93 protein-coding genes (2 of these 93 only partly in view) are annotated in these 115,343 nt (G+C 70.9%); 49 read left to right on the top strand and 44 right to left on the bottom strand.

The window, feature by feature from the left end; genetic code table 11:
- Positions 1-132, bottom strand: partial view of an MFS transporter gene (locus tag ACIHIX_RS06845; protein ID WP_399950803.1) — the beginning only. It extends 1,041 nt beyond the left edge of the window; 132 of the gene's 1,173 nt are visible here — the first part of the coding sequence; it begins with the start codon at positions 130-132; its stop codon lies beyond the left edge, outside the window.
- Between the two features lie 154 nt (positions 133-286).
- Here ACIHIX_RS06845 and ACIHIX_RS06840 point away from each other — a divergent pair, with 154 nt between their 5' ends.
- Positions 287-3,322, top strand: a complete 3,036-nt coding sequence (locus ACIHIX_RS06840; protein WP_399951931.1) for a beta-N-acetylglucosaminidase domain-containing protein — start codon at positions 287-289, stop codon at positions 3,320-3,322.
- Positions 3,323-3,354: 32 nt separating this feature from the next.
- Here the strand turns inward: ACIHIX_RS06840 and ACIHIX_RS06835 are convergent, their stop codons facing one another.
- The gene (locus tag ACIHIX_RS06835; RefSeq protein ID WP_399950800.1) at positions 3,355-4,119 is read right to left on the bottom strand and encodes a sugar isomerase domain-containing protein; all 765 of its coding nucleotides are present in this window, start codon (positions 4,117-4,119) and stop codon (positions 3,355-3,357) included.
- 167 nt (positions 4,120-4,286) lie between these two features.
- Here ACIHIX_RS06835 and ACIHIX_RS06830 point away from each other — a divergent pair, with 167 nt between their 5' ends.
- From ACIHIX_RS06830 to ACIHIX_RS06805, 6 genes are all read left to right on the top strand, one after another.
- The gene (locus ACIHIX_RS06830; protein WP_399950797.1) at positions 4,287-5,168 is read left to right on the top strand and encodes a MurR/RpiR family transcriptional regulator; all 882 of its coding nucleotides are present in this window, start codon (positions 4,287-4,289) and stop codon (positions 5,166-5,168) included.
- Positions 5,169-5,287: 119 nt separating this feature from the next.
- Positions 5,288-9,499 (top strand): NEW3 domain-containing protein, encoded by a 4,212-nt coding sequence (locus ACIHIX_RS06825; RefSeq protein ID WP_399950794.1) that lies wholly within the window; start codon positions 5,288-5,290, stop codon positions 9,497-9,499.
- Complete coding sequence (locus tag ACIHIX_RS06820; RefSeq protein WP_399950791.1) at positions 9,496-10,206, top strand: peptidyl-prolyl cis-trans isomerase; 711 nt, start codon at positions 9,496-9,498, stop codon at positions 10,204-10,206. The genes ACIHIX_RS06825 and ACIHIX_RS06820 overlap by 4 nt, the downstream gene beginning before the upstream one ends.
- Before the next feature lie 112 nt (positions 10,207-10,318).
- Positions 10,319-11,695, top strand: coding sequence for an extracellular solute-binding protein (locus tag ACIHIX_RS06815; RefSeq protein WP_399950788.1), 1,377 nt, complete (start codon positions 10,319-10,321; stop codon positions 11,693-11,695).
- 2 nt (positions 11,696-11,697) lie between these two features.
- Positions 11,698-12,699 (top strand): carbohydrate ABC transporter permease, encoded by a 1,002-nt coding sequence (locus ACIHIX_RS06810; RefSeq protein ID WP_399950785.1) that lies wholly within the window; start codon positions 11,698-11,700, stop codon positions 12,697-12,699.
- On the top strand, positions 12,696-13,574 hold the full coding sequence (locus ACIHIX_RS06805; protein WP_399950782.1) for a carbohydrate ABC transporter permease: 879 nt from the start codon (positions 12,696-12,698) through the stop codon (positions 13,572-13,574). The genes ACIHIX_RS06810 and ACIHIX_RS06805 overlap by 4 nt, the downstream gene beginning before the upstream one ends.
- On the opposite strand, the gene ACIHIX_RS06800 is transcribed toward ACIHIX_RS06805, so the two are convergent.
- Positions 13,564-15,702, bottom strand: coding sequence for a glycoside hydrolase family 3 N-terminal domain-containing protein (locus ACIHIX_RS06800; protein WP_399951928.1), 2,139 nt, complete (start codon positions 15,700-15,702; stop codon positions 13,564-13,566). The two genes, ACIHIX_RS06805 and ACIHIX_RS06800, sit on opposite strands and share 11 nt — an antisense overlap.
- Before the next feature lie 62 nt (positions 15,703-15,764).
- On the bottom strand, positions 15,765-16,781 hold the full coding sequence (locus ACIHIX_RS06795) for an N-acetylglucosamine kinase (protein WP_399950779.1): 1,017 nt from the start codon (positions 16,779-16,781) through the stop codon (positions 15,765-15,767).
- Between the two features lie 15 nt (positions 16,782-16,796).
- On the opposite strand from ACIHIX_RS06795, the gene ACIHIX_RS06790 reads away from it, so the two are divergent.
- Complete coding sequence (locus tag ACIHIX_RS06790; RefSeq protein WP_399950776.1) at positions 16,797-18,053, top strand: glycosyl hydrolase; 1,257 nt, start codon at positions 16,797-16,799, stop codon at positions 18,051-18,053.
- Here the strand turns inward: ACIHIX_RS06790 and ACIHIX_RS06785 are convergent.
- Complete coding sequence (locus tag ACIHIX_RS06785) at positions 18,050-19,543, bottom strand: glycoside hydrolase family 3 N-terminal domain-containing protein (protein ID WP_399950773.1); 1,494 nt, start codon at positions 19,541-19,543, stop codon at positions 18,050-18,052. The two genes, ACIHIX_RS06790 and ACIHIX_RS06785, sit on opposite strands and share 4 nt — an antisense overlap.
- A 240-nt stretch (positions 19,544-19,783) precedes the next feature.
- On the opposite strand from ACIHIX_RS06785, the gene ACIHIX_RS06780 reads away from it, so the two are divergent.
- Positions 19,784-20,767 carry a YbhN family protein gene (locus ACIHIX_RS06780; RefSeq protein ID WP_399950770.1) on the top strand — a complete coding sequence of 328 codons (984 nt, stop codon included), beginning with the start codon at positions 19,784-19,786 and terminating at the stop codon, positions 20,765-20,767.
- Positions 20,768-20,788: 21 nt separating this feature from the next.
- Here ACIHIX_RS06780 and ACIHIX_RS06775 read toward each other — a convergent pair whose 3' ends face one another.
- Positions 20,789-22,033: a nitrate/nitrite transporter gene (locus tag ACIHIX_RS06775; RefSeq protein WP_399950767.1), complete on the bottom strand. Its 1,245-nt coding sequence runs from the start codon at positions 22,031-22,033 to the stop codon at positions 20,789-20,791.
- A 217-nt stretch (positions 22,034-22,250) separates the two neighbouring features.
- Here ACIHIX_RS06775 and ACIHIX_RS06770 point away from each other — a divergent pair, with 217 nt between their 5' ends.
- From ACIHIX_RS06770 to ACIHIX_RS06745, 6 genes are all read left to right on the top strand, one after another.
- Entirely contained in the window at positions 22,251-23,414 is a 1,164-nt protein-coding gene (locus ACIHIX_RS06770; RefSeq protein WP_399950764.1) for an NAD(P)/FAD-dependent oxidoreductase, read from the top strand.
- A 16-nt stretch (positions 23,415-23,430) separates the two neighbouring features.
- Positions 23,431-23,730, top strand: a complete 300-nt coding sequence (locus tag ACIHIX_RS06765; protein WP_399950761.1) for a (2Fe-2S)-binding protein — start codon at positions 23,431-23,433, stop codon at positions 23,728-23,730.
- Positions 23,723-25,150 (top strand): FAD-dependent oxidoreductase, encoded by a 1,428-nt coding sequence (locus ACIHIX_RS06760; protein ID WP_399950758.1) that lies wholly within the window; start codon positions 23,723-23,725, stop codon positions 25,148-25,150. Before ACIHIX_RS06765 ends, ACIHIX_RS06760 begins: the two co-directional genes overlap by 8 nt.
- 68 nt (positions 25,151-25,218) lie before the next feature.
- Entirely contained in the window at positions 25,219-26,121 is a 903-nt protein-coding gene (locus tag ACIHIX_RS06755; protein ID WP_399950755.1) for a dihydrodipicolinate synthase family protein, read from the top strand.
- A 29-nt stretch (positions 26,122-26,150) separates the two neighbouring features.
- Positions 26,151-27,152, top strand: coding sequence for a proline racemase family protein (locus ACIHIX_RS06750; RefSeq protein WP_399950753.1), 1,002 nt, complete (start codon positions 26,151-26,153; stop codon positions 27,150-27,152).
- 121 nt (positions 27,153-27,273) lie between these two features.
- On the top strand, positions 27,274-28,002 hold the full coding sequence (locus ACIHIX_RS06745) for a GntR family transcriptional regulator (RefSeq protein ID WP_399951926.1): 729 nt from the start codon (positions 27,274-27,276) through the stop codon (positions 28,000-28,002).
- A 24-nt stretch (positions 28,003-28,026) separates the two neighbouring features.
- On the opposite strand, the gene ACIHIX_RS06740 is transcribed toward ACIHIX_RS06745, so the two are convergent.
- The 5 genes from ACIHIX_RS06740 to ACIHIX_RS06720 all read right to left on the bottom strand — a co-directional run bounded on the left by ACIHIX_RS06740 (position 28,027) and on the right by ACIHIX_RS06720 (position 32,923).
- Positions 28,027-29,382: an FAD-dependent oxidoreductase gene (locus tag ACIHIX_RS06740; RefSeq protein ID WP_399951924.1), complete on the bottom strand. Its 1,356-nt coding sequence runs from the start codon at positions 29,380-29,382 to the stop codon at positions 28,027-28,029.
- Between the two features lie 158 nt (positions 29,383-29,540).
- Entirely contained in the window at positions 29,541-29,948 is a 408-nt protein-coding gene (gene msrB, locus ACIHIX_RS06735; RefSeq protein WP_399950750.1) for a peptide-methionine (R)-S-oxide reductase MsrB, read from the bottom strand.
- A gap of 13 nt (positions 29,949-29,961) precedes the next feature.
- Positions 29,962-31,353 carry a UDP-N-acetylmuramate--L-alanine ligase gene (gene murC, locus ACIHIX_RS06730; protein ID WP_399950747.1) on the bottom strand — a complete coding sequence of 464 codons (1,392 nt, stop codon included), beginning with the start codon at positions 31,351-31,353 and terminating at the stop codon, positions 29,962-29,964.
- A gap of 94 nt (positions 31,354-31,447) precedes the next feature.
- Positions 31,448-31,903 (bottom strand): indole-3-glycerol phosphate synthase, encoded by a 456-nt coding sequence (locus ACIHIX_RS06725; protein ID WP_399950745.1) that lies wholly within the window; start codon positions 31,901-31,903, stop codon positions 31,448-31,450.
- Between the two features lie 153 nt (positions 31,904-32,056).
- Positions 32,057-32,923: a pyrimidine reductase family protein gene (locus ACIHIX_RS06720; protein WP_399950742.1), complete on the bottom strand. Its 867-nt coding sequence runs from the start codon at positions 32,921-32,923 to the stop codon at positions 32,057-32,059.
- Positions 32,924-32,960: 37 nt separating this feature from the next.
- Here ACIHIX_RS06720 and zapE point away from each other — a divergent pair, with 37 nt between their 5' ends.
- The 7 genes from zapE to ACIHIX_RS06685 all read left to right on the top strand — a co-directional run bounded on the left by zapE (position 32,961) and on the right by ACIHIX_RS06685 (position 40,129).
- Complete coding sequence (gene zapE, locus ACIHIX_RS06715) at positions 32,961-34,070, top strand: cell division protein ZapE (RefSeq protein WP_399950739.1); 1,110 nt, start codon at positions 32,961-32,963, stop codon at positions 34,068-34,070.
- A gap of 478 nt (positions 34,071-34,548) precedes the next feature.
- Entirely contained in the window at positions 34,549-35,127 is a 579-nt protein-coding gene (locus ACIHIX_RS06710; protein ID WP_399950736.1) for a carbonic anhydrase, read from the top strand.
- Positions 35,128-35,132: 5 nt separating this feature from the next.
- The gene (locus tag ACIHIX_RS06705; protein ID WP_399950733.1) at positions 35,133-36,590 is read left to right on the top strand and encodes a SulP family inorganic anion transporter; all 1,458 of its coding nucleotides are present in this window, start codon (positions 35,133-35,135) and stop codon (positions 36,588-36,590) included.
- Between the two features lie 95 nt (positions 36,591-36,685).
- Positions 36,686-37,462 (top strand): slipin family protein, encoded by a 777-nt coding sequence (locus ACIHIX_RS06700; protein WP_399950731.1) that lies wholly within the window; start codon positions 36,686-36,688, stop codon positions 37,460-37,462.
- Between the two features lie 91 nt (positions 37,463-37,553).
- Positions 37,554-38,924, top strand: coding sequence for a PhoX family protein (locus tag ACIHIX_RS06695; protein WP_399950728.1), 1,371 nt, complete (start codon positions 37,554-37,556; stop codon positions 38,922-38,924).
- 173 nt (positions 38,925-39,097) lie between these two features.
- Entirely contained in the window at positions 39,098-39,940 is an 843-nt protein-coding gene (locus ACIHIX_RS06690; RefSeq protein WP_399950725.1) for a polysaccharide deacetylase family protein, read from the top strand.
- A 9-nt stretch (positions 39,941-39,949) separates the two neighbouring features.
- Positions 39,950-40,129 (top strand): hypothetical protein, encoded by a 180-nt coding sequence (locus ACIHIX_RS06685; protein WP_399950722.1) that lies wholly within the window; start codon positions 39,950-39,952, stop codon positions 40,127-40,129.
- Here ACIHIX_RS06685 and ACIHIX_RS06680 read toward each other — a convergent pair.
- Positions 40,121-40,792 carry an ABC transporter gene (locus ACIHIX_RS06680; protein WP_399950719.1) on the bottom strand — a complete coding sequence of 224 codons (672 nt, stop codon included), beginning with the start codon at positions 40,790-40,792 and terminating at the stop codon, positions 40,121-40,123. The genes ACIHIX_RS06685 and ACIHIX_RS06680 overlap by 9 nt on opposite strands.
- Positions 40,789-41,658, bottom strand: a complete 870-nt coding sequence (locus ACIHIX_RS06675; RefSeq protein WP_399950716.1) for an ATP-binding cassette domain-containing protein — start codon at positions 41,656-41,658, stop codon at positions 40,789-40,791. The genes ACIHIX_RS06680 and ACIHIX_RS06675 overlap by 4 nt, the downstream gene beginning before the upstream one ends.
- 30 nt (positions 41,659-41,688) lie before the next feature.
- On the opposite strand from ACIHIX_RS06675, the gene ACIHIX_RS06670 reads away from it, so the two are divergent.
- From ACIHIX_RS06670 to ACIHIX_RS06635, 8 genes are all read left to right on the top strand, one after another.
- Positions 41,689-42,393 (top strand): aminoacyl-tRNA hydrolase, encoded by a 705-nt coding sequence (locus ACIHIX_RS06670; protein WP_399950713.1) that lies wholly within the window; start codon positions 41,689-41,691, stop codon positions 42,391-42,393.
- 25 nt (positions 42,394-42,418) lie between these two features.
- A complete protein-coding gene (locus ACIHIX_RS06665) occupies positions 42,419-42,868 on the top strand; it encodes a hypothetical protein (protein ID WP_399950710.1) in 450 nt (149 codons plus the stop codon).
- 44 nt (positions 42,869-42,912) lie between these two features.
- Entirely contained in the window at positions 42,913-43,563 is a 651-nt protein-coding gene (locus ACIHIX_RS06660) for a TetR/AcrR family transcriptional regulator (protein ID WP_399950708.1), read from the top strand.
- A 101-nt stretch (positions 43,564-43,664) separates the two neighbouring features.
- Complete coding sequence (locus ACIHIX_RS06655) at positions 43,665-44,270, top strand: TIGR03086 family metal-binding protein (RefSeq protein WP_399950705.1); 606 nt, start codon at positions 43,665-43,667, stop codon at positions 44,268-44,270.
- Between the two features lie 132 nt (positions 44,271-44,402).
- Positions 44,403-45,752 (top strand): DUF692 domain-containing protein, encoded by a 1,350-nt coding sequence (locus tag ACIHIX_RS06650; RefSeq protein WP_399950702.1) that lies wholly within the window; start codon positions 44,403-44,405, stop codon positions 45,750-45,752.
- Positions 45,753-45,845: 93 nt separating this feature from the next.
- Complete coding sequence (locus tag ACIHIX_RS06645) at positions 45,846-46,625, top strand: DUF4142 domain-containing protein (protein WP_399950700.1); 780 nt, start codon at positions 45,846-45,848, stop codon at positions 46,623-46,625.
- Between the two features lie 94 nt (positions 46,626-46,719).
- Positions 46,720-47,520 carry a TIGR04222 domain-containing membrane protein gene (locus tag ACIHIX_RS06640; protein ID WP_399950697.1) on the top strand — a complete coding sequence of 267 codons (801 nt, stop codon included), beginning with the start codon at positions 46,720-46,722 and terminating at the stop codon, positions 47,518-47,520.
- A 98-nt stretch (positions 47,521-47,618) separates the two neighbouring features.
- Complete coding sequence (locus tag ACIHIX_RS06635; RefSeq protein ID WP_399950694.1) at positions 47,619-49,211, top strand: alpha/beta hydrolase; 1,593 nt, start codon at positions 47,619-47,621, stop codon at positions 49,209-49,211.
- Here ACIHIX_RS06635 and hemQ read toward each other — a convergent pair whose 3' ends face one another.
- Positions 49,212-49,943, bottom strand: coding sequence for a hydrogen peroxide-dependent heme synthase (hemQ, locus tag ACIHIX_RS06630; protein WP_399950692.1), 732 nt, complete (start codon positions 49,941-49,943; stop codon positions 49,212-49,214). It lies immediately after the preceding gene.
- A gap of 5 nt (positions 49,944-49,948) precedes the next feature.
- Positions 49,949-51,400 (bottom strand): protoporphyrinogen oxidase, encoded by a 1,452-nt coding sequence (gene hemG / locus ACIHIX_RS06625; RefSeq protein WP_399950689.1) that lies wholly within the window; start codon positions 51,398-51,400, stop codon positions 49,949-49,951.
- A gap of 154 nt (positions 51,401-51,554) precedes the next feature.
- On the opposite strand from hemG, the gene ACIHIX_RS06620 reads away from it, so the two are divergent.
- On the top strand, positions 51,555-52,484 hold the full coding sequence (locus ACIHIX_RS06620; protein WP_399950686.1) for a DUF4349 domain-containing protein: 930 nt from the start codon (positions 51,555-51,557) through the stop codon (positions 52,482-52,484).
- Positions 52,485-52,511: 27 nt separating this feature from the next.
- On the top strand, positions 52,512-53,894 hold the full coding sequence (locus ACIHIX_RS06615; protein ID WP_399950683.1) for an FAD-dependent oxidoreductase: 1,383 nt from the start codon (positions 52,512-52,514) through the stop codon (positions 53,892-53,894).
- Here the strand turns inward: ACIHIX_RS06615 and ACIHIX_RS06610 are convergent.
- On the bottom strand, positions 53,891-54,226 hold the full coding sequence (locus ACIHIX_RS06610) for a hypothetical protein (protein WP_399950680.1): 336 nt from the start codon (positions 54,224-54,226) through the stop codon (positions 53,891-53,893). The genes ACIHIX_RS06615 and ACIHIX_RS06610 overlap by 4 nt on opposite strands.
- A gap of 92 nt (positions 54,227-54,318) precedes the next feature.
- On the opposite strand from ACIHIX_RS06610, the gene ACIHIX_RS06605 reads away from it, so the two are divergent.
- A complete protein-coding gene (locus ACIHIX_RS06605; RefSeq protein WP_399950677.1) occupies positions 54,319-55,137 on the top strand; it encodes a rhomboid family intramembrane serine protease in 819 nt (272 codons plus the stop codon).
- A 1-nt stretch (position 55,138) separates the two neighbouring features.
- Here the strand turns inward: ACIHIX_RS06605 and hemE are convergent, their stop codons facing one another.
- Entirely contained in the window at positions 55,139-56,194 is a 1,056-nt protein-coding gene (hemE, locus tag ACIHIX_RS06600; RefSeq protein WP_399950674.1) for a uroporphyrinogen decarboxylase, read from the bottom strand.
- Positions 56,195-56,323: 129 nt separating this feature from the next.
- Here hemE and ACIHIX_RS06595 point away from each other — a divergent pair, with 129 nt between their 5' ends.
- The 3 genes from ACIHIX_RS06595 to ACIHIX_RS06585 all read left to right on the top strand — a co-directional run bounded on the left by ACIHIX_RS06595 (position 56,324) and on the right by ACIHIX_RS06585 (position 59,367).
- Positions 56,324-56,992 (top strand): DUF3000 domain-containing protein, encoded by a 669-nt coding sequence (locus ACIHIX_RS06595; RefSeq protein WP_399950671.1) that lies wholly within the window; start codon positions 56,324-56,326, stop codon positions 56,990-56,992.
- Positions 56,993-57,232: 240 nt separating this feature from the next.
- Positions 57,233-57,895, top strand: coding sequence for a response regulator transcription factor (locus ACIHIX_RS06590; protein ID WP_059195623.1), 663 nt, complete (start codon positions 57,233-57,235; stop codon positions 57,893-57,895).
- A gap of 143 nt (positions 57,896-58,038) precedes the next feature.
- Positions 58,039-59,367, top strand: a complete 1,329-nt coding sequence (locus ACIHIX_RS06585) for a ribonuclease D (protein ID WP_399950668.1) — start codon at positions 58,039-58,041, stop codon at positions 59,365-59,367.
- An 81-nt stretch (positions 59,368-59,448) separates the two neighbouring features.
- Here ACIHIX_RS06585 and ACIHIX_RS06580 read toward each other — a convergent pair whose 3' ends face one another.
- Genes ACIHIX_RS06580 through ACIHIX_RS06570 form a run of 3 tightly spaced genes read right to left on the bottom strand, consistent with a single transcriptional unit; the run spans position 59,449 to position 62,536 of the window.
- Positions 59,449-60,279, bottom strand: a complete 831-nt coding sequence (locus ACIHIX_RS06580; protein ID WP_399950665.1) for a carbohydrate ABC transporter permease — start codon at positions 60,277-60,279, stop codon at positions 59,449-59,451.
- Positions 60,276-61,223 carry a carbohydrate ABC transporter permease gene (locus tag ACIHIX_RS06575; protein WP_399950662.1) on the bottom strand — a complete coding sequence of 316 codons (948 nt, stop codon included), beginning with the start codon at positions 61,221-61,223 and terminating at the stop codon, positions 60,276-60,278. The genes ACIHIX_RS06580 and ACIHIX_RS06575 overlap by 4 nt, the downstream gene beginning before the upstream one ends.
- Positions 61,223-62,536, bottom strand: coding sequence for an extracellular solute-binding protein (locus tag ACIHIX_RS06570; protein WP_399950659.1), 1,314 nt, complete (start codon positions 62,534-62,536; stop codon positions 61,223-61,225). Before ACIHIX_RS06570 ends, ACIHIX_RS06575 begins: the two co-directional genes overlap by 1 nt.
- A gap of 165 nt (positions 62,537-62,701) precedes the next feature.
- Between ACIHIX_RS06570 and ACIHIX_RS06565 the strand changes: the two genes are divergently transcribed.
- The 4 genes from ACIHIX_RS06565 (at position 62,702) to ACIHIX_RS06550 (ending at position 69,667) form a co-directional block, all read left to right on the top strand.
- Positions 62,702-65,062 (top strand): glycosyl hydrolase 2 galactose-binding domain-containing protein, encoded by a 2,361-nt coding sequence (locus ACIHIX_RS06565; RefSeq protein WP_399950656.1) that lies wholly within the window; start codon positions 62,702-62,704, stop codon positions 65,060-65,062.
- Positions 65,059-66,093: a LacI family DNA-binding transcriptional regulator gene (locus ACIHIX_RS06560; RefSeq protein ID WP_399950653.1), complete on the top strand. Its 1,035-nt coding sequence runs from the start codon at positions 65,059-65,061 to the stop codon at positions 66,091-66,093. Before ACIHIX_RS06565 ends, ACIHIX_RS06560 begins: the two co-directional genes overlap by 4 nt.
- 221 nt (positions 66,094-66,314) lie before the next feature.
- A complete protein-coding gene (locus ACIHIX_RS06555) occupies positions 66,315-67,541 on the top strand; it encodes a thiolase family protein (RefSeq protein ID WP_399950650.1) in 1,227 nt (408 codons plus the stop codon).
- Positions 67,538-69,667, top strand: coding sequence for a 3-hydroxyacyl-CoA dehydrogenase NAD-binding domain-containing protein (locus ACIHIX_RS06550; RefSeq protein ID WP_399950647.1), 2,130 nt, complete (start codon positions 67,538-67,540; stop codon positions 69,665-69,667). The genes ACIHIX_RS06555 and ACIHIX_RS06550 overlap by 4 nt, the downstream gene beginning before the upstream one ends.
- A gap of 111 nt (positions 69,668-69,778) precedes the next feature.
- Here the strand turns inward: ACIHIX_RS06550 and ACIHIX_RS06545 are convergent, their stop codons facing one another.
- Both ACIHIX_RS06545 and ACIHIX_RS06540 read right to left on the bottom strand, forming a co-directional pair.
- A complete protein-coding gene (locus ACIHIX_RS06545; RefSeq protein WP_399950644.1) occupies positions 69,779-70,150 on the bottom strand; it encodes a hypothetical protein in 372 nt (123 codons plus the stop codon).
- Between the two features lie 51 nt (positions 70,151-70,201).
- On the bottom strand, positions 70,202-71,263 hold the full coding sequence (locus ACIHIX_RS06540; RefSeq protein WP_399950641.1) for a hypothetical protein: 1,062 nt from the start codon (positions 71,261-71,263) through the stop codon (positions 70,202-70,204).
- A gap of 65 nt (positions 71,264-71,328) precedes the next feature.
- Between ACIHIX_RS06540 and ACIHIX_RS06535 the strand changes: the two genes are divergently transcribed.
- The 3 genes from ACIHIX_RS06535 (at position 71,329) to ACIHIX_RS06525 (ending at position 73,792) form a co-directional block, all read left to right on the top strand.
- Positions 71,329-72,225, top strand: a complete 897-nt coding sequence (locus tag ACIHIX_RS06535) for an NAD(P)-dependent oxidoreductase (protein ID WP_399950638.1) — start codon at positions 71,329-71,331, stop codon at positions 72,223-72,225.
- Positions 72,226-72,275: 50 nt separating this feature from the next.
- Positions 72,276-72,686: an NTP pyrophosphohydrolase gene (locus ACIHIX_RS06530; protein WP_399950635.1), complete on the top strand. Its 411-nt coding sequence runs from the start codon at positions 72,276-72,278 to the stop codon at positions 72,684-72,686.
- Between the two features lie 206 nt (positions 72,687-72,892).
- Positions 72,893-73,792 carry an alpha/beta fold hydrolase gene (locus tag ACIHIX_RS06525; protein ID WP_399950632.1) on the top strand — a complete coding sequence of 300 codons (900 nt, stop codon included), beginning with the start codon at positions 72,893-72,895 and terminating at the stop codon, positions 73,790-73,792.
- A gap of 18 nt (positions 73,793-73,810) precedes the next feature.
- Here the strand turns inward: ACIHIX_RS06525 and fxsT are convergent, their stop codons facing one another.
- The 15 genes from fxsT to ngcE all read right to left on the bottom strand — a co-directional run bounded on the left by fxsT (position 73,811) and on the right by ngcE (position 95,248).
- Positions 73,811-77,746 (bottom strand): FxSxx-COOH system tetratricopeptide repeat protein, encoded by a 3,936-nt coding sequence (fxsT, locus tag ACIHIX_RS06520; RefSeq protein WP_399950629.1) that lies wholly within the window; start codon positions 77,744-77,746, stop codon positions 73,811-73,813.
- Entirely contained in the window at positions 77,743-78,999 is a 1,257-nt protein-coding gene (gene fsxC, locus ACIHIX_RS06515) for an FxsC protein (RefSeq protein WP_399950626.1), read from the bottom strand. The genes fxsT and fsxC overlap by 4 nt, the downstream gene beginning before the upstream one ends.
- Positions 78,992-79,648, bottom strand: a complete 657-nt coding sequence (locus ACIHIX_RS06510) for a TIR-like protein FxsC (RefSeq protein WP_399950623.1) — start codon at positions 79,646-79,648, stop codon at positions 78,992-78,994. The genes fsxC and ACIHIX_RS06510 overlap by 8 nt, the downstream gene beginning before the upstream one ends.
- Positions 79,641-80,462 carry an aminoglycoside N(3)-acetyltransferase gene (locus tag ACIHIX_RS06505; RefSeq protein ID WP_399950620.1) on the bottom strand — a complete coding sequence of 274 codons (822 nt, stop codon included), beginning with the start codon at positions 80,460-80,462 and terminating at the stop codon, positions 79,641-79,643. Before ACIHIX_RS06505 ends, ACIHIX_RS06510 begins: the two co-directional genes overlap by 8 nt.
- A 6-nt stretch (positions 80,463-80,468) precedes the next feature.
- The gene (locus tag ACIHIX_RS06500; RefSeq protein WP_399950617.1) at positions 80,469-82,637 is read right to left on the bottom strand and encodes an FxsB family cyclophane-forming radical SAM/SPASM peptide maturase; all 2,169 of its coding nucleotides are present in this window, start codon (positions 82,635-82,637) and stop codon (positions 80,469-80,471) included.
- A 22-nt stretch (positions 82,638-82,659) separates the two neighbouring features.
- Entirely contained in the window at positions 82,660-82,851 is a 192-nt protein-coding gene (locus ACIHIX_RS06495) for a hypothetical protein (protein ID WP_329333608.1), read from the bottom strand.
- A gap of 264 nt (positions 82,852-83,115) precedes the next feature.
- Positions 83,116-84,639, bottom strand: coding sequence for an amino acid permease (locus ACIHIX_RS06490; protein ID WP_399950614.1), 1,524 nt, complete (start codon positions 84,637-84,639; stop codon positions 83,116-83,118).
- Between the two features lie 138 nt (positions 84,640-84,777).
- Positions 84,778-86,703 (bottom strand): 1-deoxy-D-xylulose-5-phosphate synthase, encoded by a 1,926-nt coding sequence (gene dxs, locus ACIHIX_RS06485; protein ID WP_399950611.1) that lies wholly within the window; start codon positions 86,701-86,703, stop codon positions 84,778-84,780.
- Between the two features lie 180 nt (positions 86,704-86,883).
- Positions 86,884-88,206 carry a sugar ABC transporter permease gene (locus ACIHIX_RS06480; RefSeq protein ID WP_399950608.1) on the bottom strand — a complete coding sequence of 441 codons (1,323 nt, stop codon included), beginning with the start codon at positions 88,204-88,206 and terminating at the stop codon, positions 86,884-86,886.
- Positions 88,203-88,994, bottom strand: coding sequence for an ATP-binding cassette domain-containing protein (locus tag ACIHIX_RS06475; protein ID WP_194080635.1), 792 nt, complete (start codon positions 88,992-88,994; stop codon positions 88,203-88,205). Before ACIHIX_RS06475 ends, ACIHIX_RS06480 begins: the two co-directional genes overlap by 4 nt.
- Positions 88,995-89,237: 243 nt before the next feature.
- Positions 89,238-90,329 carry a sugar ABC transporter substrate-binding protein gene (locus ACIHIX_RS06470; protein ID WP_399951921.1) on the bottom strand — a complete coding sequence of 364 codons (1,092 nt, stop codon included), beginning with the start codon at positions 90,327-90,329 and terminating at the stop codon, positions 89,238-89,240.
- Between the two features lie 133 nt (positions 90,330-90,462).
- Positions 90,463-91,662, bottom strand: coding sequence for an ROK family transcriptional regulator (locus ACIHIX_RS06465; protein WP_399951918.1), 1,200 nt, complete (start codon positions 91,660-91,662; stop codon positions 90,463-90,465).
- 183 nt (positions 91,663-91,845) lie between these two features.
- Entirely contained in the window at positions 91,846-92,769 is a 924-nt protein-coding gene (locus ACIHIX_RS06460) for a carbohydrate ABC transporter permease (protein ID WP_329333617.1), read from the bottom strand.
- 17 nt (positions 92,770-92,786) lie between these two features.
- Positions 92,787-93,722, bottom strand: coding sequence for a carbohydrate ABC transporter permease (locus ACIHIX_RS06455; protein WP_399950603.1), 936 nt, complete (start codon positions 93,720-93,722; stop codon positions 92,787-92,789).
- Positions 93,723-93,802: 80 nt separating this feature from the next.
- Positions 93,803-95,248, bottom strand: coding sequence for an N-acetylglucosamine/diacetylchitobiose ABC transporter substrate-binding protein (gene ngcE / locus ACIHIX_RS06450; RefSeq protein ID WP_399950600.1), 1,446 nt, complete (start codon positions 95,246-95,248; stop codon positions 93,803-93,805).
- A gap of 367 nt (positions 95,249-95,615) precedes the next feature.
- Here ngcE and ACIHIX_RS06445 point away from each other — a divergent pair, with 367 nt between their 5' ends.
- The 5 genes from ACIHIX_RS06445 to ACIHIX_RS06425 all read left to right on the top strand — a co-directional run bounded on the left by ACIHIX_RS06445 (position 95,616) and on the right by ACIHIX_RS06425 (position 105,438).
- On the top strand, positions 95,616-99,383 hold the full coding sequence (locus tag ACIHIX_RS06445) for a GH92 family glycosyl hydrolase (protein ID WP_399950597.1): 3,768 nt from the start codon (positions 95,616-95,618) through the stop codon (positions 99,381-99,383).
- A 22-nt stretch (positions 99,384-99,405) separates the two neighbouring features.
- Positions 99,406-101,343: an alpha-glucuronidase gene (locus ACIHIX_RS06440; RefSeq protein ID WP_399950594.1), complete on the top strand. Its 1,938-nt coding sequence runs from the start codon at positions 99,406-99,408 to the stop codon at positions 101,341-101,343.
- 89 nt (positions 101,344-101,432) lie between these two features.
- A complete protein-coding gene (locus ACIHIX_RS06435) occupies positions 101,433-102,812 on the top strand; it encodes a hypothetical protein (protein ID WP_399950592.1) in 1,380 nt (459 codons plus the stop codon).
- 62 nt (positions 102,813-102,874) lie between these two features.
- Positions 102,875-104,110, top strand: a complete 1,236-nt coding sequence (locus ACIHIX_RS06430) for an AAA family ATPase (protein ID WP_399950589.1) — start codon at positions 102,875-102,877, stop codon at positions 104,108-104,110.
- Between the two features lie 122 nt (positions 104,111-104,232).
- Positions 104,233-105,438 carry a VWA-like domain-containing protein gene (locus ACIHIX_RS06425; RefSeq protein ID WP_399950587.1) on the top strand — a complete coding sequence of 402 codons (1,206 nt, stop codon included), beginning with the start codon at positions 104,233-104,235 and terminating at the stop codon, positions 105,436-105,438.
- Here the strand turns inward: ACIHIX_RS06425 and ACIHIX_RS06420 are convergent.
- The 6 genes from ACIHIX_RS06420 to ACIHIX_RS06395 all read right to left on the bottom strand — a co-directional run bounded on the left by ACIHIX_RS06420 (position 105,431) and on the right by ACIHIX_RS06395 (position 113,299).
- Complete coding sequence (locus tag ACIHIX_RS06420) at positions 105,431-107,434, bottom strand: beta-galactosidase (protein WP_399950584.1); 2,004 nt, start codon at positions 107,432-107,434, stop codon at positions 105,431-105,433. The genes ACIHIX_RS06425 and ACIHIX_RS06420 overlap by 8 nt on opposite strands.
- Entirely contained in the window at positions 107,431-108,117 is a 687-nt protein-coding gene (locus ACIHIX_RS06415) for a hypothetical protein (protein ID WP_399950581.1), read from the bottom strand. Before ACIHIX_RS06415 ends, ACIHIX_RS06420 begins: the two co-directional genes overlap by 4 nt.
- A gap of 127 nt (positions 108,118-108,244) precedes the next feature.
- On the bottom strand, positions 108,245-109,762 hold the full coding sequence (locus ACIHIX_RS06410) for a xylan 1,4-beta-xylosidase (protein ID WP_399950578.1): 1,518 nt from the start codon (positions 109,760-109,762) through the stop codon (positions 108,245-108,247).
- Positions 109,759-111,414: an extracellular solute-binding protein gene (locus tag ACIHIX_RS06405; protein ID WP_399950575.1), complete on the bottom strand. Its 1,656-nt coding sequence runs from the start codon at positions 111,412-111,414 to the stop codon at positions 109,759-109,761. Before ACIHIX_RS06405 ends, ACIHIX_RS06410 begins: the two co-directional genes overlap by 4 nt.
- 35 nt (positions 111,415-111,449) lie before the next feature.
- A complete protein-coding gene (locus ACIHIX_RS06400; RefSeq protein ID WP_399950572.1) occupies positions 111,450-112,322 on the bottom strand; it encodes a carbohydrate ABC transporter permease in 873 nt (290 codons plus the stop codon).
- Positions 112,316-113,299, bottom strand: coding sequence for an ABC transporter permease (locus tag ACIHIX_RS06395; RefSeq protein ID WP_399950569.1), 984 nt, complete (start codon positions 113,297-113,299; stop codon positions 112,316-112,318). Before ACIHIX_RS06395 ends, ACIHIX_RS06400 begins: the two co-directional genes overlap by 7 nt.
- Positions 113,300-113,533: 234 nt before the next feature.
- Between ACIHIX_RS06395 and ACIHIX_RS06390 the strand changes: the two genes are divergently transcribed.
- The gene (locus ACIHIX_RS06390; protein WP_399950566.1) at positions 113,534-114,532 is read left to right on the top strand and encodes an acetylxylan esterase; all 999 of its coding nucleotides are present in this window, start codon (positions 113,534-113,536) and stop codon (positions 114,530-114,532) included.
- On the opposite strand, the gene ACIHIX_RS06385 is transcribed toward ACIHIX_RS06390, so the two are convergent.
- Positions 114,513-115,343 carry the 3' end of a GH92 family glycosyl hydrolase gene (locus ACIHIX_RS06385; protein ID WP_399951915.1) on the bottom strand. 2,409 nt of this gene lie beyond the right edge of the window, so 831 of the gene's 3,240 nt are visible here — the last part of the coding sequence; its start codon lies beyond the right edge, outside the window; it ends in the stop codon at positions 114,513-114,515. The genes ACIHIX_RS06390 and ACIHIX_RS06385 overlap by 20 nt on opposite strands.

Below are 115,343 nucleotides of genomic sequence, written 5' to 3'. Positions count from 1 at the left end.
CGCACGGAACGCGGGGATCGCCGGGCCGTACAGCGCCTGCAACGCCCCGATGAGGACGAAGCCGACGCAGGAGGCGACGACGGCGGCCGGGCTGAACACGGGGGCTTCGACAACGCGGGTCTCTCTCAGCACGACAGGAAATGTTACCGGTAACATCCCGCTCGTCAAGATTGCCGACAGCGCCACCATTGAATGATGCAATCAGCATTCATACACTCGCTCGGTGGATGAATTCACCTTTCGTAGACGCTCGACGAGATCAGCGAGGGTGGCCGCCGTGCTGCTGATGGCCGCCGGTCTCACCACCGCTCCGACCCTGACCCCCACCGCGTCGGCCGCGCCCGCCTCGCAGAAACCCGTGGTGTGGCCGCAGCCGCAGAGCATGCGGACGGGACCCGGCCGGTTCACGGTCCCCGACCGGGTCGTGGAGGTCGTCGGCCCGGACACGGACCCCTCGGCCCGCAAGGTCGTCGAGTCCGCCCTGCGCGCCGCCGGCGCCGACCGCATCGTGCCGGTCGACAGACCACCCGCGTCGGCCGCCTTCACCGTCTACCTCGACGGCCCCGGCACCACCGACGCCCTCGAACGCCTGGGCGCCCGCTCCCCCCAAGGTCTCCCCTCCGGCGGCTACACCCTCGCCTCCGGCCGCACCCACAGCCGCACCGTCCTCGCCCTGGCCGGCTCCGACGCCACGGGCACCTTCTACGCCGCCCAGACCCTGCGCCAACTCCTCACCGGACGTGACGAGTTGCCGCAGGTCACCATCCGCGACTGGCCCACCGCCCCCCTGCGGGGTGTGATCGAAGGCTTCTACGGCACCCCGTGGTCCCACGCCGAACGCCTCCGTCAACTCGACTTCTACGGCCGCACCAAGCAGAACGTGTACGTCTACTCCCCCAAGGACGACCCGTATCTGCGCGCCCAGTGGCGCGACGCATACCCGGCGACCGAGCTGGCCCGGTTGAAGGAACTGGTCGACCGGGCCGCCGCCAACCACGTCCGCTTCACCTACGCCCTCTCCCCCGGCCTGTCGGTCTGCTACTCCTCCACCGCCGACATCGCCGCCCTCACCCGCAAGTTCGACTCGCTGTACGCCATCGGGGTGCGCTCCTTCGCCGTCCCGCTGGACGACATCAGCTACACGAAGTGGAACTGTGCCGAGGACGAGGCCAAGTTCGGCACGGGCGGCGGCGCGGCGGGCGAGGCCCAGGCGCATCTGCTCAACACGGCATGGGACGCCTTCTCTTCCGGCCGTCCCGGCCTGCAACCCTTGGAGATGGTCCCCACCGAGTACTCCGACCTCGCCGACTCCCCCTACAAGACGGCCCTGCGCGAGAAGCTCGACCCGTCCGTGGTCGTGGAGTGGACCGGCGTCGGGGTGATCGCGCCGACCATCACCGCCGCCCAAGTCGCGGCGGCTCGCCAGGTGTTCGGCCACCCGATCCTGATCTGGGACAACTACCCGGTCAACGACTACGTCACCAGCCGCCTCCTCCTCGGTCCCTACACCGGCCGCGAACCGGGCGTGGCGAGCCCGGCGAACGGGGCGATCGGCGTGACCGCCAACCCGATGGTCCAGGGCGAGGCGAGCAAGCCGGCCCTGTTCACGACGGCGGCCTACCTCTGGAACCCGGAGGCCTATGACCCGCGGAAGGCGTTCCTGGCTTCCGTCCAGGACCTGGCAGGGCCCGGCGCCGCGAAATGGCTGCGGATCTTCGCCGAGAACAACTACTCCTCCCAGCTCGACCCGACCGAGTCCCCGACCCTGAGCGGGCTCATCGCCGCGTTCCGCAAGGCGTACGAGGACGACAGCGGCCTCGACGGGGCCGCCGCCGCGCTCCGCGCGTACTTCACCGACATGGCGGCGACTCCCGCGCAACTGCGCGCCCGGCTCGCCAACCCCGGTTTCCTGACGGAGACTTCGGCCTGGTTGGACAAGCTGGGCAGATACGGAACGGCGGGGCGGACGGCGGTCGATCTGCTGCTGGCCCACAAGGCGGGCGACAGCGACGCGGTATCGACGTACTGGAGCCAACTGCGCTCCCAGCGCAAGGAGTTGGACGCGATACCGGAGCAGGTCTCGCCGGGCGTGATGGATCAGTTCCTGTACACGACGATGCTGGAGAACGCGCCGGATCCTGGCGTGGACGCCACCTTCTCCCCAGGGTCCATGTCCCTGAAGCCGGGCGACTCCGCGACGGTCACGCTGCGGTTCTCGGACACGTCCGAGAAGACGGTGAGCTGGAAACTGGACGTTCCGGACGGTGTCACCGCGTCCCCGACCGAGGGCACGGCGACGGTCCCGGCCGGGGGCAGCACCTCGGCGACGGTCACGCTGACCGGCGTGAGGGAGGGCGTGCATTCGGTGGTCGTGTCGGGGACGGGCATCCTCGACCGGGCCCTACCCGTCCAGGTCACGGACAGTGCGGGCCCACTGAGAGCGCTGACCGCCAACTTCAGTGGCGCGTCGGTCAGTTCGATCGACCTGGACTCCGGTACGACGCAGAACATCGCCGTCGGCGCCAACCCGGGCGAGGTCGTCGTCAGCGCGGACGGACGGACCGCCTACGCCGCCAACCAGGGTTCCGACACCGTCAGTGTGATCGACGTGGCGAGTGGTGCCGTCACCGCCACGGTCGCCGTGGGGCGGGTCCCCGCCGGGCTGGCGCTGACGCCGGACGGCGGAACGCTCTGGGTCGCCAACTACACGGACGGCACGGTACAGCCGGTGAACACCGGCACGCTGACCGCAGGCTCGCCGGTCGCGGTCGGCGACGGTCCGGAGAACATGGCGATCACACCGGACGGCGGCACCCTGTACGTGGCCAACATCCACGACAACACCGTCAGCCCTGTGGACCTGGCCACCAAGAAGGCCGGTACGGCGATTCCGGTCGGCCCCCGGCCCTTCAACGTGGTCGCCGCGCCGGACGGGAGAACGGTGTACGTGTCCAACTCGGGCGGTTCAACGGTGACTCCGATCGACACGGCGACGAACGACACCGAGCCGACCCTCCTCGTCACCGGCCAGGCGTACGGCCTCGGCCTGTCACCGGACGGCCGCACCCTGTGGGTGAGCCCGAGCACCGGGGACTACGTCACACCCGTGGACACGGTGACGGGCGCACCGGGGACGAAGGTGACGGTGGGGAGGTCGGCGTTCGACGTGGGGTTGGACTGGAGCGGGGCGACGGCGTACGTGACGACGGCTGACGGCAACGCGTTGGTGCCGGTGAATACGGCAAAGGGCACCGCCGGGACCCCATTGACGACCGGCGCCTATCCCCTGGCCGTAGCCCTGACTCCCGTACCAGTGAAGTAACCCCACCGGCCCGCAGACTCGACACGACGCCCCTAGCTGGCGGTACGTCGGATACGCCCGGCGTACCGCTTCTCCAACTCCAGGTTCCCCTCGAACCCACCCGGCACATTGGCGGACACGTACACCGGCGGCCGCTCCCCCGCGGCCAGCATCAAGGCAGACGCCTCCGCCACAGCCATCTGCACCAACAGAACCCCCGTCAACGTCGACAGCGCACACACCGCACCCCCACCCGGCAACTCCAACAACGCATCCCCACGGGGGGCCGCGTTGTCGAGGACCACGTCCGCGAGGTCGACGAGCTTCTTGCCGCTCGCGTGGCCGGCCGGGACGGCGTGGGTGTGGGTGAGGGAGGTGATGGCCAGGATCTTGTGGCCCTGCTCCTTGGCGTGGAGGGCCATCTCGACGATGACGTTGTTGACGCCGGAGTTGGAGACGATGACGAAGAGGTCCGCCGGGCGGGGCGCCGCGAGGTCGTAGAGGCGGGCGGCGACGCCGGGGCTGCGTTCCAGGAGCGGGTCGTCGAGGACGCTCGGCGCGTCACCGCCGTACAGGACGAGGTCGGCGATCTGGATACGGTTGGTGGGGACCAACCCGCCCGCCCGGCCCGCGACTTCGAGGACCATGGCCTGGGAGTGACCGGTGCCGAAGGCGTGGATCACACCGTCGGAGCGGACGCAGTCGGCGATCAGCTCCGCGGCACGGGCCACGTCCTCGCGGCCGGACTCGGTGATCTGCTGGAGGACGGCCAGGCTCTGCTGTGCGAAGCCCTGGGCGCTGACGGAGTCGACGGACACGTGACACTCACTCCCCGCTGATGGATGGAACTGATGGATTGAACCACCCCGTAGTTCACTATCGATGAATCAATAAATCACAGGGTGGCCGATGCGTTCAATCAGCAGCCGATTTCCGGTACTGGTATTCAGTGAGCCCCTCGTAGGGTGGCTGGTACCTTCTCCCCATGCCCCCGACGGACGTCACCACACTGATCCGCACCGAGCTGCCCCGGCTGGCCGGTTCCCTGCGCAAGGTCGGCGAGCTGATCCTGGAGGATCCGGCCGCCGTCACCCACTGTTCGGCCGCCGAGCTGGGGCGCCGCACCGGCACCTCGCAGGCCACCGTGACCCGCTTCTGCCGGGCCATCGGGCTCGACTCCTACCAGCATCTGCTGATCGAACTGGCCCAGGAGCGGGGTCGTGGCCAGGTCTCCGACTGGGGCACCGCGGAGATCGGCCCGGACATCTCCCCCGACGACTCGCTGGAGCGGGTCGTGCAGGTCGTGGGCAACGCGGACCTGCGCGCGGTGCAGCAGACCATCGACCGGATCGACCTCGACGCGATCGAGCGCGCGGCACAGGCCGTGGCGCGCGCCCGGCGCATCGACGTGTACGGGGTCGGTGGCAGCGGGGCGGTGGCGCAGGAGACGGAGACGCGGCTGTTCCGGATCGGCTGCGCGGTGCGCGGCTGGACCGAGGTGCACGGCGCGACCACCTCCGCCGCCCTGCTCACCCCGGCGGACGTGGCCGTCGGCATCTCGCACTCCGGGGCGACCCGGGAGACGGTCGAGCCGTTCGAGCTGGCCAAGGAGCGGGGCGCGACGACCGTGGCGATCACGTCCGACCCGCGCTCGTCGCTGGCCAGGTCCGCCGACATCCGGCTGATCTCGTCCGCCTCGGAGACCAACTTCCTCACCGGCATCGGCGGCCGGCACTCGGTGCTGGTGCTCCTCGACTGCCTCTACGTCCGGGTCGCCCAGCTCTCCTACCAGCGGGCGAGCACCTCGCTGGCGCTGACCGACCACATCATCCCGCAGCACGCGGTGAAGGGCCGCCGGGGTCGCTGACGCCTCCGCACCGAGCTGGTTTTGCATGGATGAACCACCAGAGATAACTGAAGATGGTTGTTTGAATCATCCTCGCGATGCCAGGATGGGGCTCCGCCGAGCATCCTCGTAGGAGACCCATGCGCGTCACCTCTGTCGAGCCGACCGAGCTTTTCGTCGGCACCGCCGAGCAGCCGTACCAGGTGGTGGTCGCCGAGATCGAGCACGTCCCGGGCCGCCAGGTCCGCCTCACGGCCGAGGGTCCGGGGGTGCGCGGTGTCGGGGAGATCCTGGCCACCGTCGGCGAGGACGGAACCGTACGCGCCGAGATACCCGTGACCGGCGACGGCGAGCACGTCACGGTGATCGCGACCGACGGCGCGGACGTCGCCCGGCGCAGGGCCCCGTTCACCGCCGCCGAGCCCGGCTGGACCATGTTCATGGTCAGCCACTTCCACTACGACCCCGTCTGGTGGAACACCCAGGCCGCCTACACCGAGACCTGGGACGTCGCCGACGACCCGGCCGCGAGCGGGCTGCCGGCCCGCACCTTCGACTCGCGCGGCCAGTCGGGCATGAGCCTGGTGCGCGCCCACTGCGATCTCGCCCGGCGCGACCCGGCGTACACCTTCGTGCTCGCGGAGGTCGACTACCTCAAGCCGTACTGGGACGCCTTTCCCGAGGAGCGCGCCTTCCTGCGCGAGCTGATCCGCACCGGCCGCGTCGAGATCATGGGCGGCACCTACAACGAGCCGAACACCAACCTCACCGGCGCCGAGGCGACCGTACGCAACGCGCTGTACGGCGACGGATACCAGCGCGGGATCATGGGGTCGTCTCCCGAAACCGCCTGGCAGCTGGACGCGTTCGGGCATGACCCGCAGTTCCCGGGGCTCATGGCGGACGCCGGGATCACGTCGAGTTCCTGGGCGCGCGGCCCGTTCCATCAGTGGGGCCCGACCCTCTCCGTGTTCGGCGAGGAGCCGCGCGATCCCCGACGCATGCAGTTCCCGGCGGAGTTCGACTGGATCGCCCCCTCGGGGCGCGGGATCCTCACCGCCTACATGGTCAACCACTACGGCGCTGGTTGGGCCATCGACAACGCTCCCACCCTGCCGGAAGCAGAACAGGCCGCCTTCAAGCTGTTCCGGGGTCTGAAGAAGGTCGCGCTCACGCGCAATGTGCTGCTTCCGGTGGGTGGGGACTACGCGCCGCCGTGCCGGTGGGTGATGGGCATCCACCGGGACTGGAACGAGCGGTACGTCTGGCCGCGGTTCGTCAGCGCGATCCCGCGCGACTTCTTCGCCGCCGTACGGGCCGAGTTGACGGCGGAGGGGCGCAGGGCCTCGCCGCAGACGCGGGACATGAACCCGGTCTACACCGGCAAGGACGTCTCCTACATCGACACCAAGCAGGCCCAGCGGTACGGCGAGACACGTCTCGCCGACGCGGAGGCCTGGGCGACCCTCGCCTCCCTCGTCGCCGGGCATCCCTACCCGGACGCGGCGCTGGACAAGGCGTGGCGGCAGCTGATCTACGGCGCCCATCACGACGCGATCACCGGCTCGGAGTCGGACCAGGTGTACATCGACCTGCTCACCGGCTGGCGGGAGTTGTACGACCTGGCGGAGGCGGTGCACGCCGACGCGACGGACGCGTTGGCGCGCAGAGTCGCCCGACTACCCGGTTCGACGCGCGACTTGGTGGTCTTCAACGCGGCCACGCGCGAGCGGCAGGACGTCCTGGCCGTCGCCGACCCCGGGATGGTCCCGCTCGACGACACCGGTCTGCCGCTGCCCGCCGTGCGCGAGGAGGACGGTGAACTCCGGGTCGTGGTACCGGACGTTCCGGGCCTCGGCCTCAAGGCGCTGCCGCTCGCCGAGGGTTCGGTGGCCGGATGGGCGCCCGGCGAGGGGACGACGATCCGCAACGAGTTCTACGAGGTGACCGTCGACCCCTCGCGCGGCGGCGGCGTCAGCAGTCTGCGCCAGGGCGGCCGGGAGCTGCTGCGCCCCGGTGACATCGGCAACGAACTCGTCGTCCAGGAGGAGTACGCGCGGCACCCGCGCTTCGGCGAGGGACCCTGGCATCTCACCCCGACAGGTGTCACGGCCGCCCGGAGCCGTGACGTCACGGCTGACATCGATGTCGAGCACTCGGCGGCGGGGCAGCGCATCACCGTCCGCGCCGATCTCGGCCTCTTCCGCTGCACCCAGCGGCTGACCCTGTGGAAGGGCGTCGACCGGCTCGACGTCTCCACGACCGTCGACGGCTACGACGGCGCCGACCGGCTGATCCGGGTGCGCTGGCCGTCCGACGTACGCGGCGGGCTGCCGGTGCACGAGGTGGCGGACGCGGTGATCGGGCGCGGTTTCGGGTTCGTGGAGGTGGACAGCGAACGCTTCCCGTGGACGCTCGACAACCCGGCCAACACCTGGTTCGGGCTCGGCTCCACCGCACGGGTCGCGGTGCACGACGACTCCGGCAGCCTGCTCGGCCAACGAGCCGTCGGGGTCGCCGAGTTGGTGTATGTCGACTGGGACGCGGCCGGTGAACTGGGGGCGCCCCTCGCGGCGGCACTGGTCCGCGCCGGGGTGACCGCCACCTCGACCATCGCGGGCGGCCCCCGCTACGGCGATCTGGAGGTCGACTCCAACCTCCCCGACCTCCGTATCGCCGTCGGTGGCCCCGACCACAACTCCGTGGTCGCCGAGGCCCTAGCCATGGACCCGGCCGCCGGGCGTGAGCTCCGGCGCCAGCTGGGCGAGTCGGGGGTGGCGGCCGTATGGGTCGCACCGCGCGCCTCGCTGCGCGAGGAGTGGGTGCCGGGGGCGGATCTGCGGGACCTGGAGCGGCTGCCGCTGCTGGTGGTCGCCGACACCGGGGACGGCGCCAAGGCGGTCGACGCGCTCATCGCCGACCTCGACGACTTCACGGTGTCGGCCACGGCGGCGGGCGGCGGTGAGGCTCTTCCGCCGGGCGACGCCTGGGACGGCCGCAGCTTCGCCGTTCTCAACCGGGGCACGCCGGGCTGCGTGGTCACCTCTTCCGGCGACCTCTACCTGTCCCTCATGCGCTCCTGCACCGGCTGGCCCTCCGGCATCTGGGTCGACCCGCCCCGACGCACCACCCCCGACGGCTCGGGGTTCCAGCTCCAACGCTGGTCCCACACCTTCGAGTACGCCGTCGTGGCGGGCGAGGGCGACTGGCGGGACGGCGAACTCCCGGCCCGGGGACACGAGTTCAACCACCCGCTGACCGCCCGTCTGCGCACCGAGGCCGAGAACCCCGTCCTGCCCCGCAAGGGCGCACTGCTCCATCTGGAGCCCGCGGGCGAGGTCCTCCTCGACGCCCTCAAGCCGGCCGGCTCACCACTGGCCCGGGGCAGCGTGGAGCGGGCGGACCCGGGGCGTGGGGTCGTGGTCCGCGTGCACGAGGTGAACGGACGGGAGACACAGGCCCGCATCCGAGGCCCGCTCGCCTGGATCGGAGGCGCCAGGGCCGATGTACTGGAAACGCCGGGGGAGCCACTGGCACCGGACGCGCAAGGCGCCCTTGCCGTCCCCCTGAACGGCTTCGAGGTGGCGACGATCCTGGCCACACCCACCGAGGCTTCCGTATCGCCGGACCCGGGCGTCGCCGCCCACGAGCCGGCCCAGCCGATCCACACGCGCTACTGGCTCCACAACTCCGGCCCGGCGCCGCGCGGCAACATGCCGGTGACGGTGTACGTCTCCCCCACCGCCCTCACCGTCTCCGGCCCGGTCACGGCGACGGTCCGGATCGCCTCCGAGCTGACGGACGCCCCCGTGTCGGGCACGGTCACCTTCGAGGTCCCGCCCGACTGGCTGGCCGAGCCCGCCGAACTGCCCTACGCGCTGGGCCCCGGCGGCTTCTCCCTCGCCGAGGTCACGGTGACCCCGCCCCCGGACGCCGAGCCGGGCAGACACCGACTGGCGGCCCGGCTGACGTACGGCGGGCAGTCGTACGAGGACGTCGTGGCACTGGAGGTGCCGGGCGGGCCTCCGGCGGGGCCGACGCTGGTGTGCGGCCTGGGAGTTGAGCGGGTCGCCGTGCGGCGGGGCGAGCGCGTCCAAGTGCCGGTGAGTCTGCGCAACACCACGCTCGGGGCGATCGGCGGCCAACTGTGGGCGGTGTCGTCCTGGGGCACGTGGGCTGGGGTCCAGCCGGGCCTCCAGGGCTTCACCGTGCCCGCGGGGCGGGAACTGGAGTGCGTGATCGAGGTGGACGGCTCATCGATCCCACCGGGTTCGTACTGGCTGATGGCAAAGGTCGGATGGGACGGGTGCGTCGCCTATACGGAGGCGGTGGAGCTGGAGGTGACGCAGTGACGGAACATGACGCCGCAGTGGTCCAGGGCGACCCGATCCCGAAGGCGCGAATCGAGGCTTTCCTGGAAAGGGCCGGCTGGCCGGCGCACCCAAGGGGCGCGGGGCCGTATCAATGTGCGGCTCCGCCGCGGGGCGCGACCAGCCACGACGAGCCCGCACACGCCCACCGGCACACCACCGCACCCCCCTCCGACCGCCGGGCCCGCGACGAAAGACAACGCCGTCGCTGGGCCACCCAGGTAGTGGTCACCGACGAACTCGCCCGCAGGGCCTGCGCCGCCCGAGGCCTCAGACCCCCACCCGAGGCCTCACCCACCCTCGTCGCAGAGTCCGCCGTAGCCGACCTGGGCAGCATCGTCGCCACCGCCCTCGCCCACTCCCCCGCCGCCCGGGCACTGTTGGCCGAGCTGGAGCGTGAGCAACCCGTCCCCGACGAGGCCGCCTGGGAGTACTACACCCGCAACCGGGACCGCCACCTCACCCCGGACGCCCTCAGACGCGGCGTGAACCCCTTCCACGGGGCCACGGACACGGACTTCGTGCCGTACGAACAGGCCCGCGACAGCATCACCGCGGAGCTGCGCCGCGCCGCGGGCAGGCGCGCGTTCTTCGACTGGCTCGACCAGGCCCGCGTGGGCGTGGAGTACGCGCCGGGCCACGAGCACCCGGGCGACCCCTCACACCCGGACCACGAGCACCGGCACTGAGAACGGCATCCAAACGCAACACGGCAAACCATTGACCTCCGATGAATTCTGGTCCACCTTTTCATCAATCAGAGTCCAAGTTGGTGATTTGAACCAGCCGAGAGGACAGTTCATGCGTGCGAAGAGACTGACCGGATCCCTTGCCTGTCTCGTGGTCCTGACGCTGACGGCCGCCGGATGCGGCCTGTCGGGCGGCGGGTCCGGGGACGGGGACGCGACGGCGGGCGGTTGCAAGGTCGACAAGGGCAACGTCGGGTCGGGCAAGCTGACCGGGGACGTCAAGGGCACGATCACCTTCCAGACCACCAACTTGAAGAAAGACTTCGGGGACTTCTTCAACGGGGTGATCGCCGACTTCGAGAAGGCGCACGCCGGCGCCAAGGTCAAGTGGATCGACGACCCGGGCGACAACACCTTCACCAGCCGCACCGTCGCCGACGCCCAGGCCTGCACGCTCGCGGACGTCATCAACGTCAACGCCCCGACGGCGACGGCCCTCACCAAGGCCGGCTATCTGCTCGACGTCGGCACGAAGGACCCGGACGCGTCCAAGCCGTTCGTCTCCTCGTTCTGGAAGTCGGCCACCTTCAAGAACGCCGACGGCAAGGCGATCCACACCACGCTGCCCTGGTACACGGGCGGTGTCGTGCTGACGTACAACAAGGACCTGTTGGCCAAGGCCGGCATCGACCCTGCCAAGCCGCCGACGAGCATCTTCGGGCTGTTCGCCGACTACGAGAAGGTCGCCGAGGCGGGCGACGGCAAGTTCTACGCCACGATGGCCAACCCGGTCTGGCGCATCCCCGCCGACTTCGACCAGATGGGCATCAAGGTCCTGTCCAGCGACGGCAAGTCCGCCGTGTTCGGGGACGATCCGCGCACCACGCAGTGGGTGGAGTGGATGGCCAAGCTGTACAAGGCGGGCGCGATGCCGAAGGACTCGCTGTCCTCCAGCAACGACCCGTCCACGCTCTACAGCCAGGGCAAGGTGGCCTACGGTTCGACGAACCCGAGTTTCGTGCGGTTCGTGAAGCAGAACAGCCCGTCGGTCTACGACAGGACGGCGGTCGGCCAGCAGCCCTATGACGCGCTCGGCGTCGCCTCCGCCGGTGCCCCGCAGTACATATCGGTCGCCGCGACCAGCAAGAACGCGCCCACGGCGCTGTCGTTCGCGGAGTTCCTGACCAACGCCGAGAACCAGACGGCCTGGTGCAAGGACCCGGCCGTGGTGATCTTCCCGACGACCACCGAGTCGCTGAGCGACCCGTTCTTCCAGAACGTCACCGGCAGCGACCCGTTCTCCCAGGCCCGCAAGCTCGTCGCCGACCAGCTCAAGACGGCCAGCACCAACCAGACCAACCTCTCCCCGGCCGTGCAGAACGCGATCGTGGCGCAGGTGCAGTTGGCCATGCAGGGCAAGAAGAGCGCGGCCGACGCCGTGAAGGACGCCCAGGAGAAGGCCAACGAGCTGCTGAAGCAGGCGGGTTGACGGTGACGGCTCAGATCACGAAGCCGGTTCCGGTGCCCGGTACGGAGACCTCTGTGCCGGGCCCGGCCCCCTCCCGCCTGCGGGCGCTGCTGCCCGGCCCGGCCGCCGGGGCCAACGGGGCCGCGATGTACCGGCGTTGGTGGCTGCCCTGGCTGTGGACGGCGCCCGCGATCGTCTGCGCGGTGGTCTTCGGGGTCTTCCCGTTCCTCAACACCGTGCTGCTGTCGTTCACCGACGCCAAGCCCTTGGGCGGCGCCGCGAGTTTCGTCGGGATCGACAACTACACGCGGATGCTGGACGACTCCGACTTCTGGCTGGCGACCCGCAACAGCATCCTGTACGCCGTCATCGTCGTCCCACTGATGGTGCTGCTGCCGCTGATGCTCGCCGTGCTGGTGGAGAAGAACCTCCCGGGCATCGGTTTCTTCCGCTCCGCCTTCTACACGCCGGTGCTCGCCTCCAGCGTGGTCGTGGGCCTGAGCTGGCAGTGGCTGCTGGCGGACGACGGACTGGTCAACACCTGGCTCGAGAAAGCCCACTTGATCAGAACGGCGATCCCGTTCCTGTCCGACTCCTGGCTGATCCTGCTCTCCGCGATGGGCCTGACCCTGTGGAAGGGCCTCGGCTGGTACATGGTCTTCTACCTGGCCGCCCTCGGGAACGTCCCCAAGGAGCTGCACGAGGCCGCGCAGATGGACGGCGCCGGCGCGGTCCGCCGCTTCTGGCACATCACGATCCCCGGGGTGCGCCAGGCCATGATGCTCGTCGGCACCCTCACCGGCATCGGCTCGCTCCGGGTCTTCACCGAGATCTACATGCTCGGCAGCTCCACCGGCGGCCCCGGCGGCGCGGACCGCACCCTGCCGTTCTACATCCGGGACGTCGGCCTGGACCCCATCACCGGCAACGCCGGCTACGGCTCGGCCGTCAGCGTGGCCCTGTTCGCGCTGACGCTGGGGCTGACCCTGCTGGCGCAGCGTCTGACGAAGGAGGACGAGTCGTGACGACGGCCGTGGAGAAGCGCCGCCGGCTGCTGCCCCGCTGGGGCGACTACGGCAGACCGCGCGAACTCGCCGTCCGCTACCTGCTGTTGTTCCTCGTCCTCGGCCTGACGGTCGGCCCGCTGCTCTGGCAGCTCCTCGCCTCCCTGAAGAGCACGAGCGAGGACGTCTTCGGCGCGGACGCCACCCTGCTCCCGCACCACCCGACCCTGCGCGCCTACCGCACGGTCTTCGACCAGGTGCCGGTGTGGTCGTACATCAGGAACAGCCTGATCGTGGTCGCCCTGTCGATCACCAGCCAGCTGGTCTTCTCCACCACGGCCGGCTACATGCTCTCCAAGCCCGGCTGGAAGGGCCGCAAGGCGGTCTGGGTGGTCCTCATCGCCTCGATGATGTTCCCCTTCGAGTCGATCATGGTGTCGCTGTTCATCAGCATCCGCGACCTGGGTCTGGTCGACAGCCTGGCGGGCGTGTGGCTGCCCGGTTTCGTCGGCGCCATCAACGTCCTCCTCATGCGCGGCGCGTTCCTCGCGGTCCCGCGCGAGATCGAGGACTCGGCGATGCTCGACGGCGCGGGCGAATGGCAGCGCTTCCGCTATCTCTATCTGCCCTCCGCCTGGGGCGCGATCATGGTGGTGGTCATCAACACCTTCATCAGCGCCTGGGACGACTTCCTGTGGCCCCTGATCGTGCTGCGCTCGGAGAGCAACATGACGCTGACGCTGGGCCTCTCCCGGCTCCAGTCGTCGTCGTTCGGCTACGACCAGCGGATGGTGATGGCCGGTTCGGTGATCTCCGTGATCCCGGTGCTGATCCTGTTCGTGATCACGCAGCGGTGGTTCTACAAGGGCGTCTCGTCGGGAGCGGTCAAGATCTGACGTCGAGGTCGAGCCGGACGGGCACGGTGGTGAGCGCCGCCCGCGCGGACTCGGCGACGCGGATCTCCACCAGTCCGGTGAGCTCGTCGGCCAGGGGCACGGTCACCGTGCGGCACTCGCCCGCCGCGAGACCGACACTCTCGAACGCGCACAGTTCGAGGGTGCGTGGCCAGGTGGTGGCGATCAGCCGCCGCAGATAGACCTGCACGACCGAACGGCCGTACCGGTCCCCGGTGTTGGTGACATCGAGGGTGACGGTACGGCCGTCCGCGCTGGGCGGCCCGTAGGTGAAGCTCGTGTACGACAGCCCGTGCCCGAAGGCGTACTGCGGCTCGGCGTCGGCGTCCACGTAGCCGCCGTACTCGGTGTCCTTGTGGTTGTAGTAGACGGGGAGTTGGGCCGCCGAGCGCGGAACGGAGACGGGCAGTCGGCCGCATGGCTCCGCGAGTCCGAGGAGCACCTCGGCGATCGCCTCGCCGCCCCAGGGGCCCGGATACCAGGCGGTGAGGAGGGCGCCCGCCGTGTCGGGCACGACGTGCGGGCGGCCTTGGATCAGGACGACCGCCGTGGGTGTGCCGGTCGCCACGACGGCGTCCAGGAGCGTGTACTGAGCCGCCCCCAGCCGCAGCCCCGCGAGGTCGACGCCCTCGCCGCAGGTCATCTCCGAGACGGCGTTCAGGGCAGCCCCGTTGGCGGCGAAGTCGGTGTCCGGCGTACGGGCGCTGCTGCCGCCCAGCACGAGCACCGCGAGGTCGGAGGCGGCGGCCGCGGCGACCGCCTCGGGGATGCCGGAGCGGTCGTCGCCGGTGAGCGCGCAGCCCCGGGCGTGGCGGATGTCGACGCCGGCTGGGGCGAGGCGACGCAGGGCGTCGAGGACGCTGCTGCCGGTGCCGGGGCGCTGCGGGGCGGTGTAGTCGCCCGACTGGTGGACCGCGGTGGCCGATTGGGGGCCGAGTACGGCGATACGGGAGACATGGGCGCAGACGGGGAGGGTGCCGTCGTTGGCCAGGAGGGTGACGGCGGCGCGGGCGAGATCGACGCTGAGGGTCCTGCCTCCGGTGGGCGCCGGGGACGGTTTCTGCTCCGGGTCGAACAGGCCCAGGCGGAACTTGAGGCGCAGTACGCGGGCTACGGCGGCGTCGAGAGCCGCTTCCTCGACCAGCCCCCGTTCCACCGCCTCCTCCAGATGCGTGAACCCCTCGTCCCAAAGGCTCAGGTCCACTCCGGAATTGAGGGCCAGGGCGCCTGCGGAGATCTTGTCGCCGGTGATGCGGGCGAGCCTGTCGACGGCCAGCCCGTCCGCCATGACCAGCCCTTCGAATCCCCACTCCTGCCTGAGGAGTTCGGTGAGCAGGGCGCGGTTGCCGGAGCAGGGCATGCCGTCGACCTCGTTGTAGGCGGCCATGACGGCGGCGGCACCGGCGCGGACGCCTGCGCGGGCGGCGGGCAGGTGGATCTCGTGCAGTTCACGGAGCCCGAGTTCGGACTCGGCGGAGTTGCGGCCCCCGACGGTGGCGCCCTGCCCCGCGAAGTGCTTGAGGACGACGGGGGCCTTGTCGGGGGCGAACAGCTCGCCCGAGCCCTGCATCCCGTGCACCAGCGCCTCCGTCAGACGGGCGGCCAGGTACGGGTCCTCGCCGAAGCACTCCTCGGTACGGCCCCAGCGCGGGTCCCGGGCGATGTCCAGGGCGGACACGAGGGCGACATGGCCGCCACGGGCGCGCAGTTCGGCGGCGGCGTGGGCGGCGGCGCGCTCGTACAGCGCCGGGTCCCAGGTGGCGCCGGCGGCCAGGTTGACGGGGAGGACCGTGCCGTCGAGGGCCATCAGGCCGTGCGGCACCTCCTCGACGAACAGCGCGGGAATGCCGAGGCGGCTGCTCTCGACGACGTGGCGCTGGACGAGGTCGGCGAGGGCGGCGGCGTCCTCGGCGCCGGGTCCGCTGCCGTGGTCGACGCCGGACCAGGCGTCTGCGCGCTGAAGGCCGTACAGGGCGCCGAGGCCCGCGAAGCGCTCGGTCTCGGCGCGGAGGGCGTCGGTGAGTTCGAAGCAGCCGTCGGGGGTGCGGCGGTAGGCGTCCCAGCCGTACATGCGCTGGTTGAGCTGGCCGACCTTCTCGCGCGGGGTCATGCGGGCGAGGAGGTCGTGGACGCGGGCGTCGAGGGGGGCGGCGGGGTCTCGGTACGTGGTGGTCACAGGTGATGTCCGTGGTCGAGCCGGGCGAGGGCTACGGCTCCCTGGCAGCCGTCGGGGACCCAGTCGAGGGCCGGCACAAGGGTGTTGAGGCGGGAGGTGACGGGGCCGTCGGGGCCGAGGAGGCCGCCGGTGGCGACGATCCGTTCGTCCGGTCGCGGCCGCAACGCCCGCACGGTGTCGGCGAGATGGGCCGCCGCCTGGTCGAGGAGCGCGCCCGCGACGGTGTCGTGCTGCCGCGCCGCCTCGGCCACCAGCGGGGCGAACCGGGCCAGCCGGATGGGAGGTTCGGCCATGACGGCGGGGAGCAGGTGCATACGGTAGGTCTCGCGCCCGGCCTCGCTCCAGGGGTCATCCGGCAGGCACTCCCCCGGTAGCTCCAGCGCCAGCCCGACCATGTGCGCGAGCAGCGTCGCCGGGCCCCGGCCGTCCGCCATGCGCAACGCGGCCCGTACCGCGCCGCGTCCGATCCAGAAGCCGCTGCCCTCGTCGCCGAGGAGCCAGCCGTCGCCGTCGACGGTGGTCGTGGCCCGGCGGCCGGTGACGCGCATCGCGACCGCGCCGGTGCCGGCGACCAGGGCGAGGCCGTCGGCTGGGGTGCCGGGGGCGGAGGCGAAGGCGGCCTCGATGTCGCTCCAGACGCCGAGGTGCCCGGCCGGGATGCCGAGGCGGTCCAGCGCGGCGGTGAGAGCGGTGCGGGCACGGACGGAGCCGGGGTCGTCGGGTGAGGCGGAGGTGGCGCCCGCGAAGCCGGCGGCGACCGCGACGACGCCGCCGCGCGCGGACGCGGGCACAGCGGCGGACAGCGCCTCGACGAGGTGCTCGACGAGCTGCGCCGACGGCACGGTCAGGGCGTTGCCCGGGCCACCGGCGCCCTCGCCCAGCACCGGTGCGGCCTGCTCCGCGGAGGCAGGCGCGAGCAGCGCGCGGGTACGGGTGCCGCCGGCGTCGAGGCCGACGACCAGACCCTCGTCGCGACCGTCCGATGCCACGTCTTGGTTCAAATCATTACCCATCGCCGACTATGGTGATTGATACATTCGCGCAGGACAAGGCCCCGGCCCGAGGAGGATCCCATCCGTACGCTCCGCTTCGGCGTCAACTACACGCCCCGCCACGACTGGTTCCACTCGTGGTACGACTTCGATCCGGGCCGCGCCCGCGAGGACCTGGCGCAGATAGCCGGCCTCGGGCTCGACCATGTCCGGGTCTTCCCTCTGTGGCCGCTGCTCCAGCCCAACCGCACCCATATCCGCACCTCGGCCGTCGACCAGCTCGCCCAGCTCGTCGACCTGGCAGGCGAGGCCGGGCTCGACGTCCTGGTGGACGGCGTGCAGGGTCATCTGTCGAGCTTCGACTTCTACCCCGAGTGGACCCGCAGCTGGCATCACCGCAACGTCTTCACCGACCCGGACGCCATCACGGCGCAGGCGGACCTGCTGCGCACCCTCGGCCGCGCCCTCACCGGCCGCCCTCACCTCATCGGCCTCCAGCTCGGCAACGAGCTCAACAACCTGGTCGAGCACAACCCGGTGACACCGGCCGAGGTCGACCACTACCTGGACACGCTCCTCGCCGCCGCCCGCGCCGGACTCGGCGCGCACGGACTGGTCACCCACTCCGCCTACGACGCCGCCTGGTACGGCGACGACCACCCCTTCACCCCCGAGGCCTCGGCCCGCAAGGGCGATCTGACCACCGTCCACCCCTGGGTGTTCTCCGGCGACTGCGCCCGCCGCTACGGCCCGCGCTCGCCGCAGGTGCGTCATCTCGCCGAGTACGGAACCGAGTTGGCGAAGGCATACGCCACCGATACGGCCCGCCCGGTGTGGGTCCAGGAGACGGGCGCGCCCGAACCGCACATCCCGGCGGCCGACGCCCCGGAGTTCGCGCGGGCGACCGTGCGCAACGCGGCCGAGTGCGAGGGACTGTGGGGCGTGACCTGGTGGTGCTCCCACGACGTGGACCGCGCGCTCGCCGACTTTCCCGAACTCGAGTACACGTTGGGCCTGTTCGACGCGACCGGCCGCCCGAAGCCGATCGCCGAGGCCCTGGCGGAAGCGGTCGCCGAGCCGCACACCGCGCAACCCCGTGACACGGCGCTGGTGTTGGACTGCACGCCGGGGACCCGGTCGGTGTCCGGGCCGGGCGGCGAGTACTTCGAGGCGTGGATGCGGATGCGGGCGCAGGACGGGGTACGCCCGGCGGTCGTACTGGCCGAACGGGCCGAGGACGAAGGGTATTTGGCGGCTCGCGGAATCAAGACCGTACTGCTGCCGGGCCTTTAGGCACCGGCTCCCGTCAACGCCTCTGCGATCGCCCTGAGGTTCACCCGCCCTCGCCCGTACGAGCAGAGGTCGCCGCCCTCCGGCAGGCCGGTGTCGATGCGGATCGTGTCGGGGCGCCGGGCCAGAAGGGCGTCGCGGAGCCGGGCCTGCCAGGGGTGCAGGCCCGCGTCGCAGGTGGCGAGGACCAGGGGCCGGTCGCCGCCCAGGATGCCGTCGGCCAGGGCGGCGGGGTCGGCCGGTTCGCCGGTGACGGCCGTGCCGGCGGCCGTGGGGTCGAGGTCGAGGACCGGCGTCAACAGATCCTCGCCGCCCCAGTTCAGGGCGGGGTGCGGCGGCGGGAACAGATCGACGACATGGACGCCGCGGTCGGCGCACGGCACACCCCGGCCGCCCGCCGACCGCCGTACGGCACGGCGTGCGGCGTCCAGGCCGGCCCCCGCGTCCCAGGGGGCGATCGCACCGGCCGGAGTGGCGTACCGCTCGGCGAGCCGCCGCACCCGTTCCGCCGCCTCCCGCACCCGGTCCTCGGGCAGCACCCCGGCGCGCAGCGCGTCGAGGACGGCGTCCCGGCAGGCCAGGGTCACCTCCAGATCCGGTACGGCGACGATGACCTGGTCCGCTCCGGCGGCGAGCGCGATCCGCGCCCCGGCCGCCTCGCCGTACTGATCGGCGATCGCCTTCATCTCCAACGCGTCGCTGACCAGGACGCCGTCGAAGCCGAGGTCGTGCCGGAGCAGGTCGCCGAGGATGCGGCGACTGAGGGTGGCGGGGCGGTTGGCGTCCAGGGCGGGGTAGACGACGTGGGCGCTCATCAGCATCGGCACACCCGCGGCGACGGCGGCGCGGAACGGTTCGAGGTCGACGAGGAGTTCGTCGTACGGCCGCGGGTCGACGGCCAGGCCGTGGTGGCTGTCGGTCTCGGTGCCGCCGTGGCCGGGGAAGTGCTTGGCGCAGGAGGCGATGCCGCGCCCCTCGGTGGCGGTGATCCAGGCGCGCAGGTGCCGGGCGGCGACCTCGGGGGCGGCGCCGAAGGAGCGGGTGCGCACGATCGGGTTGTCCGGCCGGTGCTGGAGGTCGGCGACAGGGGCGTACGAGGCGGTGATGCCGAGGGTCGCCAGATGGCCGGCGAGGGCGTCGGCGCAGCGGGCGGTGAGGTGGGGGTCGTCGGCGACGCCGAGGGCGTAGGAGCCGGGGGCCTCGGGCGCGCCCGCCGCCACCAGGTGTCCGATGCCGCCCCCCTCGTTGTCGATGGCGACCAGCAGATCGGGCCGGATCGCCCGCAGCGCGTCGGTGAGCTCACGGACCTGCTCCGCGTCGCGCACGTTGCGGGTGAACAGGATGACCCCGCCGAGACCCCGGTCGATCAGCCGTTTGAGGGTGTCGGGGAAGGTCGTGGTGCCGTCGAACCCGGCGACGAGACAGCGGTGGGCCGCCTCGTCCAGGTCGGACGGGAGGAGGGGGCCTTCGGGCGTGTGCGCTGCGTGGGTCACCCTCGCGATTCTTCTGGTTGGTTCAGCCGGAAGTCAACATGGGTATGGATTGTTTGATTCATCCCCGGTGATTCGGCTCGCGGACACCCGGGGGTCACACGGCCGGGGCACCTTTCGCTCGTCCCCGTACCGCACCTCCGCACCTCCGCGCCTCCGCACCTCCGCTCCACCCCGCTCCCTTCCCCCGCCTCCTCCCCGCCCGTTCCCCCGCGGGCGCGACGCGGAAGGACGACGTGTGCCGTGACCCTGCTCCCGCTCGAAGAGCTGCCCCGCCCACTGCCCGCCGCCGCCCCCGGACCCGTTCCCGCCCGCCTCCTTCGCACCGCGCTCAGCCTGCTGCCGCTGCTGCTGATCGGCGCCTGGGCCGTGATCGACCGGCGTTCCCTGTCCGACAGCACGGCGAGGCTGGCCTCGGCCGACCCCTGGTGGCTGCTGGCCGGGGTCGCCTTCACCCTCCTCACCTGGGTGTCCGCCGCCTGCGTACGGCAGGGCGCCCTGCCGGAGCGACTGCCGCCCGGGCTGCTGCTGGCGTCCCAGTTCGCCGCCGGCGCCGCCAACCACGTCCTCCCGGCGAGCATCGGCGCCCACGCGGTCACCCTGCGCTTCCTGCAACGCCAGGGCGTCCCGCTGCCCCGCGCGACCGCTTCGCTCGCCCTGTACTCACTGGTCAGACCGGTGGCGAAGACCGTGGTCCTCATCGCCTTCGTCGTCCTCTCCCCGGGCCTGCTGAGGCCGGCCGACCTGATCCCCGACGGACGGACGCTGCTGGTGCCGGTGACGGCGGCGGGCCTCGTCGCGCTCACGGCGGCCCTGCTCCTGGTCTTCGCCCGTCCGGTGCGCGGTTTCGTCCGCACCGCCCTGACCGACGTACGCCTGCTGCACACCCGTCCGTCCCGGGTCCTCGCCCTGTGGGGCGGGGCGGCCGCGGCCCCGCTCCTCCAGGCCGGGGTGATCTTCTCGGTCGGCGCGGCACTGGGCCTGCCCCTGACCTGGACGCAGGTCGCCTTCGCGTTCCTCGCGGCGAGCACGGCGGTCGGGGCGATACCGGCGCCGGGCGGCATCGGGCCGGTGGACGCGGCGCTGGTGTTCGCGCTGGTCGGCTTCGGCGCACCGACGGGGCCGGCGACGGCGACGGTCGTGGGCTACCGGGTACTGACGGTGTGGGTGCCGTTGCTGCCGGGGGCGTTGGTGTTGTCGGCGCTGGTGCAGCGGAAGGTGCTGTAGGCGATGTCATCGCCCGGGAGATCACGCCACCCGCTCCTTCTCCCGCCCCGCGTCCCGCATCCGCCCGTACGCGTACACGCACCCGGCGAGCGCCAGGTCGGACAGCAGCATGAAGCCGATCGAGTAGGAGTTCTTGGCGCTGTACACGGCTCCCATGACGAGGGGCGGTACGAATCCGCCGAGGCCGCCGACCGCGCCGACGATGCCGGTCACGCTGCCGACCTGCGGTTGCGGGGTGACCCGGGCGACCAGGGCGAACACCGCGCCGCTGGTCGCGCCGAGGGCGGCGGCCATCACCAGCAGGCAGATCGTGGCGGTCGGCACCAGCGTCGGGTCGAACGCCTGGACGACAGCGAGGAGGGCCACGACGCCCAGGGAGACCGAGGTGACGACGGCCGGGTGGATCCGGTCCGACAGCCAGCCGCCGATGGGCCGGAACACCACGGCGACCAGGGCGAACCCGGCGGCCCTGGTGCCGGCGTCGGTGGCGTCGAGCTCGTACCAGGTCTTGAGGTAGGTCGGCAGATAGACGCCGAACGCGACGATGCCGCCGAACCCGATGGCGTACAGGGCGGACAGTTCCCAGGTCACCCGGAGCCGGCCGGCCTCGCGGAGCCGGGTGGTGAGGGGCGTGCTGGGGACGGGCCGTCCCGGCCGGTCGTTGATGAACAGGTAGGCGAGGACGGCGTACGCGGCGAGGGCGATGGCGAGCACGAGGAAGGGCAGGTTCTCGCTGTGCTTGTACATCCGGGGGGTGAAGTACCCGGACAGCGCGACACCGCCCATGCCCATGCCGAAGATGCCGAGAGCCGCACCCCGCTGCTTGGGCGGGAACCACGAGTTGACCAGCGGAACACCGATGGCGAAGGTCGTGCCGCCGAGGCCGAGGACGAAGCCCACCAGGACCAGCGCCACATACGACGTGTGGGCGGGGATGAGCAGCAGCACCGGAATGATCGTCAGGGCACTGACCAGCGGAAACATCAGCCGGGCACCGTAGCGGTCGGTGAGCGCGCCGACCGGGACGCGGCCGAGCGAGCCGACCAGCACGGGGACGGCGACCAGCTCCGACTGGGCGAAGGACGACATGTGCAGGTCGTCGTCGAACTGGCTGGCCAGCGGTGCGATCAGGTTCCACGCCCAGAAGGTGAGCGTGAAACCGATCGTGGCCACGACCAGGTTCCGCCAGGCCGCGGCGGAGGGCCGCTCACCGTCGCCCGGGCCGGGGGCCACCTTGTCCTTGCCGGCCGTCGACACACTGACCATGAACTCGCTCCCGGACTCCGCACACGGATCTTCACGGACATGCACCGAAAGCTCCGGCCACTCGGGGTCAGCGGAGCCGACGCCCCTCCATGAGGTCACGGGGGCGACGGACCGGCAACTCAGGGGTTCGGTCGTCCTCGTCGTCGTTGTTGTCGTCGTTGTTGTCCTCGCGTGCCGGGGTATTCCCCGGCAGAGCACCATGTGACATATTACTGTCGTGAGCATGCGACTGACCTGCGATGTCGTGGTCGTCGGGGCAGGGATGGTGGGCGCGGCCTGTGCCCTGTACGCGTCCCGGGCGGGCCTGGACGTCACGGTGGTCGACCGTGGCCCGGTGGCCGGTGGGACGACAGGGGCCGGGGAGGGCAATCTGCTCGTCTCCGACAAGGAGCCGGGGCCCGAGCTCGAACTCGCCCTGCTGTCGGGCCGGTTGTGGGCCGAGCTGGCGGCCGAGCCAGGGCTCGGAGCGGCGTTCGAGTACGAGCCCAAGGGTGGCCTCGTCGTCGCCTCCGCCCCCGAAGGACTCGCCGCGCTGGAGAGGTTCGCGGCCGGACAGCGGGCCGCCGGGGTGGATGCGGTGAGCGTGGCCGCCGATCAACTCCGTTCCTACGAGCCGCACTTGGCGCCCGCGATGGAAGGCGGCGTGCACTACCCCCAGGACGCCCAGGTCATGCCCACTCTGGCCGCCGCCCATCTCGTACGGGCCTCGCGTGCCCGCCTGTTGACCGACCGCACGGTGACCGAGGTACTGCGCGGCGCCGACGGTGCCGTACGCGGTGTCCGGACCGACCGCGGCGACCTCCACGCCCCCGCCGTCGTCAACGCGGCCGGCACCTGGGGCGGTGAAGTGGCCGGGCTCGCGGGCGTCCATCTCCCCGTCCTCCCCCGACGCGGCTTCGTACTGGTCACCGAGCCGCTTCCGCGCAGGGTGCGGCACAAGGTGTACGCCGCCGACTATGTGGCCGACGTGGCCAGCGACTCGGCCGCGCTCCAGACCTCGCCGGTCGTGGAGGGGACGGCCGCGGGGCCGGTCCTGATCGGCGCGAGCCGGGAGCGGGTCGGCTTCGACCGGTCCTTCTCACTGCCCGCCGTACGGGAGTTGGCGGCGGGCGCGACACGGTTGTTCCCGTTCCTGGCGGACGTCCGGGCGATGCGCACCTACCTGGGCTTCCGCCCGTACATGCCCGACCATCTGCCCGCGATCGGCCCCGACCCCCGGGTCCCCGGCCTCTTCCACGCCTGCGGGCACGAGGGCGCGGGCATCGGACTGGCCACCGGTACCGGTCAGTTGATCGCGCAGACTCTCACCGCGAAGACGCCCGACCTGGATCTGACGCCGTTCCGTCCCGACCGTTTCCCCCGCGCCGAGGAGGCGTCGTGAATCCGCTGGAGTCGTCGTGAATCCGCTGGAGCTGACGCAGGCCCGCCCCGGCCCCGCGTTCACCGTCACCCTCGACGGCCGCGCGGTCGAGGCGCTGCCCGGCCAGACGGTCGCCGCCGCGCTGTGGGCGGCCGGGATCACCTCCTGGCGCACCACCCGGGGAGAGGGGCGACCCCGAGGTGTCTTCTGCGGGATCGGTGTCTGCTTCGACTGCCTGGTCACTGTCAACGGCCGCCCAGGTCAACGGGCTTGCCTGGTTCCCCTGCGACCGGGCGACACGATCCGCACACAGGAGGGGACGGGCCACGATGACTGACGCGGGCCGAGAGACCTCACCGCTGCCGCATCTCGCCGTCATCGGCGCCGGTCCCGCCGGTCTCACCGCCGCGCTGACCGCTGCCCGGCACGGCGTGCGGGTCACCCTCGTCGACGCCGCGCCCGAGGCGGGCGGCCAGTTCTACCGGCAGCCCGCGCGTGCACTCGGGGCCCGGCACCCAGAGGCGCTGCACCACCAGTGGCGCACCTGGGAGCGGCTGCGTGAGGGGCTGCGCAGACAGCAACAGGCGGGCAAGCTGCTGCACTTGACGGACCATCATGTGTGGCTGGTGGAGCGGCGCCGCGACGGTTTCACCGTGCACGCCCTGCTCGGACCGGAGCAGGAGCAGCCCGTCGAGGTACGGGCGGACGCGGTCCTCCTCGCCACCGGCGGCTACGAGAAGGTGCTGCCCTTCCCCGGCTGGACCCTTCCCGGAGTCGTCACGGCGGGCGGCGCGCAGGCCATGCTCAAGGGCACCCTCGCCGTCAGCGGGCGCACCGCTGTGGTCGCCGGGACGGGGCCGCTGCTCCTGCCGGTCGCGACCGGGCTCGCGGCGGCGGGCGTCCGGGTGGCGGCGCTGGTGGAGTCCGCCGATCCCCGAGGCTTCGTACGGCGATCGCGCGCACTGTCCGCCCAGCCCGCCAAGCTGGCGGAGGCCGCCGAGTACGCGGCCCGGTTGCTGCGGCACCGGGTGCGCACTCTGGTCCATCACACCGTGGTCGAGGCGCACGGCACCGACCGGCTGGAGGCGGTCACGGTCGCCGCCCTCGACGGGGACGGGCGGGTCAGGCCCGGCACCGAGCGTCGTATCGCCTGCGACACCCTCGCCGTCGGCCACGGCATGGTGCCGCACACCGATCTCGCCCAGGGCCTTGGCTGCCGGATCGACGGGGCCGCGGTGCACGTGGACGACGAGCAGCGCACGGACGTGCCGGGCGTGTGGGCGGCGGGCGAGGCCACCGGGATCGGCGGTGCGACCCTGTCCCTCGCCGAGGGGCACCTCGCGGGGCGATCGGCCGCCGCCCGTCTGACCGGGGCGGTACCGGACCCGCGCGACGGGGCTGGGGCCGCCCGGACCCGAGCGGCGCTGCGGAGGTTCTTCGAAGCGCTGGACGACGTGTACGCGCCGCCCGCGCACTGGGCCGAGCAGGTCAGCGACGACACCGTGGTGTGCCGCTGCGAGGAGGTCACCGGCGGGGCGATCCGTGAGGCGGTCACGGGGCTGGGAGCCGGGGATCTGCGGACCGTGAAACTGCTGACGCGGGCGGGCATGGGCTGGTGCCAGGGGCGGATGTGCGAATCCGCGGTCGCGGGGATCGCCGGCTGCCCGGACACGCCCGCCCGACGGCTGCTCGCCCGGCCGGTGCCGCTCGGGGTGCTCGCGCGAGCCGGGGACGCCGACGTCCCTCGGGGCACGTAGAGACCGCTCGTCCATCGCCCTTCAGTGCTATGTCACACCCCATCCCCATCCACACGGAGGAACCCCCGATGACCACCACTCCCCACCCGCCCCGCCCCTGGCGCGGTGTCCTCGTCGCCACCGCCCTCCCCCTGCGCGACGACCTGTCCGTCGACCACGACGCCTACGCCGCCCACTGTGCCTGGCTGGTCGAGAACGGCTGTGACGGCGTCGTACCGAACGGCTCGCTCGGCGAGTACCAGGTGCTCACCCCCGAGGAGCGGGCCAGGGTCGTCGAGACGGCCGTGGCCGCCATCGGGGGCGAACGGGTGATGCCCGGTGTCGCCGCCTACGGCTCGGCGGAGGCCCGCCGCTGGGCCGAGCAGGCGCGCGACGCCGGATGCGCCTCGGTGATGCTGCTGCCGCCCAACGCCTACCGCGCCGACGAGCGTTCGGTGCTCGCGCACTACGCCGAGGTCGCGAAGGCGGGCGTACCGGTGGTGGCGTACAACAACCCCATCGACACCAAGGTCGACCTGGTGCCCGAACTCCTCGCCGAACTCCACGCCGAGGGGTACATCCACGCGGTGAAGGAGTTCTCCGGCGACGTCCGCCGCGCGTACCGGATCGCCGAACTCGCCCCGGACCTGGACCTGTTGATCGGCGCCGACGACGTCCTGCTGGAGCTGGCCATCGCGGGCGCCAAGGGCTGGGTGGCCGGCTACCCGAACGCGTTGCCGCGCGCGACCGTCGAGCTGTACCGGGCAGCCGTCGCCGGTGACCTCGGCACCGCGAAGAAGCTGTACGAGCAGCTGCACCCGCTGCTGCGCTGGGACTCGAAGGTCGAGTTCGTGCAGGCCATCAAGTTGTCCATGGACATCGTCGGCCGTCCCGGCGGCGCCTGCCGTCCGCCGCGGCAGCCCCTGCTGCCGGAGCAGGAGGCCGCGGTCCGCTCCGCCACCGAGCAGGCCGTCGCCGCCGGACTCGCGTAACCCCCGCGTCTCACCGAGGAGTTCGGACCATGCGCAGCAAACTCGTCCTGCACGCCGTCGACTCGCACACCGAGGGCATGCCGACCCGGGTGATCACCGGCGGTATCGGCACCATTCCCGGCGCGACGATGAACGAGCGCCGGCTGTTCTTCCGTGAACACCGCGACGACATCAAGCAGTTGCTGATGAACGAGCCGCGCGGACACTCCGCGATGAGCGGCGCGATCCTCCAGCCGCCGACCCGCCCCGACTGCGACTGGGGCGTGGTCTACATCGAGGTGTCCGGATACCTCCCCATGTGCGGGCACGGCACGATCGGTGTGGCGACGGTGCTCGTGGAGACCGGCATGGTCGAGGTCGTCGAGCCGGTCACCACCATCCGGCTGGACACCCCGGCGGGTCTCGTCGTCGCCGAGGTCGAGGTGGCGGACGGGGCGGCGAAGTCGGTCACCCTGCGGAACGTGCCGTCCTTCTCCGTCGCCCTCGACCGCAAGGCCACGCTCGCCGACGGGCGGACGGTGACCTACGACCTGGCGTACGGCGGCAACTTCTACGCCATCCTGCCGCTGGACCAGTTCGGCCTGCCCTTCGACCGCGCCCGCAAGGACGACATCCTCACCGCCGGGCTGTCCCTCATGGACGCGATCAACGCCGAGGAGGAGCCCGTGCACCCCGAGGACCCGTCCATCCGCGGCTGCCATCACGTCCACCTGATCGCACCGGGTGCCACCGCCCGCCACTCCCGGCACGCGATGGCCATCCACCCCGGCTGGTTCGACCGCTCCCCCTGCGGCACCGGCACCAGCGCCCGCATGGCCCAGCTGCACGCGCGCGGTGAACTCCCGCTGCACACCGAGTTCGTGAACGAGTCCTTCATCGGGACGAGCTTCACCGGCCGTCTTCTCGGCACCACCGAGGTCGCCGGCCGCCCGGCCGTGCTGCCCAGCTTCACCGGCCGGGCGTGGATCACGGGCACGGCCCAGTATCTGCTCGACCCGAGCGATCCGTTCCCGGCCGGGTTCGTGCTCTAGAGCATCTGGAACTCCTTGTCCCCGGCCGCGTGGATACTGGTGGTGCGTGACATTGCATACGCCGTACACCGGTTGCACCGCCGTACCCGTCACGCACCCGCCGTACGAGGAGATACCGACCATGTCCACCGCCCGGCCCAGCAGCTCCCCCGCCTCCCGCGCCGCCGCTCCCGCCCTGCCCTCCCTCGGCGGCAAGCGGAGCAGCTACCGCGAGCGGGTCGCCGACGCCCTGCGGGCCGCGCTGATCGCCGGTGAGCTGCTGCCCGGTGCGGTGTACTCCGCGCCGGCCCTCGCCGCCCGTTTCGGCGTCTCGGCGACCCCGGTACGCGAGGCCATGCTGGACCTGGCCAAGGAGGGCCTGGTCGACACCGTCCCCAACAAGGGGTTCCGGGTCACCGAGGTGTCCGAGCGGCAGCTCGACGAGTACACCCACATCCGCGCCCTCATCGAGATCCCCACGGTGGTGGAGCTGGCCGCCACCGCCGCGCCGGTCTCCCTGGAGGCGCTGCGCCCGGCCGCCCGGGAGATCGTCCAGGCCGCCGCGGCCGGCGACCTCGTCGCCTACGTCGAGGCGGACACCCGCTTCCATCTCGGCCTGCTCGCCCTGGCCGGCAACGCCCACCTCGTGGAGGTCGTCGGCGACCTGCGCAAACGCTCCCGCCTCTACGGCCTGACCGCCCTGGTCGAGGCGGGCCGCCTGCTCGCCTCCGCCGAGGAGCACCTGGAACTCCTCGACGCGCTGATCGCCCGCGACGACAAGGCCGTACGCGAGGTCATGACCCGCCACATCGGCCACGTCCGCGGCCTGTGGGCGGCCCGCAGGCCGGCCGGACCGCACAACACGGTCTGACCGTGCCCAAGTAGGCCCCGACCCTTACCGCGTCTCCAGCGTCTCCGGCGTCTCCGGGGCCTCGGTCGGCGTCGGGGTCGGCGGCTGGAAGAGGACGGCGCGGGCCACGGGCGGGGCGAACAGGGCGGTGACGGGTGCGGCGAGGTGGAGCACGGCGCGGAACGCGTCCCCCACGACCGGGTCGCCCGGCGACCTCTCCTGGACCCGGCGCAGATACCAGTCGGTGACGCCGTCCGTGGGCCGACCGCCGAGCGCGTTGCCGACCGCGCCCGGCATCTTGCGGTCGGCCCCGGCGGAGATGTCCCAGGCCGTCCTGGACGCCCCGAGCAGGGCCCGCTGCACGCGCCGTGTCGTGGGCGTCCGGCGCCGGTCGGCCAGCGCGTCGCGCAGGGCCACGGCGCTCATCGCGGCGACGGCCATGCCCTGACCGTAGATCGGGTTGAAGGCGCACAGGGCGTCGCCGGTGGCGAGGAACCCGGCGGGGTGGCCGGGCAGGTCGTATCGGCGCCGGACGTTGGCGGTGCGCCGGTACCCGAAGGCCGGGGTGAGCGGCTCGGCGTCCGCCAGCCAGCGGTCCAGGAGCGGATGCGCCAGCCGCTTGGTGTACGCCGTGAACTCCTCGTCGTCCGTGGGCGGTTCGTCGCCGCGCAGACCGGAGACGATCACCAGATGGGTGCCGTCCTCCAGCGGCAGCGCGCCTCCGCCGTGGACCTGTTCGGTACCGGGATAGACGTAGTAGCCGACGGTGTCGCCGTCGAGGACGCCCGCCTTGCCGCGGTAGACGCGGGAGGCGTAGGCGAGGCCGGTGTCGATGGTCTCCTCGTACGGGCTCGTGGCGCCGATCCCGGTGAGCCACTGCGTGGCCCTGGTGCCGCCGCCTGAGGCGTCGACGACCAGGTCGGCCGGCACGGCCCGGGGTTCGACGCGGGCCGCACCGGAGCGCTCGCGCACCAGCACCCCGCGCACCCGAGAGGCGTCACCGAGCAGTCCGACGACCTCGGATCCCTCCACCACGCTGATCGCGGGATTGGCGAGAACCCGCCGCCGGACCAGTGCTTCGAGCTGTGCGCGCGAGCCGGTGTAGATGTGCACGGACGCGGCCAGCCGCCGGAACCAACGGCCGCTCTGCCACAGCACCATGTCCGACGGCATGCCCACCAGCGGCGCCCCCGCCGCCCGCAACTCCGCGAGGAAGCCCGGCAGCAGCGACTCCATGGCGGTCTGTCCGCCCTGGAGCAGCACATGCGGATGCCGCCCCTGCGGTACCCCGGGACGCACCGCTCCGTCGTCCGTGAACCGGTCCCGCTCGACGACGGTCACCCGGTCGGCATGCCCGGCGAGAACATGCGCCGCGAGGAGCCCCGCGAGGCTCCCACCCACGACGACCGCGTGCCGCCGGCCCAGCCCACCGCCCGTGCCCTGAGGCCCCGTCTCTCCGACAGAGTTCACCGCTGCGCTCCCCTGGTCGCCCATGTCTGGAAAGACACAAGTATCCCGTCCCGCACGGCGGGCCGGCCGGGTTCCGGTCAGCGCGAGGATCAGCCCTCGTCCGCCGTCAGCCGCAAGGAGATGCTGTTGATGCAGTACCGCTGATCCGTCGGCGTCGCATATCCCTCGCCCTCGAACACATGCCCAAGATGCGATCCGCACCGCGCGCACCGCACCTCCGTCCGCAGCATCCCGTGCGACCGGTCCTCGATCAGTTCGACCGCGTCGGTGTCCTTCGGGTCGTAGAAGGAGGGCCAGCCGCAGTGGGACTCGAACTTCGTGGTGGAGGTGAACAGTTCGGCGCCGCAGGCGCGGCAGGAGTAGACGCCCTGGGTCTTGGTGTTGGTGTATTCACCGGTGAAGGCGGGCTCCGTGCCGGCCTGGCGCAGCACGGCGTACTCGGCCGGGGTCAGCTCCGTGCGCCACTGCTCTTCCGGCTTTTCGACGTCGTACGACATGAAGCTCAGCCCCTCACTTCGACAGGCGGTCCAGGATCTGCGGGCCCAGGTCCGTCACGTCACCCGCGCCCATGGTGAGAACGAGATCACCCGGCTTCGCCATTCCCGCCACGACCGCGGGAACGTCCGCCTTGTCGTGGACCGGCGTCACGTCCGCGTCCGCCGCGCGGGCCGCCTCGATGATCAGGTCGCTGGTGATGCCGGGGATCGGGTCCTCGCGGGCCGGGTAGATGTCCAGGACCAGCGAGGCGTCCGCGAGGGACAGGGACTGGCCCATCTCCTTGCCGAGCTCCTGGGTGCGGGAGAAGAGGTGGGGCTGGAAGACCACCAGGATGCGCGCGTCGCCGGCCGCCGCCCGCATCGCCTCCAGGTCCGCCGTCATCTCGGTCGGGTGGTGGGCGTAGGAGTCGATGACCTGGACGCCGGCGACCTCGCCCTTGAGCTGGAGGCGCCGCTTCACGCCCGTGTACGCCGCCAACGCCGGCGCCAGCCCGTCCGCCGGGATGCCGAGCGCCACGCCCGCCGCGAGGGCGGCGACCGCGTTGTGCGCGTAGTGGCGGCCGGGGACGGAGACCGTGAAGACCAGTTCCGTCCCGTCCAGCAGGACCTTGACCTCGCTCTTCAGGCCCTGCGCCACGACCGACAGGACCCGGACGTCGGCGTCCTCGGCCTCGCCGTACGTCACCGTCCGCACCGAGCCCGCCAGGCGCCGGGTCAGCTCCCGCGCGCCCTCGTGGTCGGCGTTGATCACCAGCGTGCCGCCGGGGACGATCTTTCCGGCGAAGGTCTCGAAGGACTCGTAGATCTCTTCCATCGACGCGTAGTTCGCGTGGTGGTCGAGCTCCACGTTGAGGACGATCGCCACCTCGGGGGCGTACTTGTGGAAGCTGCGGTCCGATTCGTCCGCCTCGGCGACGAAGATCTCGCCCTCGCCGTGCAGCGCGTTCGAGCCGGGGGCGTCGAGGTCGCCGCCGATGGCGTACGACGGGTTCAGGCCCAGCTCGCTCAGGGAGACCGCCAGCATCGACGTCGTGGTCGTCTTGCCGTGCGTGCCCGCGACGGCGATCGGGCGCAGGCCCTCCATCAGGGCCGCGAGGGCGTCCGAACGGTGCACCACCGGGATGCCCAGCGCTGCCGCGCGGGCCAGCTCGGGGTTGTCCTGGCGGATCGCCGACGACACGACCACGCAGCTCGCGTCGTCGGCGAGGTGCTCCGCCGCGTGCCCGATGTGCACGGTCGCGCCCAGCGCCCGCAGCGCCTCGGCGGTCGCGGACTCCTTGGCGTCGCTGCCCGCCACCTTCGCCCCGCGCTGCGCGAGGATCTTCGCGATCCCCGACATCCCGGCGCCGCCGATGCCGATGAAGTGCGGTCGGTCCATGGCGGTGGGAAGGGTGCCGGGTGCCACGTTGATGTCTCCCTGTGCGTACAGATACGGCGGACGTTCAGGCGCCCCAGCCTATCCATTGCGTCGCCATGCCCTGCTCGGCACAGTGGGCGGCTCACGCCTTGCTGTGCGAGAACAGCTTCAACACCGGCACCCCCACCTTGTGCCGCGCCCGCGACGCCCAGTCCCGGTGGAAGAACTCCTCCACGTAGTGCGGATCGGTCAGCACGATCACCTCGTCGGCCTTGATCTCGTCCACCACCGCCTTCAGCGCGTCCAGCGGGTGGTCCTCGATCAACCGCCCCTCCGCCGCACTCCCGGAGCCCCGCAGTGCCTGGAGGGACACCTCCAGCGCCCGCTCCCCGAAGTCCTTCGCCGCGGCGCCTTCGGGAACCTCCCGTTCCCGCGCCGCCTCGTCCAGTTCGCCCAGCGCCACGTCGTCGATGGCCCTCAGCAGCCGGTCGGCCTGGTCGCCACGCGGTTGGAGGAGCACATGGAACGCGACCTGTTCGTCCCCGTGCAAGGTCGTGACGAACTCCACGTCGGCGGAGGTCAGGGCCTTCTCGATCATCAAAACGCTTGTGAACACCGCGCGCGCCCCTTCTGCGGAAACCATCCTGCCCCGCGATCTCACGGGGACTGCGAGATTCAGTGTGCCCGTCGGAAGCTAAACGGAACGGTTGATTCCGCCGTTTTCGGGACCGGCGGTACCAGTGATCGAATTTCAAGTCCGCTGGTAGCGGCCGAAGAGAAACCCCTCCTCCTCCAGTAGGGACACCAGTGCGAACCGTTGCGGAACCGCGACGGAAGGACCGCCCGCGATCCGCTGGGCGTCGCCCACGGTGAGCATCGGGGCGACGGTCAGGCAGAGCTCGTCCAGTACCCCGGCGGCCACGAACTGACCCAGGAGGCGTGGACCGCCCTCGGTCAGCAGACGGGTGAAGCCGAGGTCGGCCAGCGCCTGCACGGCCCGGGCGGGCTCCACCCCCATCCCGTCGCCGGCGGTGATCACCCGGGCGCCGGCCTTCTCGGCGGCGGCCTTCCGGTCGGGCGCGGCGGCCGCGCCGGTCAGGATCAGGGTGGGGACGAGCGGGGAGGTGAAGAGCGGAAGCGAGAAGTCGAGGTCGAGGCTCGCGCTGACGATCGCGATCGTCGGTGCCGCCGACTGCCCGGCCGCCTCCCTGGCCTCCGCGAACTCCGCACGCGCGCGTGCGGGGCGGTACCCCTCCTGGCGTACCGTTTCCGCACCTACGACGATCACGTCCGCCAGCCCCCGCAGGGTGCCGAAGATCCGCATGTCGGCCGCGTTGGAGATGGGCTGTGACTTGCCGTCGTGGTGGGCGGCCCCGTCGAGCGTGGACACCATGTTGGCCCGCAGCCAGGGCACCCGGGGGCCCTCGGCGGGGGCCGCGACCGAGTCGGGGTAGGCGTAGGCGGCGGCCAGCTCGGCGAGACTCCACTCACGGCCGGCGAAACCGCCCTCTTGAGCAGCCTCACCCCCCTCACCGGCACCCCCCGCCCCCACGTCCCCGGCCCCACCGCCGGAGGCCGTCGTCACTGTCTGGTCGGTCACAGGGAACAGGCGTCGCATGTCGTGCAGTCTGGCACGGCGCTTAGCATGGGGAACCGTGTCGTCCTCCACCGCCGCCTCCGGGATCAGCCCGATAGCAGACGCGGCCCCCGTGTCCCTGTGCGCTCGCGAGCCGCACGTCCCCGCCGACCGTCTGGTCGCCGAGATGGTGCCGCCGCCGCGCTTCGACTCGGTCCGCTTCAGCACCTACATACCGGACCCGAACCAGCCCAGCCAGTTCGAGGCGGTCAAGGTCCTCGAAGGCTTCGCGGGCGGGCTCGGCGGCGCGCACGCCCTCGCCGGCGGCAAGCGCGGCTTCTTCGGATTCGGCAAGGGCAGGAGCAAGGACAAGGCCCCCGCCGGCCCCCGCGGCGTCTACCTCGACGGCGGTTACGGCGTCGGCAAGACCCACCTGCTCGCATCCCTCTGGCACGCCACCCCGGCCGAGCCCTCCCTCAAGGCCTTCGGCACGTTCGTCGAGCTGACCAACCTGGTGGGCGCCCTCGGCTTCCAGCAGACCGTCCAGACGCTCTCGAACCACCGTCTCCTGTGCATCGACGAGTTCGAACTCGACGACCCCGGCGACACCGTCCTCGTCTCCAGCCTGCTCCGCAAGCTCGTGGACGCGGGTGTCGCCCTCGCCGCCACTTCCAACACCCTCCCCGGCAAGCTCGGCGAGGGCCGCTTCGCGGCGGTCGACTTCCTGCGCGAGATCCAGGGCCTGAGCGCCCACTTCCGCACCCTGCGCATCGACGGCGAGGACTACCGCCACCGGGGCCTGCCCGAGGCACCGGCGCCGTACTCCGAGGAACAGGTCACGAAGACGGCGTACGCCACCCCGGGCGCCTCACTCGACGGCTTCCCGCAGCTCCTCGACCACCTCGCCCGGGTCCACCCCAGCCGTTACGGAGCGTTGACCGATGGCCTGAAGGCGGTGTGTCTGACCGAGGTGCGGCCGGTCCCGGACCAGTCGACCGCGCTGCGACTCGTCGTCCTCGCGGACCGGCTCTACGACCGCGAGGTCCCGGTGCTGGCCTCCGGGCTGCCGTTCGACCAGCTGTTCAGCGAGGACATGCTCAACGGCGGGTACCGCAAGAAGTACTTCCGGGCGATCTCCCGGCTCACCGCGCTGGCCCGTGACGGCAAGCGGCTCGTCGAGTCCGCCTAGCCGCGCGAAACCCCCCAGGTCAAGGGCCAGTTCGCGCCACGCCACCTACGCTTTTCAGGCTCTCTTCAGCTCGAAACGCTAAGTTAACCCTGCAAACAACTTTGCAGGGTTAACGTGTTTCTTGACCAGCCATTGACCAAGGCTTGGCCTGCGCGTGAGTCATGAACCGTCGGAAGGGGGGCGCATGTTTCGAGGTACGAGAGCACCGACCGTGTTTCCGCCTCGCACCACCGCCCCGGTCACCCCTTCGCCGTTCACTCCCACGGATCCGTTCGCAACCGCGCACACGATCCGTGAGGCTTCACCCAAAGCTCGGTCCCATCCTCGGTCCCCGTCTCAGCGGAAACCGAGAGTCTAGGCGGCCCGTTCCCGGCGACCCCAAGGTCTTCCGTCGCCGCGCAACCGGAACCGGCTGCCGTCCCCCCACCTGTCATGTACGTCCGACGCGCCGCCGTGGCGCGCCAGGAGGAGTCACCACATGCAGCCCCTCATCGACAACGCCCGCCTGTTCGGACAGCGCCCTGAGGAGTTCGCCAAGCTCGCAGAAGGCCAGTCCCCGCAGGTCCTGTTCATCACCTGCTCCGACTCCAGGGTCGTCCCGGCCCTGATCACGGGCGCCCGTCCCGGCGAGCTCTTCGAGCTGCGCACCGCGGGCAACATCGTCCCGCCGTACGCCTCCGAGCACCCCACCAGCGAGGCGGCCACCATCGAGTACGCCGTCGAGGTCCTCGGCGTCAGCGACATCGTGGTCTGCGGCCACTCGCACTGCGGCGCCGTCGGTGCCCTGGTGCGTGGCGACGACCTCGACGCCGTACCCGCCGTGCGCGACTGGCTCACCCGTGCCGAGCCGCGCCCGGCGGGGGCGGCCGAGGACCCCGCCGTCGCCGACGGTGTGCAGAGCCATGTCCTGGCCCAGGTCCTGCGCCTGCGCTCCTACCCGTTCATCGAGCAGAAGCTGGCCGCCCGTCAACTCACCCTGCGGGCCTGGTACTACGAGGTCCACACCGGGGCCGTCCGTGAACACCGCGCGGACACCGACGCGTTCGAGGCCCTGTGACCGCCATGATGACCACATACCCCCATCTGCGGCGGGACTTCGCCGCCTCCCTGGTCGTCTTCCTGGTCGCGCTGCCGCTGTGCGTGGGCGTGGCCGTCGCCTCCGGTGTCCCGGCCGAACTCGGTCTGGTCACCGGCATCGTGGGCGGCATCGTCACCGGTCTGATGCGCGGCAGCAGCCTTCAGGTCTCCGGGCCCGCGGCCGGTATGACCGTGCTGGTCTTCGAGGCCGTGCAGGAGTTCGGGCTGCCCGTCCTCGGCGTGATCGTGCTGGCCACCGGCGCGCTCCAGATCCTCATGGGCACCCTGAAGCTGGGCCGTTGGTTCCGGGCCATCTCGGTCTCGGTCGTCGAGGGCATGCTGGCCGGCATCGGGCTCGTCCTGATCGCCGGACAGCTGTACGCGATGGCGGACGCCAAGGCGCCCGCCTCGGGGCTCGGCAAGATAGCCGGGCTTCCCGGCGCGCTCGTGGACGCCGTCGGGAACACCGCGGCGCTGGCCTCGCTCGGCCTCGGTGCCGGCACGGTCGCCGTGCTGGTGCTGTGGAAGCGGATGCCGGCGGCGGTGCGTACCGTGCCCGGCCCGCTCGCCGCGGTCGGTCTGGCCACGCTGGCGGCACTGGCGTTCTCGATGCCGGTGGCCACCGTCGAGGTGCAGGGGCTGCTGGGCTCCATCCAGCCGCCGTCGTTCACCGCCTTCGGCGAACTCGCGAACATCGGCGTCCTCGCCACGATCCTGGCGTTCACCCTGATCGCGTCCGCCGAGTCACTGTTCAGCGCGGCGGCCGTGGACCGGCTGCACGACGGGCCGCGCACCGAGTACGACAAGGAACTGGTCGCACAGGGCGCGGGCAACGCGCTGTGCGGTGTGCTCGGCGCGCTGCCGATGACCGCGGTGATCGTGCGCAGCGCGGCCAACGTACAGGCGGGCGCCCGCACCAAGGCGTCCCGCGTGATGCACGGCGTGTGGCTGCTGCTGTTCGCGGCGCTGCTGCCGGGCGTCCTCGCCTACATCCCGATCCCGGCGCTGGCGGGCATCCTCGTCTACTCCGGCGCCAAGCTGATCCCCGTCCGGGAGATCGTGTCGCTGTGGCGCGAGCACCGCGGCGAGGCGCTGATCCTCATGGTCACGGCCGTGTCGATCGTCGCGGTCAGCATGTTCGAGGGCGTGCTCATCGGTCTCGCCCTGGCGGTGGCCAAGACCGCCTGGGAGGCCTCGCACCTGAAGCTGGAGGTCGTGGACAAGGGCGCGGGCCCGGTGCAGGCGTATCTGTCGGGCAACGCGACCTTCCTGCGGCTGCCGAAGATCCTCGACAGTCTGGAGGCGCTGCCCCAGGACCGCCCGGTGGAGCTGGACCTCTCCGGGCTGCACCACCTCGACCACGCCTGCCGCACGGCCCTGGAGAACTGGGCCGAACGGCACAGCGCGGTCGGCACGGAACCGGTGCGGGTCACCGCGCCGTAGCGCACCCCGGGAAAGCCCGGTGCCTGGCCTCACGCCAGGCACCGGGCATATCGTTGCAGGAGCGGATGAAAGCCCTCCGGAAGAGGGGGTGGGTCATGCTCCAGGAACTGCTCACCGCGGCCGTGGCGGCCGGTGCCGCCGGGGCGGTCTACGTCGCCGCCGGGGCCCGGGTCGTCAAGCAGTACGAGCGCGGGGTGGTCTTCCGGCTCGGACGGCTGGTGAGCGACGTACGGAATCCCGGGTTCGCGATGGTGGTCCCGTTCGTGGACCGGATGCACAAGGTCAACATGCAGATCGTCACGCTGCCGGTCCCCGCCCAGGAGGGCATCACCCGGGACAACGTGACGGTGCGCGTGGACGCGGTCGTGTACTTCCGGGTGGTCGACGCGGCGAGCGCGCTGGTGAAGGTCGAGGACTACAAGTTCGCGGTCTCCCAGATGGCGCAGACCTCGCTCAGGTCCATCATCGGCAAGAGCGAGCTGGACGATCTGCTGTCCAACCGCGAGAAGCTCAACGAGGGCCTGGAACTGATGATCGACAGCCCGGCGGTCGGCTGGGGTGTCCAGGTCGACCGGGTCGAGATCAAGGACGTGTCCCTGCCCGAGACCATGAAGCGCTCCATGGCCCGGCAGGCGGAGGCGGACCGCGAGCGCCGCGCCCGCATCATCAACGCCGACGCCGAGCTCCAGGCGTCGAAGAAGCTCGCCGAGGCGGCCGCGCAGATGTCCGAGCAGCCCGCCGCGCTCCAGTTGCGGCTGCTCCAGACGGTGGTGGCGGTGGCCGCCGAGAAGAACTCCACCCTTGTCCTGCCCTTCCCGGTGGAGCTGCTGCGCTTCCTGGAGAAGGCTCAGCAGGGGCCTGCCGACAAGTGACACGTGCTACGCGCGTGGTTCCCGCAGCCCGACCCAGGTGATAGACACAGCGGCGTCACATCCTGTCCGCCAGCAGGAAGGTTGCTGCTCCATGTCCGCAACACGACGTCAGATCCTTGCCCGCTCCGGTGCCTTGGGGGCGGGCATCGCCTTCACCGGCGCCCTCTCCGAGCTGTTCGCCGGCACCGCCGCCGCGAGCCAGAACCTCGGCCACACGGGCTACGGTCCGCTCGTCCCCGACCCGGACGGCCTGCTCGATCTGCCGGAAGGTTTCCGCTATCGGGTCCTCTCCCGCGAGGGCGACCAGCTCCGCTCCGGGGAGGGCAAGGTGCCCTCCAACCACGACGGCATGTCGGCCTTCACCGGCAGACACGGCCGCACCCACCTGGTCCGCAACCACGAGAACCGGGTCACCGCGGCCCTCGCGGTCCCGACGATCGACGGCCTCACCTACGACCCGATGGGCAAGGGCGGCTGTACGGCGCTGACCCTGGACCCCCACAACAACGTCCTGTCTGAGCGGGTCGCCATCGCCGGTACGGCCGTCAACTGCGCGGGCGGGCCCACCCCTTGGGGCACCTGGCTGACCTGCGAGGAGACCGAGGACAGGGCCGGTACCAACGGCTACACCAAGGACCACGGCTTCATCTTCGAGGTCGACGGCGCTGACCCGCGCCGCTCGGGCGCGGTGCCGCTGACCGCGATGGGCCGCTTCCAGCACGAGGCGATCGCCGTCGACCCCGAACGCGGCATCGTCTACGAGACCGAGGACGCCTTCCTCAAGCCGTTCGGCCTCTTCTACCGCTTCCTGCCCGAGAAGCCGCTGGGCGGTCTGGGTTCACTGCGCGCGGGCGGCCGGCTCCAGGCGATGCGTGTGCCCGGCGTACCCGACCTGTCCTCCATCCAGGAGACAGGCGCCTGCTTCGAGGGCGTCGAGTGGGTCGACGTACCGGATCCGCTCGCCGCCCGGACGCCCATCCGCCTCCAGGACTTCGGCCCGAAGGGCATCACGCACGCACAGAAACTGGAGGGCTGCTACTGGGGCGGGCGGTGCGTGTACTTCGTCTCCTCCTTCGCCCACAGCGCGGAGGGCTCGGCCGCCGACCACTACGGGCAGATCTGGCGGTACGACCCCTCGGCCCGCCGCCTCACCCTGGTGATCGTGTTCGGCCCGGACACCGACGTCCAGCTCCCCGGCGAGTCCCCGGACAACATCTGCCTCGCCCCCAGCGGCGGCCTCATGGTCTGCGAGGACGGCAACGGCGCCCAGCACGTGTTCGGCGTGACGCGCCGCGGCGAGGTGTACGCGATGGCCAGGAACGCCCAGAACATCGGGACACCGGAAGCGCCCGAGTGGGGCGAGTTCGCGGGGGTCACCTTCTCCCCGGACGGCGAGACGATGTTCGTCAACTGCTATACGCCGGGCACCACGTTCGCCGTGACGGGACCCTGGCGGAGGTAGGGCGAGGGCCTGCGGGGGGGCACCCGGGGTAACCGGCCGTCCACGGTCCCCCGGGCGGTGAGCCGCCTGCTCCTGGAGCGGCGGCTCCTGAAGGGCGCCTGATCGGGGGCATCGGCCGGACCCCCTGTGCGGCGGTCCGATAATCGCCCGATTCACCCCGTTATGTTCGTGCGGTGATCATTCGAGTACGACAAGTCGCCGCCGTCTGCGCACTCGGCGCCGCCCTCACCGCCTGTGCCGGCACCCCCGAGGCGCCCCGCACCAAGGCCGCCCACCCGGCCCCCTCCGCCGCCCCCTCCCGACCCCCGACCCTCGCCCCCGGCCCCTCCGGTCTCACCCCCGTCCTCAAGCACGGCCCCCGCACCCCGGACAGGACCGTCGCCCTCACCTTCGACGCCGACATGACCGCCGACCAGGGCGCGCGGGCGACGGCGGGCGAGCACTTCGACAACCCGTCGCTGATCGCCGCGCTGCGGACGCTGAAGGTGCCGGCGACCGTGTTCATGACGGGCCGATGGGCCGAGGAGTACCCGGCAGAGGCCCGCTCGATCGGGCGCGACCCGCTCTTCGAGGTCGCGAACCACTCGTACAGCCACTACGCCTTCACCGACGACTGCTACGGTCTGCCGCGCCTGTCGCAGGACCGGATGCGCTCCGACGTCGAGCGCGCCTACACCGCCTTCCGCAAGGCGGGGGTGCCGGACGCGATGCCGTACTTCCGCTTCCCCGGCGGCTGCTACGACCGTACGGCCCTCAAAGCGCTCACCCCCGCCGGGGTCACCGCCGTGCAGTGGGACGTGGTGAGCGGGGACGCCTTCGCGACCGACGCCGACGCCGTGGCCCGGCAGGTCCTGGACGGTGTGCGGCCGGGTTCCGTCGTCGTCATGCACTGCACGCACAGCGCGGCGCCGGCGACCGAGCGGGCGGTGCGCCGGATCGTGCCGGAGCTGCGCGCCCAGGGGTACCGGTTCGTGAAGGTGTCCGAGCTGATCGGGGCGGAGGGCGGACCGTCCTAGGCTGGAGGCATGAGCGAGGACTACTGCACGATCCGCGAGGTCCCGAAGCCGCCGCTCGCCGACGGGCCGCCGTACGCCGAGTGCGTGCTGTGCCGGAAGCCGACCGAGTACCCGGAGTCGTACAAGGGGATCACGCTGTGCCCTGTCTGCGAATGGCAGGAGGCACAGCGGACCGCTTGTTCAGGGTGAGCGGCGGGTGGTCAGCGCGCAGGCGACGGCCAGGGCCACGGCCGTGACCGCGGCCGCCGCCCCGCACGGGAGCACCGGCAGCGGGACCGTCCCCTTCTGCGAGCCCGTGACCAGACCGCTGACCGCGGCCTGGGCCGGGGAGCCGGTCACCACGACCGACAGCAGGGCCGCGAGCAGCATCGTCGGCACCGCCCGGCCCGGCGAGCGCAGCAACGGCCAGGTCGTCAGCGCCCCGACGGCCGTGCCGAGCAGGGCGCAGGCGAGCACGGCGAGCAGCCCGGACCCACCGGCCAAAACCCTCGGCACCCGGATCTGATGGTCGGAACTGACCGGATCGCTGATCAGCGTCACGAGGACGGTCGCGACCGTACCGATCGCCGCCGCGGCACCCGCCGCCACCAGCAGCGCGGCGAGGTGCGCGCGGGCGGGCCCGACCGCGGCGGCGACACACGCCCGGGCGGCCGGCGGCTCACCGGAGACACAGATGCGCACCAGCCAGGCGGCGACCGGCAGCAGCGCGGCGGCGGCGTAGCCCAGCGAGTCGAGGATCGGCTGCCCGCTCTGCACACCGACGCCGAGGAACACGGCGTACAGGATGAACGGCGGCAGCCAGCGCTGCGAGCGCATGAGCAGGGCGGCCTGATAGCGGAGCAGCGCGGTCATCGGCCGCCTTCCTGTGTCGCGCGCCGCACGCTCACCACGTGCCACGGCGGGCGGGCCGTCAGCAGGGTGCGCAGCAGCACGTCGGAGTGGGACGCGGGGACGGTGAGCCGGTAGGTGCCGGGGGCCGTCTCCTCGGCGGTGACGGCCGTGCGGTACGCCCCCTCCGGCAGCCGTCCCCCCGCCGGGCCCTGGACCTCGACGACGGCCTGCGGGCCGCTGGGCGGCGCGGGGGCCGTGGTAGGGGCCGTACGCGTTTCCAGACCGCCTTCCCGTACGACGTACGCGGCGTCGGTCGTCTCCGTGAGGCGCCGCGGGTCGTGGTCGACGAACACCACCGCTCCCCCGGCCGCGGTGCGCTCCGCGACGGCCCGTTCCAGCTCGGCGCGGGCGCCGGTGTCGAGTCCGGTCCACGCCTCGTCCAGGACGAGCAGCTCCGGTTCCGCGAGCAGCGCCTGCGCCACGGCGACCTTCTGGCTGCTGCCCTTGGAGAGCTGCGCCATGGGGGTACGGGCGTGCGCGGTGGCGCCGAAGCGGTCCAGCCAGTCACCCGCGGCGCGCTGGGCGGACGGTTCGGTCAGGCCGTGGATCCTGCCGAGGTGGGTGAGGTAGCCGTGCGGGGTGAAGGGGAGGGCGGCGGGGAAGCGTTCGGGGACGTAGGCGGTGCGGGGGCGGCCCTTGACCTTGCCCTCGGAGGGGGTGTCGAGGCGGGCGAGGATGCGGAGGAGCGTGGACTTGCCGGTGCCGTTCTCTCCTTCTACGCGGGTCAGGGTGCCCGGGGCGAGGGTGAGGTGGATGCCTCGTAGGACCCAGGAGCCGCGCAGGCCGTAGCGGCGGCCCACGTTGTCCAGCTGTAGCGCGCGTTCCATGGGCAAATGATGTCCCCTTAGGGTGGCTGGGTGAACGCCAGTCCTTTCCAGTCAGAAGTCAATGTGCGCGACGAGGCCCCCCAGTTCGTCCTCCCTCTCGTCGTACGCATCGAGCGTGCCGCTCCCCCCGCCCGCACGGATGCCCTGGAGACCGCCGCCCGGGCCGTTCTGCTCATCCTCAGCGATGAGCGGTCCCTCGGGGACGGGGAGTGGGCTCAGGTCATGCGGGACTGGCAGGACGCCCGGATCCGGAAGGTCGTGCGGCGGGCCCGGGGGGCGGAGTGGCGGAAGGCCGAGGCGCTGCCCGGGATCACCGTCACGGGGAAGTCGGCCGAGGTGCGGGTCTTTCCGCCGGTGCCGCTCGACGGGTGGCCGAAGGAGCTGGCCAAGCTCCAGGTGTCCGGGACCGATCTCGACGACCCGGAGGCTCCCGTGGACGCCGATCCGGGGGTGCCGGTGCTGTGGATGAATCCCGAGCTCGACATGTCGGCCGGAAAGGCGATGGCGCAGGCGGGCCACGGGGCTCAACTCGCCTGGTGGGACCTGTCGGACGAGGAGCGGACGGCCTGGCGCGACGCCGGTTTCCCCCTCGCCGTGCGAAACGCCGAGCCCGGACGCTGGCACGAACTCACCACGAGCGGGCTGCCGTTGGTCCGGGACGCGGGCTTCACGGAGATCGCCCCCGGATCGTGCACGGTGGTGGCGGACCACCCGGCACTGCGCCGACGGCACTGAACCTCGCGTACGGGAGCATGACCGCATGACCTCCCCCACGCGGCAGGCGCCGCGTCGCGACAGCGGGCCGGCCGGGTTCCTCGTCCGGTCGGCCGGTTGTGTCGGCGCTGCCGTGCTGGTCGGCGTGCTGGTGGCCGCGGGCGTGCTCGTCTGGTTCTTCCAGGCCGTGCGGGACAGCGGGCCGGACCGGGAGCAGGATGCCCGGGCCGCCGTCACCGCCGCCGCCGAGCGGCTCGGGGCCCGGTTCCAGGAGGCCGACGCCGACGGCGTCCTGACCGACCGGGAGATCACCGACGTACTGCGCCCCCGGAGCCCTCGTTCCGTCGCCCGCAGCGCGACCGAGACCACCGTCGTGGTGCAGGTCGCGGTGTCCGGCTGGGCCCGCTGCTACACGTACAGCGCCCCCCGTACCGGCGTCGGCACCGTCATCAGCCGGCCGCTGGACAGTTGTCCGTCGGCTTCGCCCGTACGGTAGGACGACACAGTCTTGAGCAGGGGCGGGGCACGTCGTCCTGCCGGATGGAGGGCACGGTGACACGGGTCGACGGCAGGGTCGAACGGGGCAACCGCACCCGGCGGTCGGTGCTGGACCGGACCGTCGAGATCGCCTCCGTGGAGGGGCTGGAGGCCCTGTCCGTCGGGCGGTTGGCGACGGAGTTGCGGCTCAGCAAGAGCGGAGTGTTCGCGCTCTTCGGGTCGAAGGAGGAGTTGCAGCTCGCGACCGTGCGCGAGGCGGGCCGTGTGTTCGCCGAGCGGGTGACCCGGCCCGTCGAGGAGGAGCCGGCGGGGGTCGCCAGGGTGTGGCGGTTGTGCGAGCTGTGGCTGGAGTACTCGCGCGGCCGGGTCTTCCCGGGCGGCTGCTTCTTCTACGAGGTGATCGCCGAGTTCGACGCCCGCACCGGGCCCGTGCACGACGCCGTGGTCCGTGCCCAGCGCGACTGGACGGCCTACGTGGAGCGCACGATCGCCGCGGCCGGTGACGCGGGTGAGCTGCGCGCCGACACGGACGTGCCCCAACTCGCCTTCGAGCTCATGGCGTTGATGGAGACGGCCAACATGGTCTCCGTCCTGCACGACGAGGAGTCCTCCTACCGCAGGGCCCGGGTGGGGATCGCGGCACGGTTGAAGGCGGTCGCGGTCGATCCGGGCCGGGTGCCTGAAATCCCCTGACACGGCTGCCTGTTGACAGAACCCGCGCCGAACGGGTCGTCGCGGAGAAGGGGCGCCGGAAACAAGTAGCACGACCGTTCGCACAGTTTTAGGGTGGGCGCATGACTGTCACCGGAGCGGACATCGTCGTACTGGACCGGGTCGCCGTGCGGGAGGCGGTTCGGGTGGTGGATCTGGCGCGGGGCGCGGACTGGGAGCGGGACACCCCGTGTGCGGGGTGGACCCTGCGGCGGCTCGTGGCACACATGGCCGCGCAGCATCGCGGGTTCGCGGCGGCGGCGCGGGGCGTGGGCGGCGAGCCGGCGCACTGGCGGGAGCCGGAGGACATGGGCGCGCCCGCCGAGATGCATCGGGCCGCCGCGGCGGACCTGCTCGACGCCTTCGCCGAACCAGGTGCCGAAAGGCGGGAGTTCACCCTCCCGGAGCTCGGGCTGACCGTTCCGGGGCGGATGGCGATCGGCTTCCACCTCGTCGACTACGTCGTGCACGCCTGGGACGTGGCCGCCACGCTCGGCGTACGACCGGAGCTGCCCGACGACGTCCTCGGCGCGGCGCTGGCCGTGGCCCGGCGTGTTCCGGCGGACCCGGGCAGCCGTGGGGACGGGGCCGCCTTCGCGCCCGCGTCACGGGTGCCGGAGGGGGCCGGGGCCCTGGAGGAGACACTGCGGCTGCTGGGGCGGAAGCCGGAACCTCAAATGTTGCTCTGAAGACGCCCCGCAGGTGATTCGGCTCCGGGCGCCGGGGCCATACCCCCGACACACAGGAACAGCGGGGCGTCGAAGGAGACGACACAGCGGGCACCTGAGCAAGCCACTCGACGGGGAAACGGGGACGGGGACATGGAGCGACTGGGCACGGGGATCGGCTGGCGGCCGGAGATCGCGGACGCCGTGGAGCGCATGCCGGGCATCGACTGGGTCGAGGTCGTGGCCGAGAACACCTGCCCCGGCCATCTGCCCGAGTCACTGCGGCGACTGCGCGAGCGCGGGGTGACCGTGGTCCCGCACGGTGTCTCGCTCGGCCTCGGCGGCGCCGACCGCCCCGACGAGGGGCGCCTGACGGCCCTCGCCGAGCGCGCCGAGGCGCTGGGCTCGCCCCTGGTCACCGAGCACATCGCGTTCGTGCGGGCGGGCGGCCCCCTGACGGCCTCCCCGCGTCTGGAGGCCGGCCACCTGCTGCCGGTGCCGCGCACTCGCGACGCCCTCGACGTGCTGTGCGAGAACATCCGCGTCGCCCAGGCCGCGCTGCCCGTGCCGCTCGCCGTGGAGAACATCGCCGCGTTGATCTCCTGGCCGGGCGAGGAGCTGACCGAGGGGCAGTTCCTGTACGAGCTGGCCGACCGCACCGGCGTACGGCTGCTCATCGACGTCGCCAACCTCCACACCAACCACGTCAACCGCGGCGAGAACCCCGCCGAGGCCCTCACCGACCTCCCGCTGGAGGCGATCGCCTACGTCCATGTCGCGGGCGGCTTCGAGCGGGACGGCGTCTGGCACGACAGCCACGCCCACCCGGTCCCCCGCCCGGTCCTCGACATCCTGACCGACCTGGCCTCCCGGGTGACCCCGCCGGGCGTCCTGCTGGAGCGCGACGAGAACTTCCCCGCACCGGCAGAGCTGGAGGGGGAGTTGACGGCGATCCGGGGGGCGCTGGAGAAGGGGCGGGAGCAGGGGCAGGGGCAGGGACCGGGACCGGGACCGGGACCGCGGTTCGCACCGGTCACGGAAGCCACCCTCGCCGCCGCTCCCGACCCCGCCGCCGCCCCCGACCCCGACCCCGCCCGCCAGCGCGTCGCCCTCGCGCAGACCGCGCTGCTGTCCGCCCTCGTCGCCGGGACCCCCGTGCCCGAGGGGTTCGACCGGGTGCGGCTCGGGGTGCAGGCGCGGGCGCTCGCCGGGAAGCGGGCGGACGTCGTGGCGAAGGTCGCGCCCGAGCTGCCGGGGATCCTGGGCACGGAGTACCGGACGGCGTTTTTCGGGTACGCCCACGGCCACCCGATGACCGGCGGATACCGCAGGGACGCGCTGGACTTCGCCGGGTATCTGCTGGCGGCGGGAGCGGTGCGGGACGAGCGGACGCTGGGTGAGCTGCGGGAGTGGTGGCTGGAGCGGTCGGGGTCACGGCCGCGCTCGCACCGGCCGGGCGTGCGCCTCGCGCGGGCGACGCGGCGGGTGCTGCTGCGCCGCTGAGCGGACGGTCGCCGGCCGGCCCCGACCGCGCAGTAACATGCCAACTGCGCACCCGAAACGCACTGGCGTGCGGTGCCGCAAGCAGGAGGCACCATGCGACCCCGACCCCCCGTCCGAGGCCGAGGCATATTCAGTGGCACCGGGCTCATCATCACCGGCCTGGCGGCGACCCTGGCTGCCCTGGTCTTCCCGGTCTGGTCGTACGCCGACCGGTCCGGGACCGGGGTCGACGTACTGAACGCCCAGACCGTGTCGACGCAGTACGGGCCGCTGTCCGCGCTCGACCGGGAGTTCGTCACCAAGGTCCGCCTGGCCGGGCTGTGGGAGCTGCCGGCCGGGCAACAGGCCCTTCAGAAGGGCACCACGCAGGCCGTCCGCACGGCGGGGCAGCATCTGGTCGAGGGGCACACGTTCCTGGACGAGCGGGTGCGCGACGTGGCCTCGCAGCTCGGCCTCGCGCTCCGCAACGAGCCCAACGACCAGCAGAAGCAGTGGCTGGCCACCCTGAGCTCGGCCCAGGGGACGGAGTACGACCGGCAGTTCGCCAACATCCTGCGCCTCGCGCACGGCCGGGTCTTCTCGGTCGTCGCCCAGGTGCGGGCCACCACGCGCAACTCCCTGGTGCGCGCCCTCGCCGACGACGCGAACACCACCGTCCTCGACCACATCAAGGTCCTGGAGGCCACCGGGTACGTCGACTGGGACGCCCTGGCCCAGGACATGGCCGCCGGCAGCACTCCCCCGATCACCCGCACCCCCGGCCCACCCGGCCCGACGACCGATCCGAGCCCGGCGATCCCGGTCACTCCGTCGGCCTCCCCGACGTACTCGCTGCCCCCACCGGCCAGCAGCCCGCCGCCGAACGAGAACTGAGCCGGCCAAACGGAACATCACGGCCCGGCCACGCTCCGTCCGGATCGTGAACAAGGCATGGCGCCCTCGCGACCGATTCGCATAGAACAGCGTCATGTTCTGGGTCCTTCTCCTCCTGCTGGCCTGGGCCGCCGCCGGTACCGCGTGTACCCGGCTGTGCCTGGCCGCCGTACGTGCTGCGGCCGTGGACACGGAAGAAGTGGCCGCGGGCCGTGGGCACGATCTGACGCTGTACGAGGCGGCGTTCCTGTCCGGCGGTCCCCGCCGGGTCGCCGACCTCACCATGGTCTCGATGGCACGCCAGCGCCGACTGCTCCTCGCACACACCGGCTGGGCGACGGTCGTCGACCCGCGCGGCCGGGACGAGATCGAACGCTCGGTCATCGGGGCCATAGGTCCGGAGGGCCAGTCCCGCATCACCCCGGCGCGGGACGCCGCGGCCGGCGCGGCCCCGGTGCGCGGCCTCGCCGACCGTCTCGTCCGCGCGGGTCTCGCCGTGCCGGACGGGGCGCGTACGACGGTGGCGGCGGCCGTCCGCCAGGTGCAGCTCGCCGCACTCGTCGTCCTCGCGCTGGGCGCGACCGCGCTGCTGACGCCCGCCCCCTCGGAGATGCCGCGCCAGCTGATCGCCCTCTGGTTCGCGCTGCCCCTCGCTCTCACGCTGAGCTGCCTGGCCATCGCCCGGGTCGAGGTCCACCCGTACTCGCGCTGGGCCTCCCCCGCCGGCCAGCGCCTGCTCGGCGCCCTGGCCCGCCGCACCGGGGGCGGCGACGACCGCACCTACCTGACCACCGTCGCCGTACGGGGGATCCGCGCGGTCGGTGAACCGGATCTGCGCGCGGCCTTCGCCGACCGTGAGCAGCACTGGCGCGACGGACAGACCAGGGGCGCATAGGGGGCATTGGCGCCGACACCGGCCGGACGGTGCTTGCCTTCACCAACAACCGAACGAAACATCCCTTTTGTTGCTGCCGTGCACCGAAGGGATACGCGATGAGAGCCCCCGCCCTCTACTCGGCCGCCGGGACCTTGATCCTGACCACACTCGCGGCCGCCCCGGCCGGCAGCACCTCGCCCGGAGTGCCGGGCGGCCTGCCGGGCGCGGTCGAGCTGCGGGGCACCGCGACGGCCGCCGCACGGGCCCAGGCTGCCGGGATCGCCTTCGGCAAGTGCCCCGACGCCGAGGACCTGCCGGCCGCGATGCGGTGCGGCACGGTCACCGTCCCGCTCGACTACGCCCACCCCGACGGCAAACAGATCAAACTCACCGTCAGCCGGGTCCGGGCCACCCACAAGGACCCCCACAACAGCAAGCACAAGGTCCCCGGGCAGGGCTCCCTGGTCTACAACCCGGGCGGACCCGGTGCCTCCGGCATGTACTTCCCGCTCATCGGCTACCTGCCCGAGTGGAAGCCGCTCGCGGCGGCGTACGACCTCGTCGGCTACGCCCCGCGCGGCGTCGGCCGCTCCGCCCCGCTGTCCTGCGAGGACCCCAAGCACTTCCTCAAGGCGCCCTCACCGGCGCCGGTGCACCCCTCGGAGTCGTACAAGCAGGAGCGCATCGCCGAGGCGAAGGCGTACGCGCGCGGCTGTGCCAAGCGGGCGGGCAGCGCGCTGCGGCACTACACCTCGCTCAACAACGCCCGTGACCTCGACGTCCTGCGCGCCGCGCTCGGCGAGGACCGGCTGACGTTCATGGGGGCGTCGTACGGCACCTACTTCGGGGCCCTGTACGCGACGCTGTTCCCCTCGCATGTGCGGCGGATGGTGTTCGACGCAGCGGTGAACCCGGACCCGCAGCAGGTTTGGTACCGCAACAACCTCGACCAGTCGGCCGCGTTCGAGGACCGCTGGGCGGACTTCCGCGAGTGGGTCGCCAAGCACGACAAGGTGTACGGGCTCGGCGACACGGCCGAGAAGGTGCAGCGCAGCTACGACAAGGCGGCGGCCCAGCTGGCGGCGGAACCGGCCGGCGGGAAGGTCGGGCCCGGGCAGTTGCAGGGGGCGTTCCTGACGGCCGGGTACTACGACGACTACTGGCCGCATCGCGCTGAGGCGCTGTCGTCGTATCTGAAGGGCGACCCGAAGCAGCTGATCGCGCAGGCGGGGCCGCATCCGGAGGCGGCGAAGGAGGCCGAGAACTCCCACGCCGTGTACACGGCCGTCGAGTGCAACGACGCGGCCTGGCCCACCCGGTGGGCGGTGTGGGACCGGGACAACACGCGGCTGGCGCGGGTGGCGCCGTTCGAGACGTGGGACAACGTGTGGACGAACCTGCCGTGCGCGTACTGGCAGGCGCCGCGCCAGGAGCCGCTGGATGTGCGCACGGGGCCCGGTGAGTTGCCGGTGACGTTGATCCTGGCCGCCGAGCGGGACGCGGCCGCGCCTTATGACGGGGCCATCGAGCTGCATCGGCGGCTGTCCGGGTCGGTGCTGGTGACCGAGCGGGACGCGGGGACGCACGGGATCGCGGGCGGGCCGAACGATTGTGTCAACGGGTACCTGGACGCGTACCTGTTGGAGGGCCGGCTCCGGGTGCGGCGCGCGGCCTGCGCACCGCACCCGGAGCCCAGGCCCCGGGGTTGATCAGGCCAGACCGGCGACCAGATCCCCGATGTCCTTGCGGCGGCCCGTGTAGAACGGGACCTCTTCGCGGACGTGCATGCGGGCCTCCGAAGCGCGCAGGTGGCGCATGAGGTCGACGATGCGGTACAGCTCGTCGGCCTCGAAGGCCAGGAGCCACTCGTAGTCGCCGAGGGAGAAGGAGGCGACCGTGTTCGCGCGGACGTCCGGGTAGCCGCGGGCCATCTTGCCGTGGTCGGCGAGCATACGGCGGCGGTCCTCGTCGGGCAGGAGGTACCAGTCGTAGGACCGCACGAAGGGGTAGACGCTCACGTAGTTGCGCGGCGTCTCGTCGGCGAGGAACGCCGGGATGTGCGAGCGGTTGAACTCGGCGGGGCGGTGCAGCGCCATGTTCGACCAGACCGGCTCCAGCGCGCGGCCCAGCCTGGTGCGGCGAAAGAGGTTGTACGCCTCCTGGAGCTGGTCGGCGGTCTCGGCGTGCCACCAGATCATGAGGTCGGCGTCGGCGCGCAGTCCCGACACGTCGTAGGTGCCGCGGATCGTGACGTCCTTGGCGGCGAGCTGGTCGAACAGCTCCTGGACCTCGTCGGCGTAGCCCGCGCGGTCCTCGGGGAGGACGTCCTTCAGTTTGAAGACGGACCAGAGCGTGTATCGGATGACCTCGTTGAGGTCCTTGGCCAGCTTGCCCTTGTTCGGGATCCGGCCGGCCTCGGGGGTGGTGGCATCGTTGGTCATGGTCCTTATTCTCCTGCTCCTCCGTGCAGACTCTGCACCGGGTGGGCGGTGAGCTCCTGCACACCGCGCTCGTCTCCGTGGATCCGGTCGACCGCCGCGTAGGCGCTCGCGACACAGGCCGGGATGCCCACTCCGTCGTACTGCGCCCCGCAGACGGCGAGGCCCGGGAGCTTCGCGAGGTGCTCACGGACGCGGGCCACGCGCGCGTGGTGGCCGACGGGGTACTGGGGCAGGCCGTCGGTCCAGCGGGTGACGCGGGTGTCGAGGGGGCTCGCGTCGAGGCCGGTGGCCTCGCGCAGATCCTGGCGGGAGACGTCGACGAGGTCCGCGTCGTCGCGGTCCAGGATCGCCGTCTCGCCGTAGCGGCCGACCGAGGTGCGCAGGACCACGACGTCCGGGTTCTCGTCGGCGATCCAGCCCCACTTCTGGGAGGCGAACGTGGCCGCCTTGATCGTGCGGCCGTCGACGGGCGGGACGAGGAAGCCGCTGCCGGCCGGGAGATCGATGTCCGCGCGGCGGTAGGCGAGGGTGACCAGGGCCATGGAGGCGTACTCGACGGCGGCGAGTTCGGCGGCGGCCGCGGGGGCTTCCGCGCGCAGCAGGCGGGAGGCGACGGGGGCGGGTACGGCGACGACCACGGAGGCGGCGCGCAGGACGCGGTCCCCGGCCGTGATCCGCCAGCCCTCGGCGCCCTCGCGGCGCAGTTCGGTCACGGGCGCGCCGGTGACGATCTCGCCGCCCCGCGCGCGGACCGCGTCGGCGACGGCGAGCGGGAGACCGCCGACGCCGCCCGCGAGGCCCATGAAGACCGGGCCGGTCTGCTGGTTGGCCGCCGCCTTGGCCTGGATCTCACGGACCGCCTCCGTCAGGGAGGTGTGCGTCTTCGCGGCCTGGTAGAGCTGCGGGACCGCGGAGCGCATCGAGAGGCGGTAGGCGTCGCCCGCGTACACGCCACCGAGCAGCGGCTCGATCAGGCGGTCGACGACCTCGCGGCCGAGCCGTGCGGCGACGTACTCGCCGACCGCCACGTCGTCGCCGACCTCGGTGCGCGGCAGGTCGGCGTCGCGCTCGATGCGGGCCAGTCCCTCGTCGGACAGGACGCCGGAGAGGGCGGACGCGGTGCCGGGGACGCCCATGACATGGCCCTTGGGCATCGGGCGCAGGGCGCCGCGGGTCCAGATCGAGGCGGTGGCGGTGGCGGGGGGTTGGAGGCGGTCGGTCAGGCCCACCTCGCGGGCCAGGGCGACGGCCTCCGGTCTGCGCGCCAGCATCGACTCCGCGCCGAGGTCCACGCGCGCGCCGGCGATCTCGCCGGGCAGCAGCTTGCCGCCGACGCGGCCGGACGCCTCCAGCACGGTCACCCGCGCCCCGCGCCCCAGCAGCCGGTGGGCCGCGGCCAGTCCCGCGATCCCGGCCCCGATGACGACGACGTGCCCCGTCGTACCTGATCCGCTCATGGCTCCACCTTCTCAGACGCCACCGACAGTGACGCCAGGGACCTTTGTCCCTTCCGAGTCCCGACCGTGACCCCTTCGGAACCGGCCCGCCCCAACGTTGCGCGGTGCCCGCGCGTCGAAGGAGCGTCAGTCGTCACAATCCGGGGGCACGCCCATGCGCACACGACGTTCCGTACGACCCGTCCAGGCCCTGGCGGGCATCCTGCTGGCCACCGCACTAGCCCTGACCGGCTGCTCCGGCTCCGACTCCTCCGACGGCGGCTCCGGCAGCGACAGCGCCGCGCTGTCGGACGGGAAGGAGGCCGCCCCGGGCGCCGCCGCCGACAGCGGCGGCAGGCAGGCGAGCACCGCTCCCCAGGTGCCCAGCAGCCACATCATCCGCACCGCCGAACTGACCGTTCAGGTCAAGGACGTGCCGAAGGCGCTGGATGCGGCCCGCACCACCGCCGAGAACGCGGGCGGCTACGTCGGCAAGGAGTCGACCTCCCGCGACGAGAAGGGCGCGGAGGAGACGCGGGTGACGCTGCGGGTGCCCGTCGACAGGTACGAGGAGGTGCTGGCCGAGCTGGAGGGCTCGGGCAAGCTCATCGAGCGCACCGCGAAGGCGCAGGACGTCACCGACCAGGTCGTCGACGTGGAGAGCCGCATCAAGTCGCAGCGCGCGAGCGTGGCCCGCATCCGCGAGCTGATGGACCGGGCCACCAAGTTGAGCGACGTGGTGACCCTGGAGGGCGAACTGAGCAGCCGTCAGGCCGATCTGGAGGCGCTGCTCGCCCGGCAGGCCTCCCTGAAGGACCGCACGAGCCTGGCCACCATCACCCTGTCCCTGTCCGAGAAGCCGGTCGCGAAGGCCGCCGGGGACGACGACCCGGGGGTCGTGGACGCGCTGGCGGGCGGCTGGGACGCGTTCGTGAGGATGCTGCGCTGGATCGTGGTGGCGCTCGCGGCGGTCCTGCCGTTCGCCGCGGTCCTGGCCCTGCTGGTGCTGGCGTGGTTGCGCCTGCTCCGCCCCCGGCGCTCGCGCCGACCGGTCCCGGAGCACCTCCCGGTGGCCGCCGAGGAGCGGGGCGGCGGGCAGCACTGAAATGCCCGCCCCACGTAGCGTGTTCGCATGAACATGAGCGCTGCGAGGGAACGACTGGTCGTGATCGGCGGCGACGCCGCGGGGATGTCCGCGGCGTCGCAGGCCCGCCGGCTGAAGGGGCCCGACGAACTGGAGATCGTGGCGTTCGAGCGGGGCCGCTTCACCTCCTACTCGGCCTGCGGCATCCCGTACTGGGTGGGCGGCGACGTCGGGGAGCGGGACGAGCTGATCGCCCGCACGCCCGAGGAGCACCGGGCCCGTGACATCGACCTGCGCATGCGCACGGAGGTCACGGAGATCGACGTCGAGCGGCGGCGGGTCCGCGCGCGTGACCTCGACTCCGGGGCGGAGTCCTGGACGTCGTACGACAAACTCGTGATCGCGACCGGCGCCCGCCCCGTCCGCCCGGACCTGCCGGGCGTCGACGCGCCGGGCGTCCACGGGGTGCAGACCCTCGGCGACGGGCAGGCGCTGATCGACACGCTGGCACGCACGCGTGGGCGGCGGGCGGTGGTGGTCGGCGCGGGGTACATCGGCGTCGAGATGGCCGAGGCGCTCATCAACCGCGGTTACGAGGTGACGGTCGTCAATCGCGGCAGCGAGCCCATGTCGACGCTCGACCCGGACATGGGGCGCCTGGTGCACGAGGCGATGGAGGGCCTGGGCATCACCATGGTCGACGATGCCGCCGTCACGAAGATCCTGACCGGTGAGGACGGCCGGGTACGGGCGGTGGCCACGGAGGACGCCGAGTACCCGGCGGACGTCGTGGTGCTGGGCATCGGGGTGCGCCCGGAGACGGAGCTGGCCAAGGCGGCGGGGCTGCCCGTGGGCCGCCATGACGGGCTGCTGACCGATCTCGGCATGCGGGTGCGCGGCCACGAGGACATCTGGGCGGGCGGTGACTGTGTGGAGGTCCTGGACCTCGTCTCCGGCCAGGAACGCCACATCGCGCTCGGCACCCACGCCAACAAGCACGGCCAGGTCATCGGCGCCAACGTCGGCGGCGGTTACGCGACCTTCCCGGGCGTGGTCGGTACGGCGGTCAGCAAGGTCTGCGACCTGGAGATCGCGCGGACGGGACTGCGCGAGAAGGACGCGCACCGGGTGGGCCTGCGGTTCGTGTCCGTCACCATCGAGTCGACGTCCCGCGCGGGCTACTACCCCGGCGCCTCCCCCATGACGGTCAAGATGCTCGCCGAGCGCCGCACGGGACGGCTGCTCGGCGTGCAGATCGTCGGCAGGGAGGGCGCCGGGAAGCGCGTGGACATCGCGGCGGTGGCGCTGACGGCCGGGATGACGGTGGAGCAGATGACAGCCCTGGACCTGGGCTACGCACCACCGTTCAGCCCGGTGTGGGACCCGGTACTGGTCGCGGCCAGGAAGGCGGCGAAGGCCGTACAGGCTTAGGCGCCGGTCGCGTTGATCCGCTCTATGGCCTGCCGTGCCTGCTCGGCCGGGGGGCGGGGCAGCGAGGAGACGGACGCGCTCGCGGGGACGGCGGCCGGCATGGCGGCGGGCTGCTCGCCCGCGGGCTTGGCGTGGGCGGCGGAGGCCCGGGACGACCGCAGCCGGTGGCTCACCGCCTCGTCCAGCGTCACCGGTCGCTGCATCTGGGAGGCGAGCCGCCCCGCCTCCTGGCCCAGTCGGGCGACGTCCTCCCAGGGCAGTCGCAGCACGACGGCGAGCTCGGCCTCACCGTCGGGCAGCGCGTGGATCGGAGGAGTAACTCGGTCGTTCATCGCCTGTTCCTCACGTCGGTTGAGAACACATACGCACGCGCGCGTGCGGGTGTTCACCGATTCACGCCCCGTATTGCGGGCACATTTCCCTTGTGGTCATCCCCGTCCATGACGTGAACCCGGTGCGCCGTACCCCTGTGGTGACGTATGCGCTCATCGCCGCGAACGTGCTGGTCTTCCTGTACACGCCCGGCCTCGCCGGCTCCGTGGCGGGCGACAGCGGCCTGTCCCAGCTGTGTCATCTGCAGGCGTTCCTGGACCACTACGCGGCCGTGCCGCAGGAGCTGATCCACCATCAGCTGCCGCGGCTGGTCCCCACCGGTGAGGTGGGGCCGGGCGGCCACGGCTGTGTGGTCGGCCCGCCGGCCTACGACAAGTCCCCGGCGCTGTCCGTGTTCTCCGCGATGTTCCTGCACGGCGGCTGGCTGCATCTGCTGGGCAACATGCTGTTCCTGCTGATCTTCGGCAACAACGTCGAGGACCGCATGGGCCATGTCCGCTTCGCGCTGTTCTACGTCGTCTGCGGCTACGCGGCCTCGTACGGCTTCGCGCTTCTCAACGACGACTCCGGCGACCCGCTGATCGGCGCGTCCGGGGCCATCGCGGGGGTGCTGGGCGCCTATCTGGCGCTGTATCCGAAGGCCAGGGTGTGGGTCCTGGTCCCGTTCCTGGTCTTCCTGCCGCTCAGACTGCCGGCCTGGCTGGTGCTCGGGTTCTGGTTCGTGCTCCAGGCCTTCTACTCGTCCGGCGAGGGCGTCTCCGACGCGGGCACGGTGGCGTACGCGGCGCACGTCGTGGGCTTCCTCGTCGGCATGCTGCTGGCCTGGCCGCTCAAGGCGGGCACGACCCCGCCGCCGGAACCGCGCGGCCTGCTGTTCGGCAGGAAGGCGCGGCCCCGGCACACCTGGTAGGTCAGCGGGCGGTCTGCGTGTGGACGTACTCCACGAGCCGGGTCAGCGCGTCCGGGTCGGTGGAGGGCATGACGCCGTGACCGAGGTTGAAGACATGGCCCTCCAGGTCCCTCGCCGTCTCCAGGACCTCGCGGGTCTTGGCCTCCACGGCCTCGGTGCCGGCGAACAGGACGGTCGGGTCGAGGTTGCCCTGGAGCGCCTTGCCGGGGCCGACGCGGCGGGCGGCCTCGTCGAGCGACACCCGGTAGTCGACGCCGACGACATCCGCGCCGGCCTCGCCCATGAGGCCCAGCAGCTCGCCGGTGCCGACGCCGAAGTGGATGCGCGGGACGCCGTACCCGGCGACGGCGTCGAGCACCTTCGCGGAGGCGGCCATCACCGAGCGGCGGTAGTCGACGGGGGCGAGCGCGCCGGCCCAGGAGTCGAAGAGCTGGACGGCGGAGGCGCCGGCCTCGATCTGCACCTTCAGGAACGCGGCCGTGATGTCGGCGAGCCTGTCCAGCAGGTCGGCCCAGAGCTCCGGGTCGCCGTACATCATCGCCTTGGCGTTCTCGTACGTGCGCGAGGGACCGCCCTCGACGAGGTAGCTCGCGAGGGTGAAAGGCGCGCCGGCGAAACCGATGAGCGGGGTGGCGCCGAGCTCGGCGGTCAGCAGGCCGATGGCCTCGGTGACGTAGGAGACGTCCTCGGGGGTGAGGTCGCGCAGCTGGGCCAGGTCGGCGCGGGTGCGGATCGGCTTCTCGACGACCGGGCCGACGCCGGGCTTGATGTCGAGGTCGATGCCGATGGCCTTGAGCGGGACGACGATGTCGCTGAAGTAGATCGCCGCGTCCACGTTGTGCCGGCGCACCGGCTGGAGGGTGATCTCGGTGACCAGCTCGGGCCGCATGCACGACTCGAGCATCGGGACGCCCTCGCGGACCTTGCGGTACTCGGGCAGTGAGCGCCCGGCCTGCCGCATGAACCACACCGGGGTGTGCGGCACGGGCTCGCGCCGGCAGGCCTTGAGGAAGGCGGATTCGTACGTGGCGGACGGCGGCGTCTGATTAGCACTCACGTCGGCAAGTCTCGCACGGCGTCCCGGGTGCCGAGTGCCCGGCGTCGGTACCGGGTCGCCGGTGACCTGGCGCCCGTTGTCCGGGTGTCTAGGGCGGCACCGGGCCCCGCTTCCCTTTAATCTTCCCGCATGGCTGCGGCTCAAGGACGACTGTCGGACGGCACTGGCGGAATGGACGACGCGAAGGAGGGGGATCGGGATACGAGCAGCGACGCTCCGTTGCCCTTCCGGGCCGCCGTCGACGCGCTGAGGGCCGCGCGGCTCAGGCCGCAGATCGAGGTGGAGCCGACCCGCGCCCCGCAGCGGCTGGCGCCGTTCGCGTACGCGCTGGAGGCGGCGGTCGTCGACGGCGACCAGGACCTGGCCGACGGCCGGCTGGTGCTGCTGCACGACCCGGACGGGCACGACGCCTGGCGGGGTGCGTTCCGGCTGGTGACGCTGGTGCGCGCGGAGCTGGAGCCGGAGATGGCGGCCGATCCGCTGCTGCCCGACGTCTGCTGGTCGTGGCTGACCGGGGCGCTCCAGGCCCGTGGTCTGGCGTGCGGGGAGCCGAGCGGCACGGTCACCCGGGCCAGCTCCTACTACTTCGGCGGTCTCGCCGAGCGTCCCTCGGCCTCGCAGATCGAGATCCGCGCCTCCTGGACGCCTCGGGAGGGTCTGGGCGGGGTGCCGGACACGGCGGGTCATCTGGCGGCCTGGTGCGATCTGCTGGCGCAGGTCGCGGGGCTGCCGCCGGCCGGGCCCGGCGACGCGTCGGTGGTGACGCTGCCGCAGCGGCGCGGTCCCCAGTCACGCTGACGTCCACCCCCGGTGTCACCTTTTCGGGCGCAGGAATTTTGTCGTCACTTTGTCGATACGGCCACTTTCAGTCGAGAGTGATCCGTCGAACGAACTGAATCGTTCACCGAACGATCGACCACACGTCCGAATTGCACCAATTGTTACTCACTAGATCGTGATCATTTCCTAAAGGACTCGTGGTTCGGTGCCGAAGACGACTGTGACCTTCCAAGTCGTCCCCGCACCCCAGGAGGCCTGGTGTCCGTTCTCCTCGAGCAGCCCGCAAGCCTGGTCGCCTACCGCCCGAACAAGCCCACCGCGATGGTGGTCGTGGCCGACCCGCGCGTCCGCTCCACCGTCACCCGCCACCTGTGGGCGCTCGGTGTGCGCGATGTCATCGAGGCCTCGTCCGTCGCGGAGGCTCGTCCCCGCATCGGCAACCCCCGCGACATCTGCGTCGCCGACGTCCACCTGCCCGACGGCTCCGGCCTGACCCTCCTGTCGGAGACCCGAGCGGCAGGCTGGCCCAACGGCCTCGCCCTCTCCGCCGCCGACGACATCGGCGCCGTTCGCAACGCCCTCGCGGGCGGAGTGAAGGGCTACGTCGTCACCGGCACCCGCACCAACGTCGGGCTCCCCACCCGACCGGGCGCCGCCCCCATCGGCTCCCGCGCCGCAGGAATGCACCGCCGCCCCCCGGGTGCCCCGAGCCACCCGGGCGGCTACCGCGAACTGTCCGGCCGTGAGGTCGAGGTACTGCGACTGGTGGCGGAGGGCCAGTCGAACAAGGCCATCGGCGTCTCGATGGGCCTGTCCGCACTGACCGTCAAGAGCCACCTCGCCCGCATCGCCCGCAAGCTCGGCACGGGCGACCGTGCCGGAATGGTGGCGGTGGCCCTGCGCACCGGCATCATCCACTGAGGTCCCGCCGAGGGTGCCCCGCCCTCATCGTTCACGGACGTGAACCAGACCTTTCGCGGTACTGACTGGTTTACGACCCTCAGGCGCCCGTCGACGGAACGTTCCGTCGGCGGGCGCTGTCCATACACGGATACCCTTGACAGGTGACCGACGCCCAAGACACCGCAGCAGACAGCTCACTGCGAACCACCGGAGGCGCCCCTCCGGACGACGGCGGATCTTCTGTTACGGGGGCGCCGAACCCTGAACCGGGACCCGAAGCCGGTCCCGAACCCGGCCCTGAGCCGATTCCGCTCCTGGAACCGCGCGAGGGCATCCCGCCCGTCGTCGCGGACGAGACCGCGCTCGCCGAGGTCATCGCCGCGTTCGCCGCCGGGACCGGCCCCGTCGCCGTCGACGCCGAGCGCGCCTCCGGCTACCGCTACGGACAGCGCGCCTACCTCGTCCAGCTGCGCCGTGAAGGCGCCGGGACCGCGCTGATCGACCCCGTGGCCTGCCCCGACCTGTCGGGGCTCGGCGAGGCCCTCTCCGGCGTCGAGTGGGTGCTGCACGCCGCCACCCAGGACCTTCCCTGCCTGCGCGAGATAGGTATGGTGCCGACCTCGCTGTTCGACACCGAGCTGGCCGGACGCCTCGCCGGGTTCCCCCGGGTCGGGCTCGGCGCGATGGTCGAGGGCGTCCTGGGCTTCGTACTGGAGAAGGGCCACTCCGCCGTCGACTGGTCGACCCGGCCGCTGCCCGAGCCGTGGCTGCGCTACGCCGCGCTGGACGTGGAACTCCTGGTCGATCTGCGGGACGCCCTGGAGAAGGAGCTGGACCGGCAGGGGAAGCTGGAGTGGGCGCGCCAGGAGTTCGACGCGATCGCGGCGGCTCCGCCCGCCGAGCCGCGCAAGGATCCCTGGCGGCGGACGTCCGGGATGCACAAGGTGCGCCGGCGCCGGCAGCTGGCCGTGGTGCGGGAGCTGTGGCAGACGCGGGACCGGATCGCCCAGCGGCGGGACGTGTCCCCGGGCAAGGTGCTGTCGGATGCGGCGATCGTGGAGGCCGCGCTGTCCCTGCCGACCGGTGTGCAGGTGCTGGCCGGGCTGAACGGGTTCGGGCAGCGGATGGGGCGGCGGCAGCTGGAGCAGTGGCAGGCGGCGGTGGACCGGGCCAAGGCGCTGCCCGAGGCGCAGTTGCCTGCGCCTGGGCAGCCGGTGACGGGGCCGCCGCCACCGCGCGCGTGGGCCGACAAGGATCCTGCGGCCGCGGCTCGGTTGTCGGCGGCTCGGGCGGGCGTTTCCGCCTTGGCCGAGCGGCTCAACATGCCTCAGGAGAACCTGATCACTCCGGACACCGTGCGGCGGGTTTGCTGGGAGCCGCCGAAGGTGGTCGATGCGGGGACGGTCGGGGACGCGCTGGCCGGGCATGGGGCTCGGGCTTGGCAGGTTGAACTTGTGGCGCCGGTTCTGGTGAGTGCGTTGTCCGCCTGATCGCCGTTGGGGTTTCTGCTGTGCGGCGACTGCGGGTTGTCCGTGGTTGCTCGCGCAGTTCCCTGCGCCCCTTCACGTCTCCTACCTGGTCGCTCCTCTCGTGAAGCCGTTGTAGATGTAGCGCTGCAGTGCCAGGAAGACGATCAAGGTGGGGAGGATGACGACTATCGCTCCTGCCGAGATCGTTTCCCAATGGGCGCCGAAGGGGCCCTTGAAGCGGAACAGGGACGTCGAGATCACGCCAAGATCCTGGGACGGCATGTAGAGGAACGGGATGTAGAAGTCGTTGTAGACGGTGATCCCCTTCACGATGACGACCGTGGCGATGGCCGGTTTCAGGAGGGGGAAGATGATCTTTCGGTAGATCGTGAAGGCGTTGGCGCCGTCCAGGCGGGCCGACTCGTCCAGGGAGACCGGGATCGAGCGCACGAACTGCAGGAAGATGTAGATCGAGACGATGTCGGTGCCCATGTAGAGGGTGATGGGCGCCCAGAGCGTGTCGAACATGCCGAAGCCGTTGACGATCTGGAAGGTCGCGACCTGGGTCGTGACGCCGGGGACCAGGGCCGCCAGCAGGAACAGGGCCACGACCAGTTTCTTGAAGCGGAACGTGAAGCGGTCGATCGCGTACGCCGTCATCGAACCGATCAGGACCGTGCCGGCGATGGCGAACACCAGGATGAAGGCCGTGTGACCGAAGGCCGAGAGCATCCGGCCGTCCTGGAACGCGGTCACGTAGTTGTGGAAGTTCAGCGGGTCGTCGGGGAGGGTCAGGGCCCCGCTGCCGCCCGTCATCTCCTCGTCCGTCTTCAGGGACGTCAGGAAGACCACGCCCAGCGGAAGCAGGACGACGAGCGTCGCGAGGATGAGCGAGGCGTAGACGAACGTGCGGGCCACGGCTCGGCGGGTCATACCAGGTCCACCTTGTCGTCGGGGACGAGCCTGCGCTGGAGCCAGGTCACCAGCAGGATGATCAGCAGCAGGATCAGGGCGGCGGCTGAGGCCAGTCCCGTCTTGTTGAACTGGAAGGCCAGCTTCACCGTCTGGATCACAAAGGTCTCCGTGCCGGTCGCGCCGCCCGTCATGATGTACGGGATCTCGAAGGCGGACAGCGAGCCCGAGACCGAGAGGATGACGGTCAGGGTCAGGACCGGCTTGATACCCGGCGCGATGATGTGGCGGAACTGGTGCCAGCGGTTGGCGCCGTCCAGTTCCGCCGCCTCGTACAACTCCCCCGGGATCGACTGGATCGCGCCCAGGAACAGGACGAAGTTCAGGCCCAGATAGCGCCAGACGGAGACCGCGGCCAGCGAGGAGTTGGCGGAGAACGGCGTGCCCAGCCAGGCGTGGTCGGAGTGGTGGCCGAACAGGGCGAGGACCGAGTCGAGGGTGCCGCCGTCCTGGAAGAAGTAGAGGAAGACGAAGCCGATCGCCACCCCGTTGACCAGGTACGGGAAGAAGAGCACGCCCTTGAAGAAGTTCCGGAAGCGGACGTTGAAGCTCAGGACCGTCGCGAAGTACAGCGCCGCGACGATCTGGATCGCCGAGGCGACCAGGTAGTAGCCGCTGACGAAGAAGACCTCGAACAGCTCGGAGCGGGTGAACAGTTCGGTGTAGTTCTCCAGCCCCGTGTAGTGCAGCTCGGGGCTCACACCGTCCCAGTCGGTGAAGCTGTACGCGACCATGTTGACGATCGGCGCGTAGGTGAAGGTGATCAGGAGGACGAGGGGGACGACCAGGAAGATCCAGGGCGTCAGTTGGCGCAGGACGCGGGCCCGGCGGGGGGCCGGAGCCGGTACCGGAGTGTCCCGTATCGGCTCCTTCGTGACGGACACCCGTGCGGTGGTGTCCGTCATCAGGACCCCAGGTTCTTCTGGGTCTCGGTCCACTTCTGGCCCAGGCTCTTCAGATAGTCGTCGAGCGTGCCCTTCTTCGCGCCGCGGGCCAGGTCGACCAACTCCTGCCGGTAGTCGGGGGTGTTGATGCCGACCTCGGACTCGGTGTCGATGGCCTTGACCTCGGCGCCCTTGCTGTCGTCCAGCTCGATGAGCTTGACGCCCTGCTCCTCGTACGGCTTCAGGACGGTCGGCATGGGCGCGTCCTTGAGCGGCGAGATGGCCAGGTTGTCGTCGGCGTAGCCGGACTTGTCGGTGAACCAGTCGAGCCAGGCGCGGGCGGCTTCCTTGTGCTTCGAGTGGACGTTGATGCCCTGGTTGTAGTCCGGGCCCACGGTGGCGCAGAACTTGCCGTCGGTCTGGGCCGGGAAGGGCATGAAGCCGATGTCGTCCGGGTTCACGCCGGCCTTCTTCGCGGCGTCCTGGAACTGGATGATCGCCCAGGTGCCGAGCCACTGCGTGGCGATCTGGCCCTTGGCCAACTGCCCCTTGGAAGCTTCCCAGTTGGAGGTGGTCGGGTCCTTCTCGGCGAGGCCCTCGTGGACGATGTCGTACAGGAGCGTGTCGCCGACGCGCAGGTCGGCGCCCTCGGCCCAGGGGTCGCCCTCGGCGATCTTGGTGGTGGCCTGGGGGTCGCAGTGGACCGTGCCGTTGACGAAGGTCCAGGAGGTCAGGGTCCAGCCGGCGGCGAAGTTGGTGTAGTACGGGGTCGCGTCGGTCTTGGACTTGATGGCCTTGAGCGCGGTCACGAACTCGTCCGGGGTGGTGGGCCAGTCGGTGACGCCGGCCTCCTGCCAGATCCGCTTGTTGTAGAGGAAGCCCGGCATCACGCCGTCGGCGGTCTGGCCGTAGACCTTGCCGTCGACCGCGGTGTAGTCGGTGAACCGGTACTTCTTGCTGCGCTCCGCGACCGTGCCCAGCGAGGCGAAGAACTTGGGGTAGTCGCTCTTCTTGATCACCCCGGGGATCATCAGGACATCGCCGTAGTTCTCCGTGTTCATACGGATCTTGACCTCGGCCTCGTAGTTCGTGAGGGCCTCGAACTTGACCTTGACCTTCGGGTAGATCTTGTTGAACTCGGCGGCGTACTCGTCCATCGTGCCGTCCTGCACCAGGTCGGTGCGCACGGTGAGGACCTTGATGGTGCCGGTGACCTTCGCCGGGTCGTCGGGCGCCTTGGCGTCGGCGCCTTTCGAGGTGCCTCCGGTACCGGTGCAGCCGGCGGCCAGGACGGCGGATCCCACGGCCAGGGCCAGGATGTGACGGCGGTTCATGTGCATCAGCTCCGTTCTCGGGACGTTCACGGGACGGACGAGCACTTGCGGGTTGGCTGGTTCGGTACTCTGACAACGTTTTCTTAACCGGTAAAGTCCGTATCTCGCCAACGATGCCAAAAAGTGTTCCCAGTACTGGACTTGATCGGTTTAGGGAGTGCGTACATGCTTCAGGCCACACCGCTCACCTCCGGATGGATCCTGCGGCACGACGGGGACGCCCTCCCCGCCTCCGTGCCGGGCTGCGTCCACACCGACCTGCTGGCGGCCGGGGTGATCCCGGACCCCTTTCTCGGGCGGAACGAGACCGCGGTGGCGTGGGTGGGGCGGCGGGACTGGACCTACGAGACCGACCTGCGCGCCGGATCGGGGCACGAGCAGACCGACCTGGTCTTCGAGGGGCTCGACACGGTCGCCGAAGTCGTCCTGGACGGGCGGCTTTTGGGGCGCACCAGGAACATGCACCGCTCCTACCGCTTCGACGTGACCGGCCTGTCGGGGCGGCTGTCCGTGCGGTTCGGGTCGGCGTACGCCGAGGCCGAGGCGGTGCGCGGTGCGCTCGGTGAGCGGCCGGCCGCCTATGCCGAGCCCTTCCAGTACGTCCGCAAGATGGCCTGCTCGTTCGGCTGGGACTGGGGGCCGACCCTGGTGACGGCCGGGATGTGGCGGCCAGTGCGGCTCGAGCAGTGGTCGACGGCCCGGATCTCCCGGGTGCGACCGCTGGTGACGGTCGCAGAGGGCGTGGGAGTGGTCGAGTTGGCGGTCGACGTCGAGCGGACCCGGGTCGAGACTCCGCTGGCCGTCGAGGCGACGGTCGCCGGGGAGCGGGTGCGCGTCTCGATCGAGGGCACACGAGGGGTCGTACGGCTCGACGTGCCCGACCCGCAGTTGTGGTGGCCGCGCGGGTACGGCGACCAGCCGCTGTACGAAGTGGAGTTGACGCTGCTGCACGGGGACTCGGCGTTGGACGTGTGGCGGCGGCGCATCGGGTTCCGCAGCATCGAACTGGACCGGTCCGCGGATGAGCACGGCACCGGGTTCACGTTCGTCGTGAACGGGGAGCGGCTCTTCGCGCGGGGCGTCAACTGGATCCCGGACGACGTCTTCCCGTCCCGGATCAGCCGCGCGCGCTACCGGGAGCGGCTGACTCAGGCCGCCGACGCGGGCGTGGACCTCGTGCGGATCTGGGGCGGCGGTATCTACGAGAGCGCCGACTTCTACGACGTCTGCGACGAGTTGGGGCTGCTGGTCTGGCAGGACTTCCCGTTCGCGTGCGCCGCCTATCCGGAGGAGCAGCCGCTGCGGGGCGAGGTGGAGGCCGAGGCGCGGGAGAACGTCGTACGGCTGATGCCGCATCCCTCGCTCGTGCTGTGGAACGGCAACAACGAGAACCTGTGGGGGTTCAGGGACTGGCAGTGGGAGGAGCGGCTGGCCGGGGACTCGTGGGGCGAGGGGTACTACCTGGGCGTACTGCCGCGCGTGGTGGCCGAGTTGGATCCCACGCGGCCCTATACGGCGGGCAGTCCGTGGTCCGGCTCCTGGGATCACCATCCGAACGATCCGGCGCACGGGACGCATCACTCCTGGGAGGTGTGGAACCGGGAGGACTACGCGGAGTACCGGCGTGAAGTGCCCCGGTTCATGGCCGAGTTCGGCTGGCAGGCACCGCCCGCCCACGCCACGCTGCGGCGGGCGCTGCCGGGGGAGGAACTCGCGGCGGACTCCCCCGGGATGCTGCACCACCAGAAGGCGGAGGACGGGAACGGGAAGCTGCGGCGGGGTCTTGAACGCCATTTCGCCTGGCCCGAGGGGGACTTCGACCGGTGGCACTACCTCACCCAGGTCAACCAGGCGCGGGCCGTGGCCGCCGGGATCGAGCACTGGCGGTCGAACTGGCCGGTGTGTGCGGGCACGATCGTCTGGCAGCTCAACGACTGCTGGCCGGTGACGAGTTGGGCAGCGATCGACGGGGACGGGCGGGAGAAGCCGCTCTATCACGAGCTACGGCGGCTCTACGCCGATCGGCTGCTGACGGTTCAGGGCCGGGAGCTGGCCGTCGTCAACCAGACGGCGGAGGCTTGGGCCGCGGCGGTGCGGTTGCGGCGAATGACCGTCGAGGGGGCGGTGATCGGCGAGGCGGAGGTGGAGTTCACCGCCGGGGCGCGGGCGGTGGCGCGGGTCGATGTGCCGGAGGAGCTGGTGCCCGGCGGGCCCAAGGAGTTCCTCGTCGCGGACGCCGATGCGGCGCGGGCGTTCCATTTCCCGACGGTCGATCGTGACATCCCTTATCCGCGGCCCGAGTTCGACGTCTCGGTCGCGCCGGACGGCTCGGTGACGGTCGTGGCGCGTAGCCTCGTACGGGATCTGCTGCTGCAAGCCGACCGGCTCGACCCGGACGCGCGGGCCGACCGGGGGCTCGTGACATTGCTGCCCGGCGAACGGGTGACCATCGGGGTCAGCGGCTGGAAGACTCCCGACGCGGACGCCGCCCGCTCCGCCCTGTACTGCATGGAGCCCTCTCGATGACAGCCCAGCCGGCCTCCCGCGTCACCATCAAGGACGTCGCCGCGCGCGCCGGGGTGTCCAAGGGTGCCGTGTCCCTCGCCTTCAACCACAAACCGGGGCTGTCGGAGGCGACCCGGGACCGGATCTTCCGGGCCGCGCGGGAGCTGGGCTGGGCGCCGAACCTCACCGCGCGCACGCTCGCCGGGTCGCGGGTGGACGTGGTGGGCCTCGCCATCTGCCGGCCGGCCCGGCTGCTGGGCCTTGAGCCGTTCTACATGGAGTTCATCTCCGGCGTGGAGAGCGTGCTCACCGAGCACTCGTGCTCGCTGCTGCTGCGGCTCGTGCGCAACGTCGAGGAGGAGGTGGGCCTCCAGGAGGCCTGGTGGCGGGGGCGGCAGATCGGCGGGGCGATCCTCGTCGACTTCCGGCCCGACGATCCCCGGGTGGCGGCGGCCGAGCGGCTCGGGATGCCCGTGGTCGCCGTAGGACATCCCTCGCTCACGGGGGGACTCACGTCCGTCTGGACCGATGACGCGACGGCTGTCACCGAGGCGGTGCGGTATCTGGCGGCGCTGGGGCATCGGCGGATCGCTCGGGTGGGCGGGGCGGCGGCGCTGGGGCACACGGCGGCGCGCGGCACCGCGTTCGCCGAGGCGGCGAGGGTGTTGGAGTTGGCCGGGGCCTGGCAGGTGACGACCGACTACTCGGGGGAGGCGGGGGCGCGGGCGACTCGGTCGCTGCTGACGGCTGCGCCGGCTGATCGGCCTACGGCGATCGTGTACGACAACGACATCATGGCGGTGGCGGGGCTGTCGGTGGCGGCGGAGATGGGGTTGTCGGTGCCGGGCGATGTCTCCTTGCTGGCGTGGGACGACTCGCAGCTGTGTCGGCTCACCCATCCGACCCTGTCCGCGATGAGTCATGACGTGCACGGGTTCGGGGCGGATGCGGCTCGGACCTTGTTCGGGGTGATCATGGGGGAAGGGGCGGAGTCGCATCCTGTGCCTACTCCGGTGCTGACTCCTCGGGGGTCCACGGCGCCGCCTCGGTAGGGGCTCGTACGGGCCTGCGGGCCGTCGTGGGTTGCTCGCGCAGTTCCCCGCGCCCCTTAAAGGCCCTCCTCCGCCACGCCCGTTTCAATGTGACCTTCGCCGCTCCCGCCTCCAGGGCTGTGCAGCTACGTTACCCATAAGTAGCATGGGGCTGAGCGCGCGCTCAGTGGTTGTGCTTGGGCCGTGCAGCAGTGCCATCCCGCATCTGGAGGAGAGCCATCGTGCCTCGTACCGTCAGGGACGTCGTCTTCGTCGACGGCGTCCGCACCCCGTTCGGCAAGGCGGGCCCGAAGGGCATCTACCACGAGACCCGCGCCGACGACCTGGTCGTGAAGGCGATCCGGGAGCTGCTGCGCCGCAACCCGGGTCTGGACCCGAAGAAGATCGACGAGGTCGCCATCGCCGCGACCACGCAGATCGGTGACCAGGGCCTGACCATCGGCCGTACCGCGGGCATCCTCGCCGGTCTGCCGCAGTCCGTTCCCGGCTACTCCATCGACCGCATGTGCGCCGGCGCGCTGACCGCCGTCACCTCGGTCGCCGGTTCGGTCGCCTTCGGGGCGTACGACATCGCCATCGCCGGCGGTGTCGAGCACATGGGCCGCCACCCCATGGGTGAGGGCGTGGACCCGAACCCGCGGTTCGTGAGCGAGAAGCTCGTCGACGAGTCGGCGCTGTTCATGGGCATGACCGCCGAGAACCTGCACGACCGCTACCCGACGATCACCAAGCAGCGCGCCGACGAGTACGCCGTGCGCTCGCAGGAGAAGGCCGCCAAGGCGTACGCCAACGGCAAGATCCAGGCCGACCTGGTGCCGATCTCGGTACGCCGCACCAACCCGGAGGCCGGTGAGACCGGCTGGGGTCTGGTCACCGCCGACGAGCCGATGCGCCCGGGCACGACCATCGAGAACCTGACCGGTCTCAAGACGCCGTTCCGTGTCCACGGCCGGGTCACCGCCGGTAACGCGGCCGGTCTGAACGACGGCGCCACCGCCTCCCTCATCGCCTCCGAGGACTTCGCCCGCGAGAACAACCTCCCGGTGAAGATGCGTCTGGTCTCCTACTCCTTCGCGGGTGTGGAGCCGGAGGTCATGGGCTACGGCCCGATCCCGGCCACCGAGAAGGCGCTCGCCCAGGCGGGGCTGTCGATCTCCGACATCGGTCTCTTCGAGGTCAACGAGGCCTTCGCCGTCCAGGTCCTGGCCTTCCTGGAGCACTACGGCATCGCCGACGACGACGCGCGCGTCAACCAGTACGGCGGCGCCATCGCCTTCGGTCACCCGCTGGCCTCCTCGGGCGTGCGTCTGATGACGCAGCTCGCCCGTCAGTTCGAGGAGCAGCCGGAGGTCCGCTACGGCCTGACCACCATGTGCGTCGGCTTCGGCATGGGCGCGACGGTCATCTGGGAGAACCCGCACCACAAGGACGCCGGAGGCGACAAGTGAGCACCACCGCTGAGCTTCTGAAGGGCGCGGCCGAGCTGTTCCCCGACGAGGTCGTGACGTCCGCGCACGTACGCCACCTCGACCTGCCGTTCGGTGCCGGGCGCTTCGCGCTCATCACCCTCGACAACGGCTTCGACCACACCAAGCCGACCACCTTCGGCCCGCAGTCGCTGGCGAACCTCGACGCGGCGATCGACCAGGTCGAGGCGGAGGCCGCGGCCGGCGACATCGTCGGCGTCGGCATCACCGGCAAGCCGTTCATCTTCGCTGTCGGCGCCGACCTCAAGGGTGTCGAGCTCCTCAAGGAGCACAAGGACGCGCTGGCCATCGGCAAGGGCGGCCACGAGGTCTTCAAGCGTCTCGCCGGCATCGCGGTCCCGACCTTCGCGTACTACAACGGTGCCGCCATGGGCGGTGGCGTCGAGGTCGGTCTGCACTGCGAGTACCGGACCGTCTCGAAGGCGCTCCCGGCGTTCTCGCTGCCCGAGGTCTTCCTGGGCCTGGTCCCGGGCTGGGGCGGCTGCACGATCCTGCCGAACCTGATCGGTGCCGACAAGGCCGTCTCGGTGATCATCGAGAACAGCCTGAACCAGAACAAGCAGCTCAAGGGCCAGCAGGTCTTCGACCTGGGCATCGCCGACGCTCTCTTCGAGGGCGCGGACTTCCTGGAGCAGTCGCTGATCTGGACGGCGAACGTCCTCAAGGGCGACGTCAAGGTCGAGCGTCCGGTCATCGACCGCGGTGAGGCCTGGGACCAGGCCGTCGCGCGCGGCCGGTTCATCGCCGACTCCAAGGTGCACGGCGCCGCCCCGGCCGCCTACCGCGCCCTGGACATCATCGCCGCCGCCAAGAACGGCGACCTCCAGCAGGGCTACGACGCCGAGGACATCGCCCTCGCCGACCTGATCATGGGTGGCGAACTGCGCTCCGGCATCTACGCCTTCAACCTGGTGCAGAAGCGCGGCAAGCGTCCCGCCGGTGCGCCGGACAAGTCGCTGGCGCGTCCGGTCACCAAGGTGGGCGTCGTGGGCGCCGGCCTCATGGCCTCGCAGCTCGCGCTGCTCTTCCTGCGCCGCCTCGAGGTCCCGGTCGTCCTGACGGACATCGACCAGGAGCGCGTCGACAAGGGTGTGGGCTACGTCCACGCCGAGATCGAGAAGCTGCTCGGCAAGGGTCGTATCAACCAGGACAAGGCCAACCGCCTCAAGGCCCTGGTCACCGGTGTGCTGGACAAGGCCGAGGGCTTCTCCGACGCCGACTTCATCATCGAGGCCGTCTTCGAGGAGATCGGCGTCAAGCAGACGGTGTTCGCCGAGGTCGAGGCGGTCGCCCCGGCGCACGCGATCCTCGCTACGAACACCTCCTCGCTGTCGGTGACCGAGATGGCGTCGAAGCTCAAGAACCCCGAGCGGGTCGTGGGCTTCCACTTCTTCAACCCGGTCGCGATCCTGCCGCTCCTGGAGATCGTGCGCGGCGAGCAGACCGACGACGCCTCGCTGGCGACCGCCTTCGCGGTGGCCAAGAAGCTGAAGAAGACCGCGGTGCTGGTGAAGGACGCCCCGGCGTTCGTCGTGAACCGCATCCTCACCCGCTTCATGGGCGAGATCCAGAACGTCATCGACGAGGGCACGCCGGTCGAGGTCGCGGAGAAGGCGGTCGAGCCGCTGGGTCTGCCGATGTCGCCGCTGGTACTGCTTGAGCTGGTCGGTCCCGCGATCGGTCTGCATGTCTCGGAGACCCTCAACCGGGCCTTCCCGGACCGCTTCACGGTCTCCCCGAACCTCGCCGCCGTCGTCAAGGCCGGCAAGCGCGGCTTCTACGTCTACGACTCCGGCAAGCCGGAGCTGGACCCGGAGGTCGCCGCGCTCCTCAAGCAGGGCGACTCCGTCCTCACCGAGGAGCAGGTCCGTGACCGTGTCCTCGACGCCGTCGCCCAGGAGATCGGGCTCATGCTCGACGAGGGTGTCGTCGCCGAGGCGCAGGACATCGACCTCTGCCTGATCACGGGTGCGGGCTGGCCCTTCCACCTGGGCGGCATCACGCCGTACCTGGACCGCGAGGGTGTCTCCGAGCGCGTGAACGGCAAGAAGTTCCTGGCGCCGGGCGTGGCGAGCGTCCCGGCGTAACGCTCCGCTGTGAACGGCGGTGCCCCGCAGGCCGGTTGGCGTGCGGGGCACCGGTGTTCTCGGGGTGGGACTGCTGACCGGTTGTTTCAGCGGGCGGGCCCCCGGACCGCTTCAGCGGGCGTCCTCGACATGCACGACCTGGAGGTCCGTGCCGTCGCGGTGGCGCTTGCTGCGGCCGTGGAGGCCGACGGCGAGGTTCGACGGGTCGGCGGGCTCGTCGGAGCCGACGTAGGTGACGACGTCCGGGTGGTGGCCGGTCACCAGCCAGCCGGTGCCGTCCTTGAGCGTCTGGGTGCCGAAGTCACCGGCGGGGCCGCCGGCGCGCACCGGGCCGTACTGCCGGAGGATCCGCACGGCCTGCCCGGCGAGTTCGCCGTCGGGCTCCTTCAGCAGCACGCACGTGCCGTTCTCGAACAGCACCCAGGAGACCCCGGAGGGCGCCAGGATGCGCTGCCAGACCTCGACGAGGTGTTCGGTGTTCACACGGCCATGTTCGCGCACAGTGCCTTGAACGGTCCTGCCCTTTACGCCGGTTCACTTCTCCCGCCAGGCCTCCAGCGCGAGCCCCGGTTCGTCCTTGCGCCGGGTGAGCAGGAGTTGGCCGGTCGACGGGGACAACGTTGCCGCCACGACCCGGCCCTCCTCGTCGGTCGCGAGTGACACCAGGGCGTCCGCCGGGAGTTGGGGTCCCGACTCCGTCCACCACGCCCCCGCGGCCTCCTGTTGCGTCGGGTACGCGGCGAAGGCGACCCGGCCGCTCGACGAACGCTGGGCGAGCAACGTGCAGTCGTGGCCGTCGAGTTCGCAGCGGACCGCGGAGACCGGGCCGGGGCCGGCCGAGGCGAGGAGGGCGACGGGTTTGCCTCCCGCGCGCCAGGCGCACAGGTCGCCGGAGTCGTCGGTGTAGAAGAGGGTGGTGTGGTCGGCGGAGGTGGCCAGGGCGCGGAGGGTGCCTGGGCGTACCGGGGTCTCCACCGCCTCCTCCAGGACCGGCTGTGCGCCGGGATCCTGCCGGCGCCAGTGCAGCAGGCCGCCGGGGACGGCGGCGTACAGCTCCACACGGCCCGACTCCCCCGTCACCGCGGCCAAGTCCGCCGCCACGTCACTCCCCTTGAGGTCCCGCCACGGCTCCCAGCCGCCCTTCTCCTTCTGCGCGACCATGCTCACGCCGCCGCCCTTGTTGCGGACGAAGACATGGGCCCGCCCCTGGGCATCGACGGCGACGGCCGGGGTGCCGGTGCGGTCGCCGGTCTTGTCGGGGTGGCCGATCGGGGCCCAGTCGAGGGCGGCGAGCCGGGGGCGGAAGTGCGTGGAGTGCACGAGCCCGGCCTCGCCGGGTCTGGTGGGCCGCCAGGAGACCAGGTGGGCGTAGTGGTCGGGGCCCTGACCGAGTGCCAGATCGGTACGGGGCATGTCGTCGGCGCTCCGGCCGGGCGCCGCTCCGGGCCGGAGCTTCTGATCACCGCCCACCTTGCGCGCGGGCGACTCCCAGGGACCGCCGGGGCCGAGCTCGGCCCGGCACAGGACGGCGTCGCCGGAGGGCAGATAGACACTGAGCCGGCCGTCGCGGCCGCGGAGAAGCCAGTCGCCGTTCACCGGTTCACTCTAAGCGGGGCCTTTCGTGCCCCGCCCCCTCACCCCCCGCGTCTACCGTGGAGGACATGACAGACAAGCTCACCGTCACCGTCCTGGGCACCGGCATCATGGGCGCCGCCATGGCTCGCACCATCGCCGGCGCCGGGCACACCGTCCGCGCCTGGAACCGTACCCGCGCCAAGGCCGAGCCCCTCACCGCCGACGGCATCCGGGTCGCCGACTCCCCCGCAGAGGCCGTGGAGGGCGCCGACGTCGTGCTGACCATGCTGTACGACGGTCCCGCCGCCCTGGCGGTGATGGAGGAGGCGCTGCCCGCGCTGCGGCCGGGCGTGGTGTGGGCGCAGTCGACGACGGCCGGCCTGGAGGGGCTCGCCGAACTCGCCGCGTTCGCCGCCGCGCACGGCCTGGTCTTCTACGACGCGCCGGTGCTCGGCACCCGGCAGCCCGCGGAGGCCGGTCAGCTCACCGTGCTGGCGGGCGGGCCCGAGGCCCACCGCTACTCCGTGGCCCCCGTCTTCGACGCGGTGGGGGCGCGCACGGTGTGGACCGGGGAGGCGGGCAGCGCCACCCGGCTGAAGCTGGTCGCCAACAGCTGGGTACTGGCCGCGACCGCGGCGACCGGGGAGGTGCTGGCGCTGTCCGAGGCGCTCGGGGTGGACCCGCAGGACTTCTTCGCGCTGATCGAGGGCGGGCCGCTGGACATGGGCTATCTGCGGGCCAAGGCGGGGCTGGTGCTCGACGGGAAGCTGTCTCCCGCCCAGTTCGCTGTGGACACCGCCGCGAAGGACGCCCGCCTCATCGTCCGGGCGGGTGCGGAGAACGGCGTACGGCTGGACGTGGCCGCGGCGAGTGCGGCACGGCTGGAGCGGGCCGCGGCGCAGGGGCACGGGGACGAGGACATGGCGGCGGCGTACTACGCGAGCTTCGACGAGGAGAGGGGGGAGGAGAAGGACGGAAGCTGACGCCTGGCGTGCGTGCGGCTCGGAACGCCGGGAGCTGACACCCTTGGCCCATGAACGCCGCAGCCCCCCTTCTCGTAATAGTCGATGCCGCCAACGTCGTCGGGTCCGTGCCCGACGGCTGGTGGCGTGACCGGCGCGGGGCCGCGGAGCGGTTGCGGGACCGGTTGGCGGCGGACGGCCTGCCGGGGCACGAGGGTCCCGTGGAGCTCGTCCTCGTCGTGGAGGGCGCGGCGCGGGGCGTGGAGTCCGTACCGCGGGTCAGGGTCGAATCGGCGAGCGGGAGCGGGGACGATCGGATGGTGGAGCTGGTGGCCGGGGCGGCCGGGCGTGAAGTCCTGGTCATCACGGCGGATCGGGAACTGCGCCGACGGGTGACGGAGCTGGGGGCGGACGTCGCGGGGCCGCGGACGGTGCGTGGCTGGAAGGCGTCTGGAGGCGGACTGGAGGGCGGAGCGCAATGACCTGCTTGTCCCGATATAGCAGCCGCCCAACCTCGGCCGAATCAGCAAAATAGGCATAAGCTAGCCGGGTTCGGTCATGATTTCGACATTCTGGTCACTCTCCAGTGACGGAATGACGCCGACGCGAGACGCTGGCTCGGTGGTGCCCGTCGTTCTGATCTGAGAGGATTCCGGCACCCTTGACGGCCGGTGGACGGGAGGCAGGAGTGGCGCGTGCCGCTCACAGCAGAGACGGGCGCGAGCTCGTTTTCGATTCATGGGGTGATCCTCAAGGGCATCCCGTCTTTCTGCTGCACGGAACTCCTGGCAGTCATCAAGGGCCACGCCCGCGGTCGATGGTGCTCTATCAGCTCGGCATCCATCTGATCGCCTACGACCGCCCCGGGTACGGCGGTTCGACCCGCAAACTGGGCCGTACGGTGGTCGACGCCGCCGAGGACGTCGAGGACATCGCCGACGAGCTCGGACTCGACGAGTTCTCCGTCGTCGGCCGGTCCGGCGGCGGCCCGCACGCGCTCGCCTGCGCCGCGAAGCTGCCGAAGCGGGTGCAGAGCGCGGCCGTGCTGGTGAGCCTCGCCCCGTGGGACGCGGAAGGGCTGGACTGGTTCGAGGGCATGACGGAGTCCAACGTCCGCGAGTACCGCAACGCCCGCGAGAACCAGCAGGTGCTCCAGAGCACCCTCGTGCAGAACGCGGACGCCATGCGGGACAACCCGATGGCCGTACTCAACGACCTCGACGACGAGATGCCCGAGGTGGACCGGCAGATCGTGGCCGATGCCGGCATCCGCCGGATGCTGCACAAGAACTTCGAGGCCGCCATCGAGAAGACCGCGTACGGCTGGATCGACGACGCCCTCGCCTTCAGCCGGGGCTGGGGCTTCGATCCGAAGGAGATCGCCGTGCCCACCCTGCTCTGGCACGGCGAGAAGGACGTGTTCTCCCCCGTCGAGCACTTCAACTGGCTCGCTCGCAGGATCAAGGACGCCACCGTGGTGCTCCAGCCCTCGGCGGCGCATTTCGCGGCCGTCCCGGTGCTGCCCCAGGTGCTCGGCTGGCTGCGGGACCAGACGGAGGCCGACGCCGCCGCGACCACGACGGCGTGACCTCCGCTCCCGCCTCCGTCAGATCGGGTGCGGGTCGAGCTCCAGTCCCACCCGCCGGCCGTTGCGGAGCCTGACCACCTTCGAGTGCTTCGCGCCGAGCTTGGCGCCGAGCACGTCCAGGGACTCCCGGGCCAACTGCTCGGCCTCCGCCGTGCGACCGACCTCCTTCAGCAGGACCGAGAGGTTGCCCCGGCAGGTGAGGGCGGTCGGATGGTCGGAGCCGAGCCGGTCGCACAACTCCCGGTACGCCTGGCGGTAGTTGTGCTCCGCCTGGGTCGCCTCACCGAGGGCCGCCTCGGCGTTCGCCAGGTTCATCTGGCAGTTCATGCTGAACGGGTGTTCCGGACCGAGCGTGGTGCGCAACGCGGACCGGGCCTCCTCGCACACGTCGCGAGCCTCGGCGAACCTCTCCGTCGACAGCAGGTTGATGCCGTGGTTGACCGCGCACGCGAGCGTGTTCGGGTGGCTCTCCCCGAGCGCGGTGCGGAACCGCTCCAGCAGGTCGGCGGTCTCCTCGCACGCCTCCTCGTGGCGCTCGGCCGCCGCGAGATGACCGGCGTGGCCGAGCCGCACCACCAGCGTTTCCGGCGAGTCCTCGCCCAGCCGCCGACGGCAGATGTCCAGCACCTGCCGGCTGATGTCCATGGCCTCGTCCAGCCGGTCGAGCCGACGCAGTGTGATGGCGAGGGCCTTGGCCGCCTCCAGTGCGGGCGGTTGCTCCGGTCCGAGCTCCACGGCCGTCTCGTAGACACCGCGCAGCGTCGCCTCCGAGGCCTCGTACTCACCACAGGAGCGCTGATCGCGGCCGAGGTTGATCTGGGAGAACAGGGTGTAGGGATGCCTGGACCCCAGGGTCAGCGCGCGCTGCTCGCAGTTCTCCTTGTCGACGCTCTGCGCCTCGTAGCAGTCCCCGGCCATCCTCATCGACACGGCCAGGTTGTTCGCGGCGAACAGGGTCCGGGCATGGTCCTCGCCGAGGAGGTCGACGGACCGCTCGTAGGTCTCCCGGTCGATCTCCAGGGCCCTGCCGACCTGCCCGACGGCGCGCAGGTCCGCGGTCAGGCCGCCCGCCGTCATCAGAGCGTGGTCGTCGTCGTCCCCCAGAGCCTCGCGCTGCCGCTCGTACACGTCCTGGTCGATCTCCAGCGCTCTGCTGTACCAGCCCTGGAAACGCAGCACGTTGGCCATCTCGAAGCGCAGGTGCAGGGTCCAGCGGTCGTTGGGGCCCGCCTCCTTCTGCCAGATGACCAGCAGCTCCTCGGCGAGCGACATGGCCTCCGCGTACTCGCCGCGGGCCCGCAGGTACCGCAGCCACTCCGTCATCAGCTTGCGGATCCGGTCGTCCAGCGAGTACCTGGTCCACGGGGTCTTGAGGTGGGGCCAGATGGTGTTGTACCGCTCCCAGTTCTCCGGCCGTTCCACGTCGCCCTCGGAAGGGCGGGCGCCGGAGAGCACATTACGGACGGCGCGCAGGGCCGACTCCTGCTCGTCGGTGGACATCGACGAACGCACCGCGGCCTGCACCAGACGGTGCACCTGGATGCTCTTGGTCTTGCGGTCGACCTTGGCCAGGGAGTAGCGGTGCAGCTGCTGGATGGCCCGGGAGACCAGCGCCGTGCCACCGCTGTTCGGGTGGACCTCGCGCAGGGCCTCGCCCATCTCCTTGCCGTGCACCAGGTCGAAGGAGATCGGGTCGGCGCCGAAGTGGGCGCACAGCTCCAACAGCCGCCGGGCGACGGGCGAGTTGAGTTGCTGGATGGAGATGTTCCAGGTCGCGCCGACCTGGGGCGGGTACGCCGGGGCGTCGGAGACCGGCTCCAGCGTCGCCAGCTGCGTTTCCAGCAGCTCCAGGTAGTCGGAGGCGTCCTGGCCCGTCTCGTTGAGCCAGGCGGCGGCGTGGTCGACCGCGAGCGGCAGGTCACCGAGGGCGTTCGCGACCCGGTCGGCGTCCTCCGTGCTGATGGCGGAGACACGGCGCAGCAGGTGTTCGACGCTCTCGTTGCGGTCGAACACGTCGACCTCGACCCGCTCGCCGACCTGGGACCAGCCCTCGTTGCGGGTGGTGATCAGGACGTGGCCGGTGGGGCTGTTGACCAGCAGCCGCTCGATGGACTCCGGGGTGGTGGCGTTGTCGAAGACCAGCAGCCACCGGTCGTACTGGGTGCCCCGGCGCAGCGCGTCCCGGACCCCCTCGGCCGTGGCGGTGATGCTGTCCCGCTCCTCCACGCCCAGGTGAGGGGCGAGTTCGGAGTACTGGCGCAGGGCGAGGTCACCGAACTCCGCCTCGATCCACCAGACCACGTCGTAGTTGCCCCGGTACCGGTGCGCGTACTCGGTCGCCAGCTGGGTCTTGCCGACGCCCCCCATGCCGTGGAGCAGCGTGGCGGTGCCGGTGTCCGTGAGCCGCTCCCGCAGGTCCTCCAGCAGTTCGGAGCGTCCGGTGAAGGCCGCGTTGCGTCCGGGCACGGACCATACGGGAGGTTCCGCGCCGGGGAAGCGGGGTCCGCCGACGCCGGCGTCCGCGGGATGCTCGCCCTGCACCGACTGGGCGTCCAGGGCCCGCAGGAGGGCGCTCTTGGCCTGGGTCTCGTTCATGCCGCTCAGATGGACGGGCATCCGGTCCGAGAACGGGTGGGCCAGCCGCGCGTCACTGACCCGTACCGGAACGAGGGTGCGGCGCGAGCCCATCGGGTCGGCGGCGGCCACGGCCTCCCAGACCGCCCTGGCCTCCGGGGACTTCTGGTAGTCGGCGGAGAGCACGGCCACGGTGCGGGCGGCGCCCCGCACCTTGCTGTCGGTGTCGTCGCGCAGCGGGACGCCCGCAGCGGAGCCGTCCTCGGAGCGGGCGTCGGCCACGGTGAAGCCGGCCTCGCCGAGGACCCGTCCGATCCACTCGGCCCACATCCGGTCCTGGTGGACGTAGCTGAGGAACACATGGGTGGGGTCCGGTGGCCTGCGGCGGACGACGGCCTTGAGGTAGTTCTGGCGCTCCTCGTCGGTCATCGGGACGAGGGACCTCACCTCGCCCTCGGTGATGAACGACGTCAGCCGTTCGCAGGCGGCGAGCAGTGAGGCGGGGGTCTCCGGCTCGTCGCGGAAGGTCGCGAGCATCTCCTCGTACGCGTAAGGGGACTTGAACGGCACCTCGACGCTGCCCCAGTAGCTGCGCGGATCGATGTTCCGGGTGCGGACCAGCAACTGGTCGAAGGAGAGCCGGACCTTGGCGCGCGCCGCCTCCAGCCGGTCCGCCTCGGAGTCCACGACCCGCATGGGCACCGGCAGGATCCGGATGCGCCGCTGGCCCCTGGTGTCCTGCACCCGGCGGGCCACGGCCGCCGCGCCCTCGATGCTCTGGTCGTTGTGGGTGAAGCAGTTCACCAGCACGTCGGGGAAGTGCAGGGTGCAGATGTCGGAGATGTCACTGAGGCCGGTGCGGCTGTCGACGAGGACGTAGTCGTAGCCCTGCCGGAACTGGTCGCACAGGGCGTCCAGGAACTGGCCGCCGTACTGCTCGTCGTAGAAGCGGTTCCAGTTGAACTGGGAGAAGATCGAGGAGTAGTTGCGGTCCTGGCGGCCCGCCGAGATGAAGTCCAGTCGACCGTCGCCCCGGAAGTTCCACTGCAACGCGTTCACCGCGCGGCCGATGTCGGCCTGTTCGACGATCCAGTCGGCCTTGATCTTGGTGTCCTGCAGGTGGTCGACCTTCAGGACGTAGTCGTTGATGAGTTCCAGCACTCCGGGGCGGTCCCGTAAGGCGCTGGGCTCCAGGAACGGGTGGAGGAAGCGGTCGAGGCCGGGTGCTTCCAGGTCCCAGTCGACCACCAGGACCCGGCGGCCCTGGGAGGCCATGATCCAGGCGGTGTTGGCCAGCGCCATGGTGCGACCGCTGCCGCCCTTGTAGCTGTAGAACGTGACGATCTTGCCGCCGTCGGGGCGGGACTGCACGCCGGTCACGGTTGGGCCTCCTGGTCACCCTGCGAATCGGCCGACGCCGAGGGGCTGGTCGAGGATCGTAGCGGACGGTTGAGATACTGCTGGGCCGCGCTGTCGGCCAGTTCGACGAAACGGGAGTTGAACGCCTCGGAGTGGTCGAGACCGGCGACCGCCCAGCGCTGGATGGCCCGGCCGCGGCTGAGCCGCCGGGGCAGCGCCGACTGGAGCAGCTCGCCGAGCTTCTCGCGGGACCGCCGGGTCTGCGGGTCGTCGGCGAACGCGGTCAGCACCGTCACCCACGGCAGATCCTGTGCGTCGAAGGCCCGCAGCCGCTCCACGGCACCGCGGTCGTGCAGGATCCAGGGGTCGATGATGAGGACCCAGGGGCTGTCGGCGTCGCTCCGGCCGAGGAAGACGGCCTCGGCCTCGTCATAGGTGCGGATCTCGGGGGCGAAGCCGAGATTGCGGGCGAGTTCGGCGGTGCGTTCGACCAGCGGAATGCTCAGGCCGTCGCTGAAAGGCTGCCAGTCCCGGGGCTCATGACCGTACTTGGTGTCGCTGCGGCCGGGTGGCAGATGGTGGATGTCCGGGGCGAGCACCGCGATGCCCAGCCGGTGCCAGGAGGTGGTGGCGAACGCGTCCGGCACGTCGAGCTCGGCGAACTCGGCCTCGCCCGGCGCGGGTTCGGGTGCGCGATGGGCGGCCTGCACGATGCACTGGGCGACCCTGCGGACGCACTGGTCGTAGTAGTCCGAGCCCCCGGGGTACTGCCGCAGGCCGTACAGACCGTCCTCGGTGTAGCGGCGCAGCGCCTCGGCCTCGACCGGCATCGGTGTCACCGGTCGGCCGGGCTCGGGCAGGTCCAGATCGACGGGGAGCGGGAGCGCGGTGGTGGGGACGGGTGTCCACAGCACCGGGATGCGGGTGCCGCGGCGGGGACGGGTGGCGAAGGCGGTCCACTGGCGGCCGCAGTAGCCGTCGGTGAAGTAGCGGGGGGTGATCAGCGGGACGAAGCAGTGGCTGCGCTGGAGAGCCCGGGCCATGTCGGGGCCGCCGCGGTCGGTGGCGTCGAGATAGCCGAGGGAGGGGGGCGCGAGGGAACCGCTCAGCCCCGCGACCGCCCTGATCAGATCGGAGTGGAACTCCTCCACGTCCTTGTCCGGCTCAAGCTCCTCGGCCTCCGAGTCACCGTTCGTCACGGGTGCGGGGGCATAACTCAGGAAGAAGTAGGGCGCCTTGCCACGCACGCGTCGTGCGGAACGGCTGTCATGCATCGTGTTCCTCCCCAGCCGAGCCGTTCATGGAGTCGAAGAGGTCGTCGAAGAGGCCAGGGTCGCAGGGTTCCAACCGGGCCATGACCGCTACGCGGGCGATTGTCTGCGCCAGTTGGAAGGCGATCCCGTTGGCGGTCGTGTGCCGTCCGAGGCCGTACAGGCCGAGCAGTCCCAACCGCTGGTAGTCGGCGTGGAAGTCCCGGTGGGTGTACTGCACCTCGGAGTAGGGCGGAGGGATCTCGTCGGGCCGCAGCGGAGCCCACAGGACCGGGACGATGGCGTCGCGGATGAACGTGCCCCGGTCACGCTGGAGTTGCTGCCTGCGTTCGAAGCACTCCCATTCCAGGGCGCACCACTTGCTGCTGAACAGCCGTGGGGACAGGGCCGGTACGAGGACCTGGCAGCGGGCGAGCCGGTCCTTCAGCACGTCCTTCCACGCGGAGCCGACCGGGATCTCCTTGTCGAGATAGACCGCGTCGATCCCCGCGCGCAGGTCGGTGAGCTCCCGCAGATGTCTGGACAGTCTGCCGCGGAAGCGCACCAGCAGCTCGTCCGGCGGCTCGTAGCTCTCCGGTGACTCGGGATTGCGGCCGTAACTCAGGAAGCCGTAGGGCTCCTGGACCATGGCGCGGGGCGTGTGGTCAGGCACGGTCGGCCTCCGCGGGGAGGTTCCCGCACCGGGTGCGGTGCTCGGCCAGCCAGTCACCGGCCGCGTCCACCGCCCACCGCAGCGGGAACAGCCTGCTGTCCGCGGTGCCGATCCGCCCCCGGACGATCGCGGCGTCCGTGTCGGCCTCCAGGTCGCGACCGAGCTCACCGAAGTCGCTGTCGTCCAGGGCGACGTCGACATAGCCCCGCCAGCGCGGGCCGTCGCCCGTCAGCACCCGGCAGTCGTAGCGCCGGCGGGGCGGACGGGGTCGGCGGTACTCGGCGAGGTGGAAGGCCGAGCAGGTCTCGTAGCCGACGCCCAGCAGCAGGACGTACGCCTCCTCCTCGTAGAGCCTGCCCAGCGGGGAGCGCTCGCCGAGCAGACAGTCCAGGGCGTGGCCGCTCGTGATCCGAGCGGACCCGGGTCCGAGCGCGGCGAATGACGCCTGCGGGTGTGTGCTGCGCATGGCTCCCGGAGTGACCCGCACCTCCTCCGCCAGCCGTCCCATGCCTTGCGAGGGCGTAGAAGCCGCGCAGAAGGGCTCCATGTGTTCACGGTAGGACAGAAGTTGATGTCGTGTCAGGTCTCGCGTCATGTGGAGATAAGCCCGTGATGTCAGCGAATTTCCCTCGGTGAACGTGGGCACCACCAGCGTGCCTTCGGGGCCGAGCGCGTCCAGGAGGGCGCGCAGTACCGCCCGGCCACCGCCGCGCACGGGACCTACGGACCGCAGGGAGGCGTGCAGCAGCAGCGTCATGCCCTTCTCGACGCCGAGTTCACGGAGTTCGGCACTGAGCAGTGAGGCTGTCGTCATCCGCCGTCAGCCGAGCAGCCGGGCGGCCATCCGGCGGCCGGCCGCGGTGAGGCCGTCGTGCGGGATCGCCCGGGCCGGGAGGCGGTCCAGGTACGCGGACCGCAGCCCCTCCTTGGTCTCGTCGTCGCCGGCGAGGTCGAAGAGGTCCGACAGGGCGTTGAACTTCATCTGCTGCACTCCCTCCACGATGAGGCCGGCCAGCGCCACGGCGGTGTCCGGCAGCGCCACTCCGAGGGCTCCGAAGGCGTGCGGGTCGGCGGCCACCTGTCCGTGGGGGCCGGTGCTCCGTAACGGGGTGCACGCGGTGAACAGGGCGCGCACTCCGGGCCCCCGGCCCGCGTTGCGGGCACGCAGGTGCACGGCGGCCTCGGTGAACAGGCTGAGCCAGCGGGTGTGTTCGGACTCGTCGAGCGCGGGTGCGGGGGTGGGGGAGGCGGGCAGGTCGTCACCGTCCGGGCCGCCGCGGAAGCCGTCGCGGTGACGGTCGGTGTCCTCGACGAGGACGGTGAACTCCCTGGTGGCCAGGCGTCGTACGGGGCGCCAGACGTAGCCGTGGTCGGCCGCTTCGGTGAGGGGGCGGGGCGGTTCGTCCGGCCGGGCGGCGACCAGGAGGGCGCCGGCGTGGGCGCGCAGGGCGACCGGTCCGGGGGTGTCGGCCGGGAAGGTCAGGTGTCCGATCCCCGGCAAGTGGGCCTGGTCGGTCTCCTCCGGCAGGTCGACGCTCAGTTCGATGCCGGCCCTGAGCGCCGCCGCCAGGGCGATCTCGCCGAGCCGCTGCCGTACGGCGGCCGTCGGCAGCCGCCCTTCGATACCGCGCACCGCCCAGGTGCCGAGGTACGGGTGGCGGACGGTCCGCGCGGTCTGTCGGGGCCACTGCCGGTCGAGGTGGGCCAGGGCGCTCGCCTCGGGGCCGGGATACCGGGCGCACAGGGCGGTGAGGAGCATCCGGCGGACGCTGGCCTCGGCGTCGGTGAGGGCGCGCAGGGCGGCGGTGTCGCCGTCGCCCGCCGCGAGGGAGTCGAAGCCGTGGGCGGTCAGCGTGTGCGTCCGGCGCGCCGGGCGGGGGGCGTTCAGCACATGACCGATCAGCCGGAAGAGGTCCTCGCAGTAGACGGAGGGGTTGTCGAAGCCGTTGGTGGCGCGGTGGCGGTGCCCGTACAGTCCGCCTCCGCAGATCCGGACCACGGAGCACTCCCGGCACTGGCGGCTCAGCGTCTCCGCTCCCCCGCCCTGGGCCAGGAAGCCGGGGTGTGCGGCGGCCTCGTCGAAGGAGTTGCGCAGCACGTGGAAGCCGGTGGCGGGCGCTCCGGGTCCCGCCGTCTTGAGCCAGTCGGCCTGTTCGATCTCGCCGTCGGTCTCGACGACGACCAGGTCCGGGCTGCCGAGTCCGAGCGCCTCGGTGAAGGACTCCCGGCCGTCCCGGCCGGCCTCGATCGAGTCGAAGAGACGGACCGGGAAGGGCCTGCCGTCGGCGGTCCAGCGGTCGTGGACGGCGATCAGCCAGCGGGCGTGGGCGGCGGGGTGGGCGGGGTCCGTCGGCGGTGGCCGGTCCCAGGTGGCGTGCGGAAGCAGGAAGTCCACCCGCGGCGGTCCGAGCGCGGCCAGGGCCTCGTACACGGCGACCGGGTCGTTCTGTACGTCGATGGTGCAGAGCAGGCCGGCGAAGGCGCTGCGGTGCTCGGGCGAGCCGAGGAGGCGGACGGCCCTGACGACGGCGTCGTACGAGCCGGTGCCGTTCGCCCGCTTGCGGTGGCGGTCGTTGGACGCGCGGTCGCCGTCGAGGGAGATGCCGGTGTTGATCCGCTCGCGGACCAGCATGCGGCACGTCGCCTCGTCCAGCAGCAGGCCGTTGGTCTGCATGCGCAGGTCCAGGTCGCACACGCCGTCCAGTGCGGCGCGCAGGTCCTGTGCCGTCCGGGCCAGTCGGTCGGCTCCGGCGAGCAGGGGTTCGCCGCCGTGCAGGATGACGTGGACGCGCGGGAGTTCGGGGTGGGCCCTGGCGTGTTCGGCGATGCGTGCCACCATCGCCGCCGCCACCTCGTCCGGGACGACCTGCGGCCGACGCCGCCAGCTCTGGTCGGCGTGGCGGTAGACGTAGCAGTGATCGCAGGCCAGGTCGCATCTGCTGTGCATCTTCAGGACGAACTGGCGGAATGCTCTTGTCCCTGCGGTCATCGGCCCTTGGTGTCCGTGACGGTCAGATACTGGAGTTGAAACCGGAGTCCGACTGCCCGCCGGACGGCAGCAGCCTGTTCAGCAGGTGCCGGTCGATCTCACCGGAGTCGTCCAGGGCGACGTCGCCCCAGTCGGGGACCTCCGTGGCCAGCGGCGGGGTCACCGCTCCTAACTCGTCCAGAAGTGCGCCGGACGCCTCTCCGCCGTTCGTCATTGCGGTCTCCTTCGCCGGTCCGTGCATCGCGCCGGTCGGATCGTCACCGAGTGGAATTCGCACTGAGCAGTCGCGAGGTGGCTCGTCGTCACCACTCCCCCATCATCGTGGCCGCTTCCGGTCGGACACAAGGGCGGTAAAGGTACCTTACGAGCCAGCTTCTCCATGGCAAGAGTCAATTCCGGTCAGCATGGGGCGGGTTGCGAACAGGACGCGGCCCCGCGCGAGGTGCCTCAGCGCCTCCCGCGGGGCCCGGGCGGGTGGTTACTCCACGCCCCCGTTCGGCGGCTTCGCCGCCGACCCCGCCCCCGCCTTCTCCCCCTGCGCCAGCCGGCTGTGCGAGCGGCCGTACAGGAAGTACACGACGAAGCCGAGGACCATCCAGATCGCGAACCGCAGCCAGGTCTCCGTCGGCAGGTTGAGCATCAGCCACAGGGAGGCGAGGACCGACAGGATCGGGAGGACCGGGACCCACGGGGTGCGGAAGGAACGGGGCAGGTCGGGGCGGGTGCGGCGGAGGATGATGACGCCGATCGCGACGACCACGAACGCGAACAGGGTGCCGATGTTGACCAGTTCGGCGAGTTCGCTGAGCGGGGTGAAGCCGGCGACGATCGCGATGATCACGCCGAGCAGGATGGTCGGGCGGTGCGGGGTCTTGAAGCGGGGGTGGACCTGGGAGAAGAAGCGGGGCAGCAGACCGTCGCGGCTCATGGCGAAGAAGACGCGGGTCTGGCCCAGCAGGAGGATCATGCAGACCGTGGTCAGGCCGACCGCCGCGCCGAAGCTGATGAAGCCCGCGTACCAGGGGTGCCCGATGGCCTTGAAGGCGTCGGCGAGGGGGGCCGTGACGGACAGTTCGGTGTAGTGCTGCATGCCGGTGACGACGATCGACACGGCTACGTAGAGCGTCGTGCAGATCAGGAGCGAGCCGAGGATGCCTCGGGGCATGTCCCGTTGCGGGTTCTTGGTCTCCTCGGCCGCCGTCGCCACGACGTCGAAGCCGATGAAGGCGAAGAACACCACGGACGCCGCCGTGAAGATGCCCATGACGCCGAAGTTGGAGGGCGCCCAGCCGAACATCAGCTGGATGAGCGGCGCCTGGAGGTCACCGCCCGCTTCCACCGGCTGGGACTTGGGGATGAACGGGTCGTAGTTGTCGCCCTTGATGAAGAAGGCGCCCGCGATGATCACGACGAGGACGACCGTCACCTTGATGGCCACGACGATCGACGTCACACGCGCGGACAGCTTCGTGCCCAGGACCAGGATGCCGGTCAGGACCAGGACGAGGGCGGCGGCGAGGATGTCGAAGCCGAAGCCGTCGGCGCCGTCCCGGCCGCTGAGCGCCTCCGGCAGATGCCAGCCCGCGTTGTCCAGGAGCGAGGCGATGTACCCGGACCAGCCGACGGCGACCACCGCCGTGCCGAGCGCGAACTCCAGGACCAGGTCCCAGCCGATGATCCAGGCGGGCAGTTCCCCGAGGGAGGCGTACGAGAAGGTGTACGCCGAGCCGGCCACCGGGACGGTGGAGGCGAACTCGGCATAGCAGAGCGCGGCGAGCGCGCAGACGACGCCGGCGACGACGAAGGCCAGGGCGACCGCCGGTCCCGCGTTGTTCTTGGCGACCGTTCCGGTCAGGACGAAGATGCCGGTGCCGATGATGACGCCGACGCCGAAGACGGTCAGATCCAGCGCGGAGAGGGATTTCTTCAGCGCGTGCTCTGGCTCCTCGGTATCGAGGATGGACTGCTCGACTCTCTTCGTCCGGAAGAGTGTGCTGCTCACGGGCGTACCTCCCACGCTGTGTCGTCCTCGACATGATCGAGAGGGGGCGTACTGCGTATGCCCCGGCGCGTGGGGATTCACGCAAATGGGCCGGTCCTACCACCCTTCGCGGTGGTACGACCGGCCCATTCAGGCGTGTCAGTCGCGCGCGGGCTCCGGCTCCTCGGCCGCCGCCGCGCTGCTGTACTTCCCGTCCAGTTTGGAGACCAGACCGGTGACCTGCCGGGCGATGTCCGGCGCGGTCAGCCCGATCTCCGCCATCACCTCGGCGCGCGAGGCGTGGTCGAGGAAGCGGGGCGGGATGCCGAAGTCGCGCAGGGGCACGTCGACGCCGGCGTCGCGCAGGGCCTGGGCGACCGCGGAGCCGACACCGCCGACGCGGGAGTTGTCCTCGACGGTGACGACCACGCGGTGCCGTTCGGCGAGCGGGGCCATCGCCTCGTCCACCGGCTTGACCCAGCGCGGGTCGACGACGGTGGTGGTGATGCCCTGCTTGTCGAGGAGCGAGGCGATCTCCAGGCACATGGGGGCGAGGGCGCCCACGGAGACCAGGAGCACGTCCGGGGTGTCGGCGCCGGGCTCGCGCAGCACGTCCATGCCGCCGACGCGTCCCACGGCGGGTACCGCGGGGCCCACGGCGCCCTTCGAGAACCGTACGACCGTCGGTGCGTCGTCGACCTGGACGGCCTCGCGGAGCTGCGCGCGCACCTGGTCGGCGTCGCGCGGGGCGGCGAGGCGCAGGCCCGGGACGACCTGGAGGATCGACATGTCCCACATGCCGTTGTGGGAGGCCCCGTCGGTACCGGTGACACCGGCCCGGTCCAGCACGAAGGTCACGCCGCACTTGTGCAGGGCGACGTCCATGAGGACCTGGTCGAAGGCACGGTTGAGGAAGGTGGCGTAGACGGCGAAGACGGGGTGCAGTCCGCCGGTCGCCAGGCCCGCGGCCGACACCGCGCCGTGCTGCTCGGCGATGCCGACGTCGTAGATACGGTCCGGGAAGGTGTCCGCGAACTTCTTCAGGCCGACCGGCTGGAGCATCGCCGCGGTGATGGCCACGATGTCCTGGCGCTCGTTGCCGAGCCGCACCATCTCGTCGCCGAAGACGGAGGTCCAGTCGGCGCCCGAGGCCTTGACCGGCAGGCCGGTGTCGGGGTGGATCGGGCCGATGCCGTGGAAGCGGTCGGCCTCGTCCTGGAGGGCGGGCTGGTAGCCGCGGCCCTTCTCGGTGAGGACGTGGACGATGACCGGGCCCCCGAAGCGCTTGGCGCGGGCCAGCGCGGACTCCATGGCCTCGATGTCGTGGCCGTCGATGGGGCCGACGTACTTCAGGCCGAGGTCCTCGAACATGCCCTGCGGGGCGATGAAGTCCTTGAGGCCCTTCTTGGCGCCGTGGAGGGTCTCGTAGAGCGGCTTGCCGACGACCGGGGTGCGCTCCAGGAGGTCCTTGCCGCGGGCCAGGAAGCGCTCGTAGCCGTCCGTGGTGCGCAGGGTCGCGAGGTGGTTGGCGAGGCCGCCGATGGTCGGCGCGTAGGAGCGCTCGTTGTCGTTGACGACGATGACCAGCGGGCGGTCCTTGGCGTCGGCGATGTTGTTCAGCGCCTCCCAGGCCATACCGCCGGTGAGGGCGCCGTCACCGATCACGGCGACCACGTGGTCGTCGCGCTGCTGGATCTGGTTGGCCTTCGCGAGGCCGTCGGCCCAGCCGAGGACCGTGGACGCGTGGCTGTTCTCGATGACGTCGTGCTCGGACTCGGCCTGCGAGGGGTAGCCGGACAGGCCGCCCTTCATCTTCAGCTTGGAGAAGTCCTGGCGGCCGGTGAGCAGCTTGTGGACGTAAGACTGGTGTCCGGTGTCCCAGAGCACCTTGTCCTTCGGTGAGTCGAAGACACGGTGCAGGGCGATGGTGAGCTCGACCACGCCGAGGTTCGGGCCGAGGTGGCCGCCGGTCTTGGAGACGGCGTCGACGAGGAAGGTCCGGATCTCCTCCGCCAGCTGGTCCAGCTGCTCCAGGCTGAGCCGGTCCAGATCACGCGGTCCCCTGATGCGGGTCAGCAGCGGCACCCGTGCCTCCTTGCAGTAGAGCTGTTGCCGGGCTTGTCGAGTCTAATGTTCCGCCTTTGCGGACGGCGCCCGGGAGGTGCGTCATACATCACGCGATCGGCTGTACCCACGATCCGTCGTTCGTACGACATGAGAACGGCCCGGCGCTGAGTTCTCAGCGCCGGGCCGTTCTCGGACGTGCTAGCCGCGACCCGCGGCCTTCTGGGACTTGCGCGACACCGAGTCGATGACCACGGCGCCGAGCAGGACGCCACCGGTGATCATGTACTGGATCGACGTGTTCATGTTCAGCAGGTCGAGACCGGTCTGGATGGACTGGATGACCAGCATGCCGAGCAGGGCCGACCACACGTTGCCGCGACCGCCGAACAGCGACGTACCACCGATGACGGCCGCCGCGATGGCGAGCATCAGCGTGTTGCCGCCACCGGCGTTCAGCGTCGCCGACGCCGTCTGACCGGCGAAGAACATACCGCCGATGGCCGCGAAGCCACCGGAGATCGCGAAGACGCTGATCCGGACCATCGGAACGTTGATACCGGCACGGCGGGCCGCCTCGATGCCGCCGCCGACCGCGAAGACCTTGCGGCCGTACGTCGTACGACGCAGCACGAAGTCCACGATCACCAGCGAGGCGAGGAAGATCACCAGCGCGTTGGAGACACCGGCGGCGTTGTTCAGCACGACCGCGGCGGCGAAGGCCGCGACCGCGAGCGCTCCGACGCGGATCAGGATCTCGCTGGTCGGCCGGAAGGGCACACCCGCGGCCTTGCGGCGGCGCTGGTCCATCAGGGAGCCGATCAGCATGGACGCGACGGCGAGGCCGGCCAGGAGGTAGGCGCCCACGATGGCCTGGTCCATGAAGAACGAGCTCTGGCCGAGCAACTGGATCGGGCCGCTGTCGGACGGGATGTTGATCGTGCCGCTGTCGCCGAGCAGCCACAGCATCAGACCGTTCCAGCCGAGGAAGCCGGCCAGGGTCACGACGAACGCCGGGACACCGATCTTGGCGAAGAACCAGCCGTGCAGGGCGCCGATGGCGATACCGGTCAGCACCGCGAGGATCAGGGCCAGCCACTGGCCCATGCCGTGGTTGACCACGAACACCGCGAAGATCGTGGACGCCAGACCGCTGACCGAGCCGACCGACAGGTCGATCTCACCGAGCAGCAGCACGAACACCAGGCCGATGGAGAGCATGCCGGTGGCGGCCATGAAGTAGCTGATGTTGGACAGGTTGTCCGCGCTCAGGAACAGGTCGTTCTTCAGCTGGAAGATCGTCCAGATGACGATGAGGCCGACGACGACCGGCAGCGAGCCCAGCTCGCCGCCCTTGACCTTGCGCTTGAACTCGGTCCAGTAGCCCTTGAGACCCTCTTCACGGATCAGCAGGCGCGGGTCGACGACGGTGACCGGAGCGGCCGTGGGGTCGTCGGCGGGGGCCACGGTGGACTGGTCCGCCACGACGCCGTCCGTCTTCTCTACCTTCGACGTGTCGCTCACTTTGCCGCCTCCGTGCTGCGACGCCCCGCACGACGGGTCACGGCGTTGTCCGTGGCGCCCGTGATGGCGGCGATGATCTCTTCGTGGGTGGTGTCCTTCACGGAGAAGGAACCGTTGTTCTTACCCAGGCGCAGCACGGCGACGGTGTCGGCGACAGCCTTCACGTCGGCCATGTTGTGGCTGATGAGGATGACGCCGAGGTTGCGCTCGCGCAGCCGCTCGACGAGGTCGAGGACCTGCGCGGTCTGCTCGACGCCGAGCGCGGCGGTGGGCTCGTCCAGGATGACGACCTTGGGGTCACCGATCAGGGCGCGCGCGATGGCGACGACCTGACGCTGACCACCGGAGAGGCTCGCGATCGGGATGCGGACGCTCGGGATGCGGATGGAGAGCGTGGACAGCAGCTCGCGGGCCTTCTGCTCCATCGTGACCTCGTCGATGACGCCGCGGTGCAGCAGCTCGCGTCCGAGGTAGAGGTTGCCGACGACATCGAGGTTGTCGCACAGCGCGAGGTCCTGGTAGACCGTCGCGACGCCGAGTCCCTGGGCGTCGTGCGGCTTGTTGATGCTGACCGGCTTGCCGTCCCACTCGATGACGCCCTCATCGATGGGGTGGACACCGGCGATCGTCTTGACCAGCGTGGACTTTCCTGCGCCGTTGTCGCCGACCAGGGCGACCACTTCTCCGGCGTGGACCTCCAGCTCGACGTCGGTGAGTGCCTGCACCGCACCGAATCGCTTGGAGACTCCGCGCAACGCCAGCACGGGCGTAGCGGACACGTGAACCATCTCCTTCGCCGCCTGACCGGCGGGGATGCCGCGCTTGGGGTAGGCGCGGAGGGTTGTGCTCAGAGCACGATTACCAGATGAACTTGCGCGCAGCCCGGCCGAGTTGGCAACGGGCGCGTAAGCGATGCTTTCCGTCCGGCGCCCGCCCCGCAGCGGGGTATGTGGGCGGGGCGGGCGCCGGAGGGGCTGGGTACCTGCCGACGGGGCGTGCCGCGACTCCGGCACGCCCCCGAAGGCGGGTGGTTACTGCAGACCGGCCTTCTTGCACGCGGCGGCGTAGGCCGAGGTGCAGATCTGGTCGACGGTGTACAGCTTGTCCTTGATCACCGTGTCCTTGATGTTGTCGACGGTGACGGAGACCGGGGTCAGCAGCTGCGACGGGACCTTGTTGCCGGAGCCGTTGGTCATGGTCGTGGTGGCGAGGTCGTCGATGCTCTTGCCCTCGACCAGGTTGACCGCGAGCTGGGCGGCGGCGTCGGCCTCGGGCTTGAAGGCCTTGTAGACCGTGCTGGACTGGGTGCCGGCGACGATGCGCTGGATACCGGCGAGCTCGGCGTCCTGGCCCGTCAGCGGGATACCGGAGATGCCGGAGCCCTTGAGGGTGTTGGCGATACCGCCGGCCATGCCGTCGTTGGCGGCGTAGACGCCCGCGATGTTCTTGGCGCCCAGCTGGGTGATGGCCGCCTTCATCTTCTGCGCGGCGACCGAGTCCTTCCACAGGCCGGACTGCTCGTAGGCGATCTTGACCTTGCCGTCGAGGACGCTGTGGGCGCCCTTCTTGAACAGCGCGGCGTTCGGGTCGGCGTCGTCACCGTTGATCATGACGACGTTGGCCTTGGGGGTCGCCTTGGAGCCGAGCGAGTCGAGCAGGGCCTGGCCCTGGAGCTGGCCGACCTTCTCGTTGTCGAAGGAGACGTACGCGGAGACCGGGCCCTGGGCCAGACGGTCGTACGCGATGACCTTGACGCCCTTCTTGACCGCGGCCTCGATCGAGGACTTGATGGCGGCCGAGTCCTGGGCGGAGACCGCGATGACCTTGACGCCCTTGGTGACCATGGTGCTGACCTGCTGGGCCTGCTTGGCGGCGTCGGCTCCGGCGTTGGCGTAGGAGACGGTGCAGTCGCTGCACAGCTCCTTGACCTTGGCCTCGAACAGCGGCTTGTCGAACTGCTCGTAGCGCGTGGTGACGCTGTCGGGCAGGAGCAGGCCGATCGACTTGTTGCCCGAGCCGGCGCTGCTGCCGCTGTCGGAGTCGTTGTCGTCGCCGGCCTTGCCGCACGCGGCGGCCGTGAGGGCGAGGGCCGAGACCAGAACGGGTACAGCCGCACGACGCATAAGCGTGTTCACTTCAGAAACCTCCCTGACGAGGCCGCGTCGTTGCGGCCGAGGTGGCTGGAAGTCAACTCGGCCACACGTGCGACGTCAAGAAGTAAATACTTAACGGGTTGGCAACGGCGGGTTTCGTTCTCTAAGTGAAGGCAGGAGCCGCTGAGTGCAGCGTGCCGTCCAAAAGGGTCGAATCGCCCATCTCGCTGAGTGCGAGGGCGAGCGCTCCGAGGACCTCCGCACGGCCTCCAAGTGCCCCGGGGAGAACGGTGAGTTGACGTGCCGCGCTGGGAATGGCGTAGCGGCTGACGGACTCCCTTATGGGGCCAAGGACCAGCTCGCCGGCCTCCGCGAGATCACCGCCGAGGACCACCCTGCTCGGGTTCAGGAGATTGCAGAGATTGGCGACTCCACTGCCGATGTGTCGGCCGACGTCGGCGATCACCCGACGGCAGCCAGGATCTCCGTCCCTGGCCAGCCGCACGACGCCTTCCATCGTCAGATCCGTGCCGTGACTGGACTGGAGCAGCGGCAGCACATAGCGCGCGGCCGCGAAGGTCTCCAGGCAGCCCCGGTTTCCACAGCGGCAGACCGGGCCGGATTCATCAAGAGTAATATGCCCGATTTCTCCCGCTGTGCCACCCGGGCCCCGGTAGATCTTGCCGTTGATGACCAGGCCTGCGCCCACACCGCTGGCGACCTTGATGTACGCCAGGTCCCTGACGCCCCTGCCGCTGCCCCAGACCATCTCGCCGAGGGCGCCCAGGTTGGCGTCGTTGTCGACGTGCACGGGGACGCCCAGACGGCCTCCCAGCTCCTCGGCGGGCTTGGTGCCGATCCAGCCCGGCAGGATCGCGGAGGAGCCCAGGGAGCCGGATTCCAGGTCGATCGGGCCGGGAACGCCGAGACCCACTCCGGCGATCTTCGAGCGGTCCACGCCGGTTGCCTCGATCAGGCGGTTGACCAGCTCTTCCGCCCGGTCGAAGCCCTGCGTGGAGGAGGCGTCCACATCCAGTGGCTCGGACTCCTCGGCCAGTACCTGGTGGGCCAGGTTGCCCACCGCCACCCTCAGGTGCGTATGGCCGAAGTCGACGCCGATCACGATGCCGGCGTCGCCGCTGAGCGAGACGCTGCGGGCCCTGCGGCCACCGGCCGACGTGGGCGTGACCTCGACGGTTCCGCCGTCCTTCAGCTCCCGGACGATGTTGGAGACGGTGGCCGCGGACAGACCCGTGGTCCGTGCGATCTCCGCCTGGGTGAGCGACCCGGCCAGCCGGACGGCCCGGACGACCCGTTCCAGGTTGGCTCGGTGCAGCGACGACTGCGACCCCGGAGTCTCCACGACGACCTCCTGCGCGCGGGACCGCATCGACGAGGCCCCGTTCATGTCCAACTAGTGAACTCTAAGCTGAGCCGTTCGGGTCGCCTCCCGTCAAGAGGTTGAACAGTATCCGGGACTCCGCGCACGCCTTTGCGCACCGTCACCAGGGGCGGGGACGGTGCGCTCACGGGCGCTCTCGGAGCGCTACTTCAAGGTCGCGGACGTAAGGCCCGCCTGCACCTGGCGCTGGAAGGACAGATAGACGACCAGCATCGGGATCATCGCGATGGTCACCCCCGCGAAGAGCACCGGGAGGTCGGAGGCGTACCCCTGTTGCTGCTGGAGCTGGATGAGCCCCTGGGTGAGGACGTAGCGCTCGGGATCGTCACCGCTCTGTGGCTGCATGAGGACCGTCGGCAGGATGAACTGGTTCCACTGGCCGAGGGTGTTGAAGATGCCGACGCTGACCAGTCCGGGCTTCGCCATCGGCAGCATCACCTGGAAGAAGGTGCGGCTGTGCGAGGCCCCGTCGAGGATCGCCGCCTCGAAGACCGCCGTGGGCAGGGTCCGGAAGAAGGCGTGCATGAAGAAGACGGTGAACGGCATCGAGTAGGCGACGTACACCAGGATCAGGCCCTGGTAGGTGTTCAGCATGTCCAGCCGTTTGACCATGAAGAACAGCGGGACCAGGGCCAGGAACACCGGGAACATCGCGCCGGCCACGAAGAAGTAGTACAGGAAACGGTTGCCCCAGAACTCGTAGCGGGCCAGCACGTAGGCCGCCATCGAGCCGAACAGCATCGTCAGCGGTACCGAGAAGACCAGCACGATGACGGTGTTCAGGAAGTAGTCGCCGATCCCCTTGTCCCAGGCCCGGCCGAAGACGTCCAGCGACCAGTTCTGCGGCCAGCCGAACGCCGAGCCGCCGATCTGGCCGTCGGTCTTGAAAGAGCTCAGGACCAGCCAGAGCAGGGGCAGGATGATCAGCAGGGCCCACAGGGCGAGGAAGCCGTGCGAGAAGACGTTCAGCACGACGCCTTCGCTGCGGTCGTCGCCGGGGCGGACCGGGGTCTTGGCCACGGGGCGCCGCACGGGGGCGTCCGCGGTCTCCTTGATGGGGGCGCTCATCGTCGTATCTCTCCCGCTCAGAACTCGACGCGGTCGCGGCGGGTGGCACGCAGCATGACCACGGACAGGACCAGGGTGAGCAGCAGCATGACGACGCCCATCGCGCAGGCGTATCCGCTCTTGCCGAAGTACTGGAAGTTGCGCATCATCACGGTCGACATCACGTCGCTCTTGTGATCGGGACCGCCGCCGTAGGCGCCCATGTTCTGGGTCATCGAGGAGACGAGGACGAACATGTCCATCGCGACGATGCCCAGGTACACCCAGGCGGTCTGCACGCTCTCCCAGAGCAGCGGCAGGGTGATGCGGAAGAAGGACTGGTTGCGGCCGGCGCCGTCGATCAGGGCGGCCTCGTAGATGTCCCTGGGGATGGACTGCATGGCGGCCGAGAACAGCACCAGATAGAAGCCGACGCCGTGCCAGACCACGGCGATCATCAGCATCCACAGCACCAGGTTCGGCTCGTTCAGCCATTCCATCGGATTCTGGGCGTCGACCAGTCCGAGTTTGATCAGGAAGCCGTTGAGGAGACCGCCGCCGTCACTGCGGTACACCGCGTTGAAGAGGACGGCGACGATCGCCAGTGACAGCACCTGCGGAAAGAAGTAGACGATTTTGTAGAACGAGGATCCGGCGACCCCCGAGACCCCGCCGGCCCGGCTGCGTCCGCCCGCGTTCAGCATGAACGCGAAGAACAGGGCGAGCAGGATCGTGATGGCCGGGATGAAGATCAGGAACAGGATGTTGTGCCAGATGGCCTGCATGAAGACGTCGTCGTCGAAGAGCGCCTTGTAGTTGTCCAGGCCGACGAACTTGAAGGTCTGCGACTGTCCCTTCCAGTCGGTCAGCGAATAGCCGAACGTCTGGATGTACGGCCAGATCACGAAGATCAGATAGAGCGCCACGGGGACGAACAGAAATCCCGCGACGAACCTGTACTGCCCTTTGCGCATTGGCGTTCCCTGCCCCTGGTGTCCTCCCCCGGGCCGGAGCGGCTCCGGCCCGGGAAACGGCGTTGGTCAGTCCCGGAGGTTCAGTCCCGGTGGTTCTTCTTGGAGTTCGGGTCCTTGGCCTGCTTGTCGACCGCGGCCTGGGCGCGCTTCAGCCATTCCTTGGGCTGGATGCGCTTGGCCATCAGCTCGTTGGACGCGGCCTCGATGGCCGCCCCCATCTCGCTGTACCAGTCGACGTACAGGTAGCGGAAGGTGTTGTCACCGGCCGCCTTGGACGCCTCCACCGTGGACTGGGTCCCCGGGCGCAGCTGGACACCGCTGTCGACGCCGTCCTTGAGGATGGTCAGCGAGTTCGCCTCCTTGGCGAACTGCGTGGACCACTCCTTGGAGAGCATGCGGCGCATGAACTCCTTGGCCCCGGCGAGGTTCTTCGCCTTCACCGGGATGATGAAGGGCTCGCCGGCGCCGGCCCGGATCGCCTCGAAGGGCAGCTTGCTGTCGGGCAGCAGCGGCATCGGCAGGAACTTCATGTCGAAGTCCGCCGGCGTCGTCTTGAGCTGCTCGTTCTCCAGCCAGGAGCCGCTGGTGATGAACGCGGCCTTGTACTGGTTCCAGCGGGTCTGCGACTCGGTGTGGGTCAGGCCGTTGGTGCCGGGCATCAACAGGCCCTTCTCCACGACCTCGTAGATCGCCTCGACGCCCGCCTGGGCCGCGTCGGAGCCGACGAACGCCTTGGGGTCGAGGTTGTCGATCGCCTTCATGGCGTCCAGGCCGCCGGTCTTGGCGATCAGGTCCATGATGGCGACGTTGATGTAGTACGGGTACTTGCCCTGGTGGGCGAGGCCGCCGATGCCCTGCTTCTTGGCGTCCGTGCAGATGGCGAGGAAGTCGTCCCAGGTCTTGGGCGCCTCCCAGCCCTTCTCCTTGAAGAGCTTGCCCGAGTACCACAGGCCCCAGACCGTGTAGATGTAGTTGAGGGCGACGACCTTGCCCTCGAAGGTGCCCGGGTCGAGGGTGCCGGTGATGAGGGTGTCGCGGACCTTCTTGGAGGGGTCGTCGACCGACGGGGCGTCCAGCACCTCGGCGAGATCGAGGAGCTGGCCGTTCTTGTTGAGGACGTCGACCTTGATCTGCTGGGCGCCGGAGTCGTCCACGATGTCCGGCGGGTTGCCCGCGTTGAAGCGGGGCTGGAGCTTGCCGGTGATCTCCTGGGTGCCGGTGTGGGTGGAGGTGATGCCGAGCTTCTTCTGGAAGTCGGCCTCCCACACCTTGGCGTAGTTGTCGCCGTAGCCGCCCTTGAAGATGACGACGTCGAGCTTGCTGCCCTTCTCGGCGCCGAAGGGGTTCTCCTTGGTCGTCTTGCCCTTGGGGGTGTCGTTGCCGGAGTCGTCGTCCCCGCCACCGCTGGCGCACGCGGACAGGAAACTCATCGTGGGTACGGTGATCAGACCGAGTGCGGCGGACCGCTTGATCACATCACGGCGGCCGACGGAGCCTTTGTCGTTCTCGGCGGAAGTGGATCCCATGCTCAAGTCCTCGCCTTCTCCAGGACTCAGGCGGTGAACCGGATCCTCGCCGGCACCGCGATCGGGTCACGCTGGGTCGTGCAGGAAGTGCGAACGTGCGGTTGAACGGATCGGTGAATCGCCGACAGGTATAGTCCACTTCCCGCCAGCGGAGCAAGATCGAATGCAAGGTTGGCCATGGGTCTTTTCCGAGTTGAGACCTCCCGGAAATATGTGCGGCCTGTGTGCCGGCGGACGGAAATATGCCCGCCATTACCCCCGAATGCCACACCCAACACCCTTGACATCACTGCACACTTGGGCCCCTACTGATCCTTGCGCATCGAAGCTGACAACGTTGTCCGCGATGGCAGGGAGGCACTGCTGCATGTGGCTCAGGACTCGGCACAGACATGGTCCGGCGGTCGTCCTGACGGCCGCCTTCGCGTTGGCGGTGGCCTCCCAGGGGGCCGCGGTCGCCCTGCCGGAGGCGCCCGCCGCCGACCGGGAGTTCGCGTCCTCCTTCGAGACGGACGACCCCGCGCCCGACTGGCTGAGCACCCCCGAGCGCGCCTCGGGCGTCGACGGCGGCTACAGCAGCGGCATCCCCGGCACTGTCACCGACCATGTCACGGACGTCCGCGCGAGCGCCGAGAACACGGCCGGCGGCGAGGTGAAGGAGAACCTGGCGGACGGCGAGGCCGGCACCAAGTGGCTGACCTTCGCTCCCACCGGATGGGCCGAGTTCGACCTGGACAAGCCCTATCGAATCGCCACATATGCCCTCACCTCGGCCAACGACTACGCCGAGCGTGACCCCAAGGACTGGACGCTCCAGGGCTCGACGGACGGCAAGGACTGGAAGACCCTCGACACCCGCACCGGCGAGACGTTCGACGAACGGTTCCGGACAAAGTCGTACGACATCGCGGAGCCGGCCGAGTACCAGCACTTCCGCCTCGACGTGAGCGCGAACAACGGCGCCGAGCGCATCCTCCAGCTCGCCGACGTGCAGCTCTCCACGGGCGGCGGCGGTGGCCCGGTCCCCGCGGACATGCTGTCGCTGGTCGACCGCGGCCCGGGCGGCTCGCCGACCGCGAAGGCACGCGCCGGGTTCACCGGCAAGCGGGCGCTGCGGTACGCCGGACGGCACACGGCGGACGGGCGGGCGTACTCGTACAACAAGGTCTACGACGTGGATCTCGCCGTCGGCCGGAACACCCGGCTGTCCTATCGCGTCTTCCCGGCGATGGCGGACGGCGACCGGGACTACGACGCCACGAACGTGGCGGTCGACCTGGCCTTCACCGACGGCACGTACCTGAGCGACCTCGGGGCGAGGGACCAGCACGGGTTCGGGCTGTCCCCGCGGGACCAGGGGGCCGCGAAGGTGCTGTACGTCAACCAGTGGAACAGCGTGGCCTCGCGGATCGGCACGGTGGCGGCCGGGAAGACGGTGGACCGGATCCTGGTGGCCTACGACTCCCCGCGCGGCCCGGCGCGATTCCGTGGCTGGCTGGACGACGTACGGATCGAGACCGTCGCGCCGGAGAAGCCGAAGGCGCATCTGTCCGACTACGCGCTGACGACCCGCGGCACCAACTCCAGCAGCGGCTTCTCGCGCGGCAACAACTTCCCGGCGACGGCCGTTCCGCATGGCTTCAACTTCTGGACGCCGGTGACCAACGCGGGCTCGCTGAGCTGGCTGTACGACTACGCGCGGGCCAACAACGACGACAACCTGCCGACGATCCAGGCGTTCAGCGCCAGCCATGAGCCGAGCCCCTGGATGGGCGACCGGCAGACGTTCCAGGTGATGCCGTCGGCGGCCTCCGGCGTCCCAGGCACCGGGCGGGAGGCACGGGAGCTGGCCTTCCGGCACGAGAACGAGACCGCGCGGCCCTACTACTACGGCGTCCGGTTCGAGAACGGCGTGAAGGCGGAGATGGCGCCGACCGACCACGCGGCGATGCTCCGCTTCAGCTACCCGGGCGACGACGCGAGCGTCCTGTTCGACAACGTGACGGATCAGGCGGGGCTGACCCTCGACAAGGCGGCGGGGGTGATCACCGGCTACTCGGACGTGAAGTCCGGGCTGTCCACGGGGGCGACGCGGCTCTTCGTCTACGGGGTCTTCGACCGGCCGGTGACGGAGGGGGCCTCGGAGGGGGTCAAGGGCTACCTCCGCTTCGACGCCCCGACGGTCACCCTGCGCCTGGCGACCTCGCTGATCAGCCTCGACCAGGCGAAGGACAACCTGCGCCAGGAGATCCCGGACGGCACCGGCTTCGACACCGTACGGGGCCGCGCCCAGCGCCAGTGGGACCGGCTGCTCGGCAAGGTCGAGGTCGAGGGAGCGACACCCGACCAGCTGACGACCCTCTACTCCAGTCTGTACCGGCTGTATCTGTATCCCAACTCCGGCTTCGAGAAGGTGGGTTCGGAGTACAAGTACGCGTCCCCCTTCTCCCCCATGCCCGGCCCCGACACCCCGACGCACACCGGCGCGAAGATCGTCGACGGCAAGGTGTACGTCAACAACGGTTTCTGGGACACCTACCGGACCACCTGGCCGGCGTACTCACTGCTGACGCCGGGTCAGGCCGGTGAGCTGGTGGACGGGTTCGTGCAGCAGTACAAGGACGGCGGCTGGACCTCGCGCTGGTCCTCCCCCGGCTACGCCGACCTGATGACCGGCACCTCCTCGGACGTCGCCTTCGCCGACGCCTATGTCAAGGGCGTCGACTTCGACGCCGGGGCGGCGTACGACGCGGCCGTGAAGAACGCGACGGTCGTCCCGCCGATGTCGGGCGTGGGCCGCAAGGGCATGGAGACCTCCCCCTTCCGCGGCTACACGAGCACCGAGACCCACGAGGGCCTGTCCTGGGCGCTGGAGGGCTACCTCAACGACTACGGCATCGCGCGGATGGGGCGGGCGCTGTACGAGAAGACGGGTGAGAAGCGGTACGCGGAGGAGTCCGCGTACTTCCTCAACCGGGCCCGGGAGTACGTGAACCTGTTCGACCCGAAGGCGGGCTTCTTCCAGGGCCGGAACCTGGCCGGTGACTGGCGGGTGGAGTCCTCCGCGTACGACCCGCGGGTCTGGGGGTACGACTACACCGAGACCAACGGCTGGGGATACGCGTTCACCGCCCCGCAGGACTCCCGCGGCCTCGCCAACCTGTACGGCGGCCGGGCCGGGTTGGCGGAGAAGCTCGACACGTACTTCGCCACACCGGAGACCGCCTCCCCCGACCTCGTCGGCTCCTACGGCGGGGTCATCCACGAGATGACCGAGGCCCGGGATGTACGGATGGGCATGTACGGGCACTCCAACCAGGTCGCCCACCACGTGAACTACATGTACGACGCGGCAGGTCAGCCGTGGAAGACACAGCGAGGCGTCCGCGAGGTGCTGTCCCGGCTGTACGTCGGCAGCGAGATCGGGCAGGGCTATCACGGCGACGAGGACAACGGCGAGCAGTCGGCCTGGTACCTGTTCTCCGCACTGGGCTTCTATCCGCTGGTGATGGGGAGCGGTGAGTACGCCGTCGGTTCCCCCCTGTTCACCAAGGCGACCGTGCATCTGGAGAACGGCGAGGAGCTGGTCGTCCGGGCACCGAAGAACAGCTCCCGCAATGTGTACGTCCAGGGGCTGAAGGTCAACGGCCGTTCCTGGAGGTCGACTTCACTGCCCCACTCGCTGCTCGCGAAGGGCGCGGTGCTGGACTTCGACATGGGTCCGCGGCCGTCGGCCTGGGGTGCCGGTTCGGCGCCCGTGTCGATCACGCAGGACGACGAGGTGCCGAGCCCGCGCGGTGACGTACTGAAGGGTGCGGGGGCGTTGTTCGACGACACCTCGGCGACGGAGGCCTCCGTGACCACGGTGGATCTTCCGGTGTCCGGGCCGGCCAAGGGTGTTCAGTACACGGTGACTTCGGCCGGGGACCGCGCGAAGGCGCCGACGGGCTGGACGCTCCAGGGATCGGCGGACGACGGGAGCACCTGGGAGACCCTCGACCGGCGCTTTGGGGAGTCGTTCGCGTGGGACCGGCAGACACGGGCGTTCACCGTGGGGTCTCCGGGTACGTACGGGAGGTACCGCCTGGTGATCGACGGCGAGGCGGTGGTCTCGGAACTCGAACTGCTCGGCTGAGCAGGGGTGATGGAGGGGTCTCATGCGAGGTGTCGATCCGGCCTGGCTGCCGGACGAGGTGTTCCGGCCGATCGGCACCCGGCGGACGCTGGTCCGCGGCTCGGGCCCCCTGGTGGAGACGGTGTACGGGGAGGTGGCGGAGGCCTGCGCACGGTTCGGGGGCGGTGTCTCGCGTGCACCCGGTTCGCACGACCTGCTGTTGGAGCTGACCGCCGACGACGGCTCCGAGTCGTTCACCTACGCACGCGGGGACGGCCTGACGACCGTCACCGCGTCCGGCGCCCGCGGGCTGCTGTACGGCTTCTTCCATGTCGTCCGGCTCGGTGAGGACGCGTTCCTCCCCGAGCCGACGCGGGAGACCCATGAACCGGCCGTGGGGCTGCGCATGCTGGACCACTGGGACAACGTGGCCGTGCATCCGGTCATGGGCCAGGTGGAACGGGGTTACGCGGGCGGCTCGTTGTTCTGGCAGGACGGGCGGGCGCGCGGGGATCTGGAGCGGGTGGCGGCGTACGGCAGGCTGCTGGCGTCCTGCGGGATCAACGCGGTCGCCGTGAACAACGTCAACGTGCACGCGGCGGAGGCGCGACTGCTGACCGACCGGATCGGTGAAGTCGCCGCACTGGCGGAGGTGTTCAGGGCCTACGGCATCCGGACGCATCTGTCCGTCACCTTCGCGGCGCCGGTCGTGCTCGGCGGACTGTCCAGCGCCGACCCGCTCGACCCGGGGGTGCGGGCGTGGTGGGCGGAGGCGACCGCACGGGTCTATGAGGCGATACCGGACTTCGGCGGGTATGTGGTGAAGGCCGACTCGGAGGGACAGCCCGGCCCCTTCGCGTACGGCCGCAGCCACGCCGACGGGGCGAACCTGCTGGCCGCCGCACTGGAGCCGTACGGCGGCACGGTCCACTGGCGTGCCTTCGTCTACAACCACCACCAGGACTGGCGGGACCGTACGACCGACCGGGCGCGGGCCGCGTACGACCACTTCACCCCGCTGGACGGGGAGTTCGCGGCGAACGCCGTGCTCCAGGTGAAGCACGGGCCGATGGACTTCCAGGTACGGGAACCGGTCTCGCCGCTGATCGGCGCGATGCCGGGGACACGGCTGGCGGTGGAGCTTCAGGCCACACAGGAGTACACCGGGCAGCAGCGGCACGTGTGCTGGCTGGGGCCGATGTGGAGCGAGGTGCTGCGGTTCGAGGAGGAAGAGGGCGCGTCCGTCGGGGAGTTGGCGCGCGGCGGGCTCGTCGCCGTGTCGAACGTCGGCGACGACCCGTTCTGGACCGGACATCCCCTCGCCCAGGCCAACCTCTACACCTTCGGGCGGCTGGCCTGGCGGCCGGACGCGGATGTCCTGGAGATCCTCGACGAGTGGATCCGGCTCACCTTCGGGGCGGCCCCCGCGGCGGGGGTGCGGGCGGTGCTGGCGGGGTCGTGGCGGACGTACGAGAAGTACACCGCTCCCCTCGGGGTCGGTTTCATGGTGCAGCCCGGGCATCACTACGGGCCGAGCGTGGACGGGTACGAGTACAGCCCTTGGGGGACCTATCACTTCGCCGACCGGGACGGGGTCGGGGTGGACCGCAGTGTGGCGTCCGGTACCGGGTTCTCGGGGCAGTACGGCAAGCGGTGGGCCGAGGTGTACGAGACGGTCGCGTCCTGTCCCGACGAGCTGCTGCTGTTCTTCCACCATGTGCCGTACGGGCGGGAGTTGAGGAGCGGCAAGACCGTCATCCAGCACATCTACGACACGCACTTCGAGGGGGTCGACGAGGTCGAGGAGGCTCGGCGGGTGTGGGACGCGCTGGCCGGGCTCGTCGATCCGGTGCGGCATGCGCGGGTGGCCGAGCTGTTCGAGGAGCAGCTGCGGAGTGCGCGGGAGTGGCGGGATCAGATCAACAGCTACTTCCTGCGGAAGTCGGGGGTCCCGGACGAACGGGGGCGGATTATTCACTGACAGATCTTGTCCGGGGTGCTTATGATGCCGCCGATGAAGAACTTCTCCTCGTTTGGATTGGGGGACTCGTTCGCTACAGGTGAGTGCTGATGGCAGCCCACCTCGCGAACGGGATTCCGACCCGCCTGTTGATGTGGCAGCGCGTACGTGAGTACGCCGTGCCACCGTCCATGATCGATACCTCGACGGCCCGGCGTACCGCCGGTGACTGGGCGGGCGCCTGCGCCGCCGCCCGGGTCGACGTCGATCTCGATCTGCGCGCCGTACGTCAGCGTCACGGCACTGAAGTCACCGCCCGGCTCCGGGCGGATCTGCGTCGGCTGGCGCCGGATCTGCTGCGCTGGCACATGCCCAGGATCGCCCCCGACGGGCGGCTCCGGCCTGGCCTCACGCTCTCCCTGGCCCGGTACCGGACCGCCGGTGACCTGCCGGTTCAACTGATGGTGCGGACACCTCCGGCCTGGGCGGACGCCGGGCAGCGGATGTCGCTGGCTCTGTGGGAGGAGTCCGGGGGCAGCCCTGCGGGGCACCATCCGCATCCACATCCCGACCGGCGCTTCCGGCTCGATCTGCACCGGCATCTGTGGGACGCCGGGCACAGTGGCGAGCTGGCGCGGCGATCCGCCGTGGACCTGGACTCGTCGTGGGCCAGGGCGCGTTGGGCCGCCGAGGCGGAATTGCTGTGCCAGGCCGAGGGCCGCTCTCGCGGGGCGTTCACGGTACGGCTCGACGCGCGGCGTCGTGCCGTACTGGAACTGGTCGCCCCCGACGACAGCCATGCGCCGACGTTCCGGCGGCTGGCACGGGAGCTGCCGTCGCAGGAGGTCGCGGCGCTTCCGGTGCTGCCGGAGGCGGCGGCCCGGGTCCTGCCGGATCTGGAGCTGCTGCGGGCCGGGCTGATCTCGGTCGGTCGGCTGCATCCGCTGGTCGGCGCCGCGCTGCCCCGGTACGGCTCGGGATCCGCGAGCGCCGTCCCCATCGCCGGGACGCGCGATCCGCATCGCGTGGAGTGCCGGGGCGAGGTCCATCGGATCGCGCTGCGCGACGGGGTGCTGTCCGCCGTCGACCACGACCCGGCCCAACTGCGCCGTGAGGAGCTGCTGGTGGCGCTCGGTGGGCCGCCCCTGCCCTGTCTGCGGGCGATCGACGCGGTGCATCGCACCCCGGAGGCGCTCCCGGCGGTCCGCGATCGACTGCGCCACGGTGATGTCGTCGGGGCGCTGAACGTCGTCGAGGGGCTGCTCGGTCCCGGGGCCGTTCTGCGCGACGGACCGCTCCGGGAGGAGCTGGAGTCGGCCGCGATCCATCGTGTCGATCACGGGCTGTATCGGTCGGGGCTGGTCGACGAGCACCCCGCGGCCGACGTGGCCGAGGAGAGCCGTCGTCCACGGCACGACCGTCGGATGCCTCATGAGATGCGCCGCAAGCTGAACCGTCGGACCAGGCCGCGCAACGGTCTGACCCTCTGACCCTCGACTTCCCTTTCCCCAGGTCCCGTTCCGGGCCTGCTCACACCCCTCAGGTGATGCCCATGACTTCGCACGCCCTGCTGCCCGCCAACCCCCGACTCGCCCTGGCCGACGACCTCCTGAAGCTGCTCCGCACCACCGACACCGAACCCCGCCCCGACGACCAGCTCGAAGCCCTCACCCTGGCCGTCGCGGCGGACCTGCCCGTGCTCCTGTGGGGCGAGCCCGGCATCGGCAAGACCGCGGCGCTGACCCAGCTCGCCGACTCGCTCGGCCTGCCCCTGACGACCGTGATCGCCAGCGTCCACGAGCCCACCGACTTCTCCGGACTGCCCATCGTGGGCGACGACCCCGCGGTGCAGGGCGTGCCGATGGCACCGCCGCAGTGGGCCGTCGAGCTGGTACGCGCCGGGCGGGGACTGCTCTTCCTCGACGAACTCTCCACCGCCACCCCGGCCGTGCAGGCCGCCCTGCTGCGGGTCGTGCTGGAGCGCAGGGTCGGCGCGCTCCAACTGCCGCCGGGGGTACGGATCGTGGCCGCCGCCAACCCGCGGGCGTCGGCGGCGGACGGGTGGGAGCTGAGCCCGCCGCTGGCCAACCGGTTCGTGCACCTGTACTGGGTGCACGACCGGGACGTGGTGGTGCGGGGGCTCGGCGGGGTGTGGCCCCGGGCCGAACTGCCCCGGCTGGATCCGCGGCGGCTGGCGGAGGCGGTGGAGTTCGCCCGGCGCGCGGTCTGCGGCTTTCTGCAGGCCCGGCCGACGCTGATCCACCGGCTGCCCAGCACGGAGACGCGGCGCGGCGGAGCCTGGCCCTCGCCGCGCAGCTGGGAGACGGCCCTGACGCTGCTCGCCTTCGGCACGGCGGCCTCCGTCTCCCGGGAGGTGCTGGCACTGCTCGTGCGGGGCGCGGTGGGCGACGGGCCGGGCCTCGAACTGCTCGCCCACCTCGACCGGATGGACCTCCCCGACCCGGAGTCGCTGCTGGCCGACCCGCCCACCGCCGAGCTGCCGGAGCGCGGCGATCTGCGGCAGGCGGCGCTGGAGGCGGTGGTCGCGGCGATCGGGGCCCGGCCGGAACGGGACCGGTGGGAGGCGGGCTGGGCGGTGCTGGTCCGGGCGATGGAGACCGGCGCCCCGGATCTGCTGGTCGCCCCGGCCAAGGCACTGGCCGCGCTGCGGCGCGACGACTGGGAGGTTCCGGCGACGGTGGAACGGCTGGCCAAGGTCGTGGGCATCGCCGATCGGGCGGAACGGTCGGTGCGGCGGGTGGAGGCCGGGCTGGGGGTGGGCCGATGACGGGGGCGGTGAAGCGACCGGTACCACGCCCCATGTCACCGCCTCCTCCACCGCGCCCGGTACGGGCCACGCTGCCGCACCCACCCAGAGGCTCGGGCACGAACGCCGACCTCCCCCTGGACATGGAGAAGTTGCTGGCCGCTCGGCTGCACGCCGTGAAGGTCCGCCCGTATCTCGCGGTGGCCCTCTTCGCGCTGCACATCGTCGAGGACCGGTCGGTGCCGACGATGGCGGTCGACGCGCACTGGCGCTGCTATGTCTCGCCCGCCTTCGTGGCGGGCATGCCGGTGGAGGAGCTGGCGGGCGTCTGGGTGCACGAGGTGTCCCATCTCCTCCGGGACCACCACGGGCGGGGCGAGCGTCATGCGCGGGAGCACGAGGAGTACGGCCCCGGGGATCGGCTGCGGCGCAACATCGCCGCCGACTTCGAGATCAACGACGACATCTACGGCGATGGTCTGCCCCGCCCCACCGGGGTCGTTCTGCCCTCCCTGCTGGGGCTGAGCAACGGCCTGCTGATGGAGGAGTACCTGCGGACGTCGTCCATGTCCGGGCTCGCCTCCCATCTGGCCTGGCTGGACTGCGGCAGCGGCGCCGACGGACAGGCGCGGCCCTGGGAGCTGGGCGCCGACGGGGCGAACGGGCTGACCCGGCAGCAGCGGGACGCGGTGCGCTTCCGGGTCGCCGAGGGGATCAAGGGCAAGCCCGGTGACGCCCCGGACGGCTGGCGGCGCTGGGCGGACGAGGCGTTCCATCCGCCGCAGCCGTGGCGGCAGTTGCTGGGTGCGGCGATCCGTTCGGCGGCCGGTGCTCCAGGGGTCGGCGAGAACCACACGTACCGGCGTCCGTCCCGGCGTTCGGCCGCCGTCCCCGGGGTGCTGCTGCCGAGTCTGCGCCGCATTCCGCCCCGGGTGTGCGTGGTGATCGACACCTCGGGGTCGGTGAGCGACGCCGAGCTGGGCAGTGCGCTGCTGGAGGTGGCGGCGATCGTGCGGGCCGTGGGCGGGCGGCGCGATCTGGTGTCGGTGATCTCCTGCGACGCGGCGGCGGGGCTCGCCGCCCCGCTCTGCCGGGCCGAGGACATCGAGCTGATCGGCGGTGGCGGGACGGATCTGCGCTCCGGCTTCTCCCGGGCGCTGCGCTCCCGGCCCCGCCCGGACGTGATCGTCGCCCTCACGGACGGCCAGACGCCCTGGCCGTCCGAGCCGCCGCCCTGCCGGACGGTCGTCGGGCTCTTCCCACGCCACGGCGGCACGGCGGACGAGGACGACCCGGACTACGTCCCGGACACCCCGCCGGCCTGGGCGCGGGTCGTCACCATCAACTGAGCGGACGCAGGACCGCCACACCGAGCGGGTCCAGGGACAGGGGTCCGCCCTGCTCGATCCGCTTCCCGGTGAGGAGGTCGGTGACCGTGGCGTGGGCGGTCAAGTGGGCTGTTTCGGAGGCGTGATTGAGGAGGAAGAGGAGGCGGGTGCCGTCGGGGGCGACGCGGGTCGCGGTCTCGACGGCGCGGTAGTCGGCGTAGGGGCCGAGCAGGTCGTGGCGGGTGAGGACGCGGCGGATCACCTGGTCGACGCCGGGTTGGTCGAGGGCGGTGGCGACGTACCAGCCCTCGCCCTGCCCGAAGGCGTTGCGGGTCACCGCCGGTGTGCCCGCGTAGAAGTCACCGCCGTACGTGGCGACCGGCTCGGCGCCGCGCGGCTGGACGATCTCGAAGACCAGGCGGGCCTCGGTCCCCAACTCCGGTATGGATTGGGCGACTTCCGCCGGACGCGAGTCCCACTCGTCCACCCGCACGCCCATCAGGGGCGCCAGCGGACCCGGCACGTCGGTCAGGAACGCGCGGTCGTGTGCGTCACCGCGGCCCGAGAGGAAGGTGGTCAGGACGGTGCCGCCGCGCGCGGCGACCGCTTCGAGGCGGCCGGCGAGGTCGCCCTTGACCAGGTGGAGGACGGGGGCGAGGACCACGTCGTACGGGGTGAGGTCGGCGCTCTGCGGTACGACGTCCAGGTCGGCGCCGGCCTCGCGGGCGGCCCGGTAGTAGGCGTGCACGACGTCCTGGTACTTGACCAGCCGGGAGGGGCCGTCGGAGATCTCCAGGGCCCACCAGCTGTCCCAGTCGAAGATCAGGGCGGTGCGGGCAGGGGTGCGGGCGCCGAGGGTGGCGGCGCCGAGTTCCGTGAGTTCCCTTCCCAGGTCGGCGACTTCGCGGAAGACCCGGGTGTCGTCCCGCCCCGCGTGGCCGATGACCGCGCCGTGGTACTTCTCGCAGGCGCCTCGCGAGGCGCGCAGCTGGAAGTAGAGGGCGGCGTCGGCGCCGTGGGCGATGGCCTGGAAGGTGGCGAGGCGCAACTCCCCCGGTCTGCGCAGCGGGTTCACGTCTCGGCAGGCGGTGGTGGACGGGGTCTGCTCCATCACCCAGAAGGGGGCGCCGTCCTTGAGGCCGCGCATCAGGTCGTGGGCCAGGGCGGGCCAGGTCGGCGGGGCGTCGAGGGGCGGGTAGCTGTCCCAGGACGCGAAGTCGAGGTGGGGTGCCCAGCGGTGGTAGTCGAGGGGGCGAAACATGCCCATGAAGTTGGTGGTGACGGGGGTCTCGGGGTCGTGGCGCCGGATCACCTCCTTCTCGGCGAGGAAGCAGCCGAGGAGTGCGTCGGTGGTGAAGCGGAAGTAGTCGAGGGTGATGCCCTGGAAGGCGGTGTGGTCGGGGCCCCGCCAGTGCTCGGTGAGGGCGCTCGGCGGCTCGATCTCGGCCCAGTCGGTGTAGCGGTGCGACCAGAAGGTCGTCCACCAGGCGTCGTTGAGGGCGTCGAGGGTGCCGTACCGGTCGTGGAGCCAGTCCCGGAAGGCGTCGGCGCACAGTTCGCAGTAACAGGCGCCGCCGTACTCGTTGTTGATGTGCCAGGCGAGCAACGCCGGGTGGTCGGCGTAGCGTTCGGCGAGGTGTCCGGCCAGCGCGGTGGAGAGTCTGCGGTAGGCCGGTGAGCTGGGGCAGAAGTTGTGCCGCTGGCCGTAGCGGTGCCGGCGGCCCTCGAAGTCGGTGCGGTTGACCTCGGGGTACTTCTTCGCGAGCCAGGGCGGGAGGGCGGCGGTGCCGGTGGCCAGGCAGACCCGGCGGTCCTCGGCGGCGGCGCGGTCGAGGATACGGTCGAGGACCGTGAAGTCGTAGGTCTCCTCGGCGGGTTGGGTGAGCGACCAGGAGAACACCCCGACCGTGAGGGTGTCGATGCCGGCCCGGCCGAAGAGGCGGTGGTCCTCGTCCCAGACGTCCTGCGGCCACTGTTCGGGGTTGTAGTCGCCGCCGTACGGGATCTTGCCTGTCATGCGGTGAAGTCCCTCTCGGTCTCGGCGATCACCGCGCGGCTGCCGTGCAGCAGGGACAGCAGCAGCGGGGCGGCCAGCAGGGCGGGCAGGGCCTCGGTCAGCAGGGCGGTCCCCGCGGCGGTCAGGACGAGCAGCGAGGCGGCCGCGAGGGTGGCACGGGGCTGCCGGAACAGGAAGTACGCGGCGAGCCGGGCGGTGTCGCGGGTGCGGAAGCTGAACAGCGAGGTCAGGACGAGGGCGTGGGCGCCCCAGAGGAGGGAGCCGAGGCCGACCGCCCCGAGCAGCACCGCCCACCAGCCGGGCAGTCCGGTCGCGGAGAAGTGGGTGAGCGTGAAGGCGATGACCGTGAGCCAGGCCAGCAGCGGCGTCCACAGCCGCAGCGCGGGCAGCGCGTTGAGACGCCAGCCGCGCCGGTAGGCGCGGGCCGGGTGGAGGTCGGTGAGATCGCGGTCGCGGTGGTGGAGGGCGTAGACGGCGGCGGAGGCGGCCGGGCCGAGCGGGAGTAGGCATAGGGCGGCCAGGGGGAGGTTGGCGGGGTCGGGACCCAGCAGGAGCAGACCGGCCAGGCCGGGCGCGGCGGCGAGCAGCAGGAGGGCGCCGACCGTGACGAGGGTGTGGATGAGGGCGGCGGCGCGGGAGAGCGGACCGATGCCGAAGGCGGCGGAGGGGGTGGGGGAGGTCATCGGGGCTCCTTTCGCAAGGGTTCTGGTGAACGCTGGTGCGCTGTCGCGCCCCGACAGGGGCGCGGGGCCGTATCGACATGCGGCTCCGCCGCGGGGCGCGACCAGCCCCCACCGGCCCCCGGACCACTCACGGCTCCTCCACCGCAGCGCCCAACAGACGCCGCTCATCCGCCCACACCGGCGCCTCCTCCACCACCGCACTCACCTCGACCAGCGTCACCTCATGGCGACTCAACGTCAGATCCAGCTCCACCCGCCCCTCCGCCACCGGCAGCCGCAGATGCCGTCGGGCCGGTTCGGCCGCCTCATGGAGTACGTCGAGCTGGCCCGCCCGGGGTGAGCGAGGGCTCCCCATCCGCTGCCAGGCCGTACGGGCGTTGCCGTGTTCCTCGTCCACGCTGGACCGCCGTACGAACGCCTCCCCCGCACCCTCAAGCGGCACCGACAGCTTCAGCCGGTGCTGTGCCGGCCCCGGCGTCTCCCCGCTCGCGTCGACCGGTGCCCAGGCGAGGACGGTGACACGGCCGTCGGTGTGCCGGGTGACCAGATGGTCGTCGCCGCGGGCGAGCAACTGCTCCCCCATCCGCGCCATGAACGCGTAGAGGTGATAGGTCGGCTTCTTCACCTGTCGGTGGGTGAGCAGCCCGAAGCCACCGTGGAAGAGGGCGGTCGGCGGACCGGCCTCCTCGAACATGTCGCTGAAGGTCCAGTAGGAGAAGGAGTCGACGTGGTCGCCGCCGTGCGCGAGGACGGGTGCCAGGTACGCGGCGTGGAAGGCGGTGTCGTGGACGGGGTTGTCGGGCCGGTATGAGGAGTTGAACTCGGTGATGTGAACGGGAAGTTCAGCGAGTCGGGTGCCCTTCAGAAGGTCCCTGGGCGTGGCGAACTGGTCGAGGAGGTGCTGGGCGGGCGCCAGCGTCTGATGGACGCCGAAGGGCACGTGCCGTGCCGGGCCCGAGGTGTAGGCGTGCTTGGACACGAAGTCGACCGGCACGTCGCGCCGTTCCGCGAACTCCGCGAAGCGGCCGAGCCATTCGTCCGCGCCGGGTGAGATCGCCGGGCCGCCGACCAGCAGCTCCGCGTCCACGTCCTTCACCGCGCCCGCCGTCACCTCGTACAGCTTGTGGTACGCATGTTCGTCCGCGTTCTCCCAGAAGTCGGGCAGGTTGGGCTCGTTCCAGACCTCGATGGGCCAGGTGCGCACCTCGTCCAGGCCGTAGCGGTCGACCAGGTGGGAGAGGGTCGCCCGGACCAGGTCCGCCCACTCGCCGTAGGACCGGGGAGGGGTGACATTGCCCCGCCACCAGAAGACCGTCTGCTGCCCGGACGCCAACTCCTCGGGCATGAAGCCGAGTTCGAGAAAGGGCCGGATGCCGAGTCCTAGGTAGGCGTCCACGACCTGGTCGACGTAGGTGAAGGAGTGGTGGACGCGCCGGACACCCTCCCACTCGTAGGGACGGTGGACCGCCATGCCGTCGCTGAGCAGGCCGTGCCCTCGGATGCAGCGGAAGCCGATGTCGTCCTGGAGCAGCTTCAGGGAGTCCTGGTAGTCGCGGCGCAGGGCGAGTTCGATGCGGCCGGTGCCGACGCAGTGGCGCCAGGCGTCGGAGAGCCGGCCGATCGGCTGGGCAGGGACGCGGATCACCCGTTCTCCTTCTTGAACCGGTCGTACGCCTTGTTGTGCAGGTCGACCAGCTGCTGCATGTTCTTCGCCTTCAACTCGGAGACGTACTGGTCCCATTCGGACATCGGGCGCTTGCCGAGGACGAACTGGAGGGTGTTCTGGATGGCGGTGTCCTTGAGCGGGGTGTCCCACAGGGTCGCCTGTTCCTGCTCCACCGACTGCAGGGGGTGGGCGGGGTCGATGGGGAGCTGGGTGCGCTGGGCCATGGCGTCCTGGAACTTCTTCTCGTCCGGGCTGAAGTTGGAGGAGACCAGGGCCCAGCTGCCGCCGTAGGTGAAGACGCCGTTGAAGAAGCCGAAGTCCTTCTGGAGGTCCTGGGGGGCGTCCGGGTCGGAGCCCATGAGGGTGATGCCGGGCTTCAGCTGGAACTGGTCGCCGGACCGCGTGTACGTGGTGCCCTCGACACCCCACTTGCAGAAGGTCTGGCCTTCGTCGGAGTACCAGAGCCAGTCCACGAACTGCATCATCGCGACGAAGCTGTCGCTCTTGAGCGCCTTGCTGGAGACCATGATGCCGTTCTCCAGTCGGGCCCCGCTGAGGACGATCGGTCCCGCCGGGCCGAGCGGCACCGGGATCATCTCGATCTTCGAGCCCTTGACCTGCTTCTCCAGGTTGTAGCGGTAGTTCTGCACCAGCTCCTGCGGATTGGCGCTGATGACGTACGACTTCTCGGCCAGCAGCTTCTGCACGGCCTGGTCGTCCTGCTGGGTGAAGCTCTCCGGGTCGAGCAGCTTCTCGGCGACGAGCTTTCTCATGAATTCGACCATCGCCCGGTAGTCGTCCTGCGCGGCCGTGAAGACGAACTTCCGCGCCTTGGTGTCGAAGGAGATGTTGTCGTAGTTCCAGCCCGCCTTCACGCCGTAGGCCTGACCGAGGTAGCCGAACAACGCCCCGCACGGGAACGGGGTGTTGACGCTCCAGCGGTCGGTCCACGGGTACTTGTCGGGGTACTCCGACTTGAGCGCCTTCAGGACGTCGTACACCTGGTCCCAGGTCTCCGGCAGGGTGAGGCCCAGCTTGTCGAGGGTGTCCGTGCGGAAGGACATCGAGTAGCCGGACTTGACCTTCTCGTGCAGGCCGGGCAGCAGGTAGTACTTGCCGTCGGACTGGCGTATGGAGTCGAGCTCGGGTTCGAGCTTCCACCTCTTCACCTTGTCCTGGAAGTTGGGCATCAGGTGCACGTACTCGCTGACCGGGAGGATCGCGCCCGAGGAGACGAAGGGGACCTCGCCGGGGTGGTAGGTCTTCGGGATGAGGAAGGGGGCGTCGCCCGCGCCGATGAGGACGCCGCGCTTCTTCTCGTAGTCCGCGAGCGGGACGTCGACCGGCTTGATGGTGATGCCGGTGCGCTTGGTGACCTCCTTCCAGAACAGCCAGCTGCTCTTGTACGGGTAGTTCGGGTTGTTGTTGTGCAGCATCGAGAAGGACAGCGGCTTCGCGGCCTTGAACCGCTGGCCGGCGCGGTACTCCTTCATCGCGCCGTTCTGCTTCTTGGAGAGGTCCTTGCCGTCCCCGCCGTCGTCGCCGCTGCCGCAGCCGGTGAGGGTGGCGAGACCGATGAAGCCGGCCGCGGCCAGGATCTGACGCCGCGACAGCTCTCCTGCGTTCTTCACGGGAACTCCCTTGTTCCATGGGTGAGTCGGGGGGATCAGCCCTTGACGGCGCCGAGCATCACGCCCGAGACGAAGTAGCGCTGGACGAACGGGTACACGCAGAGGATCGGCAGCGAGGTGAGCACGATGGTCACCGCCTGGATGTTCGCGCCGACCTGGCTGAGCTGCTCGGTGCCGGCACCCGCGTTGGAGCCGCCGGTAGCGCCCAGGATCATGTTCCGCAGATAGACGGTGACCGGCATGAGGTCCGAGCTGTCCATGTAGAGGAACGCACTGAACCAGGAGTTCCAGAACGACACGGAGTAGAAGAGCACCATGGTCGCGACGACCGCCTTGGACAGCGGCAGCACGATCCTGAGCAGGATGCCGTAGGTGCTCAGCCCGTCGATCTGGGCGGCCTCCTCCAGCTCGGTGGGCAGGCTCTCGAAGAACGCCTTCATCACCAGGAGGTTGAAGACGCTGATCGCGTTGGGCAGCGCGATGGCCCACACGCTGTTCTTCAGCCCGAGGCTGGTGATCAGGACGTACTGCGGGATCAGACCGCCGGTGAAGAACATGGTGAACACGGCGATGCCGACCAGCGCGGTCCGGCCCTTGAGCTGCCTCTTCGACAGGACGTACGCGTAACAGGTCGTCAGGATCATGGCCACGGCGGTCGATACGACCGTGTAGAACACGGTGTTGCCGTAGTTCCGCCAGAACATCGTGTCCTGGAACACGATCTTGTACGTGGTGAGGTTGAACCCCTTGGGCCACAGGGTGACCTCACCGGCCCGGATCTGGCGTTCCCCGCTGAAGGACCGGGCGATGATGTTGACGAAGGGGTACAGGGTCACCAGCACCACAACGGTGAGCACCACCCCGTTGACGCCCTGGAACACCCGGTAAGAACGGCTCGGCTTCACCACAGGCTGGTCCCCACTGTGCGGCGCGAGAGCTGGTTGGCGGTGGTGATCAGCACCAGACCGATGATCGCCTCGAACAGGCCGATGGCGGCGGCGTAACTGAAGCTGCTGGACTCGACGCCGGTCCGGTAGACGTAGGTGGAGATGACGTCGGCGGTCGGGTAGGTCAGCGGGTTGTACAGCAGCAGGACCTTCTCGAAGCCGACCGCCATGAACGTGCCGATGTTGAGGATCAGCAGCGTGATCATGGTGGGGCGGATGCCGGGCAGGGTGACGTGCCAGATCTGCTGCCAGCGGTTGGCGCCGTCGATGCGCGCGGCCTCGTACAGGTCCTCGTCGATGGTGGTGAGGGCGGCCAGGTAGAGGATCGCGCCCCAGCCGGCGGTCTGCCAGATCTCGGAGCCGACGTAGATCGTCCGGAACCACTCGGGTTCCTGGATGAACCGGATCGGTTCGTGGCCGAACCAGCCCAGCACGTGGTTGACGGGGCCGTCCGAGGCGAGCATCTGGAGGGTGATACCGGCGACGATCACCATCGACAGGAAGTGCGGGAGATAGGACACCGACTGCACGAACCGCTTCAGCGAGCGCCGGCGCACCTCGTTCAGCGACAGGGCGAGCACGATCGGGATCGGGAAGCAGAAGACGAGGGTGAGTCCGCCGATCCACAGCGTGTTGCGGAACACCTGCCAGAACGTGGGGTCGCTGAGGAACATGTCGACATAGCGCAGGCCGACCCACTGCTCGCCGAAGATCGAGCCGCCGGGCTCGAAGCGCCGGAAGGCGATGACATTGCCGAGCATCGGCAGGTAGCGGAAGACCAGGAAGAACAGCAGCGGCACCAGCGCGAGCGAGTACAGCTGCCAGTCGCGGCGCAGCGCCCGTCTCCAGGTGACGCGTACGGCGAGCTTCCGCGGCGGAGCGGGTGCGGGTGGTTCCTGGACGCCGGGCGGAGAGGCCGACTTGGTGGACGTGCTCATGCTCGGTCCTCTCAGGAGGGGCGAGGGGGGAGCTGAACCGAAACTTTCGAACCCTTACCGGTAACTTCGCGGCAACTTAAGGGCAGTCAGAAAGCGCTGTCAATGGGTGTAGCAGCGGCCTCTTGTTGCTCGTGCGCGGAGTTGAAGTCGTCCGCGACCGGGGTAGAACCCGGAAGCCAGGCGCAGTAATCTCCGCAAGTTTCCCTCTGCCGTCCGACTCCTGCGAGGTGTCCCGTGCCCGCGTTCGACCTGCCGCTGACGGAACTCGTGCACTACCGCCCGCTCCCCGAAGAGCCCGCCGACTTCGAGGAGTTCTGGCGCGAGACCCTCAAGGAGGCGGCCCAGGAGCAGGTGTTGGTGTCGGTGCGGCCGGTGGAGACCGGCCTGCGGCTGACCGAGACCTGGGACGTGACGTTCCGGGGCTTCGCGGGCGACCCGGTGCGCGCCTGGTTCAGCCGCCCGGCCGGGGTGCGGGAGCCCCTCCCCGCCCTCGTCGAGTACGCGGGCTACGGCCGTGGCCGCGGCCTCCCCCACGAGCGCCTGACCTGGGTGAACGCCGGTTACGCGGTCCTGCTCATGGACAACCGCGGCCAGGGCGACCAGTACGGCAACGGCGGTGCCACCCCCGACCCGCACGCCCAGGCACCCGGCGGCCCCGGCCCCATGACCCGCGGTCTGCTCGACCCCCGCGACTATCACTACCGCCGCCTCATCACCGACGCCGTGCGCGCGGTCACCGCGGTCCGCGCCCTCCCCGGCGTGGACGCCTCCCGCACGGTCGCGGTCGGCAACAGCCAAGGTGGCGGCCTCGCCCTGGCCGTCGCCGGGCTCGTCCCCGACCTGGCCGCGGCCCTGATCACCGCCCCGCTCCTGTGCGGCGTCCGCCGCGCCCTCGACCTCACCGACGCCCACCCCTACGGCGAGATCGGCACCTACCTCTCCGTGCACCGGGGCGCGGAGGAGGCCGCCTGTCGCACCCTGTCCTACGTCGAGGGCATCTCCTTCGCCCGCCGCGCCCACGCCCCCGCCCACTTCGGTGTCGGTCTGCGCGACACGGTCTGCCCGCCGAGCGGCGCGTACGCCGCCTTCAACCGGTACGCCGAGCTGTCCGGCAGCGGCCCGCGCACGGAGATCCACGCCTACCCGTACAACGGCCACGAGGGGGGCGACGCGGTCCAGGTGCGCCGCCAACTCGACTGGCTGGCCGCTCTGTTCAGCGAGTCGCCAGCGTGAACACGTGCAGGTCCGGATCGCGGGGCAGCCGCACGCCCACGATGCGCTTCCCCTCCGGCGCGCTGAACGGCTCGGTGGCGAACACGTACGTGGCGACCGGATCCCGGCCCCCGCCCGCGACGTTGCGGTACGCGGTCCTCGCGACGACCTCATTGCCGTACTGGACGCTGCCGCCGCCCCCACCGAGCGTCCAGTCGGTGAAGGCGAGGTCCACGGTGCCGGTGCTGCCGTCCGCGTAGGTGACGGTCGCGCGTCCCTGTCGACCACCGTTGACCGCGCTGCCGACGAAGGCCAACTGGTATGCGGGGGCGGCAAGTCGAATGGTCTGCCCGGCCGCGGAGGCGTTGTCCGGCCGCCCGTCCGGCGAGGCGGGCCAGCGGAAGCCGAGCCCGTCCCGCACCTCCCCCTCACCGCCCGGGCTCAGGCCCGCCGCGGCGAGGGCCTGGCGCGAATAGCTCCAGCCGCCCTCGTCGAAGTCGGCCTCGTCATGCCCGCCGGCGTCGTCCGAGGCCCCGATGGAGTCGTAGGCGGCGAGAAGGCTGCCGGGCGCGGCGACGGTGAGGAACACGGGCTGCTCGTACGAGTCCACGCCGACCTTCACGTCGTAGAAGCCCTGCTCGGCGTCCTTCGCGGCCCTCAGGGTGATCTCACCGAGCCCGTCAACGACGCTGCCCGCCGGGGGAGTTGCCGTGACGCCGTCCGGGGTCTCGACACGGAAGCGGACCCGCGGACCCGCCCCGCCGCTCAGCGCGAGGGCACGGATGCCGACCTTCACGCTGCCGCCCGGGGCGAGTGTCGCGGCGGTGGGCCC

The organism is Streptomyces sp. NPDC051913 (assembly GCF_044593635.1).
Taxonomy (GTDB): Bacteria; Actinomycetota; Actinomycetes; order Streptomycetales; family Streptomycetaceae; genus Streptomyces.
This window is presented reverse-complemented; position numbering and strand designations above follow the sequence as displayed.

Bases quoted from the DNA above. Each gene is read 5' to 3' on its own strand.
- ACIHIX_RS06840 (WP_399951931.1), top strand. From the start codon at position 287: ATGGCCGCCGGTCTCACCACCGCTCCGACCCTGACCCCCACCGCGTCG.
- ACIHIX_RS06830 (WP_399950797.1), top strand. From the start codon at position 4,287: ATGCCCCCGACGGACGTCACCACACTGATCCGCACCGAGCTGCCCCGG.
- ACIHIX_RS06825 (WP_399950794.1), top strand. From the start codon at position 5,288: ATGCGCGTCACCTCTGTCGAGCCGACCGAGCTTTTCGTCGGCACCGCC.
- ACIHIX_RS06815 (WP_399950788.1), top strand. From the start codon at position 10,319: ATGCGTGCGAAGAGACTGACCGGATCCCTTGCCTGTCTCGTGGTCCTG.
- ACIHIX_RS06800 (WP_399951928.1), bottom strand. From the start codon at position 15,702: ATGACCCCGCGCGAGAAGGTCGGCCAGCTCAACCAGCGCATGTACGGC.
- ACIHIX_RS06795 (WP_399950779.1), bottom strand. From the start codon at position 16,781: ATGGGTAATGATTTGAACCAAGACGTGGCATCGGACGGTCGCGACGAG.
- ACIHIX_RS06775 (WP_399950767.1), bottom strand. From the start codon at position 22,033: ATGGTCAGTGTGTCGACGGCCGGCAAGGACAAGGTGGCCCCCGGCCCG.
- ACIHIX_RS06760 (WP_399950758.1), top strand. From the start codon at position 23,723: ATGACTGACGCGGGCCGAGAGACCTCACCGCTGCCGCATCTCGCCGTC.
- ACIHIX_RS06755 (WP_399950755.1), top strand. From the start codon at position 25,219: ATGACCACCACTCCCCACCCGCCCCGCCCCTGGCGCGGTGTCCTCGTC.
- ACIHIX_RS06750 (WP_399950753.1), top strand. From the start codon at position 26,151: ATGCGCAGCAAACTCGTCCTGCACGCCGTCGACTCGCACACCGAGGGC.
- ACIHIX_RS06745 (WP_399951926.1), top strand. From the start codon at position 27,274: ATGTCCACCGCCCGGCCCAGCAGCTCCCCCGCCTCCCGCGCCGCCGCT.
- msrB (WP_399950750.1), bottom strand. From the start codon at position 29,948: ATGTCGTACGACGTCGAAAAGCCGGAAGAGCAGTGGCGCACGGAGCTG.
- ACIHIX_RS06725 (WP_399950745.1), bottom strand. From the start codon at position 31,903: ATGATCGAGAAGGCCCTGACCTCCGCCGACGTGGAGTTCGTCACGACC.
- ACIHIX_RS06720 (WP_399950742.1), bottom strand. From the start codon at position 32,923: ATGCGACGCCTGTTCCCTGTGACCGACCAGACAGTGACGACGGCCTCC.
- ACIHIX_RS06710 (WP_399950736.1), top strand. From the start codon at position 34,549: ATGCAGCCCCTCATCGACAACGCCCGCCTGTTCGGACAGCGCCCTGAG.
- ACIHIX_RS06705 (WP_399950733.1), top strand. From the start codon at position 35,133: ATGATGACCACATACCCCCATCTGCGGCGGGACTTCGCCGCCTCCCTG.
- ACIHIX_RS06700 (WP_399950731.1), top strand. From the start codon at position 36,686: ATGCTCCAGGAACTGCTCACCGCGGCCGTGGCGGCCGGTGCCGCCGGG.
- ACIHIX_RS06695 (WP_399950728.1), top strand. From the start codon at position 37,554: ATGTCCGCAACACGACGTCAGATCCTTGCCCGCTCCGGTGCCTTGGGG.
- ACIHIX_RS06685 (WP_399950722.1), top strand. From the start codon at position 39,950: ATGAGCGAGGACTACTGCACGATCCGCGAGGTCCCGAAGCCGCCGCTC.
- ACIHIX_RS06680 (WP_399950719.1), bottom strand. From the start codon at position 40,792: ATGACCGCGCTGCTCCGCTATCAGGCCGCCCTGCTCATGCGCTCGCAG.
- ACIHIX_RS06675 (WP_399950716.1), bottom strand. From the start codon at position 41,658: ATGGAACGCGCGCTACAGCTGGACAACGTGGGCCGCCGCTACGGCCTG.
- ACIHIX_RS06665 (WP_399950710.1), top strand. From the start codon at position 42,419: ATGACCTCCCCCACGCGGCAGGCGCCGCGTCGCGACAGCGGGCCGGCC.
- ACIHIX_RS06660 (WP_399950708.1), top strand. From the start codon at position 42,913: ATGGAGGGCACGGTGACACGGGTCGACGGCAGGGTCGAACGGGGCAAC.
- ACIHIX_RS06655 (WP_399950705.1), top strand. From the start codon at position 43,665: ATGACTGTCACCGGAGCGGACATCGTCGTACTGGACCGGGTCGCCGTG.
- ACIHIX_RS06650 (WP_399950702.1), top strand. From the start codon at position 44,403: ATGGAGCGACTGGGCACGGGGATCGGCTGGCGGCCGGAGATCGCGGAC.
- ACIHIX_RS06645 (WP_399950700.1), top strand. From the start codon at position 45,846: ATGCGACCCCGACCCCCCGTCCGAGGCCGAGGCATATTCAGTGGCACC.
- ACIHIX_RS06640 (WP_399950697.1), top strand. From the start codon at position 46,720: ATGTTCTGGGTCCTTCTCCTCCTGCTGGCCTGGGCCGCCGCCGGTACC.
- ACIHIX_RS06635 (WP_399950694.1), top strand. From the start codon at position 47,619: ATGAGAGCCCCCGCCCTCTACTCGGCCGCCGGGACCTTGATCCTGACC.
- hemQ (WP_399950692.1), bottom strand. From the start codon at position 49,943: ATGACCAACGATGCCACCACCCCCGAGGCCGGCCGGATCCCGAACAAG.
- hemG (WP_399950689.1), bottom strand. From the start codon at position 51,400: ATGAGCGGATCAGGTACGACGGGGCACGTCGTCGTCATCGGGGCCGGG.
- ACIHIX_RS06620 (WP_399950686.1), top strand. From the start codon at position 51,555: ATGCGCACACGACGTTCCGTACGACCCGTCCAGGCCCTGGCGGGCATC.
- ACIHIX_RS06615 (WP_399950683.1), top strand. From the start codon at position 52,512: ATGAACATGAGCGCTGCGAGGGAACGACTGGTCGTGATCGGCGGCGAC.
- ACIHIX_RS06610 (WP_399950680.1), bottom strand. From the start codon at position 54,226: ATGAACGACCGAGTTACTCCTCCGATCCACGCGCTGCCCGACGGTGAG.
- ACIHIX_RS06595 (WP_399950671.1), top strand. From the start codon at position 56,324: ATGGCTGCGGCTCAAGGACGACTGTCGGACGGCACTGGCGGAATGGAC.
- ACIHIX_RS06580 (WP_399950665.1), bottom strand. From the start codon at position 60,279: ATGACCCGCCGAGCCGTGGCCCGCACGTTCGTCTACGCCTCGCTCATC.
- ACIHIX_RS06575 (WP_399950662.1), bottom strand. From the start codon at position 61,223: ATGACGGACACCACCGCACGGGTGTCCGTCACGAAGGAGCCGATACGG.
- ACIHIX_RS06570 (WP_399950659.1), bottom strand. From the start codon at position 62,536: ATGAACCGCCGTCACATCCTGGCCCTGGCCGTGGGATCCGCCGTCCTG.
- ACIHIX_RS06565 (WP_399950656.1), top strand. From the start codon at position 62,702: ATGCTTCAGGCCACACCGCTCACCTCCGGATGGATCCTGCGGCACGAC.
- ACIHIX_RS06560 (WP_399950653.1), top strand. From the start codon at position 65,059: ATGACAGCCCAGCCGGCCTCCCGCGTCACCATCAAGGACGTCGCCGCG.
- ACIHIX_RS06535 (WP_399950638.1), top strand. From the start codon at position 71,329: ATGACAGACAAGCTCACCGTCACCGTCCTGGGCACCGGCATCATGGGC.
- ACIHIX_RS06530 (WP_399950635.1), top strand. From the start codon at position 72,276: ATGAACGCCGCAGCCCCCCTTCTCGTAATAGTCGATGCCGCCAACGTC.
- fsxC (WP_399950626.1), bottom strand. From the start codon at position 78,999: ATGCATGACAGCCGTTCCGCACGACGCGTGCGTGGCAAGGCGCCCTAC.
- ACIHIX_RS06505 (WP_399950620.1), bottom strand. From the start codon at position 80,462: ATGACGACAGCCTCACTGCTCAGTGCCGAACTCCGTGAACTCGGCGTC.
- ACIHIX_RS06500 (WP_399950617.1), bottom strand. From the start codon at position 82,637: ATGACCGCAGGGACAAGAGCATTCCGCCAGTTCGTCCTGAAGATGCAC.
- ACIHIX_RS06495 (WP_329333608.1), bottom strand. From the start codon at position 82,851: ATGACGAACGGCGGAGAGGCGTCCGGCGCACTTCTGGACGAGTTAGGA.
- ACIHIX_RS06475 (WP_194080635.1), bottom strand. From the start codon at position 88,994: ATGGTTCACGTGTCCGCTACGCCCGTGCTGGCGTTGCGCGGAGTCTCC.
- ACIHIX_RS06470 (WP_399951921.1), bottom strand. From the start codon at position 90,329: ATGCGTCGTGCGGCTGTACCCGTTCTGGTCTCGGCCCTCGCCCTCACG.
- ACIHIX_RS06460 (WP_329333617.1), bottom strand. From the start codon at position 92,769: ATGAGCGCCCCCATCAAGGAGACCGCGGACGCCCCCGTGCGGCGCCCC.
- ACIHIX_RS06455 (WP_399950603.1), bottom strand. From the start codon at position 93,722: ATGCGCAAAGGGCAGTACAGGTTCGTCGCGGGATTTCTGTTCGTCCCC.
- ngcE (WP_399950600.1), bottom strand. From the start codon at position 95,248: ATGGGATCCACTTCCGCCGAGAACGACAAAGGCTCCGTCGGCCGCCGT.
- ACIHIX_RS06445 (WP_399950597.1), top strand. From the start codon at position 95,616: ATGTGGCTCAGGACTCGGCACAGACATGGTCCGGCGGTCGTCCTGACG.
- ACIHIX_RS06440 (WP_399950594.1), top strand. From the start codon at position 99,406: ATGCGAGGTGTCGATCCGGCCTGGCTGCCGGACGAGGTGTTCCGGCCG.
- ACIHIX_RS06435 (WP_399950592.1), top strand. From the start codon at position 101,433: ATGGCAGCCCACCTCGCGAACGGGATTCCGACCCGCCTGTTGATGTGG.
- ACIHIX_RS06430 (WP_399950589.1), top strand. From the start codon at position 102,875: ATGACTTCGCACGCCCTGCTGCCCGCCAACCCCCGACTCGCCCTGGCC.
- ACIHIX_RS06425 (WP_399950587.1), top strand. From the start codon at position 104,233: ATGGAGAAGTTGCTGGCCGCTCGGCTGCACGCCGTGAAGGTCCGCCCG.
- ACIHIX_RS06420 (WP_399950584.1), bottom strand. From the start codon at position 107,434: ATGACAGGCAAGATCCCGTACGGCGGCGACTACAACCCCGAACAGTGG.
- ACIHIX_RS06415 (WP_399950581.1), bottom strand. From the start codon at position 108,117: ATGACCTCCCCCACCCCCTCCGCCGCCTTCGGCATCGGTCCGCTCTCC.
- ACIHIX_RS06395 (WP_399950569.1), bottom strand. From the start codon at position 113,299: ATGAGCACGTCCACCAAGTCGGCCTCTCCGCCCGGCGTCCAGGAACCA.